Annotated in this window: 98 protein-coding genes, 3 tRNA genes, 2 pseudogenes and 1 other annotated feature (2 of these 104 cut by a window edge); of the genes and pseudogenes, 53 read left to right on the top strand and 50 right to left on the bottom strand. The window is 35.2% G+C overall.

All coding sequences use genetic code 11. The features are described from left to right. On the top strand, positions 1-505 hold the 3' portion of the coding sequence (locus ACGH6P_RS02275; RefSeq protein WP_411596631.1) for a hypothetical protein. 119 nt of this gene lie to the left of the window's left edge; the window shows 505 of its 624 coding nt (coding positions 120-624); its start codon lies beyond the left edge, outside the window; the stop codon is at positions 503-505. Positions 506-859: 354 nt separating this feature from the next. Here ACGH6P_RS02275 and ACGH6P_RS02270 read toward each other — a convergent pair whose 3' ends face one another. Beyond that, a complete protein-coding gene (locus ACGH6P_RS02270) occupies positions 860-1,717 on the bottom strand; it encodes a hypothetical protein (RefSeq protein ID WP_411596630.1) in 858 nt (285 codons plus the stop codon). 1,078 nt (positions 1,718-2,795) lie between these two features. Here ACGH6P_RS02270 and ACGH6P_RS02265 point away from each other — a divergent pair. The 5 genes from ACGH6P_RS02265 (at position 2,796) to ACGH6P_RS02245 (ending at position 6,758) form a co-directional block, all read left to right on the top strand. Continuing rightward, positions 2,796-2,960 (top strand): hypothetical protein, encoded by a 165-nt coding sequence (locus tag ACGH6P_RS02265; protein WP_411596629.1) that lies wholly within the window; start codon positions 2,796-2,798, stop codon positions 2,958-2,960. A 284-nt stretch (positions 2,961-3,244) separates the two neighbouring features. Then, a complete protein-coding gene (locus tag ACGH6P_RS02260; protein WP_411596628.1) occupies positions 3,245-3,706 on the top strand; it encodes a hypothetical protein in 462 nt (153 codons plus the stop codon). 52 nt (positions 3,707-3,758) lie between these two features. Continuing rightward, positions 3,759-4,166, top strand: coding sequence for a hypothetical protein (locus tag ACGH6P_RS02255; protein WP_411596627.1), 408 nt, complete (start codon positions 3,759-3,761; stop codon positions 4,164-4,166). Positions 4,167-4,327: 161 nt separating this feature from the next. Then, entirely contained in the window at positions 4,328-5,047 is a 720-nt protein-coding gene (locus tag ACGH6P_RS02250) for a hypothetical protein (protein WP_411596626.1), read from the top strand. 118 nt (positions 5,048-5,165) lie between these two features. Further along, entirely contained in the window at positions 5,166-6,758 is a 1,593-nt protein-coding gene (locus ACGH6P_RS02245) for an ABC-F family ATPase (protein ID WP_411596625.1), read from the top strand. A gap of 86 nt (positions 6,759-6,844) precedes the next feature. Here ACGH6P_RS02245 and ACGH6P_RS02240 read toward each other — a convergent pair whose 3' ends face one another. Continuing rightward, positions 6,845-7,183, bottom strand: coding sequence for a YggL family protein (locus tag ACGH6P_RS02240; protein ID WP_267351012.1), 339 nt, complete (start codon positions 7,181-7,183; stop codon positions 6,845-6,847). Between the two features lie 14 nt (positions 7,184-7,197). Continuing rightward, positions 7,198-8,520, bottom strand: coding sequence for a DEAD/DEAH box helicase (locus ACGH6P_RS02235; RefSeq protein ID WP_411596624.1), 1,323 nt, complete (start codon positions 8,518-8,520; stop codon positions 7,198-7,200). A 296-nt stretch (positions 8,521-8,816) separates the two neighbouring features. On the opposite strand from ACGH6P_RS02235, the gene nikA reads away from it, so the two are divergent. The 7 genes from nikA to ACGH6P_RS02200 all read left to right on the top strand — a co-directional run bounded on the left by nikA (position 8,817) and on the right by ACGH6P_RS02200 (position 16,044). Further along, entirely contained in the window at positions 8,817-10,382 is a 1,566-nt protein-coding gene (gene nikA, locus ACGH6P_RS02230) for a nickel ABC transporter substrate-binding protein (RefSeq protein WP_411596623.1), read from the top strand. Between the two features lie 24 nt (positions 10,383-10,406). Next, positions 10,407-11,351 (top strand): nickel/cobalt ABC transporter permease, encoded by a 945-nt coding sequence (opp1B, locus tag ACGH6P_RS02225; protein ID WP_411596622.1) that lies wholly within the window; start codon positions 10,407-10,409, stop codon positions 11,349-11,351. Beyond that, positions 11,348-12,181, top strand: coding sequence for a nickel/cobalt ABC transporter permease (gene opp1C / locus ACGH6P_RS02220; RefSeq protein WP_411596621.1), 834 nt, complete (start codon positions 11,348-11,350; stop codon positions 12,179-12,181). The genes opp1B and opp1C overlap by 4 nt, the downstream gene beginning before the upstream one ends. After that, positions 12,174-13,040 (top strand): ABC transporter ATP-binding protein, encoded by an 867-nt coding sequence (locus ACGH6P_RS02215; protein WP_411596620.1) that lies wholly within the window; start codon positions 12,174-12,176, stop codon positions 13,038-13,040. Before opp1C ends, ACGH6P_RS02215 begins: the two co-directional genes overlap by 8 nt. Then, complete coding sequence (locus tag ACGH6P_RS02210) at positions 13,041-13,820, top strand: ABC transporter ATP-binding protein (protein ID WP_267359697.1); 780 nt, start codon at positions 13,041-13,043, stop codon at positions 13,818-13,820. Positions 13,821-13,823: 3 nt separating this feature from the next. Beyond that, positions 13,824-15,149, top strand: coding sequence for an MATE family efflux transporter (locus ACGH6P_RS02205; RefSeq protein ID WP_411596619.1), 1,326 nt, complete (start codon positions 13,824-13,826; stop codon positions 15,147-15,149). 151 nt (positions 15,150-15,300) lie between these two features. Next, entirely contained in the window at positions 15,301-16,044 is a 744-nt protein-coding gene (locus ACGH6P_RS02200) for an SDR family NAD(P)-dependent oxidoreductase (protein ID WP_220217252.1), read from the top strand. A 67-nt stretch (positions 16,045-16,111) separates the two neighbouring features. Here the strand turns inward: ACGH6P_RS02200 and ACGH6P_RS02195 are convergent, their stop codons facing one another. Both ACGH6P_RS02195 and ACGH6P_RS02190 read right to left on the bottom strand, forming a co-directional pair. Further along, a complete protein-coding gene (locus ACGH6P_RS02195) occupies positions 16,112-18,451 on the bottom strand; it encodes a TonB-dependent hemoglobin/transferrin/lactoferrin family receptor (RefSeq protein WP_411596618.1) in 2,340 nt (779 codons plus the stop codon). A 479-nt stretch (positions 18,452-18,930) separates the two neighbouring features. Next, a complete protein-coding gene (locus tag ACGH6P_RS02190) occupies positions 18,931-20,844 on the bottom strand; it encodes an enterotoxin (RefSeq protein ID WP_411596617.1) in 1,914 nt (637 codons plus the stop codon). A 603-nt stretch (positions 20,845-21,447) separates the two neighbouring features. Here ACGH6P_RS02190 and ACGH6P_RS02185 point away from each other — a divergent pair. Further along, positions 21,448-22,398 (top strand): arsenic resistance protein, encoded by a 951-nt coding sequence (locus ACGH6P_RS02185; protein ID WP_411596616.1) that lies wholly within the window; start codon positions 21,448-21,450, stop codon positions 22,396-22,398. A 39-nt stretch (positions 22,399-22,437) separates the two neighbouring features. Here the strand turns inward: ACGH6P_RS02185 and ACGH6P_RS02180 are convergent, their stop codons facing one another. The 4 genes from ACGH6P_RS02180 to ACGH6P_RS02165 form a co-directional block, all read right to left on the bottom strand. Next, positions 22,438-23,343, bottom strand: a complete 906-nt coding sequence (locus ACGH6P_RS02180) for an endonuclease/exonuclease/phosphatase family protein (protein ID WP_411596615.1) — start codon at positions 23,341-23,343, stop codon at positions 22,438-22,440. Between the two features lie 185 nt (positions 23,344-23,528). Further along, complete coding sequence (locus ACGH6P_RS02175; protein WP_411596614.1) at positions 23,529-24,440, bottom strand: endonuclease/exonuclease/phosphatase family protein; 912 nt, start codon at positions 24,438-24,440, stop codon at positions 23,529-23,531. Positions 24,441-24,722: 282 nt separating this feature from the next. Next, on the bottom strand, positions 24,723-25,652 hold the full coding sequence (locus tag ACGH6P_RS02170; RefSeq protein ID WP_411596613.1) for a hypothetical protein: 930 nt from the start codon (positions 25,650-25,652) through the stop codon (positions 24,723-24,725). A 416-nt stretch (positions 25,653-26,068) separates the two neighbouring features. Continuing rightward, a complete protein-coding gene (locus ACGH6P_RS02165) occupies positions 26,069-26,893 on the bottom strand; it encodes a MetQ/NlpA family ABC transporter substrate-binding protein (protein ID WP_267350859.1) in 825 nt (274 codons plus the stop codon). Between the two features lie 242 nt (positions 26,894-27,135). Here ACGH6P_RS02165 and ACGH6P_RS02160 point away from each other — a divergent pair, with 242 nt between their 5' ends. Further along, positions 27,136-27,909 carry a hypothetical protein gene (locus ACGH6P_RS02160; RefSeq protein WP_411596612.1) on the top strand — a complete coding sequence of 258 codons (774 nt, stop codon included), beginning with the start codon at positions 27,136-27,138 and terminating at the stop codon, positions 27,907-27,909. A gap of 14 nt (positions 27,910-27,923) precedes the next feature. Next, the gene (locus tag ACGH6P_RS02155) at positions 27,924-28,646 is read left to right on the top strand and encodes a hypothetical protein (protein ID WP_411596611.1); all 723 of its coding nucleotides are present in this window, start codon (positions 27,924-27,926) and stop codon (positions 28,644-28,646) included. Between the two features lie 81 nt (positions 28,647-28,727). Here the strand turns inward: ACGH6P_RS02155 and ACGH6P_RS02150 are convergent, their stop codons facing one another. Then, the gene (locus ACGH6P_RS02150; RefSeq protein ID WP_411596610.1) at positions 28,728-29,690 is read right to left on the bottom strand and encodes an aldo/keto reductase; all 963 of its coding nucleotides are present in this window, start codon (positions 29,688-29,690) and stop codon (positions 28,728-28,730) included. Between the two features lie 138 nt (positions 29,691-29,828). On the opposite strand from ACGH6P_RS02150, the gene ACGH6P_RS02145 reads away from it, so the two are divergent. From ACGH6P_RS02145 to dsdA, 3 genes are all read left to right on the top strand, one after another. Next, positions 29,829-30,713, top strand: coding sequence for a LysR family transcriptional regulator (locus ACGH6P_RS02145; protein WP_411596609.1), 885 nt, complete (start codon positions 29,829-29,831; stop codon positions 30,711-30,713). 399 nt (positions 30,714-31,112) lie between these two features. Then, positions 31,113-32,450, top strand: a complete 1,338-nt coding sequence (dsdX, locus tag ACGH6P_RS02140; RefSeq protein WP_267359678.1) for a D-serine transporter DsdX — start codon at positions 31,113-31,115, stop codon at positions 32,448-32,450. Between the two features lie 22 nt (positions 32,451-32,472). Continuing rightward, positions 32,473-33,804: a D-serine ammonia-lyase gene (dsdA, locus tag ACGH6P_RS02135; protein WP_267350847.1), complete on the top strand. Its 1,332-nt coding sequence runs from the start codon at positions 32,473-32,475 to the stop codon at positions 33,802-33,804. A 473-nt stretch (positions 33,805-34,277) separates the two neighbouring features. Here dsdA and ACGH6P_RS02130 read toward each other — a convergent pair. From ACGH6P_RS02130 to hemA, 4 genes are all read right to left on the bottom strand, one after another. Beyond that, a tRNA-Leu gene (locus ACGH6P_RS02130) sits at positions 34,278-34,364 on the bottom strand. A gap of 99 nt (positions 34,365-34,463) precedes the next feature. Further along, positions 34,464-34,706, bottom strand: coding sequence for a zinc ribbon domain-containing protein (locus ACGH6P_RS02125; protein WP_411596608.1), 243 nt, complete (start codon positions 34,704-34,706; stop codon positions 34,464-34,466). Positions 34,707-34,822: 116 nt separating this feature from the next. Continuing rightward, on the bottom strand, positions 34,823-35,080 hold the full coding sequence (locus ACGH6P_RS02120) for a DUF1289 domain-containing protein (protein ID WP_411596607.1): 258 nt from the start codon (positions 35,078-35,080) through the stop codon (positions 34,823-34,825). A gap of 37 nt (positions 35,081-35,117) precedes the next feature. Continuing rightward, a complete protein-coding gene (gene hemA, locus ACGH6P_RS02115) occupies positions 35,118-36,389 on the bottom strand; it encodes a glutamyl-tRNA reductase (protein ID WP_411589762.1) in 1,272 nt (423 codons plus the stop codon). A 169-nt stretch (positions 36,390-36,558) separates the two neighbouring features. Between hemA and lolB the strand changes: the two genes are divergently transcribed. Together lolB and ispE are read left to right on the top strand one after the other, a co-directional pair. Next, complete coding sequence (gene lolB, locus ACGH6P_RS02110; RefSeq protein WP_267380317.1) at positions 36,559-37,176, top strand: lipoprotein insertase outer membrane protein LolB; 618 nt, start codon at positions 36,559-36,561, stop codon at positions 37,174-37,176. Positions 37,177-37,188: 12 nt separating this feature from the next. After that, positions 37,189-38,022: a 4-(cytidine 5'-diphospho)-2-C-methyl-D-erythritol kinase gene (gene ispE / locus ACGH6P_RS02105; protein ID WP_411596606.1), complete on the top strand. Its 834-nt coding sequence runs from the start codon at positions 37,189-37,191 to the stop codon at positions 38,020-38,022. 76 nt (positions 38,023-38,098) lie between these two features. Here the strand turns inward: ispE and ACGH6P_RS02100 are convergent, their stop codons facing one another. Next, positions 38,099-38,746: a DUF421 domain-containing protein gene (locus ACGH6P_RS02100; protein WP_220215102.1), complete on the bottom strand. Its 648-nt coding sequence runs from the start codon at positions 38,744-38,746 to the stop codon at positions 38,099-38,101. 660 nt (positions 38,747-39,406) lie between these two features. Here ACGH6P_RS02100 and ACGH6P_RS02095 point away from each other — a divergent pair. Beyond that, the gene (locus ACGH6P_RS02095) at positions 39,407-39,817 is read left to right on the top strand and encodes a DoxX family protein (protein ID WP_220215103.1); all 411 of its coding nucleotides are present in this window, start codon (positions 39,407-39,409) and stop codon (positions 39,815-39,817) included. 189 nt (positions 39,818-40,006) lie between these two features. On the opposite strand, the gene ACGH6P_RS02090 is transcribed toward ACGH6P_RS02095, so the two are convergent. Beyond that, entirely contained in the window at positions 40,007-40,297 is a 291-nt protein-coding gene (locus tag ACGH6P_RS02090) for an isochorismatase family protein (protein ID WP_411596605.1), read from the bottom strand. Between the two features lie 241 nt (positions 40,298-40,538). Continuing rightward, positions 40,539-40,664 (top strand) — a sequence feature (His leader region). Positions 40,665-40,702: 38 nt separating this feature from the next. Here ACGH6P_RS02090 and hisG point away from each other — a divergent pair. The 8 genes from hisG to hisIE are packed head-to-tail and all read left to right on the top strand — an operon-like array spanning position 40,703 to position 47,771. Beyond that, positions 40,703-41,602: an ATP phosphoribosyltransferase gene (hisG, locus tag ACGH6P_RS02085; RefSeq protein ID WP_220215105.1), complete on the top strand. Its 900-nt coding sequence runs from the start codon at positions 40,703-40,705 to the stop codon at positions 41,600-41,602. 3 nt (positions 41,603-41,605) lie between these two features. Next, positions 41,606-42,907 carry a histidinol dehydrogenase gene (hisD, locus tag ACGH6P_RS02080; protein ID WP_411596604.1) on the top strand — a complete coding sequence of 434 codons (1,302 nt, stop codon included), beginning with the start codon at positions 41,606-41,608 and terminating at the stop codon, positions 42,905-42,907. A gap of 9 nt (positions 42,908-42,916) precedes the next feature. After that, positions 42,917-43,975: a histidinol-phosphate transaminase gene (hisC, locus tag ACGH6P_RS02075; protein WP_411596603.1), complete on the top strand. Its 1,059-nt coding sequence runs from the start codon at positions 42,917-42,919 to the stop codon at positions 43,973-43,975. Between the two features lie 8 nt (positions 43,976-43,983). Beyond that, complete coding sequence (gene hisB, locus ACGH6P_RS02070; protein ID WP_411596602.1) at positions 43,984-45,051, top strand: bifunctional histidinol-phosphatase/imidazoleglycerol-phosphate dehydratase HisB; 1,068 nt, start codon at positions 43,984-43,986, stop codon at positions 45,049-45,051. Beyond that, a complete protein-coding gene (hisH, locus tag ACGH6P_RS02065; protein ID WP_411596601.1) occupies positions 45,051-45,638 on the top strand; it encodes an imidazole glycerol phosphate synthase subunit HisH in 588 nt (195 codons plus the stop codon). The genes hisB and hisH overlap by 1 nt, the downstream gene beginning before the upstream one ends. 2 nt (positions 45,639-45,640) lie before the next feature. Beyond that, the gene (gene hisA / locus ACGH6P_RS02060; RefSeq protein ID WP_411596600.1) at positions 45,641-46,393 is read left to right on the top strand and encodes a 1-(5-phosphoribosyl)-5-[(5-phosphoribosylamino)methylideneamino]imidazole-4-carboxamide isomerase; all 753 of its coding nucleotides are present in this window, start codon (positions 45,641-45,643) and stop codon (positions 46,391-46,393) included. Continuing rightward, positions 46,375-47,151 carry an imidazole glycerol phosphate synthase subunit HisF gene (hisF, locus tag ACGH6P_RS02055; protein WP_411589751.1) on the top strand — a complete coding sequence of 259 codons (777 nt, stop codon included), beginning with the start codon at positions 46,375-46,377 and terminating at the stop codon, positions 47,149-47,151. The genes hisA and hisF overlap by 19 nt, the downstream gene beginning before the upstream one ends. Continuing rightward, positions 47,145-47,771: a bifunctional phosphoribosyl-AMP cyclohydrolase/phosphoribosyl-ATP diphosphatase HisIE gene (hisIE, locus tag ACGH6P_RS02050; protein WP_267350795.1), complete on the top strand. Its 627-nt coding sequence runs from the start codon at positions 47,145-47,147 to the stop codon at positions 47,769-47,771. Before hisF ends, hisIE begins: the two co-directional genes overlap by 7 nt. 82 nt (positions 47,772-47,853) lie before the next feature. Here hisIE and cysB read toward each other — a convergent pair whose 3' ends face one another. The 3 genes from cysB to matP all read right to left on the bottom strand — a co-directional run bounded on the left by cysB (position 47,854) and on the right by matP (position 52,088). After that, positions 47,854-48,825, bottom strand: coding sequence for an HTH-type transcriptional regulator CysB (cysB, locus tag ACGH6P_RS02045; RefSeq protein ID WP_411596599.1), 972 nt, complete (start codon positions 48,823-48,825; stop codon positions 47,854-47,856). Positions 48,826-48,993: 168 nt separating this feature from the next. After that, entirely contained in the window at positions 48,994-51,594 is a 2,601-nt protein-coding gene (gene topA / locus ACGH6P_RS02040) for a type I DNA topoisomerase (protein ID WP_411596598.1), read from the bottom strand. Between the two features lie 29 nt (positions 51,595-51,623). Further along, entirely contained in the window at positions 51,624-52,088 is a 465-nt protein-coding gene (gene matP, locus ACGH6P_RS02035; protein ID WP_220215114.1) for a macrodomain Ter protein MatP, read from the bottom strand. Between the two features lie 148 nt (positions 52,089-52,236). Here matP and ACGH6P_RS02030 point away from each other — a divergent pair, with 148 nt between their 5' ends. Together ACGH6P_RS02030 and ACGH6P_RS02025 are read left to right on the top strand one after the other, a co-directional pair. Next, positions 52,237-53,922: an amidohydrolase gene (locus ACGH6P_RS02030; protein WP_411596597.1), complete on the top strand. Its 1,686-nt coding sequence runs from the start codon at positions 52,237-52,239 to the stop codon at positions 53,920-53,922. A gap of 728 nt (positions 53,923-54,650) precedes the next feature. Next, the gene (locus ACGH6P_RS02025; RefSeq protein WP_411596596.1) at positions 54,651-56,012 is read left to right on the top strand and encodes an APC family permease; all 1,362 of its coding nucleotides are present in this window, start codon (positions 54,651-54,653) and stop codon (positions 56,010-56,012) included. Positions 56,013-56,136: 124 nt separating this feature from the next. Here ACGH6P_RS02025 and ACGH6P_RS02020 read toward each other — a convergent pair whose 3' ends face one another. The 9 genes from ACGH6P_RS02020 to ACGH6P_RS01980 all read right to left on the bottom strand — a co-directional run bounded on the left by ACGH6P_RS02020 (position 56,137) and on the right by ACGH6P_RS01980 (position 67,638). Next, complete coding sequence (locus ACGH6P_RS02020; RefSeq protein WP_065558280.1) at positions 56,137-56,400, bottom strand: HPr family phosphocarrier protein; 264 nt, start codon at positions 56,398-56,400, stop codon at positions 56,137-56,139. A gap of 136 nt (positions 56,401-56,536) precedes the next feature. Beyond that, positions 56,537-57,475 carry a phosphatidate cytidylyltransferase gene (locus tag ACGH6P_RS02015; RefSeq protein WP_411596595.1) on the bottom strand — a complete coding sequence of 313 codons (939 nt, stop codon included), beginning with the start codon at positions 57,473-57,475 and terminating at the stop codon, positions 56,537-56,539. 57 nt (positions 57,476-57,532) lie between these two features. Then, the gene (locus tag ACGH6P_RS02010) at positions 57,533-58,018 is read right to left on the bottom strand and encodes a hypothetical protein (RefSeq protein ID WP_411596594.1); all 486 of its coding nucleotides are present in this window, start codon (positions 58,016-58,018) and stop codon (positions 57,533-57,535) included. After that, positions 58,005-59,321, bottom strand: a complete 1,317-nt coding sequence (locus ACGH6P_RS02005) for a phosphatase PAP2/dual specificity phosphatase family protein (RefSeq protein ID WP_411596593.1) — start codon at positions 59,319-59,321, stop codon at positions 58,005-58,007. Before ACGH6P_RS02005 ends, ACGH6P_RS02010 begins: the two co-directional genes overlap by 14 nt. A gap of 12 nt (positions 59,322-59,333) precedes the next feature. Beyond that, positions 59,334-61,085: a bifunctional alpha/beta hydrolase/class I SAM-dependent methyltransferase gene (locus ACGH6P_RS02000; protein WP_411596592.1), complete on the bottom strand. Its 1,752-nt coding sequence runs from the start codon at positions 61,083-61,085 to the stop codon at positions 59,334-59,336. Positions 61,086-61,098: 13 nt separating this feature from the next. Continuing rightward, the gene (locus ACGH6P_RS01995) at positions 61,099-61,707 is read right to left on the bottom strand and encodes a CDP-alcohol phosphatidyltransferase family protein (RefSeq protein ID WP_411596591.1); all 609 of its coding nucleotides are present in this window, start codon (positions 61,705-61,707) and stop codon (positions 61,099-61,101) included. Between the two features lie 65 nt (positions 61,708-61,772). Then, entirely contained in the window at positions 61,773-66,047 is a 4,275-nt protein-coding gene (locus tag ACGH6P_RS01990) for an acyl-CoA dehydratase activase-related protein (RefSeq protein WP_411596590.1), read from the bottom strand. Positions 66,048-66,303: 256 nt separating this feature from the next. After that, entirely contained in the window at positions 66,304-67,023 is a 720-nt protein-coding gene (locus ACGH6P_RS01985) for an epoxyqueuosine reductase QueH (protein ID WP_411596589.1), read from the bottom strand. Positions 67,024-67,305: 282 nt separating this feature from the next. Then, complete coding sequence (locus tag ACGH6P_RS01980; RefSeq protein ID WP_411596588.1) at positions 67,306-67,638, bottom strand: DMT family transporter; 333 nt, start codon at positions 67,636-67,638, stop codon at positions 67,306-67,308. A 707-nt stretch (positions 67,639-68,345) separates the two neighbouring features. Here ACGH6P_RS01980 and ACGH6P_RS01975 point away from each other — a divergent pair. From ACGH6P_RS01975 to ACGH6P_RS01960, 4 genes and pseudogenes are all read left to right on the top strand, one after another. Beyond that, the gene (locus ACGH6P_RS01975) at positions 68,346-68,555 is read left to right on the top strand and encodes a glycosyltransferase family 25 protein (protein ID WP_411596694.1); all 210 of its coding nucleotides are present in this window, start codon (positions 68,346-68,348) and stop codon (positions 68,553-68,555) included. A gap of 1,200 nt (positions 68,556-69,755) precedes the next feature. After that, complete coding sequence (locus ACGH6P_RS01970) at positions 69,756-69,935, top strand: carbon storage regulator (RefSeq protein ID WP_411596586.1); 180 nt, start codon at positions 69,756-69,758, stop codon at positions 69,933-69,935. 438 nt (positions 69,936-70,373) lie between these two features. Then, positions 70,374-70,955 (top strand): hypothetical protein, encoded by a 582-nt coding sequence (locus ACGH6P_RS01965; RefSeq protein WP_411596585.1) that lies wholly within the window; start codon positions 70,374-70,376, stop codon positions 70,953-70,955. Between the two features lie 721 nt (positions 70,956-71,676). After that, a pseudogene (locus ACGH6P_RS01960) lies at positions 71,677-72,708 on the top strand (tyrosine-type recombinase/integrase). Positions 72,709-72,731: 23 nt separating this feature from the next. Here ACGH6P_RS01960 and ACGH6P_RS01955 read toward each other — a convergent pair. The 4 genes from ACGH6P_RS01955 to ACGH6P_RS01940 form a co-directional block, all read right to left on the bottom strand. Then, positions 72,732-72,807, bottom strand: a tRNA-Lys gene (locus ACGH6P_RS01955). A 280-nt stretch (positions 72,808-73,087) separates the two neighbouring features. Continuing rightward, entirely contained in the window at positions 73,088-75,946 is a 2,859-nt protein-coding gene (locus ACGH6P_RS01950) for a valine--tRNA ligase (protein WP_411596584.1), read from the bottom strand. A 144-nt stretch (positions 75,947-76,090) separates the two neighbouring features. Next, positions 76,091-76,546, bottom strand: coding sequence for a DNA polymerase III subunit chi (locus tag ACGH6P_RS01945; protein WP_267350779.1), 456 nt, complete (start codon positions 76,544-76,546; stop codon positions 76,091-76,093). A gap of 18 nt (positions 76,547-76,564) precedes the next feature. Then, entirely contained in the window at positions 76,565-78,046 is a 1,482-nt protein-coding gene (locus ACGH6P_RS01940; protein ID WP_411596583.1) for a leucyl aminopeptidase, read from the bottom strand. 143 nt (positions 78,047-78,189) lie between these two features. Here ACGH6P_RS01940 and lptF point away from each other — a divergent pair, with 143 nt between their 5' ends. Continuing rightward, entirely contained in the window at positions 78,190-79,293 is a 1,104-nt protein-coding gene (gene lptF, locus ACGH6P_RS01935) for an LPS export ABC transporter permease LptF (RefSeq protein ID WP_411596582.1), read from the top strand. An 11-nt stretch (positions 79,294-79,304) separates the two neighbouring features. After that, positions 79,305-80,369: an LPS export ABC transporter permease LptG gene (lptG, locus tag ACGH6P_RS01930; protein ID WP_065558221.1), complete on the top strand. Its 1,065-nt coding sequence runs from the start codon at positions 79,305-79,307 to the stop codon at positions 80,367-80,369. A 78-nt stretch (positions 80,370-80,447) separates the two neighbouring features. On the opposite strand, the gene msrB is transcribed toward lptG, so the two are convergent. The 3 genes from msrB to msrA are packed head-to-tail and all read right to left on the bottom strand — an operon-like array spanning position 80,448 to position 82,032. After that, positions 80,448-80,897, bottom strand: a complete 450-nt coding sequence (msrB, locus tag ACGH6P_RS01925) for a peptide-methionine (R)-S-oxide reductase MsrB (RefSeq protein ID WP_411596581.1) — start codon at positions 80,895-80,897, stop codon at positions 80,448-80,450. Between the two features lie 58 nt (positions 80,898-80,955). After that, entirely contained in the window at positions 80,956-81,480 is a 525-nt protein-coding gene (locus tag ACGH6P_RS01920; RefSeq protein WP_411596580.1) for a cytochrome b, read from the bottom strand. Positions 81,481-81,483: 3 nt separating this feature from the next. Next, positions 81,484-82,032, bottom strand: a complete 549-nt coding sequence (gene msrA, locus ACGH6P_RS01915) for a peptide-methionine (S)-S-oxide reductase MsrA (protein ID WP_267350773.1) — start codon at positions 82,030-82,032, stop codon at positions 81,484-81,486. 100 nt (positions 82,033-82,132) lie between these two features. On the opposite strand from msrA, the gene ACGH6P_RS01910 reads away from it, so the two are divergent. After that, entirely contained in the window at positions 82,133-82,405 is a 273-nt protein-coding gene (locus tag ACGH6P_RS01910; RefSeq protein ID WP_411596579.1) for a DksA/TraR family C4-type zinc finger protein, read from the top strand. 303 nt (positions 82,406-82,708) lie between these two features. Here ACGH6P_RS01910 and ACGH6P_RS01905 read toward each other — a convergent pair whose 3' ends face one another. After that, positions 82,709-82,918, bottom strand: a complete 210-nt coding sequence (locus ACGH6P_RS01905) for a hypothetical protein (RefSeq protein WP_065558216.1) — start codon at positions 82,916-82,918, stop codon at positions 82,709-82,711. Between the two features lie 316 nt (positions 82,919-83,234). Here ACGH6P_RS01905 and ACGH6P_RS01900 point away from each other — a divergent pair, with 316 nt between their 5' ends. Further along, complete coding sequence (locus tag ACGH6P_RS01900) at positions 83,235-83,885, top strand: DUF421 domain-containing protein (RefSeq protein WP_411596578.1); 651 nt, start codon at positions 83,235-83,237, stop codon at positions 83,883-83,885. Between the two features lie 55 nt (positions 83,886-83,940). Here the strand turns inward: ACGH6P_RS01900 and ACGH6P_RS01895 are convergent, their stop codons facing one another. Then, complete coding sequence (locus ACGH6P_RS01895) at positions 83,941-84,357, bottom strand: Rrf2 family transcriptional regulator (protein ID WP_267350772.1); 417 nt, start codon at positions 84,355-84,357, stop codon at positions 83,941-83,943. Between the two features lie 173 nt (positions 84,358-84,530). Then, positions 84,531-86,201 (bottom strand): hydroxylamine reductase, encoded by a 1,671-nt coding sequence (gene hcp / locus ACGH6P_RS01890; RefSeq protein WP_411589728.1) that lies wholly within the window; start codon positions 86,199-86,201, stop codon positions 84,531-84,533. Between the two features lie 772 nt (positions 86,202-86,973). Here hcp and ACGH6P_RS01885 point away from each other — a divergent pair. Together ACGH6P_RS01885 and ACGH6P_RS01880 are read left to right on the top strand one after the other, a co-directional pair. After that, entirely contained in the window at positions 86,974-87,279 is a 306-nt protein-coding gene (locus ACGH6P_RS01885; protein ID WP_065558212.1) for a hypothetical protein, read from the top strand. 203 nt (positions 87,280-87,482) lie between these two features. Continuing rightward, positions 87,483-87,570: transfer RNA gene (locus ACGH6P_RS01880), tRNA-Leu, on the top strand. A 393-nt stretch (positions 87,571-87,963) separates the two neighbouring features. On the opposite strand, the gene erpA is transcribed toward ACGH6P_RS01880, so the two are convergent. Further along, the gene (gene erpA, locus ACGH6P_RS01875; RefSeq protein ID WP_065558211.1) at positions 87,964-88,302 is read right to left on the bottom strand and encodes an iron-sulfur cluster insertion protein ErpA; all 339 of its coding nucleotides are present in this window, start codon (positions 88,300-88,302) and stop codon (positions 87,964-87,966) included. A 157-nt stretch (positions 88,303-88,459) separates the two neighbouring features. Between erpA and hemL the strand changes: the two genes are divergently transcribed. Together hemL and bcp are read left to right on the top strand one after the other, a co-directional pair. Beyond that, the gene (hemL, locus tag ACGH6P_RS01870; protein ID WP_267380637.1) at positions 88,460-89,755 is read left to right on the top strand and encodes a glutamate-1-semialdehyde 2,1-aminomutase; all 1,296 of its coding nucleotides are present in this window, start codon (positions 88,460-88,462) and stop codon (positions 89,753-89,755) included. 70 nt (positions 89,756-89,825) lie between these two features. After that, on the top strand, positions 89,826-90,302 hold the full coding sequence (bcp, locus tag ACGH6P_RS01865; protein WP_065558209.1) for a thioredoxin-dependent thiol peroxidase: 477 nt from the start codon (positions 89,826-89,828) through the stop codon (positions 90,300-90,302). A 21-nt stretch (positions 90,303-90,323) separates the two neighbouring features. Here the strand turns inward: bcp and ACGH6P_RS01860 are convergent, their stop codons facing one another. Together ACGH6P_RS01860 and ACGH6P_RS01855 are read right to left on the bottom strand one after the other, a co-directional pair. After that, positions 90,324-91,406 carry an AI-2E family transporter gene (locus ACGH6P_RS01860; RefSeq protein WP_267350769.1) on the bottom strand — a complete coding sequence of 361 codons (1,083 nt, stop codon included), beginning with the start codon at positions 91,404-91,406 and terminating at the stop codon, positions 90,324-90,326. A gap of 70 nt (positions 91,407-91,476) precedes the next feature. After that, positions 91,477-92,994: a helicase HerA-like C-terminal domain-containing protein gene (locus ACGH6P_RS01855; protein WP_411596577.1), complete on the bottom strand. Its 1,518-nt coding sequence runs from the start codon at positions 92,992-92,994 to the stop codon at positions 91,477-91,479. Between the two features lie 105 nt (positions 92,995-93,099). Here ACGH6P_RS01855 and ACGH6P_RS01850 point away from each other — a divergent pair, with 105 nt between their 5' ends. Next, positions 93,100-93,312: a YdcH family protein gene (locus tag ACGH6P_RS01850; protein WP_065558206.1), complete on the top strand. Its 213-nt coding sequence runs from the start codon at positions 93,100-93,102 to the stop codon at positions 93,310-93,312. A 475-nt stretch (positions 93,313-93,787) separates the two neighbouring features. On the opposite strand, the gene mgtA is transcribed toward ACGH6P_RS01850, so the two are convergent. Beyond that, positions 93,788-96,496, bottom strand: a complete 2,709-nt coding sequence (mgtA, locus tag ACGH6P_RS01845; protein ID WP_267380630.1) for a magnesium-translocating P-type ATPase — start codon at positions 96,494-96,496, stop codon at positions 93,788-93,790. Positions 96,497-97,195: 699 nt separating this feature from the next. Here mgtA and ACGH6P_RS01840 point away from each other — a divergent pair. Beyond that, positions 97,196-97,885, top strand: a complete 690-nt coding sequence (locus ACGH6P_RS01840; protein WP_411596576.1) for a hypothetical protein — start codon at positions 97,196-97,198, stop codon at positions 97,883-97,885. 84 nt (positions 97,886-97,969) lie between these two features. On the opposite strand, the gene ACGH6P_RS01835 is transcribed toward ACGH6P_RS01840, so the two are convergent. From ACGH6P_RS01835 to hutW, 8 genes and pseudogenes are all read right to left on the bottom strand, one after another. Continuing rightward, the gene (locus tag ACGH6P_RS01835) at positions 97,970-99,862 is read right to left on the bottom strand and encodes a DNA topoisomerase III (RefSeq protein ID WP_411596575.1); all 1,893 of its coding nucleotides are present in this window, start codon (positions 99,860-99,862) and stop codon (positions 97,970-97,972) included. 15 nt (positions 99,863-99,877) lie between these two features. Further along, positions 99,878-100,147: a GNAT family N-acetyltransferase gene (locus ACGH6P_RS01830; protein ID WP_411596574.1), complete on the bottom strand. Its 270-nt coding sequence runs from the start codon at positions 100,145-100,147 to the stop codon at positions 99,878-99,880. Between the two features lie 377 nt (positions 100,148-100,524). Next, entirely contained in the window at positions 100,525-101,526 is a 1,002-nt protein-coding gene (gene zntB / locus ACGH6P_RS01825; protein ID WP_065558201.1) for a zinc transporter ZntB, read from the bottom strand. Between the two features lie 84 nt (positions 101,527-101,610). After that, positions 101,611-102,384: a heme ABC transporter ATP-binding protein gene (locus tag ACGH6P_RS01820; RefSeq protein ID WP_411596573.1), complete on the bottom strand. Its 774-nt coding sequence runs from the start codon at positions 102,382-102,384 to the stop codon at positions 101,611-101,613. Between the two features lie 16 nt (positions 102,385-102,400). Beyond that, entirely contained in the window at positions 102,401-103,327 is a 927-nt protein-coding gene (locus tag ACGH6P_RS01815; protein WP_411596693.1) for a FecCD family ABC transporter permease, read from the bottom strand. Between the two features lie 106 nt (positions 103,328-103,433). Beyond that, positions 103,434-104,072: an NAD(P)H-binding protein gene (locus ACGH6P_RS01810; RefSeq protein WP_411596571.1), complete on the bottom strand. Its 639-nt coding sequence runs from the start codon at positions 104,070-104,072 to the stop codon at positions 103,434-103,436. 18 nt (positions 104,073-104,090) lie between these two features. Beyond that, the gene (gene hutX, locus ACGH6P_RS01805; protein WP_411596570.1) at positions 104,091-104,591 is read right to left on the bottom strand and encodes a heme utilization cystosolic carrier protein HutX; all 501 of its coding nucleotides are present in this window, start codon (positions 104,589-104,591) and stop codon (positions 104,091-104,093) included. A gap of 125 nt (positions 104,592-104,716) precedes the next feature. Further along, positions 104,717-106,021, bottom strand: a pseudogene (gene hutW / locus ACGH6P_RS01800) (heme anaerobic degradation radical SAM methyltransferase ChuW/HutW); the annotation flags it as partial. 349 nt (positions 106,022-106,370) lie between these two features. On the opposite strand from hutW, the gene ACGH6P_RS01795 reads away from it, so the two are divergent. From ACGH6P_RS01795 to ACGH6P_RS01765, 7 genes are all read left to right on the top strand, one after another. Then, positions 106,371-107,222, top strand: coding sequence for a hemin ABC transporter substrate-binding protein (locus ACGH6P_RS01795; protein WP_411596569.1), 852 nt, complete (start codon positions 106,371-106,373; stop codon positions 107,220-107,222). A gap of 136 nt (positions 107,223-107,358) precedes the next feature. Then, a complete protein-coding gene (locus ACGH6P_RS01790; protein WP_411596568.1) occupies positions 107,359-109,662 on the top strand; it encodes a TonB-dependent receptor domain-containing protein in 2,304 nt (767 codons plus the stop codon). Between the two features lie 365 nt (positions 109,663-110,027). Continuing rightward, complete coding sequence (locus tag ACGH6P_RS01785; RefSeq protein WP_411596567.1) at positions 110,028-110,657, top strand: YjfI family protein; 630 nt, start codon at positions 110,028-110,030, stop codon at positions 110,655-110,657. 36 nt (positions 110,658-110,693) lie between these two features. Next, complete coding sequence (locus ACGH6P_RS01780; RefSeq protein ID WP_267350749.1) at positions 110,694-111,386, top strand: PspA/IM30 family protein; 693 nt, start codon at positions 110,694-110,696, stop codon at positions 111,384-111,386. A 73-nt stretch (positions 111,387-111,459) separates the two neighbouring features. Next, positions 111,460-112,113: an OB-fold-containig protein gene (locus ACGH6P_RS01775; RefSeq protein ID WP_267350747.1), complete on the top strand. Its 654-nt coding sequence runs from the start codon at positions 111,460-111,462 to the stop codon at positions 112,111-112,113. Positions 112,114-112,143: 30 nt separating this feature from the next. Further along, positions 112,144-114,255 (top strand): hypothetical protein, encoded by a 2,112-nt coding sequence (locus ACGH6P_RS01770; RefSeq protein WP_267350746.1) that lies wholly within the window; start codon positions 112,144-112,146, stop codon positions 114,253-114,255. Positions 114,256-114,374: 119 nt separating this feature from the next. Next, a protein-coding gene (locus ACGH6P_RS01765; protein WP_411596566.1) for a DNA repair ATPase crosses the window boundary here: on the top strand, positions 114,375-115,343 show its 5' portion. Its footprint extends 3,975 nt past the window's final position; 969 of the gene's 4,944 nt are visible here — the first part of the coding sequence; its start codon is at positions 114,375-114,377; its stop codon lies beyond the right edge, outside the window.

The following is a 115,343-nucleotide window of genomic DNA, read 5'->3' as shown; positions in this document are numbered from 1 at the left end:
AACGGCTAAAGCAATGTCACCCATTATAGAAAATAATTTCGAAAGTACTTATATTTTGGATACTTTTGATATTTTTTCTCATAAAACAATTTTGCAATCCGACGTTTTTTTAAATTACCAGAATAGCTATGAAAGAGTTTTTGAAATCTCTTTGATGAATAAATTGGATTATGTCATTATCGAAATACAAAACACAATAGGCGTAAGCGCCTATCAACTATTTATTCGAGAAAGAAATAACAAATTAGAAATCTTCAAACAAACTGGTCGGGATCGTATCCTTTTTACATTTGAAATAGCAAAAGATGATTATGATTCTGCAAATGCAAGCTTGATCTGCTTAAGTCAAAAAATAAAACCAATAAATGGCATTATAAAAATCCCTGATGATTTAGATTTGGCCAATGAAAATACAAAAGACTGCTTTGCCTGTCCACAACAATATACTACTAAAGAGTGTTTACATAAAAAACAATCGGGTGAAAAATTTGTTTGGAAAGAATAAGAGGAAAGAGATATCACATATTTCTAATCCATGTAATGAATTAAATGAGAAACACATCATCAAAACAACCACAAGAATGTTTACTGGATAATGTTGTTCTTATTCATTGCTATGCTTTTAAGTCTGAAAATATTTTACTTAAAAGCTAAACTAGCAAAAAAATAATAGTCACGTTTTCTTTTTGGCATAGTCTAATACTTTTTGAAAAACGCCTTTCATATTTTGAACTTGAAGGAAGATTTCTTTTGAAAGTTCTGTTCCGTTTAGTTTTGCGTTGGCATATTTTACAGCATTATCAATATAACTTTTCGCTGTTTTATCCGTTACTCCTCCCTAACAACATAAATTTTCCGCTTACCATTTCTTTATTGGGTAATAATCTAATCCTTTTATATTATTATTTTTTAAAAGTTGATATAGCTTTTGCGATACAAAGACTTCTTTATAATTGGCATGACCGGAACCAAAATTTTCTTGAGATACAAAAAAATCAAAATTTCCAGGATGATTTTCAAAAGACGGAAAAAATCCTTTATTGTTTAAATGAAACCTAGTAATTTCCCACTCTGGGATATGTGTTTTCTCATCTATATTATTATCATTTATATTTAATTTAGATGAGGATATTCCTTGTGGTAACAATTGAACTACTGTAACTAGAGGTTTTTGATTACCATACCCAATTACACTTTTGCTTTGTATATTTAGTGGTTTAAATATATTTTCATAAATTGAAGGTGTAGTAAAAAATGTATCTTCAAGCCAATATATTGTTCCTATACCTTTTTTATTCCATTTAGGTTCGCTTAATAATGAGATACTTCCAATTTGCTTTCCTCTAATAATTCCAAAATTTTCACTTCTTTTTGTTATTTCAAATACGTCCTTTAAATAAGGAAAAACATTAAAAGGAAATTTTTCCAATTCATCATTTCCATCTAAGTCTTCTGGTTGAGGATATCCCAATATTTTACTAGACTCAATTGATAAATAATCGGCATTAATTCTTTCGTTTTCTGAAAATTCTGTTTTGACAACAGAAACATAGTTTTTATAGTTGCTTCCGAATATGGATTGAAGTTGCTCGTTCATTTCGTCATTTTCATAGAATATAAAAGCATCACATCCCACATCGACATAAATATTTATATTTTTTAATTTAGAAACTTCTTTTAAGGAAAAATTTTTGAAAAATCGATATTTTATTTTCATATTGATTAAATCTATTTATTAATTTTTTATACTTTTTCTATTATCCTTTCATAGGATAATAATTTAAACCTTTAATATTGTTAATTTTTAATATGTTATAAAGTTTTTTTGAAATTATTGTATTTCTTTGAGTTAATCCTCCTGTACCAAAATACTCATGCGTATAAAAAAAACAAATTCACCGGGTGAAGAATCAAAAGATGGATAATAAGAATCATTTCTTAATACATATTTATCAATATCCCAATTTACAATATGTGTTTTTTCTTTGATTTGAGTTTTATTAATAATTAAATGAGATTTACTAATCCCTTGTTGAACTATTTGTACAACATTTTCTAATTTTGTTTGAGTTTTATAATTGATAACTGGCAAAGATTTAATATTTAAAGGTCTAAATATTTTTTCAAAAACTTCGGGTTTTACAAAAAAAGCATCTTCAATGTTGTTTGCCGATGCAATTTCATTTCCTCTCCAATTAGGTTCATTTTCTAAAGAATAATAGCCGATTTGATTTCCTCTTAATATTCCAAATTGTTTGTCAGTATTAATTATTTCAAAGACACCATTGTAATAATGGTATATATCAAATGGTTATTCGTATTCATCTACAATAGATTCGTCATCTGGTTTTGCATATCCCAACATTTTATTTGCATATATATTTAAATACGGGGCTAATGATCTATCTTTTTCTGAAAAATAAACTTTCTTTTGAGCAACATTATCCCAATCCTTATTCAACATATTTTTTATTGGTTCAAAATTTTGATTATTTTCCTCGATTTCAAATAAATCCCACCCTTTTCCTACATTAATTCATAATTTTTCTAATTTACTTTGTTCTTCTTTATTAAAATTTTTAACAATTCTATATTTTATCTTCATAGTTCTAAACTTTTTAATTTTCTGGTTAATTTTTATATAATTCTCTTGCGAAATTTCCAACTTCTTTAAATGATGGCTTAATAATACCATAAGGAAATTTCTTCCTCCATGCCTAGTGAATGTTTGGTGTTCTTCTTTTGTTGATAGAATAGAAAGCATTTATCTATTTTTTTAGGAGGTTTAAAGATATTTGCAAATCTTTTTTCAAAAAGAAAGTAATATTGAGGCTTTAAAAATAGCGCTTGATTATTATCATTGGGAATTAAAACACTATCAATTTGAAAAAAGACCAGTTTGGCAGGAGTATCAAGCTATTGCCGATAAAATAGCCCCTAAAACAGTGAAAGTTGTTTAGATAGAAAACTTTCCAGGTATATTACCAAGGGATGAAAAAAATATGTTCATATTTTATCTAACTCAATTAGATAATAAATGGTATTTAACAATTCTAGATTTTTATACTATGGATTGCAGTGCGTAAAATGCGGGATAATAAAAAAATGTATTCACAAAAATTGTTATTATTCAGAGTAATTGATTGATTAAAAATCCACATTAAATGAAAAATAAACAATTCAATATTACCTGAAATAAGGTATACTCTTGCCATAAGATGTGATAAACGCAACGAAAAGATTGATGAAATATTTATTATATATAACATTACTTATTTTTAGCCTTTCCTGTGTGGGTACAACTATAAAACCTGTCCCTATTGCGAATAAACTAAAAATTACCGATCAAATAGAATTAATCTTATTAACTTATAATGAAGAATTCAATCTTTATTCAGATCCAAGATTAATTAAAAATGGGGTTACATCTAAAATCAAAGGATATGATGATGATGACCAATATACCGGTATTGACTCAATAAATATTAAAATATCTGAAAATAAACATTATGTTAAAATGGATGCGATTATCAAAGGTTATGTTGAAATATCAGACAATGAGCGATGGCTACACGAAAACTATCAATGTGTCATTATCGATATCAAAAAATCAAAAGTTGTCTGGTCTGGGGTGCAAAAGTGTGACGGAGAGTGGAAAGGTAATCAATGGATAAGTCATGAACAAGTCGAAATTAATGGCAAATAAAGTTTAAGTTCGAAAGAAGATAAACAGCTAAAAAACATGGAAAATTTAAAAGATGAGTAATTTCAAAAAAAATTTATATTTACTAGTCGCAATAGTATTCATTTCATGTTCATGTAATTCAAGTTTGGCTGACGAAAATAAACGCGATTTTAGTCAAACTTTATCCAATGACAAAGCCTTATGTCAAAAACCGATAAAAGAATACTTTCCAAAAGGAACATTAAAATTATCAGGTTGCCAAGGGATTTATAATGGAACAGGAATCCAAGTTGGATTATGGAACAAATATAATGAAAAAGGCGAATTGATCGAAACGGCGTATTACCACCCCGACGAGTTTGGAAAAGACTACAAAATCATTACGCAATATGAAAAAAATAAAATCATCTCGAAAAAAATATACAACTTTGATGATTTGTACGAAGTTGAGTTAAAAGAACTTTCAACTATACCTAAATAATAATTCAATGCTTGGATATTAGTCCAATCAATAGATTAATCTTAATATAAAAGCATGATAAAAAATAACAATGTAGATTGGAAATAATGAATAAAATTTTAATACTAATAACAAGCCTATTAATAACCTTCTCGTGCCAAGCACAAGATGAGATAACCAATATGACTAAGTCATGTCATGATTTAAAATTTCGAAATCTCATTTATTACCAAATGTGTTTAGATTGGCATTTAAGTGCAAACGATATTCTAGAGATTACGCAAAATAAGCACGAAGAATATTTACCCGATGATGTTAATTTTGAACATTATTATGGTTTTACCCTTGATGGTATCTATATTAAAGCTGAATTAACCAAAAATAATAAACTTTATGATATCCTGTTAGGTTCGCAATCATGGTTTTTACTTACCGATAAGCACACTGAACAATCACAACTATATTCTTACCGAGATCCTAAACATTCCCGATACTTTCTAGGGGACTTTGTCACCGAAGCATTAGTCGAACAACATCCTGAGTTAGAAGAACGATACAAACAACATTATCAATCAGCAATTAATACTATTTTGCAATATCAACCAACGACCTTAAAAGATTTTAATGGTCATTATAGTTCGACTTATTTAACACTTACTATTCATGATACTAAGATTAAACTTAATACGCTTGATTACGATTTACCGTTATACCTAAAAAACGACGTCAGTCTTTGCGCCTATCAAGGATTAGCAAAAGAACAAACCCAAGGCAATTTTATCTTTAACCTGTTTATTAAGGATAAAAGATATTATTTTCAATCACCTAACTTTATGGATAATAAGATCATTGAAGTTCATAATTATCCTACAGCCCTTATAGACTCACTTCAATACTATTAGGATCCTCAAAAGGTTTAAACTATGGCATAATGTGCGTTAAATCACATTTTTTAACTTTAACTTATAAGGTATTAAAAGCATCAAGTTAAAGCGTTAATCATTTAGAGAGTAGAGATCAGTGTTAAGTACAAATAACATCACCATGCAATTTGGTAGTAAACCGCTATTTGAAAATATTTCGGTTAAATTTGGGAACGGCAATCGTTATGGGCTTATTGGCGCCAATGGTAGCGGTAAGTCAACGTTTATGAAAATCATTGGTGGCGATTTGGTGCCAACTTCGGGTAATGTGGCGTTAGATCCTCATGAAAGATTAGGTAAATTACGTCAAGATCAGTTCGCTTTTGAATCCTTTACCGTGTTAGATACGGTGATTATGGGGCATACTGAGTTGTGGGAAATCAAGCAAGAACGTGATCGGATCTATTCTTTACCGGAAATGAGTGAAGAAGATGGTTTTAAAGTGGCTGATTTAGAAACCCAATACGCCGAAATGGATGGTTATAGTGCCGAGTCTCGTGCTGGCGAACTATTGTTAGGGGTCGGCATTCCCATTGAACAGCATTATGGTCTAATGAGTGAAATTGCCCCCGGTTGGAAGCTACGTGTATTATTAGCCCAAGCGCTCTTTTCGAATCCCGATATTTTATTACTGGACGAGCCAACCAATAACTTGGATATCGATACCATCCGTTGGTTAGAAGATACGCTTAATGAGCGTGAAAGTACCATGATTATTATTTCGCATGATCGCCATTTTTTAAATATGGTTTGTACCCATATGGCAGATCTTGATTATGGTGAATTGCGTATTTATCCGGGTAATTACGATGATTATATGACGGCATCAACACAAGCCCGAGAGCGTTTATTAGCGGATAACGCTAAGAAGAAAGCGCAAATCAGTGAACTGCAATCTTTTGTTAGTCGTTTTAGTGCCAATGCATCGAAGTCTAAACAAGCGACATCTCGAGCCAGACAAATTGAGAAAATTAAACTGGAGGAAGTGAAAGCATCTAGCCGTCAAAATCCATTTATACGCTTTGAGCAAGATAAAAAATTGTTCCGTAATGCCTTAGTCGTTGAGAATTTGACCAAAGGCTTTGATAATGGTCCTTTGTTTAATAATCTTAATTTAATGGTTGAAGTCGGCGAGAAGGTCGCCATTTTAGGTACCAATGGGATTGGTAAAACCACTTTAATTAAAACCTTAATGGGAGAACTAACGCCTGAGCAAGGCGAGATTAAATGGTCAGAAAATGCCAATATCGGTTATTATGCTCAAGATCATGAATATGAATTTGATGATGAGTTAACCGTATTCGACTGGATGAGCCAATGGAAGCAACCTACTGATAATGAACAAGCAGTACGAAGTGTTTTAGGACGCTTATTATTTTCGCAAGATGATATTAAGAAGAAAGTTAAAGTACTGTCGGGGGGTGAAAAAGGACGGATGTTATTTGGTAAATTAATGATGCAAAAACCGAATATCATTGTCATGGACGAACCGACTAACCATTTTGATATGGAATCGATCGAGTCGCTCAATATGGCGCTTGAACTTTATCAAGGTACCCTATTCTTTGTTTCACATGACCGTGAGTTTGTCAGTTCACTAGCGACTCGTATTGTCGAAATTACGCCAGAAAAAGTAATTGATTATACCGGTAATTATGAAGATTATTTACGTAGTCAAGGAATCGAATAATTTAGTTAAATGAATTGCAAACAAATAGCCACAATTGTGGCTATTGAATTATCAAGCTAACTTAATCAAATATGGTTTAAAATCGATTAGAAATCTAATTCATCCCACCAAATATCGATTAACGGGCTGACTTTGATATTTTTTAAACCATGACTTTCCAACCATTTTGTCACAATGTCACGATGCGCTTCGGTACAATTGCCGAGTTTTTGAGTACAGACAATGCCTTTCCAGTTTAGATAGCCACTGCCTTCATATGCTAGGCCATTTGGTTGGATAGCTTCGAGAATGAATTGATCAACAATGTTATCTAAGGTTTCTTCACTTGTCCCTTCGTCAAAAGACCAACTGACAGTAAAACCTAATTCTTTAAACTCTTCAATATGTAATTTTTTACGTAAACGTCGACTGCGATTTACCATGATAATATCCTTCTATTTTAATGAGTATGACTCTGTTTGTTATTTGTGTTAGCGTGTTTTTTTGTTCGGTTAACACCACCACGCTTATTGGGTTGATTAGACCGATTTTGCGTGTTGTGATCGTTTTTCGATAGCCGTTTTTTAGGTGAAGATTTTGTTTTCGGCTCAGCTTTAATGGTTGGGTCAACGGCAAAACCATCGGTATGGATTTCGGGTATTGGTTTTTTGATTAACTTTTCAATGGCTTTTAATTGTGGCAGTTCGTCAACACAGACTAATGAAATCGCCTGCCCTTGATTTTGCGCTCGCCCTGTTCGACCAATTCGATGCACGTAATCTTCAGCAACCTGCGGTAATTCATAATTAACCACATAAGGCAATAGTTCAATATCCAATCCTCTGGCTGCAATGTCGGTGGCGACTAGTGCCCGAATTTGTCCGGTTTTAAAATCGGCTAAGGCTTTGGTGCGGGCGCCTTGGCTTTTGTTACCATGAATAGCTGAAGCTTTAATCCCGTCTTTAGTGAGTTGCTCAGCTAAATGGTTAGCGCCGTACTTAGTGCGAGTAAAAATTAGTACTTGTTGCCATTGGTTTTTACCAATTAAGTACGATAGTAATTCCCGTTTACGACGTTTATCTACTCGATGAACATATTGGGTAATTTGTGTTGATGTACTGTTGGTTCTGGCAACAGCAACCGTTTCAGGGGAATGTAAAATCGTTTCCGCCAGTGTTTTTATCTCATCTGAAAACGTTGCTGAAAACATTAAATTTTGACGTTTTTTAGGTAATTTTGCTATCACTCGCCGTATATCATGAATAAAACCCATATCTAACATGCGATCGGCTTCGTCTAAAACCAGCACTTTAACCGTTGCAAGATCAACAGCATTTTGGTGGACTAAATCGAGTAACCGTCCGGGTGTCGCGATCAGAATATCCACACCACCACGCAACTTCATCATTTGAGGATTAATGCTTACGCCACCAAAAACAACTAATGAACGAATTGCTAAATGACGGCTGTAATCACGGATGTTTTCACCAATTTGCGCAGCAAGTTCACGAGTTGGCGCTAAAATTAACGCATAAAGGGGGCGTTTCTTCTTTTTTGTTTCGGGGCGATTTGCCGTTTTGGCTTGTTGTTCAATCAGCTTTTGCAAAATTGGCAAACCAAACCCTGCCGTTTTACCAGTGCCCGTTTGTGCACTTGCCATAAGGTCTTTTCCCGATAAGATTACCGGAATGGCTTGCTGTTGAATGGGGGTAGGCTGAGTGTAGTGTTGTTCTTGTAGTGCTTTTAAAATCTTGGCATCTAAACCAAGAGAGTCAAATGACATGAAATGTTTCCTAAATAAACAAAAATTAAATTTTCGTTAGTTATTATAAAGCAATTCTATTACTTTTGTTTGATTATTTATTATCCCTGTTAATCAGATTGCGATGAAATCGTTCTGTTAAGATTTGTTTTAACAAAATTTCGTAAGTTTTTTGCTAAAAAATAGACTAGATGATATTTATTATCATTTGCATCTGTGCTACTATTCTTGCGCTAAAAATCGTTGTATTTACGACATTTTTGACACTATTTCCATCAATGATTTTTTTTTAAAAACTTTTGCATAACGGATTGCCCATGATAGTACATTTCAACCGCACCAAAAAATGGTTAATGGTTTTCGCATTAACCTCAGCTAGCCTTAATTGTTTCGCTAAAGATGATATCACTTTTGCTAACTTTCGCGATATTCGTGATCTTAACCCTCACCTCTATTCTGGTGAGATGTGGGCTCAAAATATGCTGTATGAATCTTTAGTCCATTATAACGAAGATGGCTCTTTTTCACCTTGGCTTGCGGAAAGCTGGACAATCAGTAATGAAGGAAAAACCTATACGTTCAAACTTCGACAAGATGTGACATTTAGCGACGGTACTAAATTCGATGCGCATAGCGCTAAATTAAATTGGGATGCCGTACTTTCAAATAAAGATCGTCATACTTGGCTTGAAATGGTGCGTTTAATTACCGATATTAAAGCGCTTGATGATTATACCCTACAAGTCAATCTGTCTGAACCTTACTATCCATTTTTGATTGAAATTGCCGTCACCCGCCCTATGCGTTTTATATCGCCTAATGCCATGAAAAATGGTGAAACCAAAAATGGCGTTAATTCTTATATTGGTACGGGGCCTTATGTGTTAAGTGATCATAAAAAAGATCAGTATGCCATTTTTACAGCCAATCCCACTTATTGGGGAAATAAACCGCAACTTAAAACCGTCACCATGAAGGTGATTGCGGATAATCAAAGCCGTTTGATGGCACTTGAAAAAGGTGAAATCGATCTGATTTATGGCAAAAATATGGTAGATGCCGATTCTTTCGAGCGTTTTTCGAAAATGGATAAGTTTCAGACATTGATGTCTAAACCTGTTTCAAGCCGTATCGTGTTGATGAATACGACTCGCCCGGCATTGAGTGATGTTAATGTGCGTCAGGCAATTGAGCATATTATTAATCAAAATGATATTTCAGAAGGAATTTTTAATCACAGTGAAGCACCGGCTGATACCCTAATGGCGACTAATATCCCTTATGCCAATATTGGATTAAAACCTTATCAATACGATACTAAATTAGCACAACGACTTTTGGATAAAGCAGGTTGGACAAAAGCAAACGGTCAACAATATCGCCAAAAAGACGGCAAACCGTTTGAAATCACACTGTATTATGATAGTAATACTGCTTCACAAAAAACTATCGCCCAATATATGCAAGATGAATTTGAACAAGTTGGATTAAAACTGAATATTCATGGTGAAGAAGAACAAGGCTATCGTGACCGCCAAAAAGCGGGTGATTTTGATATGGTATTCGATATTTCTTGGGGTACGCCTTATGATCCGCAATCCTTTTTATCCGGTATGAAATTACCAGTATATGGGGATTATATGGCACAACAAGGCTTAAAAGAAAAGCCTCAAATTGATGCCAGCATTAGCAAAGCATTGATTTCAACAGACGAGCAAGAACGCCAAGCCCTATATCGTTATGTGCTTGAAACATTGCATAAACAAGCGGTCTATATTCCTTTAACTTATGAACGCAATCGAGCTATTGCTATTAAATCTCTTAAAGGCATTGAGTTTGCTCCATCACAATTTGATATTCCTTTTGAGAAAATGCACTATTAATTGCGTTATAGTTAGTTAGTCATAATGTTACATTATATTTTTAAACGTTTATTGATGATGATACCGATTTTGATCGGTATCTCGTTCATTGCTTTTTTGCTGATCAACCTTGCCCCTTCTGATCCTGCTGAAGTTGCTTTACGCTTAAATGAGATTATGCCAACGCCTGTAGCCATCGAAAGTATGCGCCAAGAGTTGGGATTAAATGAGCCCTTTTGGTCTCGATATTTTAGTTGGTTATATCATGCTTTTCATCTGGATTTTGGACGTTCATTTGTTCATCGGGATCGATTAGTTTGGGATGAAATGATTCGTTGTTTAACCCCAACTTTACTTTTGGCTGTGTCATCATTTGTTCTTACTTTATTCGTTAGCTTAGTGCTAGGCGTGTTATGTGCTATTTTTGCTAACTCAGTCTTCGATCATGTTGTTCGAATCCTCATTTTTATTGGTACCGCCATGCCTAGTTATTGGCTTGGTTTGCTGTGTATTTGGTTTTTTGCTAATTATTTAGATCTGTTACCAACAAATGGTTATGGCCCATGGCAAAATCTTATTCTACCAACAATAACTTTATCTTTTGTTTATATTGCTACTTATATTCGCTTTATTCGTAATAATATGCTGGAAAATATGCAGAATTACTTTGTATTTTATGCACGTAGTCGAGGATTAAAGGAACGGGCGATTATTTTAAAACATGTCTTAGTTAATTCATTACATACCACCATTACCGCACTGGGTATGACAATTCCACAATTGATTGCCGGTTCGTTTGTTGTGGAATATATCTTTTCATGGCCGGGACTTGGGCGCTTATGTATAGCCGCTATCATGAATCGAGACTATCCTGTTATTCAAGCTTATATTTTAGTTATGGCGATTTTATTTGTCGTGTGTAATTTTATTGTTGATGTGGTGCATCAATGGCTGGATCCTCGATTACAAAATAGTGGGGATTTAGCATGAGTTTAGCAAGACAGTTGATGAAAAATAAAATGGCATTATGCTGTTTGATGATTATCACCATCATCATTCTATTGGGTATTTTTGCGCCCTATATTGCCCCATTTGATCCAAATAAAGTTCGTATTGTCCGCAAATATGCCAGTATCTCAGCTGAACATTGGCTAGGCTGTGATCATTTAGGTCGAGATATCTTTTCTCGTTTACTTTATGGAATCCGTTCGACCCTCTTTTTATCCTTACTAACCATGACAATTACCATTATCGTCGGTTCAATCATCGGGCTAATTTCAGGTTACCAACGAGGCAAACTTGATGAAGTTATTATGCGCCTTTGCGATATTATGCTCTCCTTCCCTAGTCAAGTCATGATTTTAGCGATTGTCGGAGTGCTAGGTGTGGGGATTGAAAACGTGATTATTGCTAATATCGTGGTGAAATGGGCATGGTACAGCCGAATGATCCGCAGTTCAGTGATTAAATACAGTCGAAAAAATTATATTTTATTTTCACGTGCCATTGGTGCACCACACAGCTTTATTATTCGCCGTCATTTGTTACCCAATATTATGTCGGAATTAGTGGTGTTAGCCACGCTCGATACAGGCTGGGTCATTTTGAATATTTCGGCGCTCTCTTTTATTGGATTGGGCGTGCAAGCACCAACTGCCGAATGGGGATTAATGCTTAGTGAAGCCAAGAATGTAATGATTCAACATCCAATGCAAATGGTCTATCCGGGGATAGCTATTTTAGTCGTCGTGGCGGCTTTTAATCTATTAGGTGACTGTTTGCGAGATATTTTAGATCCGAAGGAAAAAACACATGTGTAACCCCCTGTTAGAGGTTAAAAATCTCACGGTTAACCTTGATAATGGTCAAACTTTATTGGATAACATTTCGTTTAATGTTGAACATCACCAATGCGTAGGCATTGTCGGCGAAAGTGGTAGTGGTAAAAGTTTAACCAGTAAAGCGATCATGGGGTTATTAGAACCCTATTTTAAAGTCGAAGGTCAAATTCTTTTTAATCCTAGACAACCCCAGTTGAATCGACAAGTGAAAGGCGATCTTTTAACCCAATCAGCTGACACACTGCGTCAGATTCGGGGTAACACTATCGCGATCATTTTACAGCATCCAATGAGTGCTTTCGATCCGCTTTATCGTATAGGCAAACAAGTCATCGAAACATTACAAGCACACCTTCCCTTAAGCAAAAAAGATGCCGTTGCCAAAACACTAACCATGATTAAAGAAATCGGTTTAAATGATCCCAAACAGATTTATAATAAGTATCCTCATCAATTGAGTGGTGGAATGTTACAAAGAATCATGATCGGTATTGCATTAATGCTAAAACCCGAATTGATCATTGCTGATGAACCGACAACCGCTTTAGATTCGATTAGTCAGTTCCATATTTTGAAAATGTTTGAACAAATCAAGCAGCAATCAACTACCGCCATGATTTTTATTTCACACGATTTAGGCGTGATTCATCATATTGCCGATCATATTGTTGTCATGCAACAAGGTAAAATTGTTGAACAAGGCTGTCGAGATCATATCTTTTACCATGCTGAAAATGATTACACCCGTTATCTAATCAGCGCGCGCAAACAGTTATTAGCTAAATTTAATTCGGTGGTTTATCCTAAAATGTTTATTCCGACGTTGGAGAGTGCTTAAATGTCTGCATTATTGCAAGTTGAACAGGTAAGCAAATCCTTTTTACAACCTCATCAAGGTCTGTTTAGTCGCAAGAAGAACAAGGTCATTAATGATGTTTCTTTCTCGTTAAAACAGGGCGAATGTCTGGGTATTATTGGTGAAAGTGGCAGTGGCAAAAGCACTCTTGGAAAGCTTATTTTAGGTTTAGAAAAACCCGATACGGGTAAGATCCTATTTAACGGGCAAGATATTGCGAAACGAGCATGGAAATGCTCATCACAGCGACGCAATATTAGCGCTGTATTTCAAGATTATAATGCTTCGGTGAATCCTTATTTTACGGCTGCTAATATTATTGCTGAACCCCTTGATATTTACGAAAAGTTATCATCGACAGCACGAAAAAAACGAATAGATCAATTATTGGAACAAGTTGGATTAGATCATTCATTCTGTCAGCGGTTTGCTCATGAAATGAGTGGCGGTCAATTGCAACGAATTTGCATAGCCAGAGCGATTGCCTGTCATCCGCAATTTATTTTGTTTGATGAAGCAGTCAGTTCGTTAGATATTTCTGTTCAAACGCAGATTTTATCGTTATTGGCTGATTTACAAAAACAGTTAAATTTAACCAGTATTTTTATTACTCATGATTTAACCACGATTACGTATTTGTGCAATCGAGTGATGTTTTTTTATCAAGGAAGAATTGTAGAACAGGTTGACGATATTGCCCAATTGAGTAATGTCCGTCATGATTATTCCAAACAGCTTCTTGACTCTATATTAGGTTTTTAATCTATGACAACACAATCCGCCGTTAATAAACGTTATCGTTTTAACGATTATTTAGCATTGGTTATCCCTTTTATTATTTCAACTATTACAACCCCATTATTGGGCGTGGTTGATACTGCGTTGGTCGGTCATCTACCCAATCCTGCTTTTATTGCAGGCATTGCCGTTGGTGCGGTGATCTTTAATACCATTTATTGGTTATTTGGTTTTTTACGTGTGAGTACCACCGGATTTGCGGCACAAGCATTAGATGATCCCCTATTACTGCGTTCTTCGTTAATTCGCCCCCTGTTTATTGCGATTGTTTTAGGCATTTTATTTATTGTTTTTCAGCAATTTATTTTTGGTGCTTCAATGCAAATCATCAAACCAAATCAAGAAGTTAGGCATTATGCAGATATCTATTTTTCGATCCTAATTTGGGGAGCCCCGTTTGTACTGATTAACTATGTGCTGGTTGGTTGGTTAATGGGGATGTCCAAAATAAAAGCCGTGCTGTTTTTGCAAGTGTTGATTAATTTACTCAATATTATTATGGCGGTCATTTTTGTTTGGGGTTTTCATTGGGATATTCAAGGCGTGGCATTTGCAACACTTAGTGCGCAAGTGATTTGTACATTGTTAGGGATCGGGTTTATTGGTCGCTATTTACCCCAATCACAACAAAAAACGGATTTGAAATCGATCCTTTCTTGGCAGTCATTGAAAGGGGTAATTTTAGTTAATACTAATTTAATGATTCGAACTATTTGCCTGCTAGTTGTAACGAATCATTTTATTTCGATTGGTTCAAGTTTTAGTACTGAAGTATTGGCGGCCAATGCGGTACTGTTTCAAATCCATTACTTAATGGCGTATTTATTTGATGGCTTTGCTAATGCGTCAAGTGTCTTTAGTGGTAAAGCTAAAGGCACGCAAAATATGGCGTTATACCAACAAACCTTGCGTTGGTCACTGCAAGCGTGTGTGATTTGTCCGGTGATATTAATTGCAATCTGGTTTGCCTTTGATACCGCAATAATCCGATTATTAACCAATCAAAATGACATCATTAATCTTTGTCTACAATACCATTATTGGTTAGTTATCTTTCCGGTTGTGGTTGCTGGTGGATTGATCTATTACGGGGTGTTTTCAGGCATCAGTTATACATCTTCTATTCGTGATTCCATGATCCTTGCCCTTTTACTTTGGTTAATCGCTCAATCTATTTTTGTACCAATATGGGGCAATAACGGTTTGTGGTTTTCCTATATTTTATTTAGTTTAGGACGCACACTCTTTTTAGTGATTTGGATTAATCGTTCGAAACGATATCTTATGCGTTGATTTAACCAAACCAGCAGTAAATAGATTTCATTCTGTTTACTGTTCGCTCTAGAATTTTGTAAATTATTTTACTTTTTGCAATCGAATTTCTATTTCAATTCAACTCTTATATAATCATCTGTAATGTGAGTCAAAACAGGAATTAAATTCGATGAATAAAGGAAATAAAACCGTTATTGTGACTGGTGCTTCAAGTGGAATTGGTTTTGCGATAGCGAAAGCCTATCTTGAGCGAGGTTTCAATGTCGTTGCCAATGGTCGAGATAAAGCTCGTTTAGAACAAGCAGCGATTAAATTAGGCGAACCTGATAATTTATTACTTGTAGCTGGGGACATTGCAAAGCCGCAAACGGCAGAATTGCTTTTTTCACACGCTATTGCAAGATTTGGTAAAGTCGATATTTTAGTGAATAATGCAGGCATATTTATATCTAAACCCGCCGTTGAGTATACGCAAGATGATTTAAACACCCTAATTGATACCAACCTTAAAGGGTTTTTCTACCCTGCTCAGACAGCGGCTAAACATATGATAGCCAATCAGTCAGGGCATATCATTAATATTACTGCTGCCATTGCTATGCAACCTAATTTGACTGTACCAGCTTTATTACCGATTATGATCAAAGGCGGTATTAATAGTGCCATTAAAGGTTTAGCATTAGAATTAGCATCAAGCCATGTTATGGTTAACGGTATTGCACCTGGCATTATTGAGACCCCAATGCATCCTACCGATCCCCAAGTTCAAGCAGTGTTAAAATCTATGGCTCCTGTCAATCGGATTGGGCAGGTTCAAGATATTATCAATGCCGTCATGTATTTAACGGATTCTAATTTTGTTACCGGTACAATTATGGTCGTTGACGGTGGCTCAACGGCAGGCAAATGGTAGATAGATTCAGCACTGATGACTTATTGAAACTGCCAGTAAACTGGCAGTATTCAAATTTAAATGAAGTTTAGAATCGGTATGAAACACTTGCTTTAAAGTTTCGGGCGAGTCCATAGGTGTTTTCGCCTAAATAAAGTCGATAATCTTTATTAAATAGATTATCAACGGTTAGCTTAATTTCGGCTTTAGGCAGAAAAGTCGGTTGCCAACTCGCAAAAAGATTGTGTATTGAATACCCCGACGATCGCCCTAATCCATAAGCGCCCAGATCTTTTATACCATCATGGTTTCTGTCTTCTAGTCCTGTGCGATCTTGTTTTCGTACAAATTGGGCATTCCACCCTGCTCTCACATTCCAGTCCGGAATTTTAAACCCCGTTGTTAATGTTGCGGTGCGTGGTGCAATCGTTGCGACATAGGTCTTATGATGCATCCATGGTGCTTGTGGTGCTGTATCTCGTTCTCCTTTTTGGATTGAGTAGGTCGCACTTGCAAACCAATATTTACTGTCATAAAACGTTTCAAGTTCAAAACCTTTGACAATCATTTTACCCGGAATATTACGATAATTTGCCTGCCCAAGCGGACACGCTTTGCCTGGACCGCATATTGATCCATTGAATCCTCGAGTAACAAAAATCTCATCGGTGACACGCTGTCTAAATAACGTGCTACGAACTTGTAACTTATCATTTTCGAGTATTAAATTATTAAAATCGAGAATATTCCCAATTCGAATTGATAAATTCCGCTCTTTTTTCAAATGACGGCTGGTTGCCGAAATTTTACCGCTTCCTCCATTTTTAGGAGTGAACTGGACTTCATAGCTTTCATCAATTGTTGGCGCTTGCCATGCATAACTGATATCCCCAAAAAATCCGACATTTTGGGTGGTTTGCCAATAGGATCCAAAGCGTGGTGTCCAACCTGAATAGGTCACGGGTGAATAGTCATGACCATAACGAGGATCGGGATCGTTATACGCTGAAGCATAATTCTTTTTACCGTGATTTCGGACATAATCATATCGAAGGCTGGGTGATAAGACAAAATCACTAATCGAAAGTTCATCTTGAATATAAAAACTATAAGTTTGCTGTTTACCAGAAGGCATGTAAGCCGGTTGGAAATAACCATTGTGATAATTTGGCTTTTTAGCATAATTTTTGTAATACATTAACGTATCACGATCATGTAGATGTGCTTGTAACCCAATTTTTAATGCATTATCGACAGCGCCGGTGCTAAAAATACTGACATTTTCAAGCTCGATAGTTTTATCGGTATAGCTAACCCAACTTTCATTACCCATTGTCCCTAATGAAGCCACCGGATTGTATTTATTAGGACGAGTATCATGTTGTTTGGTTTTGGAATAAGTGGTGTGTAACGTCAAATTAATTAACGGATTATAAGTTGGCTGATAATTCCATTTAAATTGGGCGGATTCATCTTGTTGATCACGTTTTACCAATTTTCTTAACCAAGCTGCTTTATATCCATATTTTTTAATTTGTGCAGCGGTTGGAGGTGTCATTTTTTCGACATATTTGGCAGCCCAAGGTTGCCATGAATCTCGTTTTGAACGTATACCTGATAGAGTAAAAGTGTGTTCTTCATTGGGTCTAAAATTGAGTTTCGCCATGTAGGAATCCATGTCATCTTCTGAAAACTCAAATCTTGAGCCATCGGGGCGTTTAAAATTACCGCTGTCTCGGTTGGTGTAATAAATAAGACCATCAAACATGTCATCTTGTGTTCGACCATAAACTGCACCAGTCACCATATTTTGATGATTGTTTGAATGAAAACTGTATTTGATTAATGCGCCAAGGTATTGATTGGGGTCAAGCAGATCAATCGCGTCTTTAGTCTCCATTTTTATCACGCCACCAAAGCCGCCATTTCCAAACTTCACATCGTGTGGACCTTTGTTAACTTCAACTTGTTTAAGAAGTTCTGGTTCAACAAAAATCGATCCTTGTTGATATTTTTGGAATCCTTTTTGTGCACCATCTACAATAATTTTGACATCTTCAACTTTACCAAAACCCCATATATTTAAGGTTTGCCCCCCTGGCCTAACTGAACCAGCAGCACTCACACCGGGTAAAGTATTGAGCAATTCGGCAACATTATCGGACTGTTTTTGTTCTATTAGCCCTGATGAAAGTGTTGATCGTCCCGCAATAACACTATTTATTTTTTTTAATTCATCTTGCGTTGATGAGCCGGCAATGACAGTAATCACATCGTCTATATCGTCACGATTGACCATATTGTTCTTCGTTAATGGTTTATTCGGTTTATCAATATTTTGCTTTGTATCTTTATCTTCAAGCACAGACTCAGCTTGTGAAGAAAAACTCATAAAGAGTAATAAGATACTTACCTTTTTATAACTCATGTTTCATTCCTTCATAAAAAACAATTAAATCATTTAACACATCTCTAAATTTAACCTTACAAATAATAATGATAATCATTATCAAATATAGGTTTGGCAAGTATATTGGGTTTGTCAAAAAATAGACAGAAAAATATGTATAAATTTTGGTTGAAAACGTTAACAAAATTATTTTTATTTAACGGTTAAAACAACCTAGTGTTTTCATGTTTATTATCAAAATAAAGCAACGAAATGGAGAGTGATGTTAAAAACGTCGTATCGATTTGATGTTAATTTTCAGGTTCCCTATCAGATAAACAGGAAACCTGAATGAAAAAATTATGTCAGTTCAACATGAACTTTTTTACTATTGTAAATAGTTTCATTAGATTATTTTTTGTTCCATTCGTTTTAAGCCCGTTTTAAACTTTGACATTTCAAACGACTATTTTGAGCCTAATTTTATGCCTTGTATTTGCAGACAAGGCATATTGTAATTATTGTGGAATTAGCGACATGACAACTGTTTCGAAAGGCTCAAGAGTGATTAATGCCATTTTTTCCACACTCGTTGGTTTTTGCGCATAAGCTTCACTGTGATAATCAATGTTGATTTTAAAATGTGAACTTGCCTTTGCCGGCAACTCTAAATCATTTTGTAAATCCAGATAATAAATTTGCGGTTTATCTGACGGATTGCGTAAAGTAATAATGGATTTATCTTGCGTCCATCCCGCCCAACCATATACCCCTAATTTTGTGGGATCTTTACCAATCCAATGGGTATCGAATAATACGTTTTGGTTATCTCTTGCCCAATTAGCAGCCGATGCTAACGTATCCCAATTGTTTGTTGTCATCAGTTCAGGCGTAATGTACATTTCTTGTAATTGTGTTCCTGTTGCAAAGTAACTCCAAACTTGATCAGCAAAGTCATTTTCGGTTTCTTGTTGCAAATGTTTTGCTTGTTTAGCGTATACAATACCATGCAGCATAAGTGAATTTAATGGAAACAAAGGACCTTTTAAAACAATAGAACGATAGGTTTCCGCATCACGATAAGTTAACCACTGTTGAACTTTACTACCGGGTCCATAATAATTGACATCATCGCCACCTCGCCAGATAGAGTCGGCATAAAATAACCAAGACGGCGTCGCTTGTGTACCGGTTGTTAGATTAATATATAAATGATCATTAGCTTTACGCATATCTTGGATCAAATGAATTGCAGCATCAAAATCACTGGTAAATTGGCTGCCGGCGATCACTTTATCTGCATTACCTGTTCCATCGAGTTTGAACATGGTAATGTTCTGATTTTGGATTAATTCTAAAATTCGTTTATGAAAATTAGCATAGTATTTAGGGCCTGATAAGGCGAGTTTGCCATCCATGGTTTCATAACCCAGTTTTAATGCATTGGCAACACGAGTATCACGTGGTTTATTGTACCCTCCCCAAGGTGACAACCAAATACCCAGCGCGGCGTGATATTTTTCAGATGCGGTTTTTAATTTTTTAAATTCACTCGGAAAATTATCACCAAATCCCCAGTTACCCGTTAAATTATCCCAACCGTCATCAAATAGATAACCATCTAGGGTAACATGACGTTTTTCAACTAATTCTTGACCATATTGTTCGATTCGTAACAGGGCTTCCTTTTCAGTATAGGGATTAAAAAATCCGATATCTAGCCAAGAATTATAATGTAAGTACGGGCTATATGGTCGCTGGCGAACTTGATTAATAAATTCATTTACATGGCGTCTTAATTGCCCTTTTTCATAAGTGCCAATATAGGTTTTGTAACTCAAGGTATGATTGACTTGTAACGGGATAGCTTGCGGAATTTTTTGCAACACACCACCTTCATAGGCAACGGTATTGGTTAATGGATTTTCGGGAATGATAAAAAAGGTATCACTAATAATCGGCGAACTGACAACAGAGCCGTAAACAAATGGCGCTTGAGAATGAAATGGCATTATAGAAACGTCTGACATTGAAAGTGCCTGTTTTTTAGGGGTGATTTGCAGTTCATAACTGGCAAAATGTTTATCATCATTGAGAATCAATAGGGTTTGAATCGCAATATCATGACCACTGAAATTTAAATAAATTTGATTGTCTTTTTGTTGTAAATTATCTAAGTGGAAATCTTTATCGGTCAATTTTTTCCCCGAATTTAGCGTGATCTCAAATAGCGTATTAACAGTGATTGAATCATTAGTTACGGGATTAGTAATATTAAACGATGTGACGTTTTGTTGTTTGCCACTATCAGATAGCGTGATTTGGGTATGCTGCCCTGTTAATTGATATTCTTTAGCCCACACCGCATCAACAGACAAACCAAATGCGCTGAGTAACCCAATTGTGATCCAATTTTTGACATACGTTTTCATTACGACCTCCTGATTGATAAAAATTCGACAAAAGAATTGACCGAAACATGAATATCAGTATAGGTATTTGAGTGATGATAAATTGTGATCTTGATTGCAGATTACAGGTGGATTGAAATTGTTAAAAAAAGCTTTTATTTGTCTCAAAATGAAAAGCTAATTTGGCTTCATGTTGAAATACAATGCTATTTTTTGCCTAAAATAGAGATATGATTGTTTGTACCGAGTTCAACAATGAAAGATCGTTGATAATTAGACAGCGAATTTGCTTTTATTATCTGATGTGACAAAGATCGCATTTTTGATAAATGCTTGCCAATTTGAATGCGTAGTTCAACAAAAATTCAGTTGTTGTCAATGCTATAATGATTTTAAGTGATAAATTTAAGCAAAATAGTGATATGGATAATAAATCCAAGGTATTTTCCATTTAGATGCTGTCAATAAATGAGCTATTTGAACTAAATAATTAATCGAATAATTTGAATTGAATCGAAATACAATGATAACTGTTTGTATCTATTGGCATGAATATTACCTTCTTTGAATTTGTTGATTTCTGATATGCTATCTGTTCGTTATTGCTTAATGAATAATGACACTATGCAACAAATCAAAGATAATTTAGAAAAAAATCAGATAGCTATTTATTTTTCTGTGGTGATGATAGCTATTGGTCTGGTATTTTGTTTAGACAACACCTCAATATTCGACATGTTTATCAATCCAGTATTAGCATTCATGTTGTTTGTCACTTTCTTACAAGTTCCTGTGACTGAGATTAAACAGTTTTGGTCTTATAAGCGATTTATATTGGCATTACTTATAACAAATTTTGTTATTATACCTGTTGGGGTTGGATTATTAGCGCTATTTCTACCTTCCGAACCTTTCATTAGACTGGGCGTATTACTTGTGTTACTTGCCCCTTGTATTGATTATGTTGTCACTTTTTCTCATCTTGGACGTGCAGATGCCCGTTTATTATTGATGGCAACACCTTTATTATTGTTGTTACAAATGTGTTTACTACCTGTTTACTTAACTTTTATGATTGGCGAACAGGTCAACCAGCTCATTCACCTCCAACCCTTTATCCATGCTTTTATTTGGTTAATGGTCATTCCTTTCTGTTTAGCTACCTTAATGCAAGTCTGGGCTGTACGAAATCACACAGGCAAAAAAATGATATATGGGTTAAATATGTTACCCATTCCAGCCACGGCATTAACGCTTTTTATCGTTATTTTGGCAGTTCTACCTCAGCTGAAAGGTAATTTATCAGTCGTATTATCCGTTATTCCATTTTATATAATTTTTGCTATTGTCGCCCCTTTAGTTGGATGGTTTGTCGGTCGTTGTTTTCATGTTTCCGTCGCAGGAAGTCGAGCGATAGCTTTTAGTGCTGCTACTCGAAATGCGCTAGTCATTTTACCTTTAGCGTTAGCCATACCTAATGCAATACCCATTTTACCGGCAATCATCGTAACACAAACACTTATCGAATTAATCAGCGAGCTAGTTTATATTTATGTTATTGCTAAACTAAAATGAATGCTAAAAGACAATGGGCTATATGCCCATTTCCTTTTTTTATTGCTCAATCAATTTTAATTTAGCGATCACTGGAATATGGTCGCTTACAAGTGGCCATTTGATACCATTCCACTCATTGCCATCATTGGGAATAATGAATTGCTCAACTTGCCATATTTGATTTCGACTTGTAAAAATATGATCTAAATCTAATCCAGGATTTCCTGCTGGCCAAGTGCGAGTATCGACATTTTCTTGTTTTACCAATGTCCAGTATTTTTCAAGCTCTTTAATCACTCTATCATTTTTAACAGAATTAAAATCGCCTAATAAGACCATAATTCCAGATACTAAATTTGGAAATTCATCATCTAAGTCCAGATCATCAAACACAATACTATTAATAAAACGTGCTTGTGACATTCTTACCTCATCTTCTTCATGCCAATCAAAATGAGTATTAAACACATAAATTGGCGAATCAAAACCCGGCACATTAATTTGACTTAACATCAGGGATCGTTGTTCAAAATCCCCAGAGGGTAACAAAAAAGTTTTACTTTTTACTATAGGGTATTTAGACAATATGGCATTACCGTAATTACCGCCTTTCATGTCCGTTGCTTTGCCAAACAGATAGTACATGCCCGTTTTTTCTGCTATCACTTTTGCTTGATCTAAGCCATCACTACGTGTGGTATTTTGATCGACTTCTTCAAGAGTTATGATATCCGCATCCATTGCTTTAATCGCATTAGCAACTAAATCTAAATTAACCTTATGCTTTCTAAGCCCGCCTGCAATGTTGAAATTTGCAATGGTAATTTCTGGTTGATCTTTATCGGTATACACTTTATTCGGCGAATGTTGATATTGTGATATCACTAAATCTTCTGTTGCCAATGCATATGAAAATAACGAAAACAAACCCACTATAGTCAGTAGTAAACAATTTTTCTTCATATCTTTATCCTACAACTTTTTTGATTTCATCAATTCGAGTTAGATTATTCGAAGCTCTTTTTGATATTAATTGAATTTAAATGGACATGTCGCGATCACAATCACAACTTAATGATTATCATTGGAAAATACTGTCATATAAAAATGACTGATAAAAGCCATGCAGTGATACATGGCTTTCACTATTATGGTTGTGATGATTTATTTTTAATAATCATTTGTACAGGATAATGATCAGAGTAATTATCCGTAAAATCGTCTTTTAAGACTTTAACCTCAATAACGTCGTTTTTTAATGGGGGGGATATATAAATATAATCATAACGCAGCGGTGTTGAAGCTTGATCGTAAAATACTTTGGTTGGCGCTGTCGCAATAAATTCTTTATTTGTAATTTTCAACGCATCAATAAACCCTGCATCCAATAAATTTTGTTGAACGGTATAACTTAATTGTCCATTAACAAGATTTTCTAATATCGGTCTTTGTTTCTGTTTTTCTTTGATATCGTTTAACAGATTACTTTTATCGTAGGTTTCTTTATCCGCAGGTGAAAAAGAGTTTAAATCACCAGCAATAATCCATTTACCATTTGGATCACGGCTATATTTGATAGAATCGATAATTAAGTTCATTTCATCAATTCTTTTTTCTGTCCAAAATGGATTCATATGGGTAATAACAAAATGATAATTGCCAATATCAGCATACAGCGCACCATGCCATAGATTATCCACGACTTTATCAACATTGACTATAGGATATTTTGACGTTATGGCGACAGGGAAAAAAGCGGCATCATCAGGTTTTTCTTTCAATAATACCGCATATTTATGACCATAACTTGCGGCAAATTTTTCAAGCTTTTCACGAGTAAAAAAATTCATTTCTTGCCAGGCAATAATATCGGCATCTTGTGCTTTTGCCCATTCGATAAATTTCTGTTTTCCGTCTGTTTCGTCTAATTTCATACCATTATAGACATTGTAACTAATGATTTTAAGGTCTTTCACATCGTCAATTGAAGCAAAAACAGTTGAAGTACTTAGGATAAAACTACTGATAATGGCTGCTAATTTTAATTTCCTTTTAATCATAATGATATACCTTTCTTTAATTAAGATTGGTTATTAGTATGAGGTTGATTGAGGTTTAAAAAAATATTTTTTTCTGATTTTTGTGATGTATATCAATATATTTTTATCTAGGTTGTTGTTTTTTATGACGAATCAGTCAGCAATCAACGAAGTATTCCTTATAAAAATAGATTTTTTATTGATTATTGTTTGAAAATTAAGATATAAAATGAGTAAAAATTATTTTATGCCTTAACACAAAAAAGACGAAGTTTAATGCTTATATCAACACTTCAATTCTTTTTATTCTTGCAAGATAACAAAATTCAAATCGCTAATTGATTCAAGTGCATCAGCAATATCATTTAATGCTTCACTATAACCATCACAATTTTTGAAAGCTTCGGTGTTGGCATCGATTATTGTTGATTTAAAATCTTTGTAACCTTCACTAAAATCACTTCCTGTTAAGGTTAAAATTTGCTGCCAATTATTGAGTTTTGCTTGAATATCATTACGTCCTTGTTCACAAGCGATAGAATTTAAAGCAATATCAGGAATAGAAAACGTCGGTAATTTGTTTAATTCAGGTGTACGTTCAACAAAACGTACTCTATCTAAAGGTATATCATAATCATCTAATTCTTCTACATATTCTGGCGCAATTTTCCAAAACTCCGCTTCCCGGTATATTTTTTTTATCGTCGAGAATTTGGTAGAGTCCCTGATCGTTATTTTCTCTGGTACAGGTTTGTCAAGATCATATTTCCACCAATATTCGCTTTGATCAATAAATAAGTCATTTGTCACACTAAGAGGTAACTCTATTTCCTTTACCTTTCCATCATACATTATTGATACAGTGGTCATACTTGATTTTTTGGACATTAGTAGCATACCATAATCAGCAGGTTTCATTTTTTCGTCGATAAAATAGAAGTTCATTATTACGTAATTATTTAATGTTGGATTAATGATATTAAGTTCATTCTTTCGATTGGGTTTTACCAGAATATTTAAAGTTTCTTGGTTATAAACTAGAGTATGTTTACCAAATTCAAAAGAGTAAGCGATCTTTGAAACTGGAGGAATAACGTGTTCAGTTCCATCAATGGTTACTTTTATTTCGTTCGAAGTTGGATTATCGATCATAGTTTGAATTTTACTTGGTACAAAACAGCCGACTAAAGCCAAACTGCAAACAACAATTAAAAAATATTTAATTTTAGTCATTACTTTTATTTCATTTTATCTTTTTTGGGGATTGCGATTTTACCACAATCATATATAAACACCACGCAAAAATTACAAACATTTCATTTATAATCAATAAGATAAATAAATTAAAAAAAGAAAAAATTGTAAATATTGGAATGAATATTCTTAATAAAAAATGAAAAAAAATTTTTTAGATTTAAATAATGTTAAGTGAAAAAAATAACGATTTGTTTAATAGAACCTAATGTCACTTTATAACCCTAAAAAACTTAACATAGCATGATTAGCTGTTATTTAATGGGTTGAAAATAACTTTAAAGCAAAATGGAGCGAAGGTAAATTTCAAATGCTGATAAGATTAAATGATTAGATTTTATAATAAAACCAATATCTTTTATCCACCTAAAGATATTGGTTGTTTTTTAACTATCCTATTTTGGCCAAATAAATCGACCTTTAGCGTCCGGATCTTCTTCAATAAATTTTTTAAGTTTATCGGATTGGTAAAGTTGCTTAACGTCATTTGCCCATGCCGTGTTGAGATCTTCTTTTTTAACGACAACCATTAGCTCTAAATTGGGCGATAATTCTTCTTGAATTAATATATTATCAGCTGGTACTTTACTCAACCATGCCACACCGCCTGGCATAATTGCGTAATCAACTTCGCCAAGTACTCGCGGAATAATTTCTGATAAAAGCGTTTTAAATTTTAAATTATAGCTGTTTTCTATAATATCATTTAAGGTGATTATGCCTGATTGTGTGTCTGGTTTAAGCTTGATCCAGCCTATTTTTTGTAACAACAATAATGATCGAGAAGTGTTGGAGGGATCATTCGGGATTGCAATGATTTGATTGGATGCAATATCATTGATTGAATGATGTTTCTGTGAAAATAGAGCGGCAGATATGGAAGGAATGTGTACTAATGAGACAAGGTCGTTATGGGTCTCTTTGTTATAGACGTCAAGATAATCTTGATGCTGTGCAGCATTCATATCAATACTCCCTTCAACCAGCGCGGTATTAGCATCCCGCAAAGAACTAAAATTGACCAGTTTGACGCTGTAGCCTTTTTTTTCTAATTCGGGCTTAACCACTCGCTCCATTAAAATGTTGTGCATACTAGGGGGTAATCCAACTATGATCTCTTTTTTGTCTGATTGTTTTATGTCTTTGCTTTTGTCTGTGTCACAACCTATCAACACGAGCCCCAATAATATTAAGGTAGGTAAATATAAATATTTTTTCATTATCATTCCTTCTGGATTGTGTTTGCAATATTTACAAAATATAACTCTTTGTTAATGTGTGTTATTTTTATAACGATAGGATATTTAGGATTATAATTATCAAGCTTTCATTTTGATAATACTTAAAGTTTATATCATTATTCGATTAAGATATATAAATTTTCTGTTTAATCGCTGATCTATTTGTGGTTAAATATATTCGTCATTCAGGACGTTCAAATAAATATAAAGGATTAAAAAGCATGAAAATATATATAATCCCCCTCATCTATAGTTGCTTACTATTGACTTTGTTAGGATGTGATAATAAGCAAAGCGATTCTAAAATTATCATCAATAATTATATTAATAATGGTCAATATGATGTTGCTCCTCACTCAAAACTGATTAAAAAGCAGCGGTTTGAAGGAAGCTATTTTGGTACGATTGAAACGAACGCAGATGGTTTGATCACCTTTTACAATTTGAACGATAAAAAAGTCTATTTTGATTATCAGCAGTCACAATATATGATCAAAAATCAGGAGCTTTCAAAATACAAAATTAATGTTGATGATAAACAAAATATTGTTTCGATAACTGACTCATCCGGCAACGAAGTTATCCGCTCAACTTATGACGAACAAGGACGAGTTGTGAAACTGGAAAACAGCATTATTGGTGGTTCCAATTATCTATTTATTAATCAAATTACTTATAAAAATGAATTAGTTGTTGAAAGAGACTATGAAATTTTTGATAAAACAGATGAAGCAAATATCGTTCCACTTTACCTCAATAAAAAGCAATACTTTTATAATACAGAAAAGCAGCTCATTAATAGTGTCGAACATGCTTTTATTGCTCAAAATGGTCAATATGAAAGCAATGAACACAATCAATTAATCCCCACAGAGCAATTAAACTGCGTTTACGATGATCCTAACCAGTATGGTGATTGGACAAAATTATATTGTTTAAACGAACAAGAAGAAACAAAGCGATTTATTTTACGCTCTTTCGAATACTATGACTAATGAAGGAAACAGCAATGAAAAGGATCATTTTCGTATGTGGTTTATCAATCATTCTATTTGGTTGCAATAAAAATGAAAAACTGAGTAATGTTGAGCTAACTAACAACTATTTATTGTTTAGTAGTGTTGAGAATATTCCGTATTCAAAACTGATTAGGCAACAAAAGATTATTGGCAGCGATCGCCAACAATATGTATCAGATGATAAAGGTTTCATTGTCTCAGTTGATATTGATCATGTGAAGATCACAAACGACTATACGACGAAAAAAAGCCATTTTTCGATAGATAATCAATATGATTTGGATTTAAATATGGATTTCGATGATAAGCAGAATCTTTTGCATTTAGAAGATTTAGCCAAAAAGATCGAATGGTCTTCAACTTATGATGATCAAAATAGAATAATAAAAATCGAGCGTATTTCCAATCCATCGACGATCAGTGATATTCAGTATGAAAATGGAAATATTTCTCGAATTGTTAATACTTATATCTTAAAAATGGATTTAGCCAATGTTTACACGTCAAGCGAAGAAAAGATTTTTTTATATAACGATAAAAATCAATTAGATAAAGTTATCATTAAATTTTTTGATGACAAAGAGTCCAAACCAACAGAGACAAAAAGATGTTCCTTTTATGGATATAATGAACAAGGTGATTGGACGAAGTCATATTGTTTAAAAATGAATGAAAATTTTACTTATTTTAATTCACGAAAAATTGACTATTAAAAGTGTTCAAATAAGCTAATTTAATATGATTCTCCCTAATACTGGATAATGCTATTAAGGAGAATTGACCTACTTGCTCACTTATAATGCGCCTACAATTCGATGCGGAATATATAACTCTTCAAGATAAGTGATATCCTCTGGGGTTAACAAGACGTTTAACGACCCAACTGCATCATCTAAGTATTTTGTTTTTGTCGCACCAATAATCGGTGAGGTAACGCCTTTCGCAAACTGCCATGCTAATGCTATTTGAGTCATTGTTACGCCATATTTTTCAGCAAGTTCATGTACTCTTTTTACTATATTAGTATCGGTTTGTTGGGTACTATCATATTTTTCGATAGCGGTTTTATCCGTTTTACTACGTAACGTATCAGTCGTCCACTCTAATCGAGCAAGACGACCAGCAGCTAAAGGACTATAAGGTGTTAATGAAACATTAAATTGTTTACAAATTGGAATTAATTCTCTTTCATCTTCACGATACAATAAATTATAGTGATTTTGCATCGAGACAAATTTCGTCCAACCGTTTTGCTCAGCAACAAGTTGCATGTTATAAAATTGGTAGCCATACATCGCAGAAGCACCTAGTGCTCGAACTTTTCCAACTTGAACTAACTTATGTAATGCTTCCATTGTTTCTGTAATTGGTGTGGTATAGTCAAAACGATGTATAATATATAAATCGATATAATCCGTACCTAATCGTTTAAGTGATCCGTCTATCTCTTTTTCAATTGCCCCTTTTGATAAGTGACCGTCATTAAAATAGACTTTGGTGGCTAAAATAACTTTATCACGAGCAATATTTTTTTTGATTGCTTGACCTAAATACGTTTCACTGGTTCCTGCTGAATAAATATTGGCTGTATCAATAAAATTGATACCCAAATTTAACGCATGCTGAATGATCGCTTCACTCTCACTTGGATTAAGTGTCCATGCATGCATTTTACTGGCAGGATCGCCAAAACTCATACAGCCCAAACAAAATCGTGACACTTCAATATCGGTATTGCCTAGTTTTACATAATCCATCATATCCCCTTTTTTTCCCAACCTAGTTGTAATAGTGAGCATTGAACATTGTTAAATTTATTCTAAAACGGAATGTCATTGAGATAAACCAGCGATTCTTTTATAGTATCATGAATTAAATTCATCAATACGGTCAATATGCATAACTTTAATGAGCTAAATTATTTTATTATTATCGCTGAAGCAAAGAGTTTTGTTAAAGCGGCTAAATCGTTAGGTGTTTCATCCTCTGCACTCAGTCATAGTATGCGAAATTTAGAAACACGCCTTAATTTAAGACTTTTTAATCGTACCACGCGCAGTATGTCTCTTACGGAAGCTGGTGAGCAGCTTTACAAACAATTAGCTCCATTATATCAATCAATTAATGACGAAGTCAGCGCATTAGGACAGTTTCTTAATACACCTTCCGGAACAATTCGAATCAATGCCGCGAGCCTTGCGGTTGAAAGTATTATTTATCCTAAATTAATACCTTTATTAAAAAATTATCCTCAAGTAAAAATAGAAATTGTTTGCGATAATAATTGGGTTGATATTGTTAAGCAAGGATTTGATATGGGTTGTCGTATTGGTGATGATCTTCCTAAAGAAATGATTGCGGTAAAAATTTCAGAACCTTTAACAATGGCTTTAGTGGCAAGCCCCAATTATCTTAAAAATAGAATGATTCCTAAATGTATTAAAGATTTGGATCAGCATCAACTAATTGGTTTTCGCATTTCAGCCCAGCACGCAACAGAATTAACATGGGAATTTATGGATCAAGGACACATCATTAAGTACCAACCTTCATCCCAATTTGCGATTAACAATCATTTACGCAAACAGGCTGCATTAGATGGTTTAGGCATTACTTGGATGGGTAGACCCAATGTTGAAAAACAACTAGCTGAAGGCAGTTTGATAGAATTATTAACAGAATTTGCTATTACTTACGAACCCTTTTACATTTATTACCCTAGCCGAAAAGGACATTCAAATGTATTTAAATTAGTGTTAGATGCATTGAAATACGAATGATTCAATGAGTTGTGGTATCCAATCCCATAATGCATCTTGTACCCATTTATTGTCCTATTTAAGTCATAAACATATTACGTCAATAGACTAATGATAAAATAAGCGTGAGTTTAAAATGCTCAATCTTATCAAGCTGATCAATATACAATCAAAAACAACTCATTTTTTAGTAATGTAATGATCATTATTGCACATTTTATGCACTTTCTTTACTTTTTTATGTCATTTGCTTAATTAAATTTAATCAATTAAATTTAATTAGTTAATCATTAATTTCACTATACAGACTACTTTTTCAACTGAATTCAACTCATGCAAACATGATTATTTATCATTTGTCAGCCGTGAGTGCATAAAATCTAATATCCCCCCTACTTTTTAATTGAACAGGAGCTCTTGATGGATTCACAAATATGGGTTTTAGGTGTGTTGATTAGTAGTATTTTGTTAATAGTTATCAGTATTGTAAAATTGAAGCTTCATCCTTTTTTAGCCCTGCTATTATCGAGTTTTTATGTGGGCATATTAATGGGCATGAAACCATTAACAATGATAAGTGCAATTGAAGATGGTATCGGTGGAACACTTGGTTTTTTGGCTGCCGTAATTGGTTTAGGTACGATTCTAGGCAAAATGATGGAAGTATCTGGTGCAGCAGAACGCATTGGGATAACTTTGCAAAAATGTCGTTGGTTATCTCCCGAAGTCATCATGGTATTAGTGGGTTTAATTTGTGGTATCACCCTATTTGTTGAAGTAGGCGTAGTGCTTCTTATTCCTTTAGCTTTTTCAATAGCCAAAAAAACGCAGACTTCGCTATTAATGTTAGCTATTCCATTATGTACCGCTTTAATGGCCGTGCATTGTATTGTTCCTCCTCATCCCGCCGCATTATATGTTACTAATGCTTTAGGGGCAGATATTGGTAGTGTGATTTTATATGGCTTATTGATTGGACTTATAGCCTCATTAGTAGGGGGGCCTATTTTTTTACGAATCATTAAAAATAAGATGCCATTTAAAAAAGTCCCTGAAGAGTTTTCTGATTTAAAAGTGCGTACCGAAGACGAATTACCTTCCTTAGCTGCCACGTTGTTTACAGTATTATTACCCATAATATTAATGCTGATCAAAACCACAGCAGAGTTAAATATTGATAAGACTACGTCCTTGTATGCAGCGCTGGAATTTATTGGAAACCCTATTACTGCAATGTTTATTGGTGCATTTGTCGCTTATTATGTATTAGGTCTTAGACGCAATATAGGGATGAGTAAATTATTAAATCATACCGAAAATTGCTTTTCATCTATTGCTAATATTCTGCTAATCATCGGAGCTGGAGGCGCATTTAACAGTATTTTAAAAACCAGTGGATTAAGTGATAGTTTAGCCAATATATTATCGCAATTAGATATGCATCCGATCTTATTAGCTTGGCTCGTCGCCATTATTTTGCATGCTGCGGTCGGTTCTGCAACGGTTGCTATGATGGGAGCCACAGCGATCGTATCACCTATGCTTAGCATGTATCCTAATGTCAGTCCCGAAATTATCACATTAGCAATTGGCTCAGGTGCAATTGGTTGTACAATTGTGACCGATTCATTATTTTGGCTGGTTAAACAATATTGTGGCGCAACAATGACCGAAATCTTCAAATATTATACCAGTGCTACTTTTATCGCTTCCGTCGTTGCGTTACTTTGCACATTTTTATTATCAGGTATGATTTAATCATTCAACATAAGGAGTCAAAATGAATCAAATCGAAATTGAATGTCTTATCAAAGATAATCCTTTAGTTGATAAACTGATTAAACTTGAACCCTGTTACTGGTTTAATCCTAATATTACAACATTAGAAATAGGATTAAATTATGTGGGACTTGATCAACAAGATATTGCCGAGGCAAGCAATCGCTTAAAACGATTTGCCCCTTATTTAGCCATTGCTTTTCCAGAAACTTTAGCAACAAAAGGCATTATTGAATCTGATGTAGTTGAAATAGATCATATGAAAACAGCCTTAGAAGCACGTTACAATCAAAATATTGCTGGTAAGTTACTGTTGAAAAAAGATAGCCACTTACCTATTTCCGGCTCAATAAAAGCACGCGGAGGTATTTACGAGGTTTTAACGCATGCAGAAAAATTAGCCATTGAGCAAGGTTTATTATCTTATGAAGATAACTACAGCAAACTGTTTTCTGATGAATTTAAACAGTTTTTCAACCAATATAGTATTGCGGTAGGATCAACGGGTAATCTTGGCTTATCGATTGGTATCATGAGCGCCAAATTGGGCTTTAATGTTAGTGTTCATATGTCAGCTGATGCAAGAGAATGGAAAAAACAGAAGTTACGTTCTCATGGTGTAAATGTGATCGAATATGAAGATGACTACAGCGTCGCTGTCGAGCAAGGTCGCAAAGCCGCTGAGTCGGATCCTAGCTGTTTTTTTATCGATGATGAAAATTCTAAAACCCTTTTTTTGGGTTATTCCGTTGCTGGCGAACGTCTAAAACAACAATTTGACCAAATGGGCATTGTCGTTAACCGTGAAAATCCCTTATTTGTTTATTTACCTTGTGGTGTAGGCGGCGGACCTGGCGGTGTAGCTTTTGGTTTAAAAATGGCGTTTGGTGATCATGTCCATTGTATCTTTGCTGAACCCACCCACTCGCCTTGCATGTTTTTAGGTGTTTATACTGGCTTACACGATAAGATTTCAGTGCAAGATATCGGCATTGATAATCTTACCGCGGCAGATGGTCTGGCGGTAGGACGCGCATCAGGCTTTGTCGGTCGTGCAATGGAACGTTTATTGGACGGTTATTACACGTTGTCAGATCAAGAAATGTATGATTTATTATCTTTACTCAATCAAACTGAAAATATTCAATTAGAACCTTCGGCTCTTGCTGGTATGAAAGGCGCTATCATAGTAAATCACGATTTACAGTATCAGCAACGTCTGCAATTAACACCGCAACAACTACAACATGCTACTCATCTGGTTTGGGCAACAGGTGGCGGAATGGTACCAGCAGAGGAGATGCAAAAATATCTTAATGCCGGCGCCAACTAACTAACCATGGCAGATAAATATCAAATGATGATATTTATCTGTCATGAAACGCATGCTTATTATTCTTTAACACATCAACATTATTTTATTCACAGTAAAATAAAACGAGAGCCTAGCGACTTAATCTAAGCGATGATAACAGATAACAGCGTTTAATAGACGCATATAAGTTGACATTGTGGCACGATATTCTGGATTTGGTGATAGATCGGCATGATAAAATAAAATCTAAATCACTTAGATATTCCTTATCATGTGAGCGAATAAAGATATAAGAAGAGAATATAAGGATAAGTCGACGATATTTAAAAAGTATGATTAACTTTTTAGGAACGTATTGCTTTCACATTAAATGAATTATTTTTGAATATTTGCCTATTTTTTTAAGCGCTATCAAAGTTAGCTACAAATATTTATCGCAGGAACTGTTATCGTCAAAACTGTTGTAGCAAGAACAAGTTTATAGATTGAATTGGTGCCAGTGGTCGGACTCGAACCGACACGCTTTTAAGGGCGGCGGATTTTGAATCCGCTGCGTCTACCAATTTCGCCACACTGGCATTAGAAGTGTAAATAAGTAAACGTTGGCAATTATACTAAGCTTTGCAATAACTGCAACTGATATTATGATAATGTGCTTTGAATGCCTAAAAAATCAACTACCAACGACGCTTCCACGCCGGCAATTTTTTCAAAATAGTATAAGCAGTTTGTTTTGCTATCGAATAGTCAATATTATGGTTATTGGCATACCGTAAAGTTACTTCATGCCATTTTTGGTCAAAGGTTTTCATGGTACCATTCTGATTGGCACAATATTTACAATAATTTTTAGATAGATCATGCAAAGGATAATCAGCAATTGAAGTCATTGGCATGCCACATGCAATACACATTTTCATTTTTAAAATCTCGATTAAATTAACTATTGTGATTAAATCTTACCTAACCTAATGCCTAAAAATCCTACTCTGACTAAGTCAAGATTACAAGATATTGTATGATAAAGCGCATAAAATTATTCTATTAAATCAAGCTCAACTTGTGATGAGCGTTGTTTAGACGGAGATTTTTGCTGAAGCATGGCTAAATAACGACGCTTATAAGCACGTTGTAGACACAAACGTAATACTTCCTTTTTTTGTTTATCAGTATAGCTTAACCAGCTGAAACGTTCTTCTCTTGACCGATAACAGCCTATACAATACCCTTGTTTATCGGTTTCGCAAACACGCTTACATGGACTGGGTATATCAAAAAATTCAATCTGATCCAATACGTTATATTTCCTGTAAACAAATAATATATGTTAGTTAATGCCCTTTTAAACCAAATCCTTTGCACAGAATTTTAAAGCAGTCATCACAATCATGTGTTGATGCATTGAGTAATGTTTGGGTTGGTGCATGAATCAGTTTGTTGGTTAGCCGACGTGAAAATTCAGCAAGCACATCTTCAATATTCTCACCTTGCCGAAATGCATTTAAAGCTTTTTCTTCTTGTTCACGTTGTATACTTTCAGCATTTTGACGATACTGTTTTACATAATCAATCACAGAACGCGTTTTTAACCAATCTAAAAAATGTTCGGCTTGCTCTCGAATAATGTGTTGTGCTTCTTGAGCTGCTACCATTCGTTGTTGTAGATTGTTCTCAACTGTTTTTTGCAAATCATCGACCGAATAAAGATGTACATGGTCAAGTTTACTGATCTCTTCTTCTACATCTCGAGGAACCGCTAAATCAATAAACAGCATTTGACGGTTATTTCTTGCCAATAAACTTCGCTCTACCATTCCTTTACCAATAATAGGTAGCGGACTCGCTGTTGAACTTATGACAATATCTACATCTTTAAGACGATTTGCAATATCAGGTAAAGAGATAATTTCGGCATCGATAAGTGCGGTTAGTTTAAGGGCTTTTTCTCGAGTTCGATTAGCTACAATGACATGATTGAATCGATGAGGTTTTAAATAACGAGCAATAAGTTCAATTGTATCACCCGCCCCAACTAACATCACATTTAAATTTTGCGTTGTTTTAAATAGATTTCGGGCTATAAGACAAGCGGCATAAGCAACGGAAGCCGTGTTTGAGCCTATTTTCGTTTCTGTTCGTACTATTTTCGCTACACGAAATACCGTTTGAAATAGCTTCTCTAATTTGAGTGACAAGCTATTATTTTGCTGGGCATAACAATAAGCTTGTTTAACTTGACCTAATATTTGGGGTTCTCCAAGCACCATTGAATCAATACCACATGCAACAGACATTAAGTGTTCAACTGCCTGCTGTCCTTGTTTCCAATAAAGCATGTCGTGATAATGTTGAATGTCAATATGATGAAACTGCCCTAGCCAGCTTTCTACAGATTGTTTTAAGCTTAAATAGTCAATTTGGTGCTCAAAGCTAAGATATATTTCTGTGCGATTACAGGTTGATAAGATCACACATCCTTCAACTAAAGGGTGTTGATATAAGCTGTATAATGCTTTATCAATAATTTCATTGGGAAAAGCAAGTTTTTCTCTCAGCGACACGGGTGCCGTTTTATGATTGACACCTAATATAGTGATTGACATTGCAATTTTCTTATATAATTGTTTGTAAGATATGACGATTTATAGCACCTTTATAACAGGTTATTATACATGAAAATTTGAAAACGTTAATTTCTCATTACCTTTTTTATTCTTTTAATAATCAGTTATAATGTTTTACCTATTATTGATTAACATTGAAGAGGCAATTATGTTTAAATTTAAATACGCTTTGATCTTACTGCCTTTGTTACTTACAGCCTGTCAAGTTACCAAACATAAAGACACAGCAACCATTGAAGAACAATGGCAACTTCACCAACAAGATCTTAAGCAAATAAATGCATTTCAAGTTAATGGAAGTATTGCTCATTTTAGTGAAAACTCTCGAAGTTATGGACGTTTTTTTATTGTTCAAAAATCGATAGATCGTTATGAAATCAAACTTACTACACCTGTTGGAACCAACATTTTAACACTAATTGCAGAACCAAATTATGCTGAAGTGATCGACAAAAATGGCAAGCATTATACTGATTATAATGTTGAAAGTTTGATGAATAAAATCGCCAGGATCGATGTGCCTTTAAATTCATTACATAATTGGCTTAAGGGATTTTCTAACGACAGTATCAACGATAAAATCGATAATTCGGGTCGTTTAGCATCAACCGAATTTTTGCAACAAGACAAAAAGTGGCTATTAAAAATATCGAATTACATGACGAAAACTTTTAATAATAAATCGGTAGATTTACCCGCAATGATCGAACTTAATCATGATAATGAACGAGTACGTTTAAAAATTGATAATTGGATTTTACGGTAATAAGGATTTTTCATGTATCAATGGCTTTCACCCGCTAAATTAAATTTATTTTTATATATTACTGGGCGTCGTCCTGATAATTATCATAATTTACAAACACTATTTCAATTTATCGATATGAGTGACAGATTATCTTTCAATCTTCGTGAAGATGATAAGATTAATTTAGTCACTCAATTTAGTGATATCCCTTCAGATAAAAATTTAATTACTCTCGCTGCCCAACGACTAAAATCTTATACTGGTCGACATGAGTTAGGGATTGATATTGCGATTGATAAAATCATTCCTATGGGTGGTGGGCTGGGTGGCGCATCATCGAATGCCGCAACGACGTTAGTTGCACTTAATCAATTATGGAATCTTAATTTATCACGCCAAACATTGATCGAGATTGGTCGTAATATCGGTGCCGATGTACCAATTTTTATCTATGGTCACACAGCATTAGCACAAGGAATTGGCGATCAGTTGCAATCGGTTGAATTTCCGGAATATTGGTATTTGGTCACCTACCCTAATATTGCAATCTCAACAGTCAAGGTGTTTAACGATCCTGATCTTAAGCGAGATACACCTGTTCGAAGTGTTAATGAATTGCTATCCTTAGATCAATTTAGTAACGATTGTGAAGTGGTGGTGCGCAAGCGTTATCCAAAAGTAAACGCAATCATTACTCATCTTTCGCAATTTGCTCCAACACGATTAACTGGTACGGGCGCTTGTGTTTTTACGCAATGTCAATCAAAGGCAGAAGCCGAAAAGCTACAAGATACGTTGATAGACTTTGATGTAAAAAGTTTTGTGACTAAATCGTTAAACAATTCTCCGCTTTATAGCAATTAAATCAAGATTTTGATTCACGGTTATTAACCCTTAACGAAATGGTTAAGGGTGACGTAATATTATTGATCTGAATCATTTAATCCACAGAATCACTAGGAATCACATATAAGCGTCGATTATAATATTCAACACAGTACAAACCTTGATAAGTTTTATACCCCTGCCGAGATAATCTCGATTTTAACCATGCCTCACTTTTACCCAAATCCTCTAAAACATCATTTCTTGGTTTTTCATTTTCTAAGACGATAGCAGAAATATCTTTATCCCCTTTTTTAACGACCGTTAATTGTCCATTAGGCTCCAAAATCGCTTTTTCAACAGAATTGATATTAAAGACATTTTTCATCCGCAATAGTACGGCAAAGCTTGATATATCCAGATTTACTGATGTGAAAGCATCCAACTTTATTTTGCCTTTATCCATTAATACGATCGGATTACCAACAATAAAGGCTTTGGCATTTTGGCTATTTTTTTTCAGATAATTCGAGGTGTACATTATTGCCGTCCACATGAGTAATACAATTAAAAAATCATAAACGGTTAATTTAGGGTTATAAATAATACCGCCTGCAATACCACCCAAAATCATGTTACCAATAAAATCGATACTCGACATTTGAGACAACGATGTTTTTCCGGTAATTTTTAAAAACAAAATAATGCAAATAAAGACAACCAATAATTTTAAGGCAATGACTAAAAAATCATAGTAATTCATTTTAGTATTACTCCAATAATTTATTGAACGATATGCATAAAATAGTAATCTTTAAAAGGGCTGGAATCGTATTAAATATTTAAAGTTAGAAAAGAGAGTATTAATAATTTAACGTTAGAAATGAATCATAAAGTATAGTTAAGGCATTGTATCACAAACTTTTCAGATAAAACTGCGCTTTTTACCATTACATTATCAATTTAACAGTTTAATGTATTATTGCGATGATAACGCAACGCAGGGAATAAAGTTTTCACCATATAGGTTTAAATCGATGACAATATTCCGCTCATTGTTTTATAACAATTAAGGATGAAATACACCATCACGAATATAACTTTAGTAATCAATAATATTAACGCATTGATTTAAAAAATCTTATTTTGACTAACATTTTAAATAATCACATTTTTTACCTATTTGATTGATGATTTAATAAAAACGATTTGGTCTATGTAAAGCTTGCCAGAAAAAAGCAAATTCATCTTTTCATTCAGATAATGTTTTATAAATCGAACAGGTATAACTTTACTAACTATTACCGTTTATGAGACAATCTATGTTGTATTATCCTATTTTTAACCAAGTAATAGCATTGTTTATAATTTTTTACGATTATCAATTGAAGTTATTTTCTAACTTAATATAGGAAAAATAAAAATGAGACAAAATCAAACTGATCTGGCTGCTCTATTTTTACGTATTGCTTTAGGTGTGATGTTTTTGGTTCATGGTTTCACTAAGTTACTCGTCTTTACACCATCTGGTACAGCACAATATTTTGAATCGCTTGGATTCCCCGATTTTGTTGGTTATATCGCCATTGTCTTTGAAATTGGTGGTGGTGCATTACTGTTAGTTGGTATATTAACTCGTGTCATTGCTATTTTAGCCATTATTGAATTACTCATTATCACCGTTATCCATTTTAATAATGGATGGACATTCAGCAATACCGGTGGTGGTTGGGAATACCCTGCTTTTATGGTCATTACCGCTTTCAGTCTTGCACTATTAGGCAATGGTCGTTATAGCGTTTTAGGTCAAAAATATTCTGAACTTATTGAATAGTAGTTTAAATAAATCGTTTTTATTGATGCAATAATTGATTAGGAAGATATCATAAACATAAACGATATCTTCCTGAAATATACTCAATAAAATAAACTTATTTCGTTTATTTTGTTGGCAGTATTAAATAATAGAGAGTCTTTCCAGCGCCTTTGACATTCAATCAAATCATTCAGTCTTTTTTAAAATTTAATCTATCTTCTTTTGTATGAACTCATGACAATTGATAACTTTTGCAAATCCTGCCAATGCTGACATAAAGCTATAATGGACTTTTTTAGCGGGGATGATTTCATCATTAAATTCAAGATCACGGGTTGTACATGCATCATGAATTAATATCGGTTGATAACCAAGTTCATTGGCACATCGGGTAGTTGAATCCACATACATATGGCTCATCATGCCACAAATGACCAGTTGTTTGACTGAGTGTTGTTGTAATTTTTGGTGTAAATCAGTAGTTGAAAAAATTATCACCCCATAATCACGCTGAAAAATATACTCTATAAATTTCGAAAAATTAAGATGATATCGCTTTGTGATAGAAACAATTTATACGTTGTTGAAACAGAATTTAAATTTACAAAAATTTAATAAAAAAACAAAAAAACAGTTGCGAGCAGACTTTTTATGTTATATTTTGTTCAGAAATTAGATTAATAAATCAACTTAATGGTTTTTATTTTATGAATTGTTTTTGCGCTTTTATTACTAAACATCATCATCACCATCATTCCTGAATAGTCTTCGGGCGATTGGTGCTGGAAGACATTTGGTCTTCCGGTGATATCGCGAAAGCAAATAGAAAACCCTCGGAAGATCAAACTTCCGAGGGTTTTTTGTTTGTGGTTTATAAATTTTTTGGATAAGTTGGAGAATAATATGTTGGATAATTCGCGTTTACGCATTGCGATGCAAAAATCTGGTCGTTTAAGTGATGAATCAAAAAAATTGCTGGCACAGTGTGGCATTAAAATTAATCTTCAAGAACAACGCTTAATCGCATTTGCTGAAAATATGCCAATCGATATTTTACGTGTTCGTGACGACGATATTCCCGGTCTGGTTATCGACGGTGTGGTCGATATTGGTATCGTGGGTGAAAATGTTTTAGAAGAAGAAGTACTTGATAGACAAGCGGAAGGGCAAAATCCTCAGTACAAAAAATTACGTCGTTTAGATTTTGGCGGTTGTCGGTTATCCATTGCTGCCCCTCGCGATTTCGATTATACCGGCCCTGAATGTTTAAATAATCTGCGTATTGCCACCACATATCCTCACCTACTTCGTCGTTACCTTGCTGAATACAATGTGACATTTAAAACTTGTTTGTTAAACGGTTCGGTGGAAGTTGCCCCTCGAGCAGGATTAGCTGATGTTATTTGTGATTTAGTTTCAAGTGGAGCCACCCTTGAGGCAAATGGTTTACAAGAAATCGAAATTATCTATCAATCCAAAGCATGTTTAATTCAACGACAAGGCGAAATGCCACCAATTAAGCAAGCGCTGATTGATAAAGTCATGACACGTATTCAAGGGGTAATACAAGCTCGCGAATCCAAATATATTATGTTACATGCCCCAACTCAGGTATTAGATCAAGTGGTTGCCTTGTTACCGGGTGCTGAAAATCCAACAATATTACCGCTTACTGGCGAACAAAATCGAGTCGCGTTACATATGGTTAGTAGTGAATCGCTATTTTGGGAAACCATGGAAAAACTAAAAGCATTAGGTGCAAGCTCAATTCTTGTATTACCAATTGAAAAGATGATGGAGTAAAGTATGAAACTCTCTTATTGGCAACAATGTTCAGAACAAGAACAAACCGCTTTATTGACGCGTCCAGCTATGACTGCATCAGACTCAATTAGTCAATCTGTTGCAGATATTTTAGATCAAGTTAAGCAATATGGTGACGAAGCGTTAAAAGCCTTAAGTAACAAGTTTGATAAAGTTCAAATTAATCAGATTAAATTAAGCAACAGTGAAATTAAAATGGCAATCGATCGGGTTAATCCTGATTTAAAACAAGCTATGCAATTAGCCGTTAACAATATTAAAAAATTTCATCAAGCGCAGGTTAAACAGACAGTAACTGTTGAAACAATGCCCGGCATTACATGTCAACTTGTAACCCGACCAATCAATTCAGTTGGGCTCTATATTCCAGGGGGATCTGCGCCGTTGTTATCTACCGTATTGATGCTTGCCATACCTGCTAATATTGCAGGTTGTCGCAAAGTGATACTTTGTTCCCCCCCACCAATAGCGGATGAGATCTTATATGCCGCTGAGCTGTGTGGCGTTACCGAAATTTATCAACTAGGTGGTGCCCAAGCTATTGCTGCCATGGCATTTGGTACAGAGTCTGTACCTAAAGTAGACAAAATTTTTGGCCCCGGTAATGCTTATGTAACAGAAGCAAAACGTCAGGTAAGCCAACGCCTTGATGGTGCTGCAATTGATATGCCTGCGGGGCCATCCGAAGTGCTCGTTATTGCAGATAGTTCAGCTAATCCTGCATTTATTGCTGCTGATTTGTTATCACAAGCTGAACACGGCCCCGATTCACAAGTTGTACTCCTTACTCCCGATGAAAAAATGGCTCAAGCAGTATCATTAGAAGTTGATAAGCAGCTTGCACAATTATCACGGCAAGCTATTGCCGAGAAAGCGTTACAAGAAAGTCGACTTATTGTCACTCAAGATTTAGAACAATGCGTTGCAATCAGTAACCGTTATGGGCCAGAACATTTAATCATTCAAACCCAAAATGCCGATGAACTTGTCGAGCAGATAACCAGTGCTGGCTCTATTTTTCTTGGTGATTGGTCGCCTGAATCAGCTGGCGATTATGCGTCGGGTACTAACCATGTATTACCGACTTATGGTTACACTGCTACCTACTCCAGTTTAGGATTAGCTGACTTTCAAAAACGGATGACAGTTCAAAAGTTAACACCTGATGGGTTAAAAGCCATTGGTAACGCAGTAGAACTAATGGCGCAAGCAGAACAACTCACAGCACACAAACAAGCGGTTACATTGCGTTTAGCTGTATTAAATCAAACGAATCAAAGGTAGGTATAGCAAATGGATATTAATCAATTAGTGAGAAAAAACGTACAAAAATTAACTCCCTACCAATCCGCTAGACGTATTGGCGGTCAAGGTGATGTTTGGCTTAATGCAAATGAATACCCTGTTGCGCCACATTTTGAGTTAACACAGCAAACATTAAATCGTTATCCGGAACCGCAACCACAGCAAGTGATTAGGGGCTATGCACAATATGCCGGTGTACAACCCGATCAATTACTTGTCAGTCGAGGAGCAGATGAAGCGATTGAACTTTTGATGCGAGCATTTTGCGAGCCTGAACAAGATAGTATTTTATATTGTCCGCCGACATATGGTATGTACCAAGTTAGTGCTGAAACATTGGGTATAAAAACTAAGATCGTTCCTACAACAAAAGATTGGCAACTCGATCTTAACGGTATTGAACAAAATCTTGAGAATGTTAAGTTAATATATGTCTGTTCACCGAATAATCCAACTGGTAATTTAATCAACGCTGAAGATATTAAATCCCTGCTTAATATGGCCCAAGACCGTGCTTTAGTTGTTATTGATGAAGCATATATTGAATTTTCACCACAATCATCGGTAGTCAGTTGGCTAACTAATTATCCACACTTAGTGATTTTACGGACTTTATCTAAAGCATTTGCATTAGCAGGGTTACGCTGTGGATTTACGATTGCGAACAAACCCGTCATTGATACTCTTCAAAAAGTCATTGCCCCTTATCCATTAGCCACACCTGTAGCAGATATTGCAGCACAAGCACTGAGTAAAGACGGTATCAATACGATGAAGTTAAATGTTCAATACCTTAACAATCAAAAAAAGAAATTTGCCGATCAACTCTCCCAATTATCCCTGGTTGAAAAAGTTTACCCAAGCTGGTCTAACTATTTGTGTGTTAAATTTCAAGATGATAAAGATGTCTTTAATAACCTTTGGAATCAAGGAATTATTTTACGAGATCAAAGTAAATCAATGGGTCAAAAAAACATTATACGCATTTCCATTGGTACTCAAATTGAATGTGATGCGGTTATAACAGCACTTAAAACGATAGAATAGGAGTCATCATGTTACAAAAATATTTATTTATCGATCGGGATGGTACCTTAATTACTGAACCGCCTATTGATTTCCAAGTTGATCGTTTTGAAAAGCTTGCTTTTGAGCCTAATGTCATACCGGCGTTACTCAAACTACAAGCCGCAGGCTTTAAATTGGTCATGGTGACCAATCAAGATGGACTAGGAACCAGTCGTTACCCACAAGCTGATTTTGATGGTCCACATAATCTAATGATGCAAATCTTTCAATCACAAGGCGTGAACTTTGAAGAAGTACTTATCTGTCCGCATTTTCCTGAAGATAATTGCCAATGTCGAAAACCCAAAATTCAATTAGTGCTACCTTATTTGTCTAGCGGTAAATTAGACAAAACCAATAGTTATGTTATAGGTGACAGGGTCACAGATATACAACTCGCTGAAAATATGGGAATTAATGGACTGCATTATCACCCGACACAATTAAATTGGAACGAGATTGCGCAACGATTAACAACAGCCGATCGTTATGCCAAAGTTGCACGACACACCAAAGAAACCAACATACTGGTTGAAGTTTGGTTAGACCGACAAGGTGGAAGCCAAATCAATACTGGCATTGGTTTTTTTGATCATATGCTTGACCAAATTGCGACCCATGGAGGAATTAAGCTTAATATCCAAGTTAAAGGTGATTTGCATGTCGATGATCATCATACTATTGAAGACACAGGGCTTGCTTTAGGCGAAGCGTTGAAAATTGCCCTTGGCGATAAACGAGGTATTGCTCGCTATGCGGCGGTAATTCCTATGGATGAATGTTTAGCGAAATGTTCAATGGATATATCTGGTCGTCCTTATTTGAAATTCAATGCGCAATTTTCTCATCAAAAGGTGGGCGATATGAGTACGCAAATGGTTGAACACTTTTTTTACTCCATAAGTTATGCCATGGGTATTACCCTACATATCGAAACCGAAGGCGATAACGATCATCATAAAGTAGAAAGTCTATTTAAAGTTTTTGCCCGAACGTTAAAACAAGCGATCAAAATCGAAAGTGACAGATTACCCAGTTCAAAAGGAGTGTTGTAATGAACATTGTGATTTTAGATACGGGTTGTGCTAATCTTTCTTCGGTTAAATATGCGATTGAAAGATTGGGATACCAACCTATTATCAGTCTGGAACCTGATGTCGTGCTTAACTCTGATAAGCTTTTGTTACCGGGTGTTGGTTCAGCTTCTGCTGCAATGCAGAAATTGAAAGAACGCAACTTAGTCGAGCTTATTAAAGTGTGTACCCAACCTGTTTTAGGCATTTGTTTAGGCATGCAATTATTGGCTCAATATAGTAATGAAGGTCATGTTGATACATTAGGAATAATAAACGAAAAAGTCATTAAAATTCCCGATTTTGGACTACCACTGCCTCATATGGGGTGGAATAAAGTCTACCCGAAAGCCGGACATCATCTATTTCGAGATATTCCAGATGGTGCTTATTTTTACTTTGTTCATGGATACGCGATGCCATTATGCTCAGCAACTATTGCAGAAACCAATTACGGCGAAAACTTTACCGCTGCCGTGCAAAAAGACAACTTTTACGGTGTTCAATTTCATCCCGAGCGTTCTGGCTTAGCCGGTGCAAAATTGCTCAAAAACTTTCTGGAGATGTAGTCATGAGTGCCTATCCTACTATCATACCTGCACTGGATTTAATTGATGGCACTGTTGTTCGATTACATCAAGGTGATTATGATCTCAAACGTGATTATGGCAATAACCCACTACTGAGATTACAAGATTATCAAAACCAAGGAGCCAAACTATTACATCTTGTTGATTTAACCGGCGCAAAAGATCCCAATGCTCGCCAAATCTCCTTGATTAAAACCTTAATTGCTGGTGTACAAGTTCCCGTTCAAGTTGGTGGAGGTATTCGTACAGAAGACGATATTAAAGCCCTACTTGCCGCCGGCGCCACTCGAGTAGTCATCGGTTCAACAGCCATTAAACAACCTCAACTCGTTAAGCAATGGTTTAACACTTATGGTTCAGATGCATTAGTGTTAGCGCTCGATGTACGAATTGATGAGCAAGGTAACAAATATGTCGCTATTCATGGTTGGCAAGAGAATTCGAATCAAACACTTGAGCAGGTGATTGACGGTTATCTACCTTATGGTTTGAAACATGTGCTTTGTACCGATATATCTAAAGATGGGACACTTAGTGGTTCCAATGTCAAACTTTATCAAGAAATAAGTCAACAATTTCCACAAATCGCGTTTCAAGCATCGGGGGGAATCGGACAATTAACAGACGTACAAGCACTACAAGAAAGTGGTGTTGCCGGTGTGATTGTCGGTCGAGCATTGCTTGAAGGTAAATTTACAGTTCAGGAGGCAATTTCATGCTGGCAAAAAGGATAATCCCTTGTTTAGATGTTCGTGACGGTCAAGTGGTCAAAGGGGTACAGTTTCGCAATCATGAGATCATCGGCGATATTGTACCTCTAGCCAAAAGATATGCTGAAGAAGGTGCTGACGAATTGGTTTTTTATGACATAACAGCATCTTCTGACGGGCGTGTGGTCGATAAAAGTTGGGTTGCCAAAGTTGCAGAAGTGATTGATATTCCTTTTTGTGTGGCTGGCGGTATTAAAACCGTCGAAGATGCTGGGCAAATATTAACCTTTGGTGCGGATAAAATATCGATTAACTCCCCTGCTTTAGCTAACCCCGATTTAATTACAGAGTTAGCCAATTGTTATGGTGTGCAGTGTATTGTAGTTGGGATTGATACTTGGTACGACCAAGAAACTGACAACTACCATGTCTATCAATTTACGGGCGATGAAAAACGTACCGTTGCAACCAAATGGAATACCCTAGATTGGGTTAAGGAAGTGCAGAAACGAGGCGCCGGTGAAATCGTACTCAATATGATGAATCAAGATGGCGTTCGTCATGGGTATGATCTTAAACAACTCAAAGCGATACGCAAAATTTGTCATGTTCCATTAATTGCTTCAGGTGGTGCAGGCACAATGGCGCACTTTTTAGATGCTTTTCAAGATGCTGGTGTGGATGGTGCTTTGGCAGCGTCAGTATTTCATAAACAAATTATTAATATTGCAGAACTTAAACAGTATTTAGCTAACCACGGAGTAGAGATTCGATTATGTTAGTTTCCAATTCAGACAACCAATTAGACGCGAGTCAGCTTGATTGGCAAAAAGTGAATAACTTAATGCCTGTTATTATTCAACACTATGTTTCAGGTGATGTGTTAATGCTTGGCTACATGACGCCAGAAGCCCTTAAACAAACCCAAACTACTGGTAAAGTAACTTTCTATTCACGAACTAAAAATCGACTATGGACGAAAGGCGAAACCTCAGGACATTTTTTAAATGTAAAAAGCATTTCAACCGATTGTGATAACGATACCCTACTGATTTTAGTTGATCCAATTGGCGCTACGTGTCATACCGGTAGCAACAGTTGCTTTGCTAAGGCTAAAACGGAATGGGGGTTTTTATATCAATTAGAGCAATTGCTTGCTGCACGTAAAAATGCCGATCCTCAGTCATCGTATACCGCAAAACTTTATCATGATGGCACCAAACGTATAGCACAAAAGGTGGGCGAAGAAGGCGTTGAAACCGCACTGGCTGCCACCGTACATGACCGAGAAGAACTTAAAAATGAGTCAGCGGATCTGATCTATCATTTGTTAGTTTTATTACAAGATCAAAATCTGTCCCTTCAAGATGTTATCGGTATACTAAAAGCTAGACACAAATAAAACGATACAATAAAGTGCGAAAACCTCGCACTTTACTCAATATTTATTCGGAATAATTTACCGAATGTCAGTCATCAATGACCTAACAAATTGGCAATTTCACACCATTAAACATAGCTTGTACTTCAACATTGTTATCACAAAGAATCAGTCTATCAACCGTTTGTCTATTTAAATGGGGTGAAAATTGACTGATGAAATCGTACATATAGCTACGTAAAAAGAGTGACCGAGCAAAGGCAATATAAGTTGTACTATAAGGAAATATATGGCCTGCATTAAGTACAACAAAATCGCTATCGATATTTTCATTGACTGCCATTTTCGCCACAATGCCGACCCCAACACCCAATTTAACATAAGTTTTAATTAAATCCGCATCAGTTGTGCTAAATACAATATTGGGTAATTGTTTAGCATTAATAAACGCCTGATTTAAATCTGATCCATCATTAGAAAAATCATAGCTGACTAAAGGATATTTTGATAACTCTTCAATTGAAATCATATTACTTTTAGCCAAAGGATGCTCCTTCATGACAATCACAGCTTGATTCCAATGGTAGCAAGGTAAAGCGATCATATCATCACTTAACTGCGAAAGATCGGTAATTATCGCAAAATCAGCTTGACCGGTTTGCGCTTGCAATAGACATTGTTGAGATGATCCTTGCTCCATGTGCAAAATAATATGAGGATACTGTTGCATAAACTTTTGGATGACAACTGGCAAGGTATAACGGGCTTGCGTATAGGTTGTTGTGATGGTTAAAGAACCTTGATTTGGCTGACTGAACTCTTTAGCAATGATTTTGATATCTTTCGATTTATTGAGGATTTCTTTAGCTAATGCAATGATTTTTTCGCCTACCGGTGTCACTTCTGAAAGATGTTTTCCTACACGGGTAAAAATTTGGACGCCTAATTCATCCTCTAATAATTTAATCTGTTTGCTTATACCAGGCTGCGATGTATAAAGTTTTTCGGACGTTAGCGAAACATTAAGATCGTTGTTCACCACTTCGACAATATAACGTAATTGTTGCAATTTCATGACAAAGGCTCCTTTAACTCTATACACTTCCCTCTTGATTAATACGTATTAAAAAGAGGGAAATTATAAGGTAATTCCTTTCACACTTTAGCACAAACGAACCCACGACTTTATACTAAAACGTATACTTAACCTGAATGATATTAACAATCATTCAGGCGTTCTTACCTATTTTTTACTATTGATCCATTTGCCGTCGACGTATTGCATTACCCAACCAGTTGATTTGCCATTTACTTCTGATGTGACATATTGCTGTTTGCTTTTACGACTAAAACGCACAATAGATGGGTTACCATCAGGATCTTTACTTGGTGCTTCAGTTAAATACATAAATTTTTCGGGTAAACGATCTTTAAAACGCTGTAACTCTTCAATTAATGGTGCACGTGTTTCCCTTGATTTTGGAAAATTGTGTGCAGCCAGGAAGATTCCCGATGCGCCATCACGTAGTACAAAGTGTGCATCTGACTTAGTACATTTAAGCTCAGGCAAATCGACCGGATCTTCTTTTGGCGGTGCAACATCACCATTTTTTAATATCTTACGCGTATTTTTACAATCTGGATTGGTACATCCCATGTATAGACCAAAACGTCCTGATTTGAGATGCATTTCAGATCCACATTTTTCACATTCAATAATAGGGCCTTCATAGCTTTTGACTTTGAAGTTACCTTTTTCAACAAGCGATCCATCACAAATTGGATTATTACCACAAATATGCAGTTTTCGCTCATTATCAAGCAGATAACTATCCATTGCCGTGTGACATTTAGGACAACGCTTACGGGCTCTTAACGCATCAGTTTCGGCTGTTTCTGACTCTTCTAAAATATTTAGGGTTTCATGTTCAGGGATTAAGTTAATTGTTTGCTTACAACGCTCTTTAGGCGGTAATGCATAACCGGAACAAGCAAGAAACACACCCGTTCCAGCCGTTTTAATGCCCATTTCACGTCCACAATTTGGACAGGTTATTTCTGGCGTTAAGACTAAAGGATTTAATTGCATTCCCCCTTTGTCTGGCGTTTGTTCAGCAATTTCCAGATGTTTACTAAAATCACTAAAAAACTGATCGAGTACTTCTCGCCATTCTTGTTTTTTATTGGCAATTTCATCCAGTGCATCTTCCATGCGTGCCGTGAAATCATAGCTCATAAGATCATTAAAATTCTCATTTAAGCGATCTGTAACAATTTCACCAATCTTTTCAGCATAAAAACGACGATTATCTAAACGTACATAGCCCCGATCTTGAATAGTTGAAATGATCGTTGCATAAGTTGATGGTCGTCCAATTTCACGCTTTTCAAGCTCTTTTACTAATGACGCTTCATTATAACGTGCAGGTGGTTTAGTAAAGTGTTGATTCGGATTTAAGCTAATTAAATCCAATTTGTCATTAACATTAACCGCCGGTAAAATTTTATCGTCACTATTTTTTGATAATTGAGGTTGCACTTTTGTCCAACCATCAAAGCGTAATGTACGTCCCTTCGCTTTTAAAATAAAATCTCCCGCTTTTACGGTGATTGTGGTGGAATTGTATTCGGCAGCGGTCATTTGACAAGCAACAAACTGTCGCCAAATAAGCTGATAGAGTTTGCACGCATCAGCGTCAACATCGCTAAGCTTATCAGCCAGTATTGTTACATCAGATGGACGAATGGCTTCATGTGCTTCTTGCGAATTCTTTTTACTGCTGTAAACATTGGCAGATTTTGGCAGGTATTTATCCCCAAAATTCTGACCAATATAATCACGCACCATAGTCAATGCATCTTGACTTAAATTGGTTGAATCCGTACGCATATAGGTGATGTAACCTGCTTCATAAAGACGCTGAGCTAACATCATCGTCTTTTTAACACCAAACCCTAAACGGGTACTTGCTGCTTGTTGCAAAGTGGAAGTAATAAAAGGTGCTGTCGGATTGCTTTTGGTTGGTTTTTCTTCAATATTGGTAACATGGTACTGGCTTTTATTAAGTTCAGCCAATGCAATATCGATCGCTACTTTATCTTTTGGCTCAAATGCTTCATTTTTATAATGTGTCACTTGTAACGTTAATTGCGCTTTATTCTGCGTCATTAAATCAGCATACAGATCCCAATACTCTTCGGGAATAAAGGCATGAATTTCACGCTCACGTTCAACGACAAGTCTAACAGCAACCGATTGGACACGCCCCGCAGATAAACCTCGAGCCACTTTTTTCCAAAGTAATGGCGAAAGCATAAAGCCCACAACCCGATCCATAAAGCGACGAGCCTGCTGAGCATTTACCCGATCCATATCTAACATAGATGGTTTATTAAATGCATTTTTAATGGCTGTTTTCGTAATTTCGTTAAATACTACACGACGGTACTTATTATCATCGCCACCAATCACATCTTTTAAATGCCAGGCGATAGCTTCCCCTTCTCTATCCAAGTCGGTTGCGAGGTAAATCATATCGGCATCTTTAGCCAATTTTTTAAGTTCTGATACAACGCGTTCCTTACCGGGTAGAATCTCATAATGTGCTTTCCAACCATCATAAGGATTTACGCTCATGCGACTGACTAACGCTTCTTTTTCTGAGCGTTTTACTTTCTTCTCGGCTTTATCTTTAGTCGTTTTCTCAGCGCGTTGGCTACTACCACTAACGGGTAAATCTCGAATATGCCCCACACTTGATTTTACAACATACTCTTTGCCAAGATATTTATTAATTGTTTTTGCTTTAGCTGGTGATTCCACAATAACAAGGGATTTTCCCATAATTAAACCTATTTATCCTGTAGTTTGTGTTATTTACTGTTGCGCTTCACATCAAGAAGTGACAGTAAATCATCTTTTATTGTTGATACTTTTGTCGCATATTGTTCTTTTTGCTCAGCATCTTCAATAAGTTGCGTAATGGTTTGTGACAACGTACAACCACGGCGTTTAGCTAAATTCGCTAAGCGTTGCCAAACTAAAAACTCCAAATCGATGGACTTCTTCCGTGTATATTGTTGTTCTGCGTTAAAATGTCGTTTTCGTTTTGCCCGTATAGTCTGCTTCATGCGATTATCTAGATCGGGATTCAAATGCGATTTTATCCAATCAACAACGCTTGTTGGATTATGTTCTAACAGTAATAATTCATTTACGGCATGTTGAGCAGCACTTTTTTCAATATAGCGAGTTATTGGCTCGCCCTCTAGATGTTTTTTTACTAAATAGTGCCACTTCCAACCACATTCAAGGTTTTCGAGTTGTTGATATTTCATTTGTTCACCTTGTGACGCTGTAACTATAGAGATTATATGTAGCATAATCGTTTTACACAATAAAGAAAATTATTGCATTTGACAAATTTTTTATAAATCTGGTATCGTTCACCTTTTATATCGTTCTTTATTTAAGGAATCAAAAATAATGGTTAAAGCTGATGTTATTTATATTAATGGCTATATTTATACAGCAGATAAAAAAGATACAGTTTGTGAAGCGATAGCAATCAAAAATGGTTACATAATAGCAACAGGCTCCACAGATGAAATAAATAGCCATCACTATGTTGATAATGATACAGCAATTTACGATCTTCATGGTAAAACGATGATGCCGGGGATAATCGACTCACACCTTCATACTTTTTGGGGTGGCATGCAATTGACCTCATGTAATTTGAATTATCAAAGTTTAACCGTTGAGGATACTTTAGCAATTATTCAAAAACACTTGGATAAAGACAGTCAGAATAATAGCACACAATGGCTACAAGTTCGAGGCTGGTTAAGGCAAGAAGTGTTACCAATTGGTACCGATATTACCCGCTTCGATCTGGATAAACTCAATACTCAGCGACCCGTAATCCTTTTTTCTAACGATTGTCATACGTTAGTTGCTAATAGTATTGCGTTGCAAAAATTTGGTTTGGATAGAAACACACCCGAACCGACAGATGGAAAAATTGGCAGAACACAAGACGGTGAACTTAATGGCATTTTAGAAGATGCACCGGCTATGCGAGCTTTTGACAGCATATCAAAATTGACGGAAGAACAAGCCGCACATATTGCTAAATTAGCACAAGCAGAATTAAACAAACAAGGCGTAACAGCCGTAATGGACGCTCGGATAACTGAAACGCAAGCCGATGCCTTTTTAAAGTTGCAACAGCAAGATCAACTTACCATTCGGTTATTTGGTGCACGAGAGTTACCGCCAGATGATGTTACATCCATTGAAGCTATTCTGGCATTACTCGAAAAAGTTAAACAGTTTGCAAACCGTTATGATGATAAAAATTGGCAACCTAAGCCCGGTATTAAAATTTCACATACTAAACTGTTTGTTGACGGGGTAATGCAAGCACCATTAATGACAGCAAGACTATTGCAACCTTATCAGCTTGAAGATGAAAAAGATCGTTATGGTGATTTGTACTATTCAACTGAGATGCTAAATGCTTTAATTTTAGAGTCCTCTCGTGCCGGTTTTCATCCTCATATGCATACTGTTGGTGAAGGTGCCATTGAAGTAGTGCTTGATGCAATCGAAAAAATGCGCCAAGCATTACCAGATGCCGATATCCGCCCAAGCACAGCGCACAATGAACTTAGTGCTGCGCATCAATATGCAAGGTATAAGCAATTAAATGCTTGTGTAGTGTTTTCATTCCAATGGGCAGGCTGTAGTGCGGCTATGGTTGAACAATATCAAACACTATTTGGCGAAAAGCGCTATTACGGTTTAGAAGCCCACGGGCAATATATCGATGCAGGCGTCAACTGCGCCTTTGGTAGCGATTGGCCAATTGATCCATTAAATGAATGGTATGATTTTCAAATAGCCATGACCCGACAAATTGATGCACAGCACCCACGTTTAAACAGTGACCGTAATTTAACCGCGACCGAAGTTTTACGCTGCGCAACCATTGGCGCTGCTTATGTGCTAAAACAAGATGAGTATATTGGCTCAATTGAAAAAGGTAAATTTGCTGATTTGATCATTCTAGATCGCAATCCATTTACCATTCCAGCAACCGATATGCAAAATGTGAAAGTGTTAACGACTATTGTCGGTGGTAAAACAGTTTATCAACAAGACTCGTAAAAACTATAGCTTTAGATAGTTTGAAAAATAGAGCCAACCTAACCGTTGGCTTTATTTTTGTTTAGTCATTACGTCTTTATCGTTTATATGAATAATAGGTACGTTAGCAAATAAGCAAGCTGTTCCCCACCTAGAACGGATAATTAGTTTCTTGTTAGTTTTAATAATTTAATTACTATATACATTAGCAATCAGTACTGAAAGTAAGAATAATGGTAAATGCTTTGGTTGCACATCTGTAACAAGGAAAATCAAAATTACTTTTGATTTAAATTTTCTTACATTTTAAAACATTCATCCAAAATATCACTGTTATTAGAAATAACTTTGAACAATAATTTTCCTATAAATATTTTTTTCACTACTTCATATCAAATCCACAATAATCTCTTTTTCTCCAATTTAAAATACAATATATTTTATGAACAAATTACCTTGGCTTTTTCAATTTTTTATCCTTCTATGCTTATCTATAATAGAACGCTGAACCTAAATATAGGTCACGTCTACGAGTTTAAATAATCAATTTTTATTAAGATTTGTTTAGAAATAATTCATATTGAATGATCTAATTCAAAATTTGCATAATTTAATGTCAATATAATAAAAATTAACTTGCATAATTATAATAATATGGGAGAATTCCCTGCCGCTTTTAGCGGGTAAAAAGGCAAAACTATACTTAGTAGTTTTTTATTGTTTTTTGGGACAGAGGAGCAAAGTTAGTCATGTCCGCAATAAAAATGAAACGAGTTTTAACCACACCTGCATTGATTGCATTTGGTTTAGCTTATATGGTTCCTTTGGGGATCTTTACCACTTATGGGGAAGTCACTGTTACAAGTAATGGACACTTACCTATAGCCTATATTATCACTCTAGCAATGATCTTTTTCACAGCATTGAGCTATTGCCGTATGGCCAATAAGCTACCAATTGCTGGTTCAGCCTATTCGTATGTACAACGTACTTTTGGTGGAAAAGTCGGTTTTTTGGTTGGTTGGGCTCAAATTTTAGATTACCTTTTTTTACCAATTTTAAATTATTTGGTTTTAGGTATTTATTTAAACGAAGCGTTTCCAGCGATTCCTGCACCCGTATTTGTTTTAGGATCTTTAATTGGCGTAAGTTTACTCAATTATTTGGGAATTAAACTAATTAATTCGGTTAATTTCACTTTGATCATCATTCAAATGATTTTTATCGGTTTATTTATCTTTTTGACATTTACAAACGTTAATTTAACGCCTGATGCTATGATGAAACCATTATCAGTTAATGCTGGCGATTTTAGCGGATTACTATCTGGTGCAGCAATATTATGTTTGGCTTTTTTAGGGTTTGATGCTATTGCGACATTAGCTGAAGAATCGAATGATGCCCAAAAATCGCTACCAAGAGCAATTATCTGGACTGTCCTTATTGCTGGATGTATCTTTTTAGTCGTTTCTTATTGTGCTCATTTAGCCTATCCAAATTGGACTGATTTTGCAGAAAATAAAGATACCGCAAGTTTAGAAGTTGTTCGTCGTGTGGGTGATATTAGCCGGTTAGGTGGAGAGTTTATGTATAACTTCTTCCAAGCGGCTTATTTAACAGGTGTGTTTGCCTCTGCAATGACTGCACAAACCAGTGTTTCACGGATCTTCTATGCAATGGGTCGTGAAGGCGTATTACCAAAGCAGATCTTTTATCGTATCCACCCTCGTTTTAGAACACCTTATTTATCTATAATATTTGTAGCATGTTTTTCATTATTATCGTTGGTGTTAAGTTTAACATTGGTTGTTTCAATGATTAGCTTTGGGGCGTTAGTCGCATTTACTTTTGTCAATTTATGTGTAATTAAAAGCTATTTAGGTGAAGGTCAAACCAAAACACTCGCGTTAATCATCAAATATGGTCTTTTACCGGCAATTGGTGTTTTACTTTCTTTATGGTTGTGGACTAGTTTAGATGCGACAGCCATGATAGTTGGTTTAATTTGGCTCGCTATTGGATTTTTCTATCTGATATATTTAACTAAGGGTTTTACAAAATTATTGCCATCTATTGATCCACACGAATTAAATTCAATCATCAAAGATTAGCTTAATTTTTTTAAATAGTTCTACTTAAAAGTATTCAGTTCTCGCCCTTTTAAAACCATTCCGTCGACCTAAGTCGACGGAATATATATGTTTATAACATTCTGTTTTGATAAAGATTTATCAATTATTCACCAAAACCAGTAGCAAATAATTCGCGGATTTCATCCATTGCTGCTTGCTCGTCTTCTCCATCACAGATGATTTCAACAGTTGAACCACCTTTTACACCTGCTCCTAGCAGCCCCATCATACTTTTTAGTTTAATCGCTTTGTCGTTATAAACAAGCTCAATTGATGATTTATAGCGACCGGCTAATTTAACTAATGCCGTTACTGGGCGCGCATGAAGACCGGTTGAATTTTTTACTACCATTTGCTCTTTTAACATACTAAGTCCTTCTTTCTATCTTAAGTTAATACAATACCTAGTATTTATATCATAAAATAATCTGTTTTGCTCATTTTTAGATATAAATTTTTATAATTTATACAAAGCTTTTTATTAATTTAAACTTAATACTATTTTATGCCCAATAATATCTAACTACATGAAAAAAAACAGGCGCAGCAAAACAGATTGAATCGAAACGATCAAGTACACCACCATGTCCGCCAATTAGGTTACCCCAATCTTTTACCCCCCTATCACGCTTTATGGCAGACATAACTAATCCGCCAAAAAATCCAAGCAAGGTGATCATGAGAGAAATTAAACCAGCTTGAATAAAACTAAATGGCGTAATCCAAAACAGACAACTACCAATAAAACTGGCTGTAATTATGCCACCAATAAATCCTTCCACTGTTTTGGATGGTGAGAGATTTGGGCTAATTTTATGTTTACCAAATAATTTACCAAAGACATACTGCAAAACATCTGACATTTGAACAACTAACACCAAAAAAGCAATAAGTAATAAATTTCGGTCGTGATAGTTATCAATTTGGAGTGACAATAAGGCAGGCACACAAGAGATATTATATACGGTGATGACTAATCCCCATTGTACTTCGGCCGTTCTGTCTAAGAATTTAAATGAGGATCCGGTAATTGTGGCTAAAATAGAAAGAATTAAAAAACCATATACTGGAATGAATATGCTAAATAGACCATACCATGAAACAGCAACTAAAATATATTGCGCCGGCAACGCTATTCCAAAAGCAAATATTAAAACGTAATAATCATATCGGCTAATGCTGGTCAGATTAAGAAACTCTCGTAATGCTAAACCCGATACCACAAAAAATAAAAAAATGACGGCTAATTTTCCGATCAAAAAAGCAGTACCTAAAATCGCCACCATGACCCACCACGCATTAATGCGAGTATTTAAATTATCAATAACGCGATTAGGTGATCGAATTCGATGTTTTAACGTGAGTCCAATTAACGAAGCAACGATTAAAAATAGAGTAACGCCCAAAAATAACAATAAAGTATGGTATTGATAGTTAGACATCTATTTCCTCAAATTACTGATTCTTTTAATACTTTAAAAATGAATGTTGAAATCATTTTACAATAAATTATAAATAATACGACTGGCAAATCCGCCTATAAAGAGTAAAAGTTGGATCATCACTGTCACTATTTGAATTTTGAAAAGTCGTAATGTCCCTTTTTCGCGCTCATACATTGTTCGAGATTTAGAAAGATCAGATTTAATTAAACCTAATTTTACAAGCGCATGATCTAACTCTTTCAACACTATTGAGGGTTCCTGAATATATGGCGTCGAATATTCAAAAAGTTTGATATCGAAATTAGTCCTAAGTGCATAATATTGACTTATTAAGCCAAAAATAAAAACAAAAAAACAGATTAAACTTATCAGATTTGAATCATTAATTGCCAGATAAATAAAGCCAATGACCAACGCAGAAATTGTTAATAACCCAGAAAAAATATTAATTTGCTTACTTAAAGAAAGTAAACTACACAATGTCACAATTTGAGTTTGATTGGTGTGAAACTGTTTTCTATTATGATCAGATTTCAGCATGTAGATTTCTGCTCCATTCTATTAATATTAACCGTTGTCTAGTTGAAATAACAATATTACGCCGACATGTTCTTACCTTAGCTATCGCATCATCAACATCCTTGGCTCGATGAGTCCACAACAACCACGCGATAACTGCTGTCGCACTTCTTGAATAACCTAATGCACAGCAAACTAACAATCGACCTTGCAGTCGATATTGTTCAATGATTTCAGCCGTCATTTGACATTGCGCTTGCGTGAGCGGTGTCATATCCAAAATTGGCATTAGCATATAATTACCTTTAAATTGACCTATCGGCAGTTCTGCACATAAATCAACAATAGTTGTAAATTGATTGTGTTTCAGATTGTAGGTTGAAGGAATTCTACCTAAATAAACGTTATCCTCAATGAAATTGTTTGGATGGTACCGAATCGTCCATAAACGTGAATTGATCCACATAATGATAAAATAAGGGAAATATAATAAAATAACGACGAGTGAAAAATGCCCATTAGATTGTTTTTGATATCCTTTTGCACCTATCAATAAATAATTAAGGGCGACCAACAAAAATGCCCCAGAAAGCCAAAATAGCCAAAGTCCCCACCCCTTCATATAAATGGCCAAACTCATGGTTAACAGAGTTAAACAGCAATAAATAAAAGCCCAACGGTACTGTTTTGATAAAGACGTGAATTTTAATGGCGATATTCCATTATTAGGCCATAACCAAATACACAAACAACCTACCCATACACCTGTTGGGATATCAAAAAAATGATGTTGCCAGGTTGTTAATACCGATAGCGCAATTAACAAACACCAAATATGCAAAATATTACGGAAAAAAGTCTGAAAATAATTAGCATAGAACTGCCATAAAATAATAAGTAATGTGATATGTAATGATGGGGCTTGATTAAAAGGTTTATCAAATCCCATAAGAAAATCAAAAAGTAAACCAAAAAATCCGTCCATAGCTGGACGATCAAAACTGAATTTAAGTGGGAAAAGAAGAAAACAACAGACACAAATAATTTGTGCGGTTAATAATCTAAAGCAAAGTATTTTTAATGACTGATTCGATTTTGCTAGTAATATAGCAAGTCCATACATTAAATCTATCGACCAATAGGGCACAATCGTCCATGACCAAAGTGGTATGAGCGTTTCCCAATCAAAAACAATGCTACTGATATCATTACGTTCAGCTGTGAATGCATTGCTAAAATTGTAACTAGCAAAGAAGAATACCGTTAACCCGATAAGCCATAAACATTTGTTAATGTTTAATTGAATAGAACACTGCTTCATCATAACATTAATCAATTAATCAATGCGCTGAGCTAATGACACCGTAAAAATCCCCCACTGATCAATACGCATTGTGACTTTTCGAAAGCCTGCTGCCATGACAAGTTGATCCATTTCAAGCTGTGTCCGTCTGCGCATTATCCATGGTTGCCCGTCACGATGTGAAGTTAATGCTCGGGCAATAAACTCAAGTTGAGGATGCCAAGGTTGATTGGTATAAATTAAATATCCACCTTTGGGGATAGCATCCGCTAAACCCGATAAAGACTCACGTAATAATGAATTATCACTAAACAATTCATACAAACCAGAAACGACAGCTAATGTTGGTTTAGGCGATAGGTCAGCTAACTGCTGTCTGTTAAAAGCATCGCCCTTTTCAAACTGAACAAGGTGACTCAAGCCTAATTCAGTAATCAAATTTTGACCATCACGAATATTAATATCGCTATAATCTCTAAGGAGTACTGAATCAGGTTTCTTGGCTAATTGATTAATAGTCTCAAGAATATAACGTCCATGACCTGCTGCTATATCAACAATATTGACGATATTATCGTGTTTTTGTAATTGCGATATGGCTAATTTTAATAATTCTTCAAGATGTATTTTACGTTGCCGAATTCCTCGCCAACCCATTGATTGCAAATAAATATAGTCAAAAAACTGACCTAATTTTGAACTTCCTGAGGGTTGATTACGATAAACATAATCCAATGTGCTACCTGAGTCGAACCCAGTTTCAACTCCAAGTTTGATACCATCAGAAATTTTACTGGCATATTTCAAATTAGCTTTGATGAATTTCCAATAAAGGGGTTTAACTATTCCCTTAACAGGCAATGATAAATTATCGGCTTCTTGCTTAGTATAACCAACAAGGTCTGCGTTAACCAAAGAAGGAATATTAGGTTGATTTGCAAAGCACCCTATAATAAAACGCCTTGCTCTTTCAATAGCGATATGGCGTTCTTGTTCACCAAACGTGTCATGATAAAAATTAGGCAAGATATGAAATTCTTTTTGAGTTGTACCTAAATTTTCATAAAACTGTTTCTGAGGTTTGCGTCTGACAACAAAATCAGAACCAGAAACAAGTATTTGAGTTGGCACTGTTATTGCATTAGCATCTTTAACAATACGATCAGCTACAGAATATAAATCAAGTAGCAATCTGACTGAAATTGGTCGAGTGATTAATGGATCTTGATTAAATGATTCTGCTCGTTGTTTGTCATGAGTCAATAATCCAGATTTAACGTAACTATTAACAAAAAAATTACCTTTCAGATTATATAATAATTTTAAACCAGGCACTGCCAAAGGAACATAAAGTTTTACACGAAAAGCAGGCGCTCCTAGTACTAAGGCTCGAATATTAGGGGTATAGTCATGTACCCATGCACTTGCAATGACGGCACCCACACTTTGTGCAATTATTGCAATATCTTGTTGTCTTAAACTATATTCATGGGTAATGTGTTCAATAAAAGCATTCGCATCCTTGATCAGCGTAGCAAAATTGGGGGCATCGCCTCGTTCACCTTCTGATTGTCCATTACCTCGGGCATCCCATGCAAAAATGTGAAAATTAGGTAATTCAAGTTCGTCGGCAAGATGCGCTATTCGACCAGAATGTTCATGTCCTCGATGAAAAAGCACAATCGCTTGTTTGGGTTGAATATCGCCATCTATTGCCGGCCAATAGCGATAAAATATTTGGCATCCATCATGGCTTGTGAATGTTTTTTGTTGCTGTTGACGCATCGACAACTCCTTGTTAAATTTTAGCTTCTTGCAAACCTTTTCGAATTCGATTCACAGTCGTCCATATGAGTAAAAAAATAATTATTCCTAATAACGTATTTATCCAATTCAATGGTAACAAACCGGTAGCAATGCCTAAACTGATTAAGCTAAAAATAAAAGCTCTATCGCTTTTTCCCATTGGACCGTCATACCGTCTGGATGCACCAATTAGTAACCCTAAAACACCACTATATTCAGTTAAAAAAGACAGTAACACAATCAATATCACTAAACCAGTATTGACACTTGGCACCTGAATAAATACTAATAATAGCGCACAATCGGAAATAACATCCGTTATTTCATTTAAATATGCGCCTAAATTAGATTTTTGATGATACTCTCGTGCTAACATGCCATCAATGGCATTGAGCACCATTCGAATAAACATCCATACTGGAATCAAGAAAAATAGCCAAAGATATTCAATAAAATAACTCACAATCAAGGCGATAAAAATAGAGCCCATACAAGCGAATAAGGTGACTTGATTAGCGGTAATGTTCGCATTATAAAATTTCTCAACGCAGGGACGAAGTAACGATTGAAATCGGGATTTTAATTGATAAATTGATAACACAAACAATCCTTTTATAAATTATCTTTTTACTATTACTTACACTGAATCGTCATGTACTTTAACATTTAAACAATCCGTTGTAACTGGGTATACTTTAATGAACTTACCATAAAATGCAAACGATTAAGCACATTTACTTCGCCTGCACCATCATCAAAGTCTAAATAGAGTAAGTTGAGTTTTGGGTTAAGATCTCGCATTCGTTTTTCAACACCTTTAGATACAACATGATTTGCAATACATCCAAACGGTTGCAGGCTAATAACATTGTTAATTCCCTGTTCAGCAAATGTCATGATGCCAGCAGGAATCAACCAACCTTCACCATATTGATTCGCCAGATTTAAGATTTCTTCAGCCTTTTTAGACATATCGCGAATATTATGGAAAGGTTGATAATACTTAAATTGGGACAAAATTTTATTTGTTTTATCAATATACCGATATGCAATCTTTTCAAAAAAGGATATTAGATAAGAGATATAACTCTTTGATGAGAGATAATTATTGACATTACTATCATAATTAACAAAACATTGCGCAAAAAACTCAATCATTGGTGGAATAACCGGTTCAATACCCTGCTCGACAAGCCATTCAACACTGTGTTGATTACCAAAACTATTATATTTAACGTAAATTTCGCCCACTATACCGATTTGTGGACAATCTTTATGGTGTGTTTCAATTTGATTAAAGTGTAGAACGGCTTGCGTTAATAGTTCGAAGATGGCCTTTTTACCTTGCTTTTGTTGAATAAGTTGTTGCAATTTATGCATATAAAGCGCTTTAAGCTGATCAGCTTGTTGTTTAACTTTCGCTCTTGGCGCAATGGCGTAATACATTTTTGATAGTGAATCAGCAAAAAGCATCGCAAAAAAAGTTATCGGTAATGTTTTAAACCAATTTAGCTTAAAGCCAGGTTGTTCTATTTCATTAATATTTCCAGTACTAAGTGAAATTATGGGAATATCTTCAAAACCATTACTGATCATCGCTTTTTTGATCAACGATAAATAACTACTCGCTCGACATTGTCCACCCGTTTGAGTTATCCCTATTGCCACATCATTACGGTCATATTTACCTGAACGCAATGCTTTAATAATATCTCCAACAATAATTGTTGCTGGATAACAGATTTCGTTATTGCAGTATTTTAATCCCCATTCGACTGAACGCTTATCTGGTTTAGGTAATGTTTCCAGTTTATAACCCGATAACGCAAAAATTGGCGTTAAAAGCGGAGAATAAAAATCGGAGATAAACGGTGCTAAAATGGTACGACGTTGCTTATCTTGCTTGCTAAAAATAGCCGTTTTTTTACTTTCATCTGTTTTTAACGGTTGCTGATGATTCATTCGTATCGATTCAATAATGGAACGTAAACGTAATCTAACAGAACCCGTTGCGGTAATTTCGTCAACACGAATTATCGTACCGGTTTTACCTTTTGATTCTAAAATTGCTTTACACTCATCGGTAACAATAGCATCAGGCCCGCAACCAAATGAATTAAGCTGAACAAATTGGATATTATTGGGTTGCTCTGCAACGAATGAAGCGGCAGCATATAAACGATTCGGGTAGCTCCATTGTGAACAAATTTGAAGTTCTGGTGATAACCGGCTAATGCCACCTAATACAGAATCTTCAGTAATCACATCACAACCAAGCGCATTTAAGATTTCAGGTGTTTTATGGTTTATTAAACTATCACTATGATAAGGCCGTCCTGCTAAAATAAATACATATCGCCCTGTTTGTTTGGCATTATCTAATACTTCAATCGCTTTGTTGTAAAGATTCTGTTTAAACTGCGACTGTGCCATTAATGCTGCCGAAAAGGCGTTATCAATGACTTTTTTCGCTATACCTAATGACCGTAAATATTGAACACAACTTTTTTTGAGTAACTTCACATCCGTGAAATTCATCACAGGATAATCAATCGGAATACCATATTTTAATTCTGGATTGATAGCACTATGTATGACTTCTGCATAACTACTCACAATAGGACAATTATAACTATTTACTGCATTATCAAACTGGGATGATTCAAATACGACCATAGGCATAAAAATACGATCCACTTTTTGACCAACTAATTCCATAATATGCCCATGTACTAATTTAGCAGGAAAACAGATACTATCAGACATTACTGTACCTGCTCCTTGTTCATAAATTTTATGGGTCGAATAAGGTGAAAGTATTACGTTGATACCACTTTGAGTCAATAACGTATGCCAAAAAGGAAAATTTTCATACTGTCCAAGAACACGAGGTATGCCTATATTAATTTTTGCTTGAGGATTTTCGACAGTGATTCGATCAAACAAGAGCGTGTTTTTATAATCAAACATGTTAAAGGCATGATTATCTTTATATTGATTATTACTTAAGAAACGTTCACATTTATTACCGGAATAATATTTTTGTCCATTGGCAAAACGGTAGATCATAATATCACAATTATTTTCGCACCCCTTACAACGAGAAGGTTTCGCTTTGTTATCTTCAGCTTTTGCTAAGTTATCCAGCCCAATAAATTGTGAAGGTGTATTATTTTCAACAAAATAATTTTTTGCCACTAAAGCAGAGCCATAGGCGCCCATTAATTCAGGGATATTTGAGCTGGTGATTTGCGCACCGGTTAATTGTTCTAAGGCTCGAAAAACAGCAGGATTCTTAAAGGTTCCACCTTGTACGACGATATTATTACCTAATTTACGCATATCGTGCAGTTTAAGCACTTTATGAATTGCATTTTTAATCACTGAAAACGCCAGTCCAGCCGAAATATCCCCCATGGTGGCATTTTCGCGTAGGGCTTGTTTAACTTTAGAGTTCATAAACACAGTACAGCGTGTACCTAAATCACAGGGATGAGTTGATTGACAGGCCGCATCGGCAAAATCAATGGTATTTGAGTTTAATGATTTAGCAAAAGTTTCAATGAAGGAACCACACCCTGATGAACAAGCTTCATTAAGTTCGATATGATTAACCACACCATTGGCAATAAAAATGGCTTTCATATCTTGACCACCGATATCCATGATAAAACTGACATCTGGATCAATATGCTTTGCTGCGGCAAAATGCGCCATCGTTTCAACTAAACCATCATCAATACCAAATGCGGCTTTTAATAACTCTTCGCCATAACCGGTGACACCCGTTCTCAAAATCACAATATCTTTATTGGATGTCTCAATTTCTTTTTTTAATTGAGATAATCCTTTAATCAGTGCACTTATTGAATGACCGTTATTGGGGGCATAATAAGTAAACAGTAGTTCATCATCTTCACTAATTAACGTAATTTTGGTTGTCGTTGAACCACTATCTATGCCCAAAAAAGCATTTTGCTTTTTATAATCTGCGATATTTAATCGAGGAATATCGATATATTTCCGTCTTTTTTTCCAGTCATCAAATGATAAGGCTTCATTAAAAAGAGGAGATAATCGAAAAGATTGATTCACTGCAATTTTTGTTGAAGCATTTAATTTCTCGATAAAACTATTAATTGAAAGTTCAGCACGTTCAATCGGATGAATTGCCGCCCCCCAAGCAGACAACAATGTTGGATAAGGCGTTTCAACTAGCTGATCTTCACCTAATTTCAACGTATTAAGCGCTGCTTTACCTAAGGTTGGAATAAAGGAAAATGGCCCACCAATTAACATCACTTTAGGAACGATATCATAACCACGTGCTAAGGTATTAACGAGTTGAATACAAACAGCATGTAAAACAGAATAGGCGATATTTTCTTTTGAGACATTACGACTAATGAGATTTTGGACATCGGTTTTGGCAAAAACGCCACAACGAGAAGCAATCGGAAAGATTTTGTCATGATGTTGAGCGAGTTGATCAAATTGTTGAACAGGCGTGTTTAATAAGGTTGCCATTTGATCGATAAATGCCCCTGTCCCACCTGCACAGCTACCGTTCATTCGAATATCGGGCGGGCGATCGGGAAAGAAGAAAATCATCTTACTATCTTCACCGCCAATATCAATTAACGTTCTGACTTCGGGATAGTTGCGCTGCACAACTTCCGATGCCGCCACCACTTCTTGGATAAAAGGAATATCGGCTTTTTCAGATATTCCCATACCAGCCGAACCGGTTACCTTGACGGATAGACAAATATTATTACCAAACTTCTGTTTAATTTCATTAAGTAAATCGAGGACTGTCGCCACAATATGTGTATTATGACGAATGTAATTGGTATAAACAAAATTGTCAAACTCATCAAGTACAACACATTTCGCTGTTGTGGAACCCACATCTAAACCAAATTTAAATAATTTTGACATAAGCAGCACATAATCCCCAAAGCATCCATTACTTTTTAATCGATATAATCAATATCGCTTTATTTTTTATGTGTAATAATTATAGCCGAATCTTACTTTTTTTTAATCAATTTGGTTAAAAAATATCTTGTTTTAAAGTTGCGTTTTTAAAATCCTATTAAATTAATTCCTATCAGAGAAAATAGTTAGCTAAAACCATTTTCAATAGGGTGAACTAACTATTTTTTTGTATCTTTTATGAGGATAATAATATGTATTAACTCATTTTTTCTAATCCCTGCTTAGCGATCGCAATAACATTTTTTAAATCGACGCCTTGCGCTTTAGCAGCAAAAATACAACCACAATAACATTGTCGATAGACATCATATTCTTTGCAAAGCTCGATAGAACGTTTATAACCATTATTTTTTTTAAAATCAGAAGGTAGATAATTCACCGAAAAAATTTCTTGAATTTCAAAACCCAGTTGATTGATTTTCTGGCTATTTTTTTTAGGACTTAACGTCAATGCACTCGCAAAATAATCGTATCCCAATTCTTGCGCTTTAATCGCTGCCAAATCTAACCGCATTTTATAGCAGAGATGACAACGCACTCCTCCTTCGGGCTCATCACGCAAATGCCCAACTTGTTTAACAAACTCTGCTGGTTGGTAAGGTGCTTCTAAAAACTGGACATTATGCCCTGTTTTCAGGTTAAAATCGTTGATGAATTTTTGTTGAACCAGACTACGGTGTTCATATTCAACTCTTGGATGAATATTCGAATTGGCAAAATAGATAGTAATATCAGCATACTGCGCTAAATACTCTAAAACATAGGTACTACATGGTGCACAGCAACTATGAATCAATAATTTAGGGCGAACTGCTTCGTGCTGCCAATCCGCAATGACTTCTTGTAAAACAGAATCGTAATTGATTTTGTTATGAGGATTTAATTTTTCCAGTATATTTTTAGCATTAATTAACATGATGACTCGTTTATAATTTTGATGATTAAAGTCTTTTTAAGCTGCGCTATGATATAGCGATAAACGCAACCATTCAAGCTTAGCATGTAATTTTTTATACTGAAACGAAGGTAATAACTAAAACTTTTTGATAATCTAATTATGACGTCAATAGCGTGCTTTTACTCAATAGTCATTAAACCTGAAGATTATTCAATCATCTAACCTTATTCATTGATTAACTTAATTAAAACAGACAGTTATACTGATTAATTATTCATCTCAAAATCGATATCAATAATATTAGTGCCCTGACACTTTAGAAAATAAGTTTATAATAATTACCCCAAACATGATAAATCCCATACCGATTACAGCCGCTAAGTCCAAAGTTTGTTTCATAAAGATCCAAGCAATCAAACTAATAAGCACAATACCAATTCCTGACCAAATCGCATAAGCAATGCCTACGGGAATGGTTTTTAATGCTAAGGAAAGAATATAAAATGATGCGCTATAACCAACAATTGTAATAATAGAATAGATAAGATGGGTAAACCCATTCGATAATTTTAATGAAGATGTAGCGATAACTTCACAAATAATAGCGAAAAAAAGATAAAAATATGCATTCATAATAATACCTATAGTCATTTGAAAAACAAATTTACTGGTTAAGTTTAAAACCTTAACGTTTTGATGTTTTATTAACCTATCACACCTTAATCAATAATATTAAAGCTTAATTATGGTTTCATTTCATCATGCTAATTTGAACAAACAGGTAAACTTGAAAGCTATCAAAGCTAGAAAATTATTAAAAAGGAATATTAAATGGTGGGTTGTGAGGGGATCGAACCCGCGACCAATTGATTAAGGGTGTCGAGTTCTTGAAAATCAAGAAACCATTAAATAAATATAAATCAATAAACTATAGACAATAATCGCTCCCGAAAATGTAAAGCTTTTAACATTATTTTAGTTTATTTTATATTATTTACGACACAAATATGCCACACTCCAAACTATCCTATCAATAACCATTTCAAATTTCCTTATTAATTTTATCACCGCACCTACAAAATATCATTTACATTTACATTACAAAACCGTTTGTGACCTCTCCTCATGTATAATATCAAACAAAAATTTATTACACAATATAGTAAATTTTGACATATCTGAAAACAAATAGTTGTTATTTATGAATAAATTATCGCTAATCAATTCAATCAAATATATATATTTAACAATCGACGATATTTTAAATTATATTAGTGAAAAATTAATTAATAAGAACATTTGTTATAAAGTTGAATAGAGCGATTGACAGATAGAATAGAATTACTAATTTATGTAAAAAATTAAAAATGGATTTTGAGATTTTAACAGCAATTGATGGGCGTGAATTAGATGAAAATTTTATACGTGCCAACGTTTACGATTATAAAAATTGTTTTTTGACGAATGGAGAAATCGGTTGCGCTGTGAGTCATATAGGGGTGTATAGAGAAATTATAAAAACGGAGGTTGCCATATGCGCTAATTATTGAGGACGATGCTATCCTCGATAATAGAGTTTTAGATTTTATAAGTGCATTTGAAAAAACAAAAAACGGGATGTTTTTACAGACTGATGACGTTGAGTATGCAAAAAATAAAAAGATAAAACTCGGCGAGTTTAATGTTTTCCCAATATCCAAGGGAGGTTCGCACAACCGGCTATATTATCATGCTAAAAACCGCTCAAAAAATGGTTGATTTTCTAATGCCAATCAGATACGGGGCAGATATGTTTGAAATTTTCAGAACCAGCGGTGACGTAAAAATTTACGTCACGTCACCCTGCCACATCTAATTGAAACCAATGATCGCGATAAGAACGATTCCTCACTAAAGGTGGAGAGCAAATTGGTTGTTGCTAATCGAAAATTATCGACAAAAATTATATAATATAGAAAAAAGACCCAAAATGCATTTTATTTTTTCGATACTGCAAATATTTTCAAAAAAACCAAAATATCGTCATTACCACCAGTACTAAACGCTAATCAGGCGGGTACGTGAATCAATATCAACACTATTAACGTCAATACACGTTAATAGTATTCGGTATTTTTCCACGATTTCAATTATGTAACCTTATCACCCACGGACATTTCGAGATCAATTGTATCCTGTAAAAACTCAATTTTTTTGTTAGTAATGTCATTTAATTTTTGTTTTTCAGGTTATTTTCGGCGATAATCCGTTCGGCTATTAAAACAAAAATCTACGGCAACGGGCTGGCCTTGTTTTTCCGGCTGTATAACGCATTTTGCTGTTTGCTACTTAAATAGTTTTTTGTGATATTCAGCAGTAATTTCGATTGCGTTTTTAGGTATTTTACTGATATTAAAATCATAGAATTCGTTGTGATATAAATGATAAAAAATAGTCATGTTACCTCCTAATAACCACAATTTTGACTGAAGAATTTGTGTAATTATTGCCAGTTTTACCACAAACTCGTACAAATGATGTCGAGTTTCTGGATTGCACTCGCTATGTGGCACCCACTGTACGCGTTGCTAGCTAGCGCAAAATAAATAAACAGTTGATAACGTCATAGGGAGAGCTATAACCGTTCCTACTGGATAGACCAATCGGCATCATTATTATTTGCTATTTGATGCATCGCTTCGCGGGTATCAAACATGAAAACTTTTCAGCGAGGAATTAGTTTTAAGAATCAATAAATTACCAGCAATGAAATGCTAGTTCTTACAAGACGCGCCAGAGAATCAATTATTATCGGCGATAACATTGTGTTTACGGTTATTTCAACGAACGGATGTTATTCGCGAATCGGAATAGACGCCCCAACAGACGTCCCTATCCTAAGGGATGGTCCTAAAAATAAACAACCATCTAATTCGATCGCGGAGAAATAAAATGGAAAAACTACAGTAATATCTGAACATTTTAGGAGCTACATATGCATTGGGTTAACAATAATTTAATAGATGATAAAAACGAAAATTTGGTTGGATGTAACGAGGCAGTGATTGTTGGGATTAGACCGAAATCCGCATTTATGACAACAACAATAATGACATAACCGACGAGGATTTAACTGATTGGGAGTTTGCTGAGATCCCAGATCTGGATGCGAACCGCGAGGATTGCGAAGAAAAAATCGTTATTGTTTCTAGAAAATTAAACGTTACTGGCACAGTGTAATTAATTTATAGTAACAACAGTCGCTATAGCGCTAATAATTGGATTGAAACAATGGTGTAACCCTACGATACAGATGCAAAATGAATTCCTTTTACATTTATGTACCTTATATAATAAGATTGAAGTAAATCTAATAAAAGGAAATTTTTATGAAAAAAATAACAATATTGTTTATGTGTTTATTTTTAAGTGGATGCAGCTCTATTTTTTCACAAATTTGGGGAAATAAATATTATAAAAGTGATGTGACATTTATTATGCTTAATGAGGATGGCTCAAAAAAGTATCCTCGTCCATCCGATGCTATATTATTCGCTAGTTTAAAATGGGACTATTTTTCGTACCGTTACGATGCAGGTAATGCAATAGTTGGGATGCCTATTATCACTTATGAACACTCAGATGAAATGATTAAAAAATTAGTCATTTTCCTAAAATGGGCTAAGCTTCCATACGAAGAACAGTTGATCACCTTAAATGAAACGCAAAATTCATTACCGAATAATACCCCCAATAAACCCAATGGAAAAACATCTACTACGGATTTTTTCTTATTCCATGATAACGAAAAAAAACCATATTTAACATTTAAAAGGAACCCGTCTTATTTTTCATTATTCCCTGATATGTATTTTTCGATAAGTACTGACTCAGCAGTTAATATGATACATGAAATTTTTTATATTCAAAAGATGAGAAGAGCTTACGAACAAGAGCATAACCTCAAATAGGTTTGAGGTATATTATTAAAGAGGGCAGTTCGCCCTTTTTTAATTCTCAAGACCTCTTGATAAGCATATTTGTAACTCCACTAACCTAAAAGTAACCAAACCTTTTCACTCTTTTACCTAAAGGATAATAATTTTGAACATGATTGACAAACACGTCATTGACGTTTACTGTGGATCTTGCATGTTTTATTTAGATAAACACGACGACCGAGTACTGTTTTGCGCTATACGAAACGAGAGCCACATTTTATGTGATGACCCAACATTAAAATTAGTCCAGATGTTCAACTCGATTTTACAGATTTACTACCCCCTATGAATTATTCTATTTGGTCTGTTTTAATCCTCCCCCATTTGATTTAGGTTGGACATAACAGTTGTTTAAATGAAATGAAACAGATAAACAAGTTAAAGATATTTTATTACCAACTGTTAAGGCCCCATTAGCGGTAAACGCTCCAACACGCATTGAGTATCGTTTATCAAATAACCAATAATAAAGTAATAAAAATGGAAATTATAACCCTAAAAGAAGCGTTGGAGATGTCTAAATTATTGTACTCATACCTATATGAACACAAAATAGAGTATTGTTTTTCTTCTCAATCTAAATCAGAAAGAAAATCTGAAAATGTTTAGCCTATAAAAAAGAATTTGAAGAAAAATTTATATCGCTTCATAAAGCCAACCGGCTAACCTTTAAGAAAAAGGAGGTAAAAAAATGTCAATTAAAAAGCGAGGCGATGTATGGCATATTGGCATCGTCGCACCGGGTGGCAAAAGAATTAGGCGATCTACTGGCACTACCGACAAAAAACAAGCGTTAGAATATCATGATCGATTGAAGTCTGAATTGTGGGAGATGTCGAGATTAAATAAAAAACCGGAGAGATTTTTAGAAGATGCGGTTATTTTATTTTTACGAGACGGTCAAGATCAAAAAAGTTTCAAAACAAAACAGTCACGAGCTGAATATTTGTTGAAGTATTTTTCTGGTCGAGAATTATCATCAATCACGGGGGAGGAAATCCGTGAATCTTTACCTGTGAAAGTTGAAAGAACGGGCAAGCCCGTCTCCAATGCGACATTAAACAGATATCGAGCGGACATAATGCTCATGTTTTCATTGGCGCATAAATCGGGCTGGATCGTTGCCGTTCCGTATGTACCACGATCCAAGAAGCCGAATGTACGGGTTAGGTGGATAACACGAGAAAAGGCGGTTTTGCTCATTCAGAATTTAAGTCTGGACTTGATGAAGATGTGTGTTCTTTTGCGTAATCAACAGGTGCACGTATGACCGAAATTTTTACGATGACATGGCATAATGTGGATGTAGTTAACAGGATAGCATCAGTCACAAATGATAATGCAAAATCAAGTAAAGCTCGTTCACTGATATTAAACTTAGACGCATTAGCGTTGATACGAAAACGACGTTTAAAAAATGATTGTGAGTATGTTTTTACGAGAGATACGCTAAAACGAGTTTATGACATTGATCGTCGTGATTTTAATAGGGCGAGTGAATTGTCCCGTATACAAGATTTCACATTTCATGATTTACGTCACACGTGGGCCAGCTGGCACACCACTCTATAAGCTCAAAGATCTTGGCGGATGGGAGACGATAGAAATGGTGAAAAAATACGCCCACTTGAACACCGAACACTTGCTACAGTACGGCAGTAATGTCACATTTGCGACACAAAGCACAAGTGACATTAACGGCACAATTTTACAGACAGCGTAAAATACTTATAAATCATACTTTTATGGTGGGTTGTGAGGGGATCGAACCCGCGACCAATTGATTAAGAGTCAACTGCTCTACCGACTGAGCTAACAACCCATAAAAGTATTTTCGAAGTATATAGTAAACTTAATTCAAAAGCAAATTAGCTATACAAATTTTTTTTGTAAGACATTGATATTAATCTTAATATATCATTTCTTACCTTAACGGCTCATGGTCTAATTGCACATACAAGATGTATCATTTTATACTGGAGGTACTTTATTGACCTTGATAGCTATCAGTTAACATACAATTTCAGATATCATCGATAAGCAGTTATGTAGCAAGGTAAAAAAATCTCTCGCTAATTTAGCGAGAGATTTTATTGACAAGACTATAAATTTTTAATCGCAAGATATTGTTCTTGCAACTTGGTTTTATCATCAATATAGCCTTGTTGTTTTTCTTTCTCTTTGGCAACGACTGCTGCCGGTGCTTTATCTACAAAACTAGCATTCGATAATTTACCGGCAATACGGGCTATTTCACCGTCAATACGGGCTATCTCTTTTTCAAGACGCGCTAATTCATCGTCTTTATTAATTAAGCCAGCCATTGGCATTAATAGCTCAGCGCCATCCACCAATTTAGTTACTGACAATGGCCCCGTTTCACCCTCATCTAATAATACAATTTCGGATAATCTGGCTAACGATTCAATGAAATTGATATTATCACTGATGATTCGATGAACTGTAGGCGAAGCTTTACGAATCAATAGTTGCAATGGTTTACTTGGTGCAATATTCATCTCAGCACGAATATTTCGAACAGCAATAACCACATCTTTAATCCAGTTAATATCCGCAACGGCTTGGTCATCAGTATGCTTGCTGTCAAATGCAGGCATCGGCTGTAACATAATGGTATCGGCTTTAATCGCCATTAATGGTTTAACACTTTGCCATATCTCTTCTGTAATAAAAGGAATAATTGGATGTGCAAGTCGTAATAATGCCTCAAGAACGATGACTAAGGTATGACGGGCAGCACGTTGTTCGGATTGTCCACCATTGGCTAATACTGATTTAGTCAATTCTAAATACCAGTCACAGAACTGATTCCACGTAAATTCATATAAAATATTAGCAGCTAAATCAAATCGATAAGAATCAAAAGCTTCACGATAAGATTTTACGGTTTGGTTAAATTCAGCTAATATCCATTTATCCGCTAATGAATAAGCCAGATCGCCACCTTTGAAACCACAATCATGTGCTTCGGTGTTCATTAGCACATAACGGCTAGCATTCCAAAGTTTATTACAGAAGTTACGATAACCTTCTAAACGTTTTAAATCCCAATTGATATCACGCCCAGTTGATGCAAGCGCCGCTAAAGTAAAGCGTAATGCATCAGTACCATGTGCTTCTATCCCGTTTGGAAACTGTTTTTCCGTACGTTTGGCTATTTTTTCAGCCAATTGAGGTTGCATCATATTACCCGTACGTTTTTCCAGTAAATCAGCAAGTGATATGCCATCAATCATATCTAAAGGATCAATAACATTTCCTTTAGATTTAGACATTTTTTGCCCTTCTTCATCACGAATCAAGCCAGTCACATAGACTGTTTTGAACGGAACTTGAGGTTTGCCGTCTTTATCTTTAATAAAGTGCATGGTCATCATGATCATTCTAGCTACCCAGAAGAAGATGATATCAAAGCCTGTAACTAAAACATTCGTTGGATGAAAAGTTGCTAAATCATCCGTATTTTCTGGCCAACCTAATGTTGAGAATGTCCAAAGCGCAGATGAAAACCACGTATCAAGTACATCTTCATCTTGAGATAAAATAATATCGTCAGATAAATTATTTTCACGTCGAACTTCAGCTTCATCTCGTCCAACATACACACGACCTTGCTCATCATACCAAGCAGGAATACGATGTCCCCACCATAATTGACGTGAAATACACCAATCTTGAATATCATTCATCCAAGAAAAGTACATGTTTTCGTACTGTTTTGGTACAAATTGAATATCGCCATTTTTCACCGCATTAATAGCTGGCTCAGCTAACACTTTAGCTCGAACATACCATTGGTCAGTTAACATTGGTTCGATCACAACTCCACCACGATCACCATAAGGAATGGTTAAATCATGCGGTTCGATTTTTTCTAAAATAGCTTGAGCTTCACATGCAGCAATGACCGCTTTGCGTGCTGCAAAACGCTCTAAATTTTGGAACTCAGACGGAATATCAGTTGAATAGATATCACTTGCTTCACCATTGGTATCAAAAACTTCAGCTTGTGCACGAATATCACCGTCAAATGTAAAAATGTTGATCATCGGTAATTGATGTCGACGACCGACTTCGTAGTCATTGAAATCATGCGCAGGTGTAATTTTTACACAACCGGTACCTTTGGTCATATCAGCATGTTCATCGCCAACAATCGGAATACGACGGTTAACAAAAGGCAATATCACATAGTGACCAATTAAATCTTTGTAACGCGGATCTTCAGGATTAACAGCCACACCGGTATCCCCAAATAGCGTTTCGGGGCGAGTAGTTGCAACCACTAAATAGTCTTTGCCATCAGCAGTTTTTGCGCCGTCAGCTAAGGGATAACGCAAATGCCACATAGACCCTTTTACTTCACGATTTTCAACTTCTAAATCAGAAATAGCTGTACGTAACTTAGGATCCCAGTTTACTAAACGTTTACCACGATAAATTAAATCCTCTTGATAAAGCCTTACAAATACCTCTTTAACGGCATTAGATAAACCTTCATCCATGGTAAAACGCTCACGATCCCAATCAACCGAATCACCCAAACGACGCATTTGCTTAGTAATGCTTCCTCCTGATTCGGCTTTCCATTGCCAAATTTTTTCAATAAAAGCTTCACGACCATAATCATGACGGGTTTTACTTTCTTCGGCTGCGATTTTACGCTCTACCACCATTTGCGTTGCAATACCAGCATGGTCAGTACCAGATTGCCATAATGTGTTATGACCTTGCATACGATGATACCGAATCAACGCATCCATAATCGTTTGTTGGAACGCATGTCCCATATGTAAACTACCTGTCACATTAGGTGGTGGAATCGCTATGCAATAGCTAGGCTGGGATTTGTCACCGTTGGGTTTAAAATAACCGCTCTGTTCCCAATGTTGGTAAATGGGCTGTTCGATTTCTTGTGGATTATAAGTCGAATTTTTCATATAAATGCATTAATCCTAATTCAAGGCATAAAAATGGAATTATTCTACTATAAAATAGATAAACAATAAATTGGCTTAATACTATCATAAAGTATTAAATTTACTGTTTGAAAACTTAATGACCAAGCATAGCAATACTAGCCATTATGTACATAATATGGGTATTGTTTTCAGATTAAAACCACTTTCTTTATACGTTTTATACCTATTTCTGGCAAGTGATTTCAATCGTTCCTCAACAGGCACAAAATCAATAATATCATGATATAATCCAGAAAATTCAGGGAACTGTTCCTGCAAATTAATCAATAATTGACGATTACCACTGCTGCGTTTTTGAGGCCAACAGATTTCAACAGGTGATCCCCCTTTCATTCCTTCACCGACTAAATTATGAGGAACAAAATTATCGGTATCCAGTTGCCAAAGGTATTCATCGATACGTTCAGCTTGAACTTGATCTTGGCAAGCAACCAACACTCTTTGTTTTGCTTGCCATGCCTCGACAATTTTTTGGCAAGCGAGTTTTTCATAAAACAATATGCCTGTTTCGCTTGCTTCTGTTTGGTTTTCTAACAGATAGAAAATCACTTTTTTCATAAAAATAGTAATGCCGTCTTATTGATCTAACAAATATTGAATCAACATAGCAACCGGTCGCCCTGTCGCACCTTTGTTTGCACCTGATTTCCATGCTGTACCCGCAATATCTAAATGTGCCCAATGGTATTTTTGAGTAAAACGAGACAAGAAACATGCCGCTGTAATCGTACCACCATCACGCCCACCAGCATTGACAATATCGGCACACGTTGATTTAATCTGATCTTGGAAATCATTATCCATTGGTAAAGCCCATGCTTTATCATCCGCTTTGTTGGATGCATGCACTAATTGTGTTACTAACTTTTCATCATTTCCCATCACGCCCGTATAATGATGTCCTAAAGCCACAATACATGCACCAGTTAGCGTTGCAATATCAATCACCGCTTTTGGATTAAAACGCTCAACATAAGTTAGTGTATCACATAAAACTAAACGACCTTCCGCATCTGTATTAATCACTTCAACCGTTGTACCTGACATTGTCGTTAAAATATCGCCAGGACGATAAGCATTACCATCGGGCATATTTTCACATCCAGCCATAACACCAACCACATTAATTGGTAAATTTAATTCTGCTACAGCTTGCATTACGCCATAAACGGTAGCTGCGCCACACATATCGTATTTCATTTCATCCATACTTGCAGCTGGTTTAATTGACAAACCACCAGAATCAAACGTTAATCCCTTACCGACTAAAACAATAGGTTGCGCTTTTTTGTCTTTTGCACCGTTGTATTCGATAACTGTCATTATCGATTCATTCTGTGAACCTCGACCTACAGCTAAATAAGCATTCATATTTAATTTAGCGAGCTCTTTTTCACCTAAGCACGTCGTTTTTAATGATTCATAAGTTTTGTCTAGCAATTTACCCTGTTCTGCTAAATATTGTGCATTACAGATATTTGAAGGCATATTAGCCAGCGTTTTTGTAGCCAAGATAGCATCAGCAATAATTTTACCCTGTTGTAAATTGCAACTAATCGATTGCGTTTGTTCTTTATCACCATAAATCAAATTAACTTTAGCAAGATTCAGTTTGGGTGCTTTTTCCGTTTTGAATAGATCAAAGTGATACGTTATATCATTCACAATTTGCGGTAATTGTTTTGCAATGATTGAACTATAGGCAGTATTGACGGTTAGTAAATCCCAAGTGATGCTCTTAATATTTTTAGCAACTAGCTCTTTCACCACATTTTGAATCACTTTTTTGGCTTTTGAAAAATCAAATTCTTTACATTTGCCACAGCCAACCAATAATAACTTTTGAGTAAAACCAGTTATACAAGGGTACAACAGAGTGGTTTTTCCTAATTCACCACTAATATCACCACTTTTAATAAGTTGGCTAATCATGCCATGAGTCAATTCATCGATTTCATTAACAATGTCTGATTGTTTCTTACCTGAATCTATTGAAATAACTAAACATTCTGTTTTTTGATTCGTTAAAGTATGACTGTTTTTGATTAAGAATTCCATAATGTTTCTCGTGTAAAAGATAATGCGAATAGTAATATTTTATCGATTCATCATGGGATAGCAACAAAAAGATAACTAATTACTCTTATTTCAGTTTATAATAATTAGATCTGAAAAAACGTTTAATTTTGTATAGGTAAAATGTGATAATTCGTCGATATTTAGTTAAAGAGACATTGAAAACACAAGGTGCTATTTTGTTTATCTTGCTCCTTATTTTCTTTTCTCAAAAATTAATTAAAATTTTATCGAGCGCGATCGAAGGAAATATTCCTCGTGACTTAATCATGCCCTTGTTAGTCTTGGGTATTTCTAATATGGCTGATTTGATTTTACCTTTAAGTCTTTTTTTAGGGGTGCTTATTACATTTGGCCGCTTATATTCAGACAGTGAAATGGTTGCTATGCATTCCTGCGGCGTGAAAAAAAATGTCACTTATCAAGTCGTTTTTTTACTATGTATCTTCACCTGCTCGTTAACAATGCTAAATACTTTATGGTTCGGGCCTTGGTCAAATATCAAGCAAAGTCAATTAATTGAAAATGCTAAATTAAATCCAAGTTTAGCGGGATTATTATCCGGACAATTTCAACAAACTCCTGACGGAAATTCGGTCATCTATATTGGTAATGTCAATAATAACAATTTAGAAAATGTTTTTATCGCTAAAGTAAAAACTAAAGATAACGAAAGACCCTCGATCATAATTGCGAATAAAGGCAAAACCGGCCATGACAAAGAAGGCAATCAAATTATTACGTTAGAAAGCGCCAATCGTTACGAAGGAAACATACAATTACAAGATTTTCGTATATCAAATTTTCATAATTATTTGGGAATTATCAAACCTAAAGAATTGGATATGAATAGTGATGATGAAAAAATTGATGTACAACAGCTCGGATTAACTGAATTGCAAACGCTGAAAACGCCCAAAACCAAAGCTGAGTTTTATTGGCGGTTAACACTGATTGTTTCCGTTCCATTAATGGCTTTTTTAGTTATTCCACTGAGTGTCACAAATCCAAGGCAAGGCAGGCTTTCGCAAATCTTACCCGCTTTACTGCTCTATTTGGTCTATTTTCTGTTAGCCAGTTCAATAAAAGCAAATGCTGGGAAAGGCCGTATGGATGCTGAATTTTGGTTTTACTTAATTAATATTACCTATTTTATTATTGCATTGATATTAAATTGCTGGGATAGCATCTTCATGCGTAAACTTCGTCTAAAATTCAGTAAATCATAAAGGGGAAAAATGTGTTTTCGATTTTAGATCGCTACATTGGTAGAACAATTTTAAGCTCAATAGGTCTGAGCCTGTTTTTACTTATTAGCTTGTCAGGGATTATTCGTTTTATAGACCAACTCAGAAGAATAAAAGGTGATTATGATGCTTTTTCAGTTGGTATATATACGGCCTTAATGACACCTAAAGATCTGGAAACTTTTTTTCCAATGGCAGCATTGTTAGGCGCCTTAATTGGATTAGGGTTACTGGCATCTCGAAGCGAGCTTATCGTTATGGAAACGTCTGGTTTTAGCCGTTTTAAAATTGCAAAAGCCGTTATGAAAACGGCTATACCATTAGTGATTATTACTATGGCAATCGGTGAATGGGTAGCCCCTGAGTGTGAACAAACTGCCCGTAATATGCGTTCTGTAAAAATATATGGCAATTCGTTATTAGCTGAACAAGGTAGTTTATGGGCAAAAGATGGAAACAATTATATCTATATTGGTCGTGTTAATGACGATAATTCCATTAACGATATTTCAATTTATGCGACAGATAATAATCAATTATTGTCTATAACCCATGCTGATTATGGCATATTTAAAAAAAATGAATGGACATTAACGCAAGTTGAAAAAAATGACTTTAGTGATCCGGTTAAAGTAAATGGAACAAATCTGATGTCCATGAAATGGGAAACTAACATCACGCCGGATAAATTGAACATTGTTGCTTTTGATCCTGACTCGCTTTCTGCTACAGGACTTTATAAATATTCACAATATCTGCACAACTCGGGACAAGATACGAGCTATTATGATTTACTTTTCTGGAAAAAAATCATAAAACCGGTCTCTGTTGCTGTCATGATGTTACTTGCCCTCTCGTTTATATTTGGCCCACTGCGAAGTGTGTCAACGGGTGTTAGGGTCATCATCGGCATTAGTTTTGGGTTTATTTTCTATATAGCCGATAACTTATTTGCTCAAATGAGTATCGTTATTGGTATCTATCCAATCATAGGATCGTTAATAACCAGTTTTGTTTTTTTACTGATAAGTTATGCACTATTTAAAAGAAGAAATTAAACCAACATACCCTTAATGTTTGTTGATCTTATTATTTACCATTTAACGCCTATCATTCAATAAATGAATGATAGGAAATCAAGATTTATGTTTTTCAAAAAGAGATAAATATTCCCCATACCCCTCTTCGACCAGTTTATTAACCGGAATAAAACGTAAAGCAGCAGAATTAATACAATAACGCAATCCACCTAACGCTTTAGGCCCATCATTAAAAACATGCCCAAGGTGAGAATCCCCTATTACGGATCGGACTTCGGTTCTATGCATACCATAACTGTTATCTGCTTTTTCAAGAATATGATGATCATTAACAGGACGAGAAAAACTTGGCCAACCACATCCAGAATCAAATTTATCGTAAGAAGTAAATAAAGGTTCACCGGATACAATATCGACATATAATCCTTCTTCATGATTATCATTAAACTCATTTTCAAACGGTGGTTCTGTGCCATTTTGTTGCGTCACATGATATTGCATAGCGGTTAATTTAGAAATGGCTTGGTCTTTCGTAAGTTTATTCATAAGTCACCTAATAGCTAATATTGAAGAACTTAATTAGCAAAACAGCCTTTAAAGCTAACTATTTTGCCAACATCGATTGTAAAACTTTATCTTTAAGCCAAAAGTAATGATATAAAGCCCCGAGAATATGTACCAAAATTAATACGGCTAGCAAATATGAACTGACTAAATGAGTGCTATGGAAAAACAGATAAAACTCATTTGGCATATCGATAGCAGGGATGGAAACAAGACCAAAAACATTGAGCGGGCGACTACTCATCAAATACCCAGATAACGGAACAATTAACAGAAAAATATAGATAAAGCCTTGGGTAGATTTTGATAAAATTCGCTGTAGTCTTTGATGTTTATCTAAAACATCAGGGATACCATATTGGATAATTACTTTAATACGCCATATTGTTACAATGAAGACTAAAACACCAATTGATTTATGTAACAAATAGATATTCGGCATCCCTCCCAAAAAATGAGATAGAATGATTTTAAACATAATCAGCAAAAACGCTAATATAACTAGCACTGCTGATAGCCAATGTATTAATTTTTGTTGACTTCGATACTGAGGGTAATCTTGCATAACTTACTCACTTTTAGGTTTAGATTTATCTTGCCAATGCTGTGACAAAAATGACGAACGCCCGGACAATTGATAATAACGATTGTAATGTTGTGACTGTTTTTTATAAAAGTCTTGATGATACTCTTCAGCTGGATAAAAAGCGACAGCGGGTTCAATAGCGACTTGAATCGGGTGAGTAAAACGACCACTTGCCTCTAACTCTTTTTTCGATTCTAGTGCTAAATTATGTTGGAATTGATTATGATAAAAAATAACCGGACGGTAAGAATCTCCTCGATCAGCAAACTGACCATGTTGATCCGTAGGATCAATTTGTTGCCAAAAAATATCTAATAACTTTTTATAACTAATTTTCTTTGGATCAAACGTAATTTGAACGGCTTCAGTATGTCCGGTATCACCTTGACATACTTGTTCATAGGTAGGGTTTACTACATGCCCACCCGTATAACCCGACACCACACTAATAACACCTTCGTATTGATCGAACGGTTTGACCATACACCAAAAACAACCGCCGGCGAATGTTGCTTGCTCATATTGTTGCATAATAATCTCCAATAAAAATGATTTTAAAAGACACCCCTTGAAAAAGCTTAAAAAATCACCATTTCACAAGCTAACCATCTCAGTTTTAGGAGGATCGAATATGGCTAGTGGTTGGGCATCTGACGATGCCGTTAATCAACAAATTGAAAGCACCATTGCAGATGCTATCGAAAATGCTAGACGCCAACTTAAACAAGGTGCTCAAAGTGCTGATTTCTGCATTGAATGCGGTGATCCTATTCCAAAAGCACGAAAGCTTGCATTACCTGGCGTACAATATTGTTTAAACTGCCAACAAGAACTGGATAAAAAGTCTGCTAAAGCGGCGATTTTATATAATCGTCGAGGCAGCAAAGACAGTCAACTACGTTAATATTTTGTTTATTGCCTAATTATAAAATTCATTGTGATGTTGAAAACTGAAAATCCGCAACTATTTTCGATTTAATAAAATCGTTATCTTATAAAAGATAACACGTTTTGCGCTTATTAACACCTTTAAGTTAATCACTTTTTTTAGATCAGCTTACATATAAAGATAAGGATTAAATCATGATTAGAGCGTTACTGATTTCATCATGCAACTTTCATAAGTAGAAAAACAAGCAACGCTCCTTTTTTTATACTATTCATAACCAAAACACATAGATAGCGAATGTATTTTAGCAATGGTCATCTACTTTTTTTTATCTGGATGAGGATCTTTTACTGAATCGCCCTGTCCTGAAACAATATACCAACCATTTTTGATATGTGGTTTTTTGTTATGATCCGGACATGGTGGCAAGGATTTTTTACTTTGATTGGAAAAAGTATAACCGCAATCAGCACACTTATAAGTGCCAGCTGAAACATCACTACCGTATGAAGCAAATTTTTGTACCATTATTAGCTCCTCGTATGTTGTAGGTTAGTGATAAGCACATTACTTATCACTATTATATATAAACGTCTATCAGTAAAAAATCAAGTTTAGATTTGATTAATTTACAATCCAACTGACAATAATTTTCTCATTAATTTTTCAAAAATTAGATATAATAAAACCTGCATTTCAAGAAAAAACACGTTTTTAACAAAAATTCTTCATAAATTAGAACTCACTAAATTTAATCTCGACCATTTTAAATTTAATTTTTTATTTCTCTAAAAAGGCATGGATCAATGCCACTTAAAATAACTTTTTAATTTGGAGGTTGGAAATGTATTTACTACAAATGGCACCGAAATTTTTACTTGCACTCATCATTTTGCTTATTTACGTGAAACTATCGGGTAAAAGTCAAATTGCCCCGATGTCTCAGTTAGATCAGGTTGGTAGTATGGTAATCGGTGCGTTAGTCGGGGGAGCTTTACTCAGTCCAACCGTTTCAGCTTGGGAAGCCGCTGGGCTTGTAGCAATTTGGGCAGCGTTATTAATTTTAATTCGCTTTATTAAATCAAAAAATTCTCGATTAAGAGATGCGATTGACGGTGAAGCAATTCAGTTAGTTAAAAACGGAAAATTATTAACAGATAATTTTGCCAAGGCAAACTTGCCTGTACGTGATTTTGAAACTTTAGTGAACATACAAGGAATATCCTCATTTAGTCAATTAAAACAAGTTTGGTATGAATTAAATGGTTCGCTAACCATTATTAAGAAAGGTGAAAAAGATATTGCTGAACTGATCATCGAAAATGGCTGTATTAGTCAAGATAATCTTGAACAACTCAAAAAAGATGAAGATTGGCTCATGCAGGAAATCCATAAACAAGGATATGAAAAAGTCGAAGACATTTTTTGTGCAGAATGGTTTGATAATAAACTCATCATCTACCCATATAATAAAACTAAAGATAAGTCAGCTTAAAACCCACTTAAAAAAATAATCACCTAATTAAATTAACTTTAGCTAATTAAACTTGTTAGTTAAAGTTATTTAATTGCACATTGGGATCCATAATATCTTCTATCGTATACTTTTCGAGCTCTTTCAAAAATGCTTCTTTAGCATCCGACAGATAGTATTTTAAACGACAAGCAGGACTGATATGACAAAATGATAAACTGCAATTAAGAAGATTTAGCGGTTCTATTTGTCTAACCACAGTACCAATATTAATCAGTTTTTTTTCTATTTTTAATTTAATGCCACCATTTTTTCCTTGCTTGGTCTCGACATAACCTAATTTACTTAAATTATAAACGACTTTAACCAAATGATTTTTAGAAATTTTAAAATAATGACTAATATCTGCGATACTGACTAGCTGATCACCATCTACCGTGGATAAATAAAGAAGCACACGTATACTGTAATCGGTAAAACTTGATAATTGCACTGATTTTTCCTATCTACTTAAAAAACTTATCATCTCACATTATAGGCAATATCAATGATTAAATTAACCCTCTTTTTATGACTAATTAAATTTTTATTACCAAGTTAAAAAACTAAATTATCATGGTGTTATCCTCATCAACAATATGAGGATAACAATCAGTTTAAGTTTTGTTATGCTGCACAATAATTTAGTATTTGATTTAGATCTTTACTGGCTTGAGAAGTCATACGAAGATCAAATTTATCTTGTAAAATATTCAATATATTGTCGGTTAAAAATTCAGGCATTGAAGGCCCTGCATAAATTCCTTTGATACCTAGCGACAATAATGTCAATAATATAACTATAGCTTTCTGTTCAAACCATGATAAAACCAAAGTCAATGGTAATTCATTCACGCCACATCCAAAAGCTTCAACCAACGCCAATGCTAATTGCACTGCGGAATAAGCATCATTACATTGCCCAATATCAATTAATCGAGGAATGCCGTTAATATTGCCGAAATTTTGCATATTAAACCGATATTTACCACAACCTAAAGTTAAAATAACACTATCTTTAGGGACTTGATTTGCCATTTCGGTATAATAATGCCGTTCACTTTTACTGCCGTCACATCCACCAATTAAAAAGAAATGCTTAATATTACCTGCTTTAACTTGTTCGACAACCGTTGGTGCTACATTTAATAAAGTATTACGGGCAAAGCCGACAGTAATAAAATGCTCTAATTCCGTGTAATCAAATCCGGGTTGGTTCAATGCACACTCAATAACGGGACTAAAATCATCTGTTTCAATATGAGTGACACCTGGCCAGCCAACCATACTTCGGGTAAAGATGCGCTCTGCATAGCCTTTAGTAAAAGGATTAATAATACAGTTAGACGTCATAACGATAGCACCAGGAAAATTAGCAAATTCGGTCTGTTGATTTTGCCAAGCTGTACCGTAGTTTCCAACTAAATGTGAATATTTTTTTAACTCAGGATAAGCATGAGCCGGTAACATTTCGCCGTGTGTATACACATTAATGCCTTTATCTTGAGTCTGTTCTAATATCAAACGCAAATCATGAAAATCGTGACCAGAGACAAGAATACATTTACCTTTAACAGGTCTAGTATTGACTTTAGTTGGGATAGGATCGCCAAAAGTATTGGTAGCGCCGGCATCAAGCATTCCCATTACTTTATAATTCAATCGTCCTATTTGCATGGATAATTGAAATAATTTATTAATGTCAGAAGGATTATCGCCAAGAAAACTCATCATTTCATGATATTCGGTGTAAATATCTTGATTAAATTGCCCCAAAACAGCAGCGTGTTCCATATAAGCAGCTGCCCCTTTCAATCCATATAGTGCTAATAAGCGCAGTCCAATGACATCCTTTCCGACTTTATCTTGATCGTGCTTTAACATCACTAAAGAAGAAAAATCCAATAATTCTTGCTTAGTTTTAGGAAAATTTAATTGGGCTACATAGGTTAACGCAGGTAAATGTTCATTAAATTGTAGTACAGCAACTTTGGCTAGCTGTTCTAATTTTTGAGAATAGATATCGGCTTCTGCAAGATACGCCAACATTCTGTCTGCATCAAAATTCACATTAGTTAACGTTGAGAAAAATGTTTGTGCACACCATCTATCGATTTGTCTGTCCACAATGTCATGTCTACGACAAATGGCCGCCCAAAATGAAACCTTTTGCAAACTGGCGACTAAAACATCTTGAAGATCAGAAACTTCTGCTGTTTTACCACACATTCCTTTAGAATAACTACACCCTTTTTCATTTGATTTTATTATTGTTTGCTCACACTGAATACAAAACATTATTACTCCTGTTTTCTTTCCTCTTACTAAAACAGGTATATAAAATACATGTTTAAAATAAAAAAGAAAAGTGAATTTACCAATTTAATTTTTTTAATAAACGTGAAAAATTTGAACTTATATTGAAACTAAGAGTCAGAATTCATATTGTTATGCTACTTAAAAGATAGACAGTTTGATAATTACAATTAAGGAATACTAGAAACCCTTCGCTCATCCTAAGCCTAGTTAGGATGTTGTCTGATGAATTCGATAAAAATCGGTTTTCAAGCCAGATCGAAAATTTGCTTTTCCATTCATTTCTTAAATAAAGAATTAAAATTATTTACTTATTTTAACTTAATTCAATAGGTTACATGTAAGAAATATCTAATATTAATCGCCAAAATAAATTTGATTAAGTGATTAAAATCAGAAATAATGCTAAACCGATTATTTTAATCATGCATGATTATTGATTAAATATTAATTGATATTCATGTCATTATAAAAAAGGTGAACTACAATATACTTAGACGGGTAAGCAGTTTGTTATAAATACAAACCATAAAAGATGACATCAAATGTTAATGGAGTAAATATCCTTGGTTGTTCCTCAAGTTGACCGAACCCAGTCAAATGACAAGTAATTGTTGTTATTTAAGCATCAATTTAATGCCATTAAAAACAAAAAAATAATCTCAAAAATAAAATCTTAACCTAGTATGCGTTAATCTATTAAGGAATAGAGGTTAAAATCTTAAAATTAATGAAGTTTTAACAGGAAAGAAATATGTTTACTGATTCAAACACTAAACAAATAAGTTTTTGTTTTCATACTCAGAAAAAAAAATTTATAAAATGGAAAAAATTAGCCAAAAAAGCCAATATGACGTTATCAGACTGGATTGTAAAAAAACTTAATTCAGACATCGATATTGTGTTACGGGACATTGTTCTTCCTAATGATATCGAAAAAGATGACAGATGGCTGATAAAATTAACTATACCCTCAGTGATAAAAGGTTATTGGGTCTATTGTTCAAGAGAAAGGAAAATGAAATTAGTTAAATGGATCACCAATAAATTAGATTCCTAATAAGGAATTAATCAAGACCAACTTTTACAGAATAATTCTATAACGCAACGATAAGGTTATAGAGAAACAGACTAAAATAAAACGGAAATATGATAAACATTGAGCGGTTAATCAATTTTTTTTAAATTTCTATTGACGTAGAAATTAAGATGGGTAAAATGCACTGCATTCGAAACGCATTTATTTTTAACGAATCGTTTTGAGCCCGGGTGGTGAAATCGGTAGACACAAGGGATTTAAAATCCCTCGGCCTTTTTGGCCGTGCGAGTTCAAGTCTCGCCCCGGGCACCACATCTATCTCTCTTTATCCTTCTTTCATCGACTTATTTTATCACTGTCTTAACGACACCTTTGTAAGCATATTATTACTAACTTATATCAACATTTTACTAAAAAACTTTATCAATCATTTAATTAAAGATGTTTTAGTTGTTTAATAAAATTCAATTTTTTAGATAAGTCAGATCCACTGCTTGAACAAAAATAATGTAATCATCCATAATGTTTAATGGATCAATAGCTAACGGCTGAGTATGCTCAAAAAATAGCGCTATAATTAAACTTTTTAGTGACAAGATTAGTTTGGTAAGGAAATGTTATTGGAGTAACTTTTATCTATGATATTAACAACTCTAAAATGAATTATTGCTTAGAACGCAGACCCAAAATTTTTGGGTCTGAAGATTAAACACTAAATGACGAACCACAACCACAAGTCGTTGTTGCATTAGGATTATCAACCACAAAACGTGATCCTTGTAATCCTTCTACATAATCAATGGTACCGCCAACTAAGTATTGTAAACTCATAGGATCGATAACCAACGATACCCCATTTTTCTCTATGGCTAAATCATCTTCGTTTACTTTCTCGTCAAAAGTAAACCCATACTGAAATCCACTACATCCTCCACCTGTAATATAAACCCTTAATTTAAGATTTGGGTTTTCTTCTTCGGTGACTAACGCTTTTACTTTATTCGCTGCAGCATCAGTAAAATTAATTGGTAAAGCATTGCCCATTTTATTCTCCTACTGTCTTGATCTGCTTATTATATACTGTGTAAAAAAGAAATTACAAAATGAAAAACTCTATTATTTAAATTTTTGTTTAGTTGCTTGAAATAATTTTGAAACTATGAATAAATACCACCATATTTCTTCAATGAGAATACAACATATGTTTACAAAATCATTAAAATCCGAAATATTCTTTCATCAAGCTTTATCCGTTTTACCTGGTGGCGTAAATTCACCAGTACGGGCTTTTAATGGCGTGGGTGGAATACCCTTATTTATTGAACGTGCCAACGGTGCTTATATTTATGATGTTGATGAAAAAGCCTATATCGATTATGTAGGCTCATGGGGGCCAATGATCCTTGGACACAATGATCCAGATGTAGCTGACGCAGTCATTCACGCTGTGCGTAATGGACTCAGTTTTGGTGCTCCGACCGAAATTGAAACTAAAGTCGCCAATTTAGTCACTGAACTTATGCCATCGATAGAGATGCTACGCATGGTCAACTCAGGTACTGAAGCAACCATGAGTGCAATACGCGTGGCACGGGGTTTTACCGGGCGTGATAAAATCATTAAATTTGAAGGATGCTATCATGGTCATGCTGATTATCTATTGGTAAAAGCAGGATCAGGAGCCCTTACTTTTGGACATCCGACGTCACCCGGCGTACCTAATGATTTTGTTAAGCATACTTTAGTATGTGATTATAACAACCTTGAATCAGTTAAAAAACAGTTTGAACAATATCCAAATGAAATTGCCGCGATTATTATTGAGCCCGTTGCCGGCAACATGAATTGTATCCCGGCTAAAAAATCGTTTTTACAAGGATTAAGAGCGCTTTGTGATGAATATGGGGCATTGTTAATTATTGATGAAGTGATGACAGGATTTAGGGTAGCACTAGGTGGAGCGCAAGATTATTATGACATTGTCCCCGATTTGACTTGTTTAGGTAAAATCATTGGAGGGGGAATGCCTGTGGGCGCATTTGGTGGTCGTGCAGATATCATGCAACAATTAGCGCCAACCGGACCAATTTATCAAGCTGGTACGCTTTCGGGTAATCCTGTTGCCATGGCAGCCGGATATGCAACCTTAACCAAATTGATGGACGTAGGTATTTATCAAGAATTAGAGGAGAAAACTAAAACGCTAACAAACGGACTTTTATCCGCTGCCAGACAGCATAAAGTTCCTTTTGCGGTTAATCAAGCGGGTGCGATGTTTGGATTTTTCTTTACAAATGCTTCCGAAGTAAGCAGTTATCAAGATGTAATGAATTGTGATATTGAATTATTCAAAAAATTCTATCATCATATGCTCACTGAAGGTGTTTACTTTGCACCGTCAGCTTTTGAAGCAGGTTTCATGTCACTTATGCACACAGATAAAGAAATCAATCATACTATTGATGCAGCAAGTCGTTTTTTTAGTAAGATAAGTTAAATTGATGACACAAAGTTTTTGATACCATTAGCGATTAAAATATTAAACTATTAACATAGGTAATTAATTTATGGTTAATCCACTTAAAGAAGGTGAAAAAGCACCTCAATTTTCGTTGCCTGACCAAGATGGAGAGCTAATAAGCTCTAAAGACTTTAAAGGTCAACGTATGTTGATCTATTTCTATCCCAAAGCCATGACACCTGGCTGTACAGTTCAAGCTTGTAATTTACGGGATTGTGCTGATGACCTCAAAAAATACAATGTGGTAATCATTGGCATTAGTACAGATAAGCCAGAAAAGTTATCAAGATTTTCAGAAAAAGAATTATTAAACTTTACGTTGCTTTCTGATGAAAATCATGAATTATGTGAAGCTTTTGGCACATGGGGTGAAAAAGAGTTTATGGGAAAAACCTATGACGGCATTCACCGTATTAGTTTCTTAATTGGGACTGATGGAAAAATCGAAAAAGTCTTTGACGATTTCAAAACCAGTAATCACCATGAAGTGGTTTTAGATTACCTCAAAAACCACTCAAAATAGACATCTTAAAAGCAGATTAACCTAATCTGCTTTTACTTTATCAAAACTATTAATCTCATCCGGATTTGGCCAAGCATTAATAATTGCTTTGACTAAAGTGGCAAGTGGGATAGCAAAAAATATTCCCCAAAATCCCCATAATCCACCAAATACAATCACCGCTAAAATAATTACTAATGGATGAAGATTCAATTTCTCGGAAAAAAGACAAGGAACTAACAAATTACCGTCTAAAGCCTGAATAAGCACATAAAAGAAAATCAAATACCCAAATTCTGGACTGATGCCCCATTGGAATAGAGCAATAAGAATAACCGGAATACTTGAAATAATAATCCCAATATAAGGAATCAACACCGAAAGCCCAACAATTACCGCCAATAATAATCCATAATCTAAACCAAAAAACCAAAATGGAATATACACGCTAATACCAAGAATAAGAATATGCAAAACATTGCCTACAATATAGTTAGCAATTTGCGTATCCATTTCAGCGGCGACTTTATTTAACACTCCTCGATTTTTAGGCAGAATACGAGAACAATATCCCCATATTTTTGCTTTATCTTTCAAAAAGAAAAACATCATAATAGGGACTAGCACGGCATTAATTGCAACTGAAACAAGACCAAACAGGGAAACAATAGAGAATTGTAATAACGAATTTCCGGTTTGCACGACCCTGCTAGTAATGCCTTGAATAATAGAATCAAATAATCCAACATCAATCAGTTCGGGGTAGTGTTCCGGCAGTGATGTCAAAAACTTATTAGCAAAATTGAGCATGTTTGGAATATTGGTTATCAAACTAATACTTTGTTGCCAAACTAAAGGTACCAGAATCATAAAACATGCTAAAACAACAAGAAGAAAAATGAGTAATACAATGATAACCGCAAAAGTGCGTGGAATGCCCTTTCGATACAAAAAATTGACTGGGGTATCAAGCAAATAGGAAAGCACGATTGCAATGAAAACGGGTAAAAGAATTTTATTAAAAAAATAAATAATTAAAAACAGGAAGACTAAAACCACTATCAACGATACCACATGCGGATCACTGAATCGTCTTTTATACCATTCCACAAACAATTTAAACATTGCAAACACTCCTATTTTGCTGTTTATATTAGATTAAGTTTCAATACGATAAATTATAAGCCCAATGCATTTATCGTTTAAATCCACCTAAAATACCACGAGTAATGCGTCGACCGATTTCATTGGCTACTTGTCGCGTTGCGCTTCGAGCAACTTTTTGCGCAAAGCCATCTTGTTGACCACCTCTTGGGCCTTTATGACCAAAAAACAGAGAACTTAGCATATCTAACCAACCACCACTACTGGATTTTTCAGCTGGTTCTGTTGAATTATCATCATCAGCTGATTGAACGTTAGCTGAATTATCCAATGAAAAACCTGCTTTTATTTTCTCATAAGCGGATTGCCGATCGACAGTTTTAGCATATTTATCATAAAATAGCGATTGTTTAATAATCTCAGGAATTTTTTCAGGTGTAATTGGACCAATTTTAGAATTTGGTGCAATAACAAAACCACGCTCGACCATATTAGGACGCCCTTTCTCATCTAAAAAAGAAATTAAGGCTTCGCCGACAGCTAATTCCATAATCACTTTTTCGGTATCTAAATTGGGATTAGCTCGCATAGTTTGAGCCGCGGCTTTTACTGCTTTTTGATCTTTAGGCGTAAATGCCCTAAGCGCATGTTGGACACGATTGCCAAGCTGACCAAGAACGGTATCGGGGATATCGGTAGGATTTTGAGTAACAAAATAGATACCAACGCCTTTAGAGCGAATCAGTCTGACTACCTGCTCAATTTTCTGTAATAAAGCGGGGGTAATATCATTAAATAGTAAATGCGCTTCATCAAAAAAGAAGACTAATTTAGGTTTATCAGGATCACCAATTTCAGGCATATGTTCAAACAGTTCTGACAGCAACCACAACAAAAAAACAGAATACAATTTAGGTGAGTTATATAATTTATCTGCAGCTAAAATATTAATCATACCGTGACCGTTGGCATCGGTTTTCATTAAATCTTGAATATCAAGCATAGGTTCACCTAAAAAATATTCTGCCCCTTCTTGATCAAGCGATAATAAACTGCGTTGTATGGCACCAATCGATGATAAAGAAATATTGCCGTATTCAGACGTAAATTTTTTTGCATTATCACCAATTAACTGTACTAAGGCTCGTAAATCTTTAAAATCCAGTAATAAAAGATTATTGTCATCGGCAATTTTAAATACCAGTTGTAATACATCTGATTGAATATCATTAAGATTTAATAATCGTGCTAATAAAATTGGACCAATATCCGAAACGGTACTTCGCACCGGAATCCCTTTTTCTGCAAACACATCCCACAATTCAATGGGCGAGGCTTCAGGTTGCCAATCAGTTACCCCAATGCTTGTTAGGCGTGCTTTAAGTTTATCTGTTAAAATCCCTTTCTCACCCAAACCGGTCAAATCCCCTTTAACATCAGCCAAAAATACCGGTACACCAATATGAGAAAAACTCTCTGCCATTTTTTGAAGCGTCACTGTTTTACCGGTACCTGTTGCACCAGAAATGAGACCATGACGATTGGCTAATGCGCTGATAATAGATAAATCCTTGCCATTGCTTTTGGCTATAACGATAGATTCACTCATACATTAAATCCTCATTAAATTGCTATTAAAACAATCAGTAATATTGTAAGCTAAGAATGCAATATCGACGATTTAACCATTCATTAGCCAACATAAGGAGCCACTATGTTTCCAGAATATCGAGAATTAATTTCAAAATTAAAAAATACAGATTTACGATTTCAAAAATTATTTGATCAACATAATGCTTTGGATCAAAAAATTAAAAATATTGAGTCAGGTATCGAAATCGACACATCCGAAACTATCGAAAACTTAAAAAAACAGAAACTTAAACTTAAAGATGAAATACACACAATCTTAAAAAATCAGGCATAAATACGGGATAAAACATCAATAGCGTATTAGTCAATCTTTATTCAAAAAATTAGTGTTGTGAAAACAATGTTGATGTAGGTGCTTTTATAAAAAGCAATAAATATAAATAAACCCCAAACAAGGGGTTTATGATGATAACAGATAAAACAAAAACTAAAAAATTTAATAATAAAGCGAATTTTTACTTGCTTAATTGTTCTTTTGTCGCTCTTTTTTTACGATTTTTAATCAATACAATAATATTTTTATGTGGAGTTTTCATATTTTAATTTCCTCTTTTTGTTATAGTTATCACACCACGAAAATGTATGGAATTTTTAAAGAGTGACTAGCAATATCCTTATCAGGTATTTTGTATAAAATACTCGCCATCTCCAATAATGGTAGTTACTTTAGCATAAATTAACGGTATTACCAATTATTTTGGTTATTTAGTAAGCGACTTCCATATCGCCTACTTGCGCTACCAACAAATTTAGAACCATTGCCCAAAACGTTTTATATAAATTCGTTTCATTAACTGCGCAACAAAACAATAAGATAGTAGTGTGGCAATTAACCATGGGAAATATGACCAAGGTAAAGGAGCAAGACCAATCAAACTTCCTATTGGAGAAAATGGAATATAAATACCTACGATCATTATCAATAATGTCATCACAATGACCGGAAACGCTGCTGTACTTTGAACAAATGGAATTTTTTGTGTTCTTAACATATGCACAACTAAAGTTTGTGAAAGTAACCCTTCAATAAACCAACCAGAATGGAATAATGATTGTACTTCGACACTATTTGCACTGAACACAAACCACATTAACGCATAGGTAGTAATATCAAAAATAGAAGATGTTGGTCCAATCCAAATCATAAATCGTTTGATATTTTGCGCATCCCATTTACGAGGCTTTTGTAAAAACTCATCATCCATTTTATCCCAAGGTAATGATAATTGTGAAATATCATACAATAAATTTTGGATCAACAAATGAATTGCTAGCATAGGTAAAAAAGGTAAAAATGCACTGGCAACTAACACCGAAAAAATATTACCAAAGTTTGAACTGGCAGTCATATTCAAATACTTCATAATATTACCGAATGTTTCTCGACCGCAAATTACCCCTTCTTCTAACACCATTAAACTCTTTTCAAGCAAAATGATATCCGCTGATTCTTTCGCAATGTCGGTTGCCGTATCCACCGATATACCAACATCGGCGTCACGTAATGCAGGCGCATCATTGATACCATCGCCTAAAAAGCCCACTGTATGACCATTTTCTTGTAATAAACGGATGATTCGTGATTTTTGTAAAGGTGTTAATTTAGCAAAAATAGTACGTTGCTCAATTTGTTCTTTGAGTTCATCATCATCCATTTTTTCAATTTCGGTACCCAGTAAGGGAGTTCCTGGCTCTAGACCCACTTCACGACACACTTTTATGGTAATAATTTCATTATCACCAGTTAAAACTTTTACCCCTACACCATGTTCATTTAATGCAGAAATGGCTTCGTATGCGCTCTCTTTTGGCGGATCTAAAAACGTTAAGAACCCTCGAATTGCAAGGTCAGTCTCATCTTGGACACTGTATTGCGTTTTTGTTTGTGAAGCAGAAATATTTTTTAATCCCACCGCTAAAACTCGAAATCCTTCTTTATTGTAGTTATGAGCAAGTTCGATTAACTCTTGTTTGCGTTTTTCATCTAATGGCAAATATTCACCGTCTTGATAAACATAACGAGAAATAGACAGCATCTCTTCAACGGCACCTTTGCAAATCATCAAATGATCATCATTACCATTTTGCACCACAACCGATAAACGACGACGAACAAAATCAAATGGCAATTCATCAATCTTTTTATAAAGTCCAACCCCGACTTTTTTAACACTGGTTTTCTCTTCAGTGAAACGGATAATGGCTTTATCCATTAGGTTTTTCATACCACTTTGATAATAGCTGTTTAACCAAGCGAGTTCTAATACAGCTGGGTCAACTTGACCATGACTATCAAGATGATGTTCAAGGATAATTTTATCTTGTGTCAATGTTCCCGTTTTGTCGGTACATAAAATATCCATTGCACCAAAATTTTGAATCGCATTAAGACGTTTCACAACAACCTTACGCTTTGCCATTCCAACCGCACCTTTAGCCAGGTTAGCACTGACAATCATCGGCAACATTTCAGGCGTTAATCCAACCGCTACCGCCAAAGCAAACAAAGCCGCATCGCCCCAATCTCCTTTTGAAATACCATTTATCACAAAAACAATTGGCACCATAATAAGCATAAAACGGATCAGTAACCAACTAACACTATTCACACCTCGATCGAATGACGTTTCAGCACGGGAACCAACAATGGATTTAGCTAATGATCCAAAATGCGTGTCTGCACCTGTGGCAACCACAATTGCCTTAGCTGTTCCACTTACCACATTCGTCCCCATAAAACAGACGTTATTCACATCAAGAACATTATCTTTATCAATATCCGATGCATTAATTTCATCGGTTGTCTTTTGTGAAACGGCGCCTAAAGTGTCATATTTTTCAACAGGTATAGACTCACCTGTCAGTACCGCTTGGCTAACAAAAAGATCCCGTGATTCAATTAAGCGGATATCCGCAGGAATCATATCCCCTGCCGATAAAAAGACAATATCGCCAGGCACAATCTCGCTTAACGGAATTTCAAAATGTTCAGGATTCATATCCTTATGCGGACGTCTTAATACCGTTGCCGTTGTTCGAATCATCGATTTGAGCGCTTCAGCGGCTTTATTAGATCGAAACTCTTGCCAAAAACGCAATAAACCACTTAATGAAACCATGGTTAAAATGATAATAATACTGGTTAGATCGGTTTCTTCCCCCTTTTGTAAAGGTAACCAGAAATCCGTGACAAAACTAACCACCGCTAAAATAAGTAACACAAAAATAAATGGATTATTAAACGCCATTAATAGTTGCATAAATACTGAAGGGACTTTTTCTCGGGCTACTTCGTTTTTACCATACTCTTCTAATCTTGATTTTGCATTTTCTTGCGTTAAACCGGACAAGCTCGATTGAAATTTAGATAAAATGCTATCTAAGCTATGTTGAGCTTCATGAATTGCTTTAATATCTGAGCTTGTTTGTGAATGAATTTTTGTAGTGTTTTTGGTCATCTTATGTACCTATATTCATAATTTTTTAGACAAAAATATGCCTACTCACTGTTAAAAAATAACAATAAGCAAAGTAACTAATTGAATAGCTAAGACTTTAATGCAACAGCATGACCGCACTCAAAGCGATGGCTGAGCAAAAAATAATTTAGCGAGATAATTTAATTAAGAATTAGATACAACTCGGTGGTTCTAAATGTTTTTCTGAAAAAAGTAATGAACACAACATTAAGATGTGCGCACCATGATGTTTTGAATTTGTGTGATAGCGTGTAAAAAATTGCATATCGTTCACCGTTACCGTTCGATCAATTTCGGCGCGTGAACTGAAAAAATGATTATTTAGACAGGTTCATTAACCGATAATGATTTGTGTTTGAATACATCTCCCCATATATGGGGTGACCCGATTGAGCGTCCATAGTTCTCCTATAAAATTGAACTCAACACTTTGTATTTCAACTTTTCTTAACCCTCATTTTTAACCACCTAATAGTTAAAAAAGTAAGAAAAGCTCAAAGGCGGGCAATTTATACGCCTTTAGCTAAAATAAGTCAACCAATAATCCTTTAAAAAGGTCATAACAGCTTAAAAACAGCACTTATCGCCCCAATAAATGCTTTTTTGTATATAAATAATACACACAAAACTTAATATCATTTACATTAACTAATACTGTTCAACGCAAGGAAAACGAAAGTGGAACTCATAACATTACTCGACACTAATTGGTTAAATTTCGTGATCATTTTCGCACTTTCATTTTTATGGTTTTTCAATCGAAAAAGATCACCCAATCAATACCTCGATAATATCATTATATATGCTGATATTTTAGAAAAGACACCTAAGCCAAAATACCAAAAGGATTACTTGAATAATATTAAAAGTAAACTTCTTTGGGACAAGGTCTGTTTTTATCAAACCGGTGACATGAAGAAAGAAAGAATCGCAATTTCGTTAATTAATGCTGACATTAAAAACATCATCAATTTATTACAATTAAATTCACTAACCCAATACTTTTGTATCAGACAAAATAAAATAACGGCAGTCAATCCTTTTTTAGTTAAAGAAGTCATCCTATTATGTGTTGGGTTCATTCTCGCTTTTATTATGGTGATATCGAATCTTGATACCGTTTTTAGATCAAATTCAATGATTAATATAATCATTGCCGCGATAACCATTTTAATTATCTTATTGATTGCAACTCAGTTCGCCATAGCGCCTTTAAAAAGGCTTAATACCTATCGATTGATTTTGAAAGACGACACTTTTTTAAAGCGTGCTAATGACCAACTAGTTCGCATTATTCAAGAAAGTAATAATAGTAATCCTAGTTTTGAAAAATCCATAATGAGTAAAGAAGAATCGCACCAATCATAACCCAATTTCGAAGGCTTTATCTGCTGTGGTAATAAATAAGGCGACAAATCTAAGCTTTACGTCGCCTTAATAGTTATATGGGAACTAAGCACGTATATTTAAACGGGCATTTTTAAGCTGCTCTACAAGTTCAAGCAATGATTGATTTAACTGATTCATGAATTGTTGGTAAGAAAACGCCTTTTTACTGATTTCATCTAATTGTCGTTCCCAATGCGCAGTCATATCGGGGATAGACATAATATCTGGTAACGATAAAATTAACTTACGTCCAACTGGAGTGGCACGAATTGTTTTGCCTTGCCGAGTTAAAAATTGACGTTTAAATAACAGTTCTATTATTCCTGCTCGAGTTGCTTCTGTGCCTAAACCATCGGTTTCCCGCAATATTTTTTTAATCTCTGGATCTTTAACAAATCTTGCAATACCTGTCATTGCGGAAAGTAAAGTTGCATCATTAAAAGGTTTAGGGGGTTGTGTTTCTTTACTGATAAGTTCAGCATCGATACATTGCACTGCCTCCCCTTTTTTCACTAATTTAGTTAACAATCCATTACTCTCTGCATCCGCTTCGGATTGATCAGCTTGTAAAGTTTTCGTTCCAAACAACGCTTTCCAGCCTGCTTCAAGCATTTGCGTTGCTCTAGCAATAAATTTTCCACCTTGAATATCAACATCAATTTGTAATTCAGCGTATTTATATACAGGATAAAATTGTGCTAAATATTGGGTTGCAATCACCTGATAAACTAATTTTTCATTATCCGTTAAATTGTCCATTTTAGCCTTGCGCTGTGTTGGAATGATGGCATGGTGCGCTTCAACTTTTTTATCGTTCCAAGCTTTTGTCCGCAAACTAAAATCAGCGTTTTCAATAGCAGGCTGTAAATCCGGGCAATTATTTTCCATTGCTAATTTTACACTGATTATTTGGTTAAGATGCTCTTCGGGTAAAAAACGGCAATCGGATCTCGGGTAGGTGATCAGTTTATGCTTTTCATATAATGACTGGCAAATATCAAGCACATCTTGTGCACTTAATCCATTTTTTTTAGCCATCTCAATTTGAAGAGCGGATAAATTAAATGGCATAGGTGATGCAACTTCTTTCTTTTTGTTACTGACTTTCTCAATAATACCGGTTTGATCTTTAATTCTTTGACAAACGTTTTCGGCTAATGCTTTGACTAAAACTCGCCCTTCTTCATCTTGATAGGGAGCACAAGCTTCGCTAGGTTGCCACTTGGCCTTAAATATTTCATTATGCTGGGTTTGAAGTACAGCAAAAACTTCATAAAACGGTTTGGGAACAAACTTTTCAATATCTAAATCACGCCTTACCACTAAACCAAGAATAGGCGTTTGTACCCGTCCAATGGATAACACTCCTCGATACCCGCCTCGTTGCCCCACCAGCGTACAAAGACGACTCATATTAATACCATACAACCAATCAGCACGGGCTCTTGCAAGCGCTGACGTAGAGAGCGGAATAAAATCTTGATTACTGCGTAATTGTTCAAGCGATTTTTCAACTGCACTGGCATTTAAATCACTAATCAAGCAACGCTTAATTGTTTTGCGTTTATCGGGTGTGAGTTGACAATAATTTAAAACTTCATCGACTAATAATTGCCCTTCTCGATCTGGATCGCCTGCATGCACAATCTGATCGGCAGATTTAATCAATTCGACTAAAATATCAAATTGGCTTTTTGTACTCCCTTTTGGCATCAAAATCCATTTTTCCGGAACAATAGGTAGATCATCAATCACCCATTTTTTAAAGCGATCATCATATACTTCTGGGGTGGCTTGTTCTAAAAGATGTCCGATACACCAACTCACAATATCGCCGTTAGCGGCTTTAATAAAACCCGTTCCTTTTTGAAGTGGTTTAGGCAAAACATCGGCAATAGCCCTTGCTAGACTGGGCTTTTCAGCAATAAACAGACGATAAGTTTGATTAGATTGCATAATTATTAGTCTTAATCATAAATTTGAAACAAAATAAGTTTGATAGGATGATTTAACGCTAAAATTTAAATGATTTAACATCTTCAAAGACAATGCCTTGTCAGCATCCCTGCAAGTCAGAATGCGACAATAAAAACAAATTAAAATAAGTTTGTCTAAACACATCAAACCTTGTTCTTTTCGACTTTTTTGCTTTGTCGTGTACCATTCAATCTTAAAACCAGTGTGATAGGCCAAATACGGTAAGGCTCCATAAATTATCATATTATCCTTTAAAATTTCCAATCCTGCTGAGTCTGTTATTAATGCTCAATAAGGTTGAAAATTGTTACATAAGTCTTAACGCCATTCAAGCGCAATAATTTGCAGATAATCATTCTCAACAATAAACACAAAAATAACCTAATTTTTACAATGCATTAAAAGAACGGGACTAAGCTTAGCCTGCTTAAGTAATTCTAATACCCTAAAAAGGACAGTTATTATTTATAATCTTATCACAAGGCTGAAATCAATTAAGATTGAAAGCACAACACTTATCACTTTGCCAATACCTCGTCAACAATGCATGTTAAAGCTTTTAAAATATCATTTAATTGATTAATTATGTTACAAGATTCAGCTTTATCATTTTTTAGTTGTCGTGATTTTAAAACGGGTTTTTACCACCATTTTTTGAACTTAAGCCAAATGGCAGAAACAATAGAAATAACAATAAGAATCAAGATTAACCCAACAAAAGACCAAGGATGCTCACTAAACGGAATACCGGCAAGATTGACACCAAGTAAACTGGTTATAAACGTGATTGGTGTAAATATAATGGTAAATAGTGACATTAAATAGATTCGTTTATTGGTCGATTCTGCCAAAAAGCTATTAATTTGCTCCATAATCGAGGCAAGACGCAATAAGCAACTATCGATATCTGACACATAGTGGCTTTGTTGATTAGAAATATCATGTAGACGTTGGCGATCGTTATCATCAATCCAAGAAATCCTTTCGGTTGAAATTTTAACGAAAATATCCCGTTGCGGAGATAATAATCGACGAAGAATGATCAACTGTTTACGTACTCGACCAATTTCTTTATGTGAAAGAATTCGCTGATTTAATACTAAGTCTTCAAGTTTAACAATTTTGTTATGTACACTATCAAACGATAAATTGACTTGATCACTAATGAGTTCGGATACTTGAATCAACCAATCAGCAACATCAACAGGCCCTATTCCTTTTTCTAAATTATCTTTTAATTGGAAAATCGCATCAATTTGTTGATGTCGGGTCGAAACAATTAAATTATCGGTAATATAAAAACGGAAGGTTACAATCGGATCGGGTAATTCATTTGGCGTATAATTGACACCTTTTAATACGACTAAAATACCCGTATCAAAACGAATTTCTTTCGATATTTGGTTGGGTTTAATTAACTCATTTTTCACTAAATCCGGAATCAATTTTGTCTGATTAATCCACTTAATCGTTTCGGATTTAGCAAAATCCAGATGGATCCAACATGGCTTTTGCACCGTCGCTTGGCAATCATTACTTAAAGGATTGGCTTTACCTTTACCATCAAATTGACAACTAAAAACAGGTTTTGCTGATATAAGATCTGAAACAGGAACGGAATTTTCACTATTTTCATTCGTCATTATAAGCCCCATTTGTTAAGTTTTCTTAATTATATACTGAAATTGCTCAAAAATGGAGCGATTGATTAACTTAATTTATCAAAATTAAGGCATTAAATAGAGTTGCGGAACCAAAGCATTACTAGGGTGCGGAATAATACCTAATTCAACCCCATACCAATGATTAATATTTTCAACAGTTAATACTTCAGCAGGTGCACCTTGCTTAACGATTTTTCCCTGACTAAGAAGCAACACTTTATCCGCATACAAGGCAGCCAAATTAAGATCATGTAACACACAACACACTGCCAGTTGCTGTTCTTTGGCGAGTTGTTTTAATAATCGCAATGTATGTTGCTGATGATACAAATCTAATGCTGAAGTGGGTTCATCTAAAAAAAGTAGCTTTTCAGTTGGCTCCTCTTGCCACAATTGGGCTAAAACGCGAGCCAATTGTACACGTTGCTGTTCTCCGCCTGACAAGCTACGGTAATCACGGTTAGCCAACTTCAAGCAATCAGTTTGTTGCATAGTTTCGTGAATGGCTTGCTCGCAATGAAGTTTACCGTAAGGTGCTCGCCCCATTGCCACCACTTCTTTTACCGTAAAAGGAAACGTCATCTGGCTATGCTGTAACATCACCGTTCTCACTTTAGCTAATTGCTTAGCAGACCATTGTGTCATCGCTTTATCAAAAAGATAAATATCGCCAGATGATGGTGTCTGATAACCCGTTAAAAGCCGTAATAAAGTTGATTTACCTGCACCATTAGGACCAATGATAATGGCAATTTCGCCAGCTTGAATATCTAAAGACACATCATCGATTAAACACCGAGTACCACAATAAAAAGTTAAGTTTTTTGCTGTCAACATCGTCAAATTATACCCGTTATTTGTGCCTTAAAATGAGCCAAAGAAAATAAGGTCCACCAATTAAACTTGTCAATAACCCTACCGGTATTTCAGTCGGTGCAACAACCGTTCTTGCCAGAGTATCGGCTGAGAGTAATAAACAGCCACCTGCCAATGCCGATGCAGGTAATAACACGCTATGATTAGCCCCAATACGTAATCGAATCATATGAGGAACCACCAAACCAACAAAAGCAATAATGCCACTTACTGCAACCGATGTACCGATTAAAATGGCACTAAACACCAACAAATATTGCTTCAAACGAATAACATTAATACCTAAATAGTGCGCATCTTCATCCCCCAATTGCAATATATTGAGCTGATGAGAAAGGACCAAAATGGCTAACAAAGCAGGGATAATTAACGAAGTAGCAACTAACACTAATTCCCACGATCCTTTACCCAAATGCCCCATTGACCAAAGTGATATTTGTCTTAATTGTGCTTCATCACTAATATAACTTAGGCATCCCATTACTGCTCCGATAATGGCATTGATTGCTACACCCAACAACACCATTTTGACCAAATTACACTCGGCATGAAGACTATAAAGATAGATCAGAAAACAGATGAATAAACTACCCAAAAAAGCAGCAAACATTTTTCCATACAGCATCATAATTGGTGGAAAGATAGTCGGAAATAAAATTGACAAACCAACCAACAAACCAGCGCCACTGCTGATGCCCAACAAACCTGAATCCGCTAAAGGATTACGAAATAATCCTTGCATGACAGCGCCTGAAGTTGCTAATGCCATACCGACAATCACTGCTAATAAAATACGAGGTAAACGTATATTCAACCAAATATTCTTCAATGGATCATCAAATGATAATGACAATAACTGAGAAACTGGAAATGTTAAAGCACCCGTATTAGCTGATAAAACCATCAAAACCAACAGCACGATAAACAGTCCCCATAACAATGAACGATGACTATAACGTTGCACTCACTATCCTCGCTAAAAATATGGATTTAATTACATTCATGCTATTTTAATGTTCAAATTTAAGATTCGGATCAATAACAGTATAAGCTTTATTATCAAGTTGCTGATGCGCTATTTTATCAATAATGACTTTCGCTAAATCGATACGATGAATCAGTCCATGTACCTCTTGCTGAAAATAGCATTTTGCATTACCTGTTAGTTCCCCATTTTGTAATCCACCCGGTCTTAATATAAGGTATTTTAGCGTGCTAGTTTGTAACCAAACTTCCGCTAACGATTTTTCACGTACCGCATGTCCAAACGCTTGTTTAGCTCGTAAAGACAATGTTGACCATGTATCACCACAACCTAAGGATGTGACTAACACCATCTGCCTTATATTGGCTTGTTCAGCACAATCAATAATAATACGTTGTGCTAGATAATTTCCGGTTTCCCCACCCAGTGTTGAAATAATTGTGGCGTCAGATCCGGCTAATGCACAAAGCTGGCTAACCATAGATGAGTCGGTCGCATCACCGACATGACACTCAATACCTTTCTCACTTAACTGCTTGGCAAAAGTTTCGTCTCGTACCAATGCAATACAACGCCAACTTGGTTGGCACTGTTTAACTAACTGACAAATCTGATAACCCGTACCCAATTTTGGACTGACACCAAAAACTAATATTGTTTTCATGCTATTATCATCTCAACATTAGTTAATTTTATTTGCTAATGCTCTAAATTTTTCTAACTGATCCTGTTTTAACTGATGTTTTTCATCACGACCCACAAAAATTTTAAACATTGATTGTCCCATATGATTAAGAAAGATCATCGAAGCTGTCGACATTTTCATAAATTTACGTTCAATAAAAGCAATATATTGACAATGTTCAGCTTTAATATGACCACTTAATCCTTTTTGATGACGTAAATTGAAATATTTTTGACTATGCGAACCTGGCGGTAATGCACCTGAAATTTCAGCAATCACATCTCCGGTATGGATCAAAAATAACACATCGCCCCAAGTTGTCACTTCATCCCAAATCATATCAAAATATGAACCATCAACAATTTTCGCATCCGGTAAGGCTTGAATAACTTGCGTCAAAGTCACTTGATGATCTTGAGCAATTTTTTCTAATAACTCCTCGGGATTGGTTTGCATATAAGTTGAAAGATTACTGAGATGAGTTTGCTTATCTACCATGTTAATATCCTTTAATGATGTGAAATAGGTTGATTATTTTTCTTTTCAGAATGTGCACCAGGCATAGCAGGATGACCTTTCATTGCTTGCTTAGCCTTTGCCATTTTATGCTGTAATTCAATATGTTCGGGGTTGTTCAGTTGTAATAACAACTGCTGCAAAGCTTGTAAAATATTGCTTGACCAAAAACGACCAGATAATGTCAGTCGTAAACAATGATCCTCATCTTGAAGTAAACCAACTTGATGCCACTGTTTAATTAAAGGATCAAATAAATGACTATGCTCGGTCAATTTAGTCAAATCCACTCGACCTTTCTCAATGCCTGCTTGTAATTGATGTAACCAATCCCCTAATAAGGATTTACCTGTTAACATCATTAGGGGTTTTTTGCCCTGATCAAGTTGCATATAATACTGATTTAAGTCACGATGAAGCATATACGAATGCGTATCTAATTTACCACCAGCACACGATCCAAAGCCAAAAAAATGCGAACCTTGCTTAATCAAAAAGTTGTACAAGTTACGTTCACGACTTGTTTTAGCCCAATGCGCATTGGTCAAATGAACCCACCCCTGTTTAGCTAAAAACTCAGCACCTTGATGATAAAAATGACATTTGTCACTTACTGACGGCAACGCTATACGGTTGTTTTCTACCCCTTTTGCTAACGGTGTGGTAGGTAGTAAATTTAGTGAATAAAGATCAACACCATCTAACGGAAGATCATTGACGATTTCAAGATCACGTTGCCAAGTTTCAATAGTTTGATTAGGTAAACCAAACATCAAATCGCAGACTAAAGCCACACTATCACGTGAAGCAATACGCTCAAAATTTTTGATAATTTCTTGTTCTGTTGATTGACGACCTAACTTCTGTCTGATTGTCGTATTGAAGGTTTGTATGCCAATTGAAAATCGATTAGCCCCCGCCTCAATATAGCTATCCACTTTTTCATCATCAAAATCCGAAATACGCCCTTCTACCGTAATTTCGCAATCGGGTGCTAAAGGCGCATATTGCTTAAGATAACGGATAACGCGTGCTAATTGCCCGGCAGCTAAAGCCGAAGGCGTACCACCGCCAAAATAAATGGCATGAATGGGGGCGGATTGCATGGCTTCATTATTAATTTCCAATGAAATTTCTTTCAATAAATAATCGATATAAGTACTTGTATCAAATTTACGCAAGGGGTTTTGATAAAAGCCACAAAATTGACAATGAATGTCACAAAAAGGAATATGAATATAAATAAGACGCTTTCGACCACGCAAATCAGCATTTTGAATTTCTTGCCATTTTTGTTCAATTTCGTGTGGGGGAACGGGTAAACTTGCCTGTAAGGGCATAACCGCCCAGCGATCCTTAAAAGGAAGTGCTGAATTTAACGCATAAAAAGGACTAACATCTAAAGATTTCATAACTGCCATTCTGATTAAATATTCTGTAAAGATTAAATAATAATTATTATCATTTATCAATATATTTTATTTAATTTTTTATTAACCATTTGATAATTTGATAGATATTTTTATTTTTTCAATGAGTGATGAGATTCTTTTACTACCAATTTGAATCTTCATTTTTCAATTTTTTGCCATTTTTAACAAAATAATCACTTATAACATTCATTGTTCTTACTTTATTTCCCCTTAGTTTTAAAGCGAATATCCAACTAAAACGTAAAAATATCACCATATCACTATTGATAATAGTTCTCATTTTCAATATAGTGTAATGCAACTGTATTTTAGCTATAGGAATTATGTAATGATTAAAAAAATATATACAAACCTGAGTGTTATTTTACTTATGCTTACATTATCAGGTTTAATAAATATCAGTTCAGCTAACCAAAGAATTGTCATTGCTGGGGGATCGTTAACAGAGATTGTTTATGCTTTGGGAGAAGGTCAACAAGTGGTCGGTGTTGATAAAACCAGTACGTATCCGGCAACAACTCAACATCTACCCCAAATTGGATATTGGAAACTGCTCAACATAGAAGGTATATTATCGCTTAAACCAACGCTATTTATTGCCTTTAATGATATTGAACCCGACAACGTTTTAACACAAATGCATCAAGCCAAAGTTGACGTATTGGCATTACCACGTGTCCCAGGCACAGTTGAATTACTTTATCAAAACATTGACAAAATTGCTCAAAAACTTAACAAGCAACATGAAGGTAATCAATTAATTACAAAAATAAAAACCCATCTTTCCAAGCTACAAGACAAGATTAAAACGCATCCCCAAAAAACCAAAGTATTATTCATGATGACAATGGGAGGAAGTAATGCCATTGCCGGTAAAAATACCACCGCTGACGCCTTAATCACCATTGCAGGTGGTGAAAATCTAGCGACGCATAACAGCTATAAAAATTACAGCGCCGAATCGCTAATTGCGATGAATCCTGATGTTATTTTATTAAACAGCCATTCCATACAACAATTAGGGGGTATGGATAAATTACAAACGATATCTGGCATAACCGAAACATCGGCTTACAAAAATAATCGAATTAAAACCATTGATGACAGTTATCTTTTTGGCATTGGGCCACGAGTGGATGAAGTTGCTACCCAGCTTTATCAAATTTTTTACCCAGAATAATCAATTGAAAGTACTTTAGATTATTCAGCATTAAAGGCATTTAACAGTAACGATAAAACAATCAAACATCACGAAAACTGTTTTTAACGAATGATAAAAATCATTTAATTTAGATTAGTAAGATTGAAGGTTAAACATGTTATACATTAAGAATTTAAAAAAAACGGGCACACTAGCTTTAGGCTTAACATTCGTTATGCCTGCCATAGCAACTGAAAAACATGATGATGAAAAAATCAACGATGTCATGACAGTAACGGCACACGAATCAATCAAACAGCCGGGTATCAATACTGAAATTTCCGAACAAGATATTCGACGAGACGGCGGGACTAATTTTGGCACGCTTATGCGCTACCAACCATTGATTTCAGCATCGGGCAACATATCGGGTTCTGGCAGTGGTAAAAGTAGTTGGGACAGAGGAGGCTTTACAGGTTACAACATTCGAGGATTAGATGCTAATCGCGTTTCTATCGATATTGACGGAATGCCACTGCCTATTGCACAAGGACGCGTTAATTCTGTCGGGCGAGCAGGCTTTGGCTCGTATGGAATAGGACGCGATTACATCGATACCTATATGTATAACAAAGTCGATATTCAATCTGGCGCAACTTCGGTAAGTAATGCCAATAATGCACTTGGTGGATCGGTATCGTTTCAAACTAAAGCTGCTAGCTATTACCTCTACCCCGGAAAAACCAGCTATTTTGGATTCCAAAATAATTATGACAGCACCGACAGAAGCTATCATCAAGGTATCACATTAGCAGGCGGTGATGATGAACTAAACGGAATTATCGTATTCAGTCGTCGTGATGGACAGCAAGGAAGAAATTACGGAAACTCAATTAATAACTATCCGGAAAACTACCATTCAAATTCAATCCTTGCGGGTTTCAGCTGGCAAATGACCGATAAGCATCAGCTTAATACGACCATTGATTACAATAACAAAACCAAACATTCGCACTATGATACATGGGACAAAAATGGTAAAAAAATTGAATCGCATGATAAGCAACGAAGTAAAAACAACCGCTTCAATTTGGCGATAAAAGATATATGGACACCAACCAATATTAATTGGATTGATAGCCTGACAACGCAATTAAATTATCAACGCACGAATGTGTATGACAGCACCTATCTAAATCACACAACAAATGGTCAATATAACATTCAAACCAATTACAATACTAAAGCCTATAATTTTATTACCACCTTGCTAAAACAATATAATAATCAAAAAATAAGTGCTGGTTTAAATGGTAAATGGAGTGAAGACGAATCGCCATTTTACACATCAGCCAAACCAAGATATGGAAAGATTTTCCCTGACGGAGATTACACTAAACCCCAAGCTGACAGCCGTACTTATCAACTTGGTGGATTTATTGAAGACCGAATCGCCTTCAATATTAATGATCATCATAACTATTACTTAGTACCTGGCATTCGAGCAATTTATCAAAAAACAAAGCCACGTCATTTAGAAAATATGGCTGTCACCATTGCAGATGCATCTAGACTAAGCCAACAATATAAAAGTAACAGTGATTTCCAGCTATTACCTTCACTCGCTTTGATGTACGACATCAATCCTAATTTTACAGCTTACCTACAATATAAACGCAGCGCACAAATGCCAAACCAAAATCAACTTTATGGCTCTTATTTAGCGCATAGTACCATGTACGTACTGGTTGGTGATTCAAATCTTAAAACCGAAACAAGTGATAATTTCGAATTAGGCGTTAAAGGTCATCCTATGACAGGAATAACCTTATCAACGGCAGCTTTTTACAATAAATACAAAAACTTTATCGCTTACACACGCTATAAAAAAGATTTTGTCGGAACCGGTAATCGACTGGTTTATCAAGCTGAAAACCGTGATAAAGCGTATATCTATGGTGCTGAATTAAGCAGTGAATTTAATTTTGGTTCATGGTTCGACCAAGCTAATGGCTTAACAGCTAAATTTGCAATTGGCTACAACCAAGGTAAATCAAAATCGAGCTATTTAGGTGATAAATACATTGAAATGGACTCTATTGCCCCACTCAAAAGTACCATTGGTTTGGCATGGGATGATCCAAATAAATTTTATGGTATTGCAATTAATGCAACTTTCCAAAAAGGCAAAAAAACCACACCAACTTCACGGGAATCCTATAACAATGATGGTAAACCCATTCCTGATTCAAAAGAAGAATATTTTAGAATCGCAGGACATGGAGTCATTGACTTAACCAGCTATGTTAACATCACTAAAAACGTCAAGTTAAGTGGTGGTATTTATAATCTTACCGACCAAAAATACTGGGATTATTTAAGTAATAACAAGTTATATCGTTCATCTGATCGTAAATACCTCGATCTATTTACTGCACCGGGTCGAACATTCCAACTCGGCTTAGATATCGATTTTTAAAACAGCCTTGTTACTAAATAACATTGACAACTAACCCGCTTGTGCGGGTTTTTTTTGTTAAAAAATGATTAATATAATTTAAAACTATATTAAACTAAAAAAACAACAAATTAAATTGAACACTTATTAAATATATTTGATAATACTGCGCTTAATAAAGATTAATTATCCTATCGTTAATGACTACTCAACAGACAACCATTAATAAAACACAATTAATCAAATAAATAATCAAAAAAACTAAATTTTTTATAAATAAATAATCATCAAAAAAATATTACATGTAATATTTACATGTGATGTTTTTATGATAATATTGTTCACATTAAACACTAACAAAATCTTAACTAATTTTTATGAAAAAAATGAAAGAGACAAAAAGCTCGGCTTTTTATCAGCAGCAGTATCGACAACGTCTGCGGGATCAGGGCTTAATTAAAAAAGAAGTTTGGATTTTGCCAGAAAATACTTCAAGGTTACTCGACATTGAAAAGCAATTTCGACTACCTTTGGTAATAAACAACCAGCGTTTTAATGATAAACAGGAATATAATGAAATGAAAAATAATAAAGTTTGGTTAATTACAGATCTTTATGATGAATTAAACAATTCTGAATTAGTTAAACAAGGTTCTGCAAGTATCGAAATCATTGATGGTGTTGATGCTTGTTTGCATATTATCATGCATGAATATGGTGACTTACCACTATTTTTAAGTGTATCAAATCAACAAATTATTGTTGAAGCGCTACTTTGGCCTGTTAATATAATTAAACAACAATCCCAATTTAACGAAGAGATTTTATGCACTCGTAAACTTTTCCCATTATCAACCATTGCGATTGAAAAAACGGGAGATGGCTCAGTTAATTATATTATGTATGGTGCGCTTAGTGCGACATCGATACTAAGTAATGTCATTTATGAATTAGAAACCTTATCCGATAATGTGATCAAAGCGACCGAAGCTTACGAACATTACTTTAATATTTAACTACAGAATAAATATCAACAATAAGGAGATTAAACAATGACCATTTTCAAAAAACTGATTACGGCACTACGAGGCGGTATTAACGAAGCCGGTGAATCCATTATCGATACCCAAGCTTTGCGCATATTGGATCAAGAAATCCGAGACGCCGATGCAGAACTTAAACAAGCGAAAGAGTCGCTAGCTAACGTTCTTGCTCAACAAAAAATAGCGGAAAAAGAAGCAAAAAGAGTTAAAACTCAAATTACTGAATACGAAGGCTACGCAGTAAAAGCATTAGATTCAGATAATGAAGAACTTGCATTAGAAATTGCTGAAAAATTAGTGACACTTGAAAACGAACATGATAACTACCAAAAACAGGTGACCTATTTTTCTGACAGTGTAAAAAACTTGCGTCAAACCATTTCACAAACTGAAATTAACATTCGCAATTTAAAACAACAAGTTGATATTGTCAAAGCGACCGAAAGCGTGCAAAAAGCTCAAACTGCGATTGCTCAACGTTATGGAAGTTCGACCGCTAAATTACAAACGGCGTTAGATTCTTTAGAACGTATCAAAAAACGTCAGGAAAAAAATGCTGCCATTATTGAAGCAAAAAATGAACTGGCAACAGCAGAAAATGAAAGTTCACTTGATAACAAGCTTGAAGCAGCAGGAATTAAAACAGGCAATCAAAGCGCGATGGCAATTTTAGCCAGATTAAAAGAAAAACAAACAAACTAAAATAGTTATTTATTTTTTAAACTTAAAAATTATAAATATCGCTATTTGGAAGAATGAAATTTAAGGAAATATAATGGATCTATTCTGGGGAATCTTTTTTTCTTTTCCAGTCGTCATCTTTAGTGGATTAGTCACGATTTGCGTACTATATTGGTTGGTTGCATCAATTGGCGTTTTAACGGTTGATTGCTTAGACATTGATTTTGATATAGATGTCAAACAACTATCAACTGATAATCCAGCTTCAGGATTTAGCGGCCTACTCATGAAGTTAGGATTCAACGAAGTCCCCATGACATTAGTCATTACCCTAATCTCTTTATTTGGATGGTCAATCTGCTATTTTTCTTTTCGTTTTTTCATGATACCTATTAGTCATTATGCGCTAATTTACTACTTATTAGGATTAATAATTTTTATAACTGCCTTCATCGCGGCGGTGTACTTAACCGCATTTACAATAAAACCTCTACGCCCTATTTTTAGCAAACTCAATACAGCCAATAGTCATAAATCATTATTAGGTCAAACTGTTGAAATCCGTTCCAGTACTGTCAGCGAAACCAAAGGTGAAGCAACGTATGAAGACGGTGGAGCAGGTCTAATCTTACAAGTTAGATGTAACGAATCATATCAATTCAAACGTGGCGATAAAGCCATTTTGCTAAGCTATGATAAAACAAATAATAGCTATGAAATTATTAGCCTCGACGAGTTTAATGGATAACAAAATTATTTTTTTGGAGAAAAACAAATCATGTCAATCAATCAAGATACAGTCATATTTTTCTTGTTAACAATCGGAATTATATTCCTTGTTATTGTTGGATTTTTCTTATTATTCAAAGCATTTTATATAAAAGTGCCGCAAGGTACTGCACTTATTGTTAACGATATGACGTCAAGACCGAAGGTACACTTTACTGGCGCGTTAGTCTATCCTGTAATCTACAAAAAAGAATTTATGAAAATATCATTGATTACTTTTGATGTAGAACGTCGAGGCAAAGACGGATTAATCTGTAAAGATAATCTACGTGCAGATATTTGTGTTGCCTTTTATTTACGTGTTAACGAAACCACAGAAGATGTGTTAAAAGTGGCAAAATCGATCGGCGTTGATCGTGCATCAGATCAAAAAGCCGTCAGCACACTATTTAGTGCTAAATTCTCGGAAGCGTTAAAAACGGTTGGTAAACAATTCGAACTCGCCAAACTCTTTGAAGATCGGATGAATTTCCGTGAACGAATCATTGATGTGATTGGAAAAGATCTTAACGGTTATGCGTTAGAAGATGTCGCTATCGATTACTTAGAACAAACACCAATTAAATCACTCGATCCCGATAATATATTCGATGCGGAAGGGATTAACAAAATCACGGCTATCACCGCTATTCATAAAGATGAAACCAACAAACGGGAAAGAGATCTTGAATTAGCTTTAAAGAAAAAAGACACAGAAACGATTGAAGCTAAATTAGAACTTGAGCGTCAACAAGCCGATGCCGAAGCCCGTCAAAAACGTGAAATTGAAACGATTCGAGCTCGTGAACAAGCTGAAACATTAAAAGTTCAAGAAGAAGAGCGATTAAAAGCCGAACAAGCAAGAATTCAATCGCAACAAGAAATTGAAGTTCGTGAAGAAAATCGTCTACGTGAAGTAGAAGTTGCACAACAAAACCGCTTACGTGCAATTGCCATTGAAGAAGAACGGGTTGAACGTGCTCGCTCACTTGAAATCGTCGCTCGTGAACGTGAAGTTGAATTACAACGAATCGAAAAAGATAAAGTTCTTGAAGAAGAAAAGAAACATATTGCCAATGTGATTCGTGAACGTGTTGCCGTTGAAAAAACCGTTGCGATTGAAGAAGAAAACATCAAAGAAGTGCGTGAAGTATCCAAAGCGGATCGAGAAAAACAAACAACAATTATCGAAGCCGAAGCACGAGCAGAGCAAGAATTAGTCAAACAAGTTAAACAAGCAGAAGCAGATGAACAAGCATCGAAACATCGTGCGGTCGAACTTAGCACCATGGCACAAGCTGAGCTTGAAGCCGCCGCAAAACAAGCCGAAGCGAAAAAACAACTTGCTCAAGGTATTGAAGCAGAAGAAGCAGCAATTGGACTTGCTGAAGCAAAAGTACGTAAAGCACGTGCCGAAGCGGAAGAAAAAGAAGGATTAGTCAAAGCCAACATTACCGCTGAAACCTTATTAGCAGAAGCAAGAGGAAATCAAGAAAAAGGATTATCTGAAGCAAAAGTCATTGAAGCGAAAGCGACAGCAACTGAAAAACAAGGTCTGACCGAAGCGAAAATATTGGAAGAAAAACTATCTGCTCAAGCACGTGGTGATGAACGCATTGGATTTGCTAAAGCCGCTGCAATGAAAGAACAAGGTCTGGCTGAAGCACTGATCATACGTGAACGCCTAACTGCTGAAGCAAATGGTTTAATTGAAAAATTCCAAGCAATGGGCACCATGAGTGAACAATCTAAAAATCACGAAGAGTTCCGCTTGGCACTCGAAAAAGGCTTTGAACAAGCAATGGCAGCAATTGCAGCGAATAAAGAAATCGCTAAAGAACAAGCAGACGTACTTGCAGCTGCATTTAGTAAAGCAAATATTGAAATTGTTGGCGGTAATGACAACTTCTTTAACAGCTTCTCGAAAGCCATTAGCGTAGGTAAAGCGATTGAAGGAACAGTCAACCAAAGCCCTGTTCTGCAATCTGCACTACAATCAGTCTTATCACGTCTATCCGGAAATAAAGACATAGATATCAAAGACACATTAAAAAATACTGACTTAAAAGCTTTAGCTAAACAATTTTTACCATCGGATAGCAAAAAAGAAAGTGACAGCTAACCCAACTGCACTTTACTAATAATGGTTAAAACAACATTATTACTATCAACTGTTTTCGGTAAGGCAATCATAGCCTACCGAAAACTGTCGCCTTTCTGGATAATGATCAAGAGTTAAAAATGGCAGAAATAGAACAAGAAAACGAACAACAAACAACACTCGATAAAGCGGTCGCCGAAGGCGGTGCTTATGAAATCCTTCGTAAACGTTTGACTTCGCTAGGACAAGAACTAAACCAAAAAACCGAAGCCTTAAACCAACAACGACTGACCGAATTTGGCAAAAGTGACATGTCAATTATCGGACGTATTCGCATCAGAACTGAAAATAACTGTATCGCCAGAGACATCGTTCGATTTGGTGATTGGTTACTTTTTGGTTACAACGTCTTTCTAGGATTAAAAAAAGAGACCAAAATCGAAGACGTATTTTCGCTTTATCAACTTGTAGAACGAGATGGCAATTACGAAGCCGATTCGGTTGATCTATCCAATACCTTTTTAAATATTGATCGCTTTGTTCAAGATTTTAATGAACTCTACACCTATTATAAAAATGCACAATTACTCCAATTAGTTGAACGAGATGGAAAGCTACTTGCCAGTTTCCAAATTGGTGAGCGAGTCAGTGACATTCGTGTATTTCGTTGGTCAATTTCAAGTGACAAAAAAACTATTGATTACATCGATAATCGTGGTGAACGTGATATAGCGCTACCACCAGCTTACGATTTTGAATGGATTGAAACCACACGTGACAATATCGTCAATGGACGATTCCCGCATGTAAATATTTTAGATACAGTCTTTGTTGAAACCATTGGCGGTGACTTAACCATAAAATGTGAAAACAACACCAATGACGGGCTGGGAATCTACAGTGAAGAAGTACTCGACAAAAATCAATCCATTAACGATGCCAAAATTGAATACGCAAAAGTCGGATCCTTAATTTTGCTAAAAGTTTTACCGTATCGCGAAGAAAACTGGCGCTATTTAATCTATAACACCCTCACTCAAAAAGCCCAACGCATCGATTTTATTGGACAAGCCTGTATTCAGCTACCGGAAGATCATGGTGTAATCTTT

The sequence above is a fragment of the Gilliamella sp. CG25 genome (assembly GCF_046635705.1).
GTDB classification, from domain to species: domain Bacteria; phylum Pseudomonadota; class Gammaproteobacteria; order Enterobacterales; family Orbaceae; genus Gilliamella; species Gilliamella apicola_I.
This window is presented reverse-complemented; position numbering and strand designations above follow the sequence as displayed.

Excerpts from the sequence above, each read along its gene's own strand:
- ACGH6P_RS01860 (WP_267350769.1), bottom strand. The coding sequence starts at position 91,406 with ATGTTTAAATTGTTTGTGGAATGGTATAAAAGACGATTCAGTGATCCG.
- ACGH6P_RS02020 (WP_065558280.1), bottom strand. The coding sequence starts at position 56,400 with ATGTTAAAAGAGCAAATGGTAGTAAAAAATTCAACCGGTCTTCATGCG.
- msrA (WP_267350773.1), bottom strand. The coding sequence starts at position 82,032 with ATGCAACAATATGAGCAAGCAACATTCGCCGGCGGTTGTTTTTGGTGT.
- ACGH6P_RS01945 (WP_267350779.1), bottom strand. The coding sequence starts at position 76,546 with ATGAAAAAAGTGATTTTCTATCTGTTAGAAAACCAAACAGAAGCAAGC.
- ACGH6P_RS02100 (WP_220215102.1), bottom strand. The coding sequence starts at position 38,746 with ATGAATTACTATGATTTTTTAGTCATTGCCTTAAAATTATTGGTTGTC.
- opp1B (WP_411596622.1), top strand. The coding sequence starts at position 10,407 with ATGTTACATTATATTTTTAAACGTTTATTGATGATGATACCGATTTTG.
- ACGH6P_RS02180 (WP_411596615.1), bottom strand. The coding sequence starts at position 23,343 with ATGAAGAAAAATTGTTTACTACTGACTATAGTGGGTTTGTTTTCGTTA.
- ACGH6P_RS02195 (WP_411596618.1), bottom strand. The coding sequence starts at position 18,451 with ATGAGTTATAAAAAGGTAAGTATCTTATTACTCTTTATGAGTTTTTCT.
- ACGH6P_RS02025 (WP_411596596.1), top strand. The coding sequence starts at position 54,651 with ATGTCCGCAATAAAAATGAAACGAGTTTTAACCACACCTGCATTGATT.
- ACGH6P_RS02190 (WP_411596617.1), bottom strand. The coding sequence starts at position 20,844 with ATGAAAACGTATGTCAAAAATTGGATCACAATTGGGTTACTCAGCGCA.
- topA (WP_411596598.1), bottom strand. The coding sequence starts at position 51,594 with ATGGGAAAATCCCTTGTTATTGTGGAATCACCAGCTAAAGCAAAAACA.
- ACGH6P_RS01820 (WP_411596573.1), bottom strand. The coding sequence starts at position 102,384 with ATGTTGACAGCAAAAAACTTAACTTTTTATTGTGGTACTCGGTGTTTA.
- msrB (WP_411596581.1), bottom strand. The coding sequence starts at position 80,897 with ATGAATAAACTTACGAAAGACCAAGCCATTTCTAAATTAACCGCTATG.
- hisH (WP_411596601.1), top strand. The coding sequence starts at position 45,051 with ATGAACATTGTGATTTTAGATACGGGTTGTGCTAATCTTTCTTCGGTT.
- ACGH6P_RS01900 (WP_411596578.1), top strand. The coding sequence starts at position 83,235 with ATGTATTTACTACAAATGGCACCGAAATTTTTACTTGCACTCATCATT.
- erpA (WP_065558211.1), bottom strand. The coding sequence starts at position 88,302 with ATGGGCAATGCTTTACCAATTAATTTTACTGATGCTGCAGCGAATAAA.
- ACGH6P_RS02185 (WP_411596616.1), top strand. The coding sequence starts at position 21,448 with ATGCAACAAATCAAAGATAATTTAGAAAAAAATCAGATAGCTATTTAT.
- ACGH6P_RS02260 (WP_411596628.1), top strand. The coding sequence starts at position 3,245 with ATGAAATATTTATTATATATAACATTACTTATTTTTAGCCTTTCCTGT.
- ACGH6P_RS02095 (WP_220215103.1), top strand. The coding sequence starts at position 39,407 with ATGAGACAAAATCAAACTGATCTGGCTGCTCTATTTTTACGTATTGCT.
- ACGH6P_RS01795 (WP_411596569.1), top strand. The coding sequence starts at position 106,371 with ATGATTAAAAAAATATATACAAACCTGAGTGTTATTTTACTTATGCTT.
- cysB (WP_411596599.1), bottom strand. The coding sequence starts at position 48,825 with ATGAAATTGCAACAATTACGTTATATTGTCGAAGTGGTGAACAACGAT.
- ACGH6P_RS01980 (WP_411596588.1), bottom strand. The coding sequence starts at position 67,638 with ATGAATGCATATTTTTATCTTTTTTTCGCTATTATTTGTGAAGTTATC.
- ACGH6P_RS02200 (WP_220217252.1), top strand. The coding sequence starts at position 15,301 with ATGAATAAAGGAAATAAAACCGTTATTGTGACTGGTGCTTCAAGTGGA.
- ACGH6P_RS02005 (WP_411596593.1), bottom strand. The coding sequence starts at position 59,321 with ATGATGAAGCAGTGTTCTATTCAATTAAACATTAACAAATGTTTATGG.
- ACGH6P_RS02205 (WP_411596619.1), top strand. The coding sequence starts at position 13,824 with ATGACAACACAATCCGCCGTTAATAAACGTTATCGTTTTAACGATTAT.
- ACGH6P_RS01815 (WP_411596693.1), bottom strand. The coding sequence starts at position 103,327 with ATGGTTTTATCAGCTAATACGGGTGCTTTAACATTTCCAGTTTCTCAG.
- opp1C (WP_411596621.1), top strand. The coding sequence starts at position 11,348 with ATGAGTTTAGCAAGACAGTTGATGAAAAATAAAATGGCATTATGCTGT.
- hisC (WP_411596603.1), top strand. The coding sequence starts at position 42,917 with ATGGATATTAATCAATTAGTGAGAAAAAACGTACAAAAATTAACTCCC.
- matP (WP_220215114.1), bottom strand. The coding sequence starts at position 52,088 with ATGAAATATCAACAACTCGAAAACCTTGAATGTGGTTGGAAGTGGCAC.
- ACGH6P_RS01990 (WP_411596590.1), bottom strand. The coding sequence starts at position 66,047 with ATGTCAAAATTATTTAAATTTGGTTTAGATGTGGGTTCCACAACAGCG.
- ispE (WP_411596606.1), top strand. The coding sequence starts at position 37,189 with ATGTATCAATGGCTTTCACCCGCTAAATTAAATTTATTTTTATATATT.
- ACGH6P_RS01775 (WP_267350747.1), top strand. The coding sequence starts at position 111,460 with ATGGATCTATTCTGGGGAATCTTTTTTTCTTTTCCAGTCGTCATCTTT.
- ACGH6P_RS01985 (WP_411596589.1), bottom strand. The coding sequence starts at position 67,023 with ATGTTAATTAATGCTAAAAATATACTGGAAAAATTAAATCCTCATAAC.
- nikA (WP_411596623.1), top strand. The coding sequence starts at position 8,817 with ATGATAGTACATTTCAACCGCACCAAAAAATGGTTAATGGTTTTCGCA.
- ACGH6P_RS02250 (WP_411596626.1), top strand. The coding sequence starts at position 4,328 with ATGACTAAGTCATGTCATGATTTAAAATTTCGAAATCTCATTTATTAC.
- ACGH6P_RS02145 (WP_411596609.1), top strand. The coding sequence starts at position 29,829 with ATGCATAACTTTAATGAGCTAAATTATTTTATTATTATCGCTGAAGCA.
- hemL (WP_267380637.1), top strand. The coding sequence starts at position 88,460 with ATGTTTACAAAATCATTAAAATCCGAAATATTCTTTCATCAAGCTTTA.
- ACGH6P_RS01920 (WP_411596580.1), bottom strand. The coding sequence starts at position 81,480 with ATGCAAGATTACCCTCAGTATCGAAGTCAACAAAAATTAATACATTGG.
- ACGH6P_RS01940 (WP_411596583.1), bottom strand. The coding sequence starts at position 78,046 with ATGGAATTCTTAATCAAAAACAGTCATACTTTAACGAATCAAAAAACA.
- bcp (WP_065558209.1), top strand. The coding sequence starts at position 89,826 with ATGGTTAATCCACTTAAAGAAGGTGAAAAAGCACCTCAATTTTCGTTG.
- hemA (WP_411589762.1), bottom strand. The coding sequence starts at position 36,389 with ATGTCAATCACTATATTAGGTGTCAATCATAAAACGGCACCCGTGTCG.
- ACGH6P_RS02015 (WP_411596595.1), bottom strand. The coding sequence starts at position 57,475 with ATGTCTAACTATCAATACCATACTTTATTGTTATTTTTGGGCGTTACT.
- hisF (WP_411589751.1), top strand. The coding sequence starts at position 46,375 with ATGCTGGCAAAAAGGATAATCCCTTGTTTAGATGTTCGTGACGGTCAA.
- hutX (WP_411596570.1), bottom strand. The coding sequence starts at position 104,591 with ATGGTAGATAAGCAAACTCATCTCAGTAATCTTTCAACTTATATGCAA.
- ACGH6P_RS02210 (WP_267359697.1), top strand. The coding sequence starts at position 13,041 with ATGTCTGCATTATTGCAAGTTGAACAGGTAAGCAAATCCTTTTTACAA.
- hisG (WP_220215105.1), top strand. The coding sequence starts at position 40,703 with ATGTTGGATAATTCGCGTTTACGCATTGCGATGCAAAAATCTGGTCGT.
- ACGH6P_RS02270 (WP_411596630.1), bottom strand. The coding sequence starts at position 1,717 with ATGAAAATAAAATATCGATTTTTCAAAAATTTTTCCTTAAAAGAAGTT.
- ACGH6P_RS01885 (WP_065558212.1), top strand. The coding sequence starts at position 86,974 with ATGTTTACTGATTCAAACACTAAACAAATAAGTTTTTGTTTTCATACT.
- ACGH6P_RS02160 (WP_411596612.1), top strand. The coding sequence starts at position 27,136 with ATGAAAATATATATAATCCCCCTCATCTATAGTTGCTTACTATTGACT.
- ACGH6P_RS02000 (WP_411596592.1), bottom strand. The coding sequence starts at position 61,085 with ATGCGTCAACAGCAACAAAAAACATTCACAAGCCATGATGGATGCCAA.
- hisIE (WP_267350795.1), top strand. The coding sequence starts at position 47,145 with ATGTTAGTTTCCAATTCAGACAACCAATTAGACGCGAGTCAGCTTGAT.
- ACGH6P_RS02215 (WP_411596620.1), top strand. The coding sequence starts at position 12,174 with ATGTGTAACCCCCTGTTAGAGGTTAAAAATCTCACGGTTAACCTTGAT.
- hisB (WP_411596602.1), top strand. The coding sequence starts at position 43,984 with ATGTTACAAAAATATTTATTTATCGATCGGGATGGTACCTTAATTACT.
- dsdX (WP_267359678.1), top strand. The coding sequence starts at position 31,113 with ATGGATTCACAAATATGGGTTTTAGGTGTGTTGATTAGTAGTATTTTG.
- hisA (WP_411596600.1), top strand. The coding sequence starts at position 45,641 with ATGAGTGCCTATCCTACTATCATACCTGCACTGGATTTAATTGATGGC.
- ACGH6P_RS01965 (WP_411596585.1), top strand. The coding sequence starts at position 70,374 with ATGAAAAAAATAACAATATTGTTTATGTGTTTATTTTTAAGTGGATGC.
- ACGH6P_RS02150 (WP_411596610.1), bottom strand. The coding sequence starts at position 29,690 with ATGGATTATGTAAAACTAGGCAATACCGATATTGAAGTGTCACGATTT.
- ACGH6P_RS01970 (WP_411596586.1), top strand. The coding sequence starts at position 69,756 with ATGCTAGTTCTTACAAGACGCGCCAGAGAATCAATTATTATCGGCGAT.
- ACGH6P_RS01910 (WP_411596579.1), top strand. The coding sequence starts at position 82,133 with ATGGCTAGTGGTTGGGCATCTGACGATGCCGTTAATCAACAAATTGAA.
- zntB (WP_065558201.1), bottom strand. The coding sequence starts at position 101,526 with ATGACGAATGAAAATAGTGAAAATTCCGTTCCTGTTTCAGATCTTATA.
- lolB (WP_267380317.1), top strand. The coding sequence starts at position 36,559 with ATGTTTAAATTTAAATACGCTTTGATCTTACTGCCTTTGTTACTTACA.
- ACGH6P_RS02175 (WP_411596614.1), bottom strand. The coding sequence starts at position 24,440 with ATGATTAAAAGGAAATTAAAATTAGCAGCCATTATCAGTAGTTTTATC.
- ACGH6P_RS02170 (WP_411596613.1), bottom strand. The coding sequence starts at position 25,652 with ATGACTAAAATTAAATATTTTTTAATTGTTGTTTGCAGTTTGGCTTTA.
- ACGH6P_RS01835 (WP_411596575.1), bottom strand. The coding sequence starts at position 99,862 with ATGCAATCTAATCAAACTTATCGTCTGTTTATTGCTGAAAAGCCCAGT.
- ACGH6P_RS01780 (WP_267350749.1), top strand. The coding sequence starts at position 110,694 with ATGACCATTTTCAAAAAACTGATTACGGCACTACGAGGCGGTATTAAC.
- hisD (WP_411596604.1), top strand. The coding sequence starts at position 41,606 with ATGAAACTCTCTTATTGGCAACAATGTTCAGAACAAGAACAAACCGCT.
- ACGH6P_RS01810 (WP_411596571.1), bottom strand. The coding sequence starts at position 104,072 with ATGAAAACAATATTAGTTTTTGGTGTCAGTCCAAAATTGGGTACGGGT.
- ACGH6P_RS02010 (WP_411596594.1), bottom strand. The coding sequence starts at position 58,018 with ATGCTGAAATCTGATCATAATAGAAAACAGTTTCACACCAATCAAACT.
- ACGH6P_RS01950 (WP_411596584.1), bottom strand. The coding sequence starts at position 75,946 with ATGAAAAATTCGACTTATAATCCACAAGAAATCGAACAGCCCATTTAC.
- ACGH6P_RS02165 (WP_267350859.1), bottom strand. The coding sequence starts at position 26,893 with ATGAAAAAATATTTATATTTACCTACCTTAATATTATTGGGGCTCGTG.
- ACGH6P_RS01855 (WP_411596577.1), bottom strand. The coding sequence starts at position 92,994 with ATGAGTGAATCTATCGTTATAGCCAAAAGCAATGGCAAGGATTTATCT.
- ACGH6P_RS01785 (WP_411596567.1), top strand. The coding sequence starts at position 110,028 with ATGAAAGAGACAAAAAGCTCGGCTTTTTATCAGCAGCAGTATCGACAA.
- ACGH6P_RS01790 (WP_411596568.1), top strand. The coding sequence starts at position 107,359 with ATGTTATACATTAAGAATTTAAAAAAAACGGGCACACTAGCTTTAGGC.
- ACGH6P_RS01905 (WP_065558216.1), bottom strand. The coding sequence starts at position 82,918 with ATGGTACAAAAATTTGCTTCATACGGTAGTGATGTTTCAGCTGGCACT.
- ACGH6P_RS02235 (WP_411596624.1), bottom strand. The coding sequence starts at position 8,520 with ATGTCATTTGACTCTCTTGGTTTAGATGCCAAGATTTTAAAAGCACTA.
- ACGH6P_RS01770 (WP_267350746.1), top strand. The coding sequence starts at position 112,144 with ATGTCAATCAATCAAGATACAGTCATATTTTTCTTGTTAACAATCGGA.
- ACGH6P_RS02125 (WP_411596608.1), bottom strand. The coding sequence starts at position 34,706 with ATGAAAATGTGTATTGCATGTGGCATGCCAATGACTTCAATTGCTGAT.
- ACGH6P_RS02255 (WP_411596627.1), top strand. The coding sequence starts at position 3,759 with ATGAGTAATTTCAAAAAAAATTTATATTTACTAGTCGCAATAGTATTC.
- ACGH6P_RS02155 (WP_411596611.1), top strand. The coding sequence starts at position 27,924 with ATGAAAAGGATCATTTTCGTATGTGGTTTATCAATCATTCTATTTGGT.
- ACGH6P_RS01850 (WP_065558206.1), top strand. The coding sequence starts at position 93,100 with ATGTTTCCAGAATATCGAGAATTAATTTCAAAATTAAAAAATACAGAT.
- ACGH6P_RS02030 (WP_411596597.1), top strand. The coding sequence starts at position 52,237 with ATGGTTAAAGCTGATGTTATTTATATTAATGGCTATATTTATACAGCA.
- dsdA (WP_267350847.1), top strand. The coding sequence starts at position 32,473 with ATGAATCAAATCGAAATTGAATGTCTTATCAAAGATAATCCTTTAGTT.
- mgtA (WP_267380630.1), bottom strand. The coding sequence starts at position 96,496 with ATGACCAAAAACACTACAAAAATTCATTCACAAACAAGCTCAGATATT.
- hcp (WP_411589728.1), bottom strand. The coding sequence starts at position 86,201 with ATGTTTTGTATTCAGTGTGAGCAAACAATAATAAAATCAAATGAAAAA.